Raw genomic sequence first — 112,365 nt, 5'->3', positions numbered from 1 at the left:
CGTGGAGAGGTTCCAGAGGAGCTTCGCCTCCTCGACGAACTTCTTGAGGCCGAGCGCATGGACTTCCTCGGCATCGGAATCGATCGGGACGACGGTCGCCTCGGCGTCGCGCTCGCTGATCGAGCTGGGGAAATATTCCTTAATCGCGACGAGCTCGTTGAAGTAGATCCCGCGGCCCTTGTAGACGATCCCGAACCCGCCGACCCCGAGCACTTCTTCTAGGCGCCATTCGCGAAGAACGGTCCCGGCCGGCAGGGCCTTGGTGCTGTACGCCTTGTTCACGGCTGCCCCCCGACCTCTCGCTAAGATTAACAAATCGCATAATATCGCCATTAATGCTAGTGTGACGCGGCTGGCGGAGGGGGACGTGGCGATGCGGTTCGAAAGCGTGAGCAGGACCCATGTCGGCCTGAAGCGCCCCATCAACGAGGACAATTATCTCGCCCGTCCCGAAGTGGGCCTGTTCGCGGTCGCCGACGGCATGGGCGGTCACGAGGCGGGCGAGGTGGCGAGCGCCCGGATCGTCGAGGCGCTGGGCCTGCTCAAGGCGATCACGCCCGCCACCATCGTCGAGACGCTCGAGCAGGTGAACGCCGACCTCGTCGCGCTGGCCCATGAGGGGGAGGGGAAGCGGACCATCGGCAGTACCGTCGCGGGGCTGCTGATCGAGCACGGGCAGGCGACGAGTTTCTGGGCCGGGGACAGCCGCGCCTATCGCCTGCGCGGGCGCGACCTCCAGCGCCTCACCCGCGACCATAGCCTGGTGCAGGAATTGCTCGATGCCGGGATGATCGATCCCGAGCGGATCGATGACCATCCCAATGGCAATGTCATCACGCGCGCCGTGGGCGCGGCCGAACGACTCCGGGTCGACTGCATGCAGGCCGATGCCGCGCCCGGAGACCTCTTCCTCCTCGCCAGCGACGGGGTCACGCGGCTCATGGCCGACGAGGAAATTGCCGCCGCGCTGGCCGACACGCCGTCCCTCAACGAGATCGCCGACGGCATCGTCTGGACCGCGCTTCGGCGCGGCGCGCCCGACAATCTGACCCTGGTGCTCGTCCGCCTCGCCTAGGAAGGCGCGTTCGAACCTTGTCGGCCAGCATTCTCAGGGCCATATTCGATCCATACCGCTCCCGAACCCATGCAACGCGTTAAGGCTTCGGAGAGTTTGAATGTGCGACATATGCGGGCTAGGCTGCCCGCTCCGGCCGTGCGAGCGGACGGCAGACAAGGAAGATTATGACTAAGCTTCAAGGCGGGGACGGCAAGAGCACCCTCTACTGCAGCTTTTGCGGCAAGAGCCAGCATGAGGTGCGCAAGCTCATCGCGGGGCCGACCGTCTTTATCTGCGACGAGTGCGTCGAGCTGTGCAACGACATCATCCGCGAGGAATCCAAGTCCGCGCTGGTGAAGACCCGCGATGGCGTTCCGACGCCGGCGGAAATCTGCAAGGTGCTCGACGATTACGTGATCGGACAGAGCCGCGCCAAGCGCGTGCTCTCGGTCGCGGTGCACAACCATTACAAGCGGCTCAATCACGGTGCCAAGAGCGGCGCCGAGGTCGAGCTCGCCAAGTCGAACATCCTGCTGATCGGGCCGACCGGCTGCGGCAAGACCCTGCTCGCGCAGACGCTTGCCCGGATCCTCGACGTTCCCTTCACCATGGCCGACGCAACCACGCTGACCGAAGCGGGCTATGTCGGCGAGGATGTCGAGAACATCATCCTCAAGCTGCTCCAGGCGTCGGACTATAACGTCGAGAAGGCGCAGCGCGGGATCGTTTACATCGACGAGATCGACAAGATCAGCCGCAAGTCGGACAACCCCTCGATTACCCGCGACGTGTCGGGCGAGGGCGTCCAGCAGGCGCTCCTGAAGCTGATGGAAGGCACGACTGCCAGCGTTCCGCCGCAGGGCGGGCGCAAGCATCCGCAGCAGGAATTCCTTCAGGTCGACACGACCAACATCCTGTTCATTTGCGGCGGCGCCTTCGCCGGCCTCGAGAAGATCATCGGCGATCGCCTCCAGGGCAAGTCGATCGGCTTCGGCGCGCATGTCGCCGGCCCGGACGAGCGCAAGACCGGCCAGGTGCTCAAGCACACCGAGCCCGAGGATCTGATGAAATTCGGCCTCATCCCCGAATTCATCGGCCGTATGCCCGTGATCGCGACGCTCGAGGACCTCGACGAGACCGCGCTGGTCAAGATCCTGGTCGAGCCGAAGAACGCGCTGGTGAAGCAATATGCCAAGCTGTTCGACATGGAAGAGGTCGAACTCGCCTTCACCGACGACGCGCTGAACGCGGTTGCGAAGAAGGCCATCGAGCGCAAGACCGGTGCCCGCGGCCTCCGCTCGATCCTCGAGGCGATCTTGCTCGACACCATGTTCGACCTGCCGGGCATGGACGGGGTCGAGAAGGTTCATGTCGACAAGGACGTGGTCGCCGGCACCAAGGAGCCGGTCCGCGTCTACGCCAATCGCGAGCAGAAGGACGACGCGGCGGCCTGATCGCCGCCGCCTTCCACCACGGTTTCGAAAGGCCGGCGCTCCTGGTGAGCGCCGGCCTTTGTCGTTCTTTGGCGGCTAGTCCTTCTTGTCCTTGCCTTCGTCCGCGACCGGACGGATCTTCCCTGGTGCGATCACGTAGGCGAACTGCTCGCTGATCTCTCCGGCGGCGGTCTTCACCGACCGGGCGGCGTCGGCGTCCACCTCGGGCTTCTCGTGCGTGAAGGACGAGACCACCACCGCCTTGTCGCCTTCGATCTTGACCGAGCGCGAGACGTGCACGCCGCCGAAGTGGCGATCGATTTGCGTTCCTTCGGTGCGGAAGCCCTTGCCGTTGTTGGGGAGCAGGATGACTTCGCGGGTCCGCTCGAAATAGGGCCAGTTGTAGAACATGGGCAGGTCATGGTCCGCTGCCTCGGTCCGACCCGGATCGATATCCCATTTCACCGTGCTCTGGCTGAGCTCGTAGCGATAGCCCTTCATTCCCTTGATCGGCGACCAGTCCATCGCGGCGCTGCCTGTGAAGGTGACCCGGTAGGTGCCGTCTGGCTGTTCGGGCTCCTCGCTCTTGATGATCAGGTCGTCGTTGCCGACACCGGGCAGCAGGTTCTTGAGCCCGGTGGCGAACTTCTCCTCGTTATCGCTGCTCGCCTTCGTCGCGCGCATCGCCGACGCGCCTTCGTCACGGAGGATCAAGGTGGCGGTGAAGGGGACCTTTCGCTCGAAGCCCTGGCGACCGTCCCAGACCAGTTCGGCCTCGCGCAGCGGGCTTGCCGGAAGGGTCTTCTCGATCGCCACCAGGCTGGCACCCGGAACGAGCGGCAGTCCGCGGTCGAAGGTCGTGCGCTCGAGCTCCGAGACCGTCCGCTGACCGTAATCGGTGGGATCGAGGTAAAGCATCTTCCCGTTGAGCTTCGCGCGGACGATGACATGGTCGAACACGCCCATGGAGGGAAGGAGTTCGCCGACCTGCCCGTCCATGGCACTGCTGACGAGCATCGGATGGGCTTCAATTCCGAGCCGGTCGAGCAGGCCGAGGAGCATCACGGTCTTGCCCTTGCAGTCGCCGAAGCGCCGTTCCCAGGTCTCCTCGGCGGCGGCCGGAACATACGCCCCCTGGCCAAGAAGCAGGGCGACATAGCGGATTTCGTCCTGCGACAGGCGGAGCGCGGCAAGGAGGCGCTTCTCGGGATCCTTCGAGGCGGCAGCGATCTTGTCGGCTTCGGCGGCGAGGGGCGTGCCGGCCTTGATGACCCGGGCCTTCGCATATTCGGCGGCAATCGAGTCGGCGACCTCGGTCCAGCTGGACCAGGCCGAGGCCTGGATGACCGGGTTCTTGAACCTTTTCGGGGTCCCGGTCGGCCATTCGCGTTCCTTGCTACCGTTCGTCACGAACCGGTATTCGGTCATGCCGTCGAGCTTCTTCGTGGCGGGCGCGCCGACTCCCGGCGATCGATACCAGCGCATCGGCACGCCATCGGTGACGAGCACGCGTCGCTCGGCCCGGTTGATCGCCTCGTCGATGATGTTCGGCACGATATATTCGGTACGGAAGGGAAGAGGGGATTTGCGCGAGGTGTAGCTCGCCGCGAGCACGATCTGATCGCCGACCTGAACGCCCTTCACCGGCAGAACGACCGTCTTCACTCCGCTCAACATCGCCTTGTCGAGATTATTCTCCTGGTTGAGCACCATCAGCGCCTTGGCATCGTAGGCGTCGATGACCTTGCCGCCCCGGCGAAGCTCCAGCTTGTGGATGGTGAGATCGGAACGCTCCGTGTCCCACGGCAATACCATCGTCCCGACCGAGCGGAGGCCGGCCACGGTCTGCGGAACCGCGACATATTCGAGGTAGGCGACAGAGGAATCGCGCTCGAGCTTCTGCTGCGCGTTCACCACCAGCATCTGGGCCGGGAGCGACTTGAGCTTGGGATTGGGCGCGGGAACGGTCACGGGCTCGACCCAGGCCGGTGCCGGCTTGTAGGCGGGCACCGGTTCGGCGGCATGAGCAGCCGACACGCAGCCGATGATGGCCGCGCTGGCCCCCCAAAGATATCGCATTCTTCAAACCCCTGTTACGCCGAGCACCCGAGCGCGAGATTAACAGAGGTTAGTTGTTCGGCAAGCGGCGCTGCGGCCACAGTTGAACTCATTCCGGCAATCGGCTAAGCGCCGCCCCGTCCTTCGTGACACATATCGATGAGCGCCTCTCGGGGCACGCTGGCCGGCAAGGTTTTGCCCGCCGGCGTCTTTCCGTTTTGCGCCTGTCGACCCGGAGTAGAGTGCCAATGTTCGAGACCCTCAGCGACCGCCTTGGCGGCGTGTTCGACAAGCTTCGCGGGCGCGGTGCGCTGACCGACGCCGACGTGCGCGCGGCCATGCGCGAGGTGCGCGTGGCGCTGCTCGAGGCCGACGTCGCGTTGCCGGTTGCGCGCGACTTCGTCGACCAGGTCACCGAGCGCGCGGTCGGGCAGGAAGTGCTCCGCTCGGTCACGCCGGGCCAGCAGGTCGTCAAGATCGTCAACGACGCGCTGGTCGAGATGCTGGGCGCCGACAGTGCCGAGCTCGAGCTCGCCGTCGCTCCGCCCGCGGTCATCATGATGGTCGGCCTTCAGGGCTCGGGCAAGACGACCAGCACCGCCAAGCTTGCCAAGCGGATCACCGAAAAGGACCGCAAGAAGGTCCTGATGGCGAGCCTCGACGTCGCCCGTCCGGCGGCGCAGGAGCAGCTCGCCGTGCTCGGCCGCCAGGCCAATGTCGACACGCTTCCGATCGTCCCCGGCCAGTCGCCGGTCGACATCGCGCGGCGCGCGCTCCAGTCGGCGCGCCTCCAGGGCTATGACGTGCTGCTGCTCGACACCGCGGGCCGTCTCCACGTCGACGACAGCCTGATGGGCGAGATGAAGGCGGTCGCCGAGACCAGCCGCCCCGCCGAGACCCTGCTGGTGGTCGACAGCCTGACCGGCCAGGACGCGGTCAACGTCGCCAAGGGCTTCGGTACCCAGATCGACCTCACCGGTGTCATCCTCACCCGTATGGACGGCGATGCGCGCGGCGGCGCGGCGCTGTCGATGCGCGCGGTCACCGGCAAGCCGATCAAGTTCGCCGGCACCGGTGAGGGCCTCGACGCGATCGAGCCCTTCCACCCGAGCCGTGTCGCCGGCCGGATCCTTGGCATGGGCGACGTCGTCAGCCTCGTCGAGCGCGCGGCCGAGACGATCAAGGTCGACGAGGCCGAGAAGCTCGCGGCCAAGATGGCCAAGGGCAAGTTCGACCTCGACGACCTGCGCATGCAGCTCGCCCAGATGCAGCGCATGGGCGGCCTCGGTGCGCTTGCCGGCATGATGCCGGGCATGAAGGGCATGAAGGGCGCGATGGAGAAGGCGCAGGACGGCAAGGCGCTGATCCACCTCGAGGCGATGCTGTCCTCGATGACCGCGACCGAGCGGGCCAAGCCTGGCCTGATCAACGCCAAGCGCAAGATCCGCATCGCCAAGGGCGCCGGACGGACCGTTCAGGACGTCAACAAGCTCCTCAAGATGCACCAGGAAATGGAAGGCGCGATGAAGCGCCTCAAGAAGATGGGCGGCCTCGGCAAGCTCGCCGCCATGTTCGGCAAGGGCGGCATCGAGGGCGCGATGGGGGGCCTGCTCCCCGGTGCCGGTGCGGGCGGCGGGCTTCCGGGCCTGCCGGGCGGCTCCAAACCATTCGGCCTGCCTCCGGGCGGCGAGAAATTCGGCAAGAAATAACAACGATCTGAAAGAAGGAAGACAACAATGGCAGTAGCAATTCGCCTCGCTCGCGGTGGCAGCAAGAAGCGTCCCTATTACCGCGTCGTCGTGGCCGACAGCCGCAACGCGCGCGATGGCCGCTTCATCGAGAAGGTCGGCACCTACAACCCGCTGCTGGCGAAGGATTCGCCCGAGCGCGTCAAGCTCGACCACGACCGCATCAGCCACTGGCTGAGCGTCGGCGCGCAGCCGACCGATCGCGTCGCCCGCTTCCTCGACGCCGCCGGCCTCAAGGAGCGCACCGCGCGCAACAACCCGAACAAGGGCAAGCCGGGCGAGAAGGCCACCGAGCGCGCCGAGGAGCGTGCGACCAAGGCTGCTGAAGCCGCCGAGGCTGCTGCCGCTGCCGCGGCCGAGCCGGCGCCGGCCGAAGAGCCCGCCGCCGAGGAAGTGGTCGCCGAGGAAGCTGCCGCCGAGACCCCGGCCGTGACCGAGGAAGCGCCGGCCGCCGAGGAAGTCAGCGCCCCGACCCAGCCCGAGCCGGCTGAAGGTTCGGACGATGCCGCCCCGGCCGAAGGCGCCGAGAAGGCCGAGGGCTAAGCCCTTCGTCATCGACTTCGCTCGGGACGCGCGGACTGTTCGTCCGTTCGTTCCGGGCGAAGCCGGGACATGTTGCACATGACCGACCGCATCACCCTAGCCGCCATCGCCGGCGCCCATGGCGTCCGCGGCGAGGTGCGCCTCAAGCTGTTCGGAGACGGGCCCGAGAGCCTGCGCGCCCATGACAAGCTCCACGTCGGCGGCCAGCTGCGTCGGCTGCTCAACGTCGGCGGGACCGCCAAGAGCCCGACCGCCCGTTTCGAGGGCGTCTCCGACCGCAATGCCGCCGAGGCGCTGCGCGGCACCCTGGTCGAGGTCGACCGTGACGCCTTGCCGCCACTCGAGGACGGCGAATATTATCACGCCGACCTCCTTGGCCTGCCGTGCGTCGACCCGTCGGGCGAAGCGCTCGGCACCGTGGTCGCGGTCGAGAATTTCGGCGCCGGCGACCTCCTCGAAATCGAGCGGGAAGGGGGCAAGCGTGCGCTCATTCCGTTCCGGCCCGGCATCGCTGACCTCGCCGACGGCCGCATCACCTGCGACCCGGCCTTCCTCGCATGAGGCCCCACTAACGCGGCCTTAACCCTCCGCCGCTAACCCGTCCCCACGCGCTGAACCATGCGAAGTGGACTCATGGACGATTTGATTGCCGATTTCGTCTCCGAATGCCGGGACATGCTCGAGAGCCTGGGCGGGGAAATCGTCGCTTGGGAGGCGCAGCCGCAGGACCGCGCGCGCCTCGACAGCATCTTCCGCTTTGTCCACACGGTGAAGGGCAATTGCGGCTTCTTCGACTTTCCCCGGCTGGAGGCGCTGAGCCATGCCGCCGAGGACGCGCTCGCCGACGTCCGCGCCGGCCGCCGCCAGCCCGACGCGCCTTTGGTCAGCGCCGTGCTCGCGGTGATCGACCGGATCGGCGAGATGATCGAGGTGATCGCGGCGGGCAATCCGCTTCCCGACGGCGATGACGGCGACCTCATCCATGCACTGAAGCCCGGCGCCGAACAGCCCGCGCCCGCCGCGCCGGCCGCGCCGGCCGGCAACCCCGTCGCCAATGCCTTTGTCAGCGGCGCCGCGCCGCGCACCATCCGCCTGTCGGTCGATCTCCTCGACCGGATGATGAGCGGCGTGTCCGACCTCGTGCTCGCCCGCAACGAACTCGCCCGCCGGCTTCGCGACAGCGACACCGACGTCTCGGTCGACAGCGCCTTCGAGCGGATGAGCGGGATCATCGCCGAAATGCGCGACGCCATCACCCGCACCCGCATGCAGCGGATCGAGAGCCTGTTCGTCGGCCTGCCGCGCATGGTCCGCGACATTTCCGCCGAACTCGGCAAGCAGGTGATGGTCGACATCGACGGGGGCGACGTCGAGCTTGACCGCGAGATGATCGAGATGATCCGCGATCCCCTGACCCACATCGTCCGCAATGCGGTCGACCACGGGATCGAGCCCCCGGCCGAGCGCCTCAAGGCCGGCAAGCGCGAGATCGGCCTGCTGTGCGTCTCGGCACGCCAGTCGGGCAACCAGATCCTGATCGACATCGTCGACGACGGCCGCGGGATCGACGGCAAGAAGCTCGTCACCAAGGCGCTCGACATCGGCATCATCGAAAGCGGTGACGCCGCACGGATGAGCCCGCGCGAGCAACTGAACCTCATCTTCGAGGCCGGCTTCTCGACCGCCGCCGCGGTGACCAGCATTTCGGGACGCGGCGTGGGCATGGACGTCGTCCGCTCCAACGTCGAACGGATCGGCGGGCTGGTCGAGGTCGAAAGCAAGGTCGGGCAGGGGACCCGCATGACCCTGCGCGTGCCGCTGACCCTCACCATCATCCCTGCGCTGACCGTCTCGATCGGCCACCAGCATTTCGCCATCCCCCGTGTCGCGATCGAGGAGATCGTCCGGGCGAGCGGCGAGAGCGTCCAGCTGTCGCATGTCGGGGGAGCCGGCATCGTCACCATCCGTGGCCGCCGCGTGCCCGAGATCGTGCTCGCCGAGGTGCTCGGCCTCGGCAGCGACGTCGCGGCCGCCGACCGTACCCTCATCGTCCTCAAGCCTGCGGGCGGCGACGTCTATGCACTGGCGGTCGACAAGGTCCACGACCACGAGGAACTGGTGGTGAAGCCCGCCGCGCCCGCGGTGATGGCGACCGGCCTTTACGCCGGCACCACGCTCGCCGACGACGGGTCGCCGATCCTGCTGTTCGACCCCGCCGGCCTGGCGCGGGTCGGGGGGGTCCGCTTCGAGGCGCAGGAGCGGAGCGTCCGCCTCCTCGAAGAGACCGTGCCCGACGCAGCCGAGGCCCAGACCCCCGTGCTCCTGTTCCGCGACCTGGCCGGAACGCGCCGTGCGATCCGCCTCGGGGTGGTCGACCGGATCGAGGAAGTGCCGCCGTCCGCCGTCAGCTTCGCCGCGGGCCGGATGCGGGTCCAGCTCGGCGACGACATCCTGCCGCTTTCGGGGATGGACGTGCCGCCGGTGGGCGAGGGCAAGGTTCGCCTGTTCCGCCTGTCCGACGGCGCGAGCCAGCTCGGGCTCGCCTTCCGCGACGTCATCGACCTCGACGCCATCGCCGAGAGCATCATTCCGGCCGACGTGCCCGGCGCGGTCGAGGGCGTCACCCTCGTCGCGGGCGAACCGGCCGAGCTGGTCGACGCCCACTGGCTGTTCGCGACGCAGGCCCACGGCCTCGCCGCCGACACCCCGCCGCTCTGCAAGCTCGACCTTACCGACGCGTGGGTCCGCAACATGCTCCGACCGATCGTCGAGGCGGCGGGCTATCGCGTGCTGCCGAGCGATGCCGCGGTCACCGCCGACCTCGCCATTGCCTGGGCCGGGTCCGAGCCCGCCACCGCCGCCGGCCGCACCCTTTTCCTCAGCGCCGAGGCCAATGCACCGGCGAACGAGAACCACATCTATCGCTACGACCGCGCTGGCCTCCTGCTCGCGCTGCGCGATGCCGCCGCCAAGGGAGGCGCCAAGTGAACGAACTGCTGCTCGTGGTCGAGATCGCCGGCCAGCGCGTCGCCATGCGCGCGGCGCAGGTCGAAAGCGTAGTCGAGCTCGACACCTTGATCCCGGTCCCGCGCGCGGCCGAGCATGTCGCGGGCCTGTCGGCGCTCCGCAGCCGCGTGCTCACCGTCATCTGCTGTCGCCGCTCGCTCGGCCTTCCGGTGCCCGAGTTCGGCGATGGCATCCTCGAGGCGGCGGTCGTCGAACTCGACGGCCACCATTATGCGCTGATCGTCGATGGGGTCGAGGACGTGGTCGAGGCTGCTGGCGATCCCACCCCGGTCCGCGCCGCCATGGGCGAGGGCTGGGAGCGCGTGTCCTCGGGCATGGTTGAGACCGAGGAAGGCGCGCTGCTCCTGGTCGACGTCGCGGCACTGATCGGCGGCCCAGAACTTGCCCGCCAGGCGGCGTGACAGCGCTTTCTTAACCCTCTGCGGCATAAGACCGCGCCAAGACTGCGAAATTCCACGGCCATCAATATGGATCGGTGCTCCCTTATGAAGACCTGCCTTATCGTCGACGACTCCAAGGTCATCCGGAAGGTCGCGCGTCACATCCTCGAGACGCTCGAATTCAGCGTCGAGGAGGCCGGTGACGGCCGCGAGGCCCTCGAGCGCTGCGAAGCGGCGATGCCCGACGTCGTGCTGCTCGACTGGAACATGCCGGTGATGAGCGGGATGGAGTTCCTGAAGCTCCTTCGCCAACGCGGCCACAGCGACCAGCCCAAGGTCGTCTTCTGCACCACCGAGAACGACATGGCCCATATCCGCGCCGCCCTCGAAGCGGGCGCGGACGAATATGTGATGAAGCCGTTCGACCGCGAAACACTCCACATCAAGCTCCAGCTCGTCGGCGTCGCCTGAGGCACGGATCGTGGCTTCGGCGCTCGCCAGACAGTCCGCGGCGCCCCATCGACCGCAGGACCGGCCGATCCGGCTGATGATCGTCGACGATTCGATGGTCGCGCGTGCGGTGCTGACCCGGATGGTCGAGCTCGGCGGCGGGATCGAGATCGCCGCGGTCGCCGGTACCGCCGAGGATGCGGTCGAGGCGCTCGCCCACGTCCGCGTCGACGTCATCCTCCTCGACCTCGAAATGCCGGGCGCCGGGGGCCTCAACAAGCTGCCCGACATCCTGCGCGTCGCGCGCGGCGCGCGGGTCCTGATCGTTTCCAGCCTTGCCGAGGAAGGAGCGGCCGAGACCGTCCGCGCGCTCGCCGAGGGCGCTGCCGACACCCTGCTCAAGCCCGGCACCGGCCGCATCCAGGGCCGTTTCGCCGATCATCTCATGGCCAAGATCCGCGCGCTTGGCGTCACTCCGGTCGAGGAAGAGCCGGTCGGCGCGATGCGACCCGCGCCGATGCGCGCCATGGGAAGCGAACCGCTGTCGATCCTCGCGGTCGGCGCTTCGACCGGCGGAATCCATGCGCTCGGCCGCTTCTTCGCCGACCTGCCGCGCCGGATCGACGCGCCGATCGTCGTCACCCAGCATCTGCCGCCGCCCTTCATGGACGTCTTCGCCCGCCAGCTCGGGACCGCCGCCAAGCGCGTGACGCGGATCGCGGTCGAGGGCATGCGCCTCGTCGACGACGAGATCGTGATTGCGCCCGGCGACGCCCATCTGACGGTCGAGCAGCGCCGCGATTCGCTTTACGTGCGCCTGACCGGCGGCCGCGCCGCGAGCGGCTGCCTGCCGAGCGTCGACCCGATGTTTGCCTCGATCGCCGCGCTGAAGCGCCCCGGCAGTGTCGGAGTGATCCTCTCCGGCATGGGCCGCGACGGGGTCGAGGGCTCGGCCGCGCTGGTCGCCGCCGGCGGATCGGTGTTGGTCCAGGACGAGGAGACGAGCGCGGTCTGGGGCATGCCCCGCGCGGTCGCCGAGGCCGGCCTTGCCGCCGCCATCCTGCCGCCGGAGAAACTTGCCCGTCGTGTTGCGTCCCGGATCGGCCAGAACCATGCAGATAAGTGACTCGAGTTCACGTATTCTCGCCGGCCTGCTCGAGGCGCGGACCGGCCAGCAGCTGACCATGAGCCGCCGCTGGCGGCTCGAGACGGCCCTGTCGTCGCTCCTGCGCGAACGCGGCATCGCCAGCATCGACGAGCTCATCACCATTCTCGTCATGGGCCGCGAGCCCAGCCTGTCGACCCGCGTGGTGGAGGCCCTGTTGAACAACGAAACCTATTTCTTCCGCGACCGCGTGCCGTTCGACCTCCTCGAGAGCGCCGCGCTGCCCGAGCTCGCCCGGCGGCGCGAGGCGAGCCGGACATTGCGCATCTGGTCGGCGGGCTGCTCGGCAGGCCAGGAAGTCTATAGCCTCGCCATGCTGTTCGCCGAGGATGCGGCGCGCTGGAACGGCTGGACGATCGACATCGTCGGCACCGACGTCAGCGAGAGCATCGTTGAGCGCGCCCGCGCCGGCACCTATTCGCAGTTCGAGGTCCAGCGCGGACTCGGTATCCAGCAGATGATCCGCTGGTTCGACGAAACCCCGGTCGGCTGGCGCGCGGCGGAATCCTTGCGCAAGTCGATCCGCTTCCAGGTCCACAACATCCTCGAGGGTGCGCCGCACCCGGGCCGCTTCGACCTCATCCTGTGTCGCAACGTCCTTCTCTATCTCAATGATTCGACCCGGCGAAAGGCATTCGACCGCCTTTCGGCCTCGCTCGCGCCCGACGGCTGGCTCATGCTCGGGGCAGGGGAGACGGTGATCGGCCAGTCGCCGCTCCTCGAGACCGACCGCGAGATGCGGGGACTGTATCGGTTGAAGGACGTGACCGCGAAGGCGGCCTGATCCGGAACCGGCGTCAGGCTTGACCTTGATCGCTTTGCATTGTCCCTAAGCGCTCGTGGACTTCATCAGCCGACCCTCGCCAAACCATGACGAACGCGCCGCGCCCGTCAGCATGATCGTTCTCCATTACACCGGCATGCCCACCTGCGAGGGGGCGCTCGACCGGCTCTGCTCGCCCGACGCCAAGGTGTCCGCGCACTACTGCATCGACGAGGACGGCACTATCTACCACCTCGTCGACGAGGAGCGCCGCGCCTGGCACGCGGGCAAGAGCTACTGGCGCGGCGTGCGCGACATCAACAGCGCGAGCATCGGCATCGAGATCGTCAATCCGGGCCACGAATTCGGCTATCGCCCCTTTCCGGACGAGCAGGTCGCCGCGCTGATCCCGCTGGTCGCGCGGATCAAGGACCGGCACGGCATCGGCCGCGGCAACGTCGTGGGTCATTCGGACATCGCGCCGACCCGCAAGGAAGATCCCGGCGAGCTCTTCCCGTGGGAGGCGCTCGCCAAGCGCCGGCTCGCGCTGCCGAGCCCGACCCGCAACCTCATCGACCCTTACTGGAGCGACGCCGCCTTCCTGCTCGCGCTCGAGCGCTTCGGCTATGATGTCGCCGACAGCTGGAAGGCCGTGATCGCCTTCCAGCGCCGCTTCCGGCCCGAGCGGATCGACGGGATCATCGACGGCGAATGCCGGGCCAAGCTCCTCGCGCTGCTGCTGCCACGGCCGCAGGGCGAGCCCTGACGCTAGGCAAAGGCGCGCCAAGCGACTATCTGGCGCGCAACCCCTTTCAGACCGTCTAGCTAAGGATCCGCGACCCCATGGCCGCTCAATATGCCTTCGTGATGAAGAATCTCACGAAGACCTTCCCCGGTGCGAACAAGCCGACCCTCAACAACATCAACCTGCAATTCTACCAGGGTGCCAAGATCGGCATCGTCGGTCCGAACGGCGCCGGTAAGTCGACGCTGATCAAGATCATGGCCGGGCTCGACAGCGAGTTCACCGGCGAGGCGTGGGCGGGCGAGAACATCACCGTCGGCTACCTGCCGCAGGAGCCCGAGCTCGACCCCAACAAGACCGTGCTCGAGAACGTCAAGGACGGCGCGCGCGACGTCGCCGACATGGTCGATCGTTTCAACGCCATTTCGGCCGAGATGGGCGATCCCAAGGACGACACCGACTTCGACGCGCTGATGGAGGAGATGGGCGAACTCCAGGGCAAGATCGACGCGGTCGATGGCTGGACGCTCGACAACCAGCTCGAGATCGCGATGGAAGCGTTGCGCTGCCCGCCGTCGGACTGGTCGGTCCAGGACCTGTCGGGCGGTGAGAAGCGCCGCGTCGCGCTCACCCGCCTCCTGATCCAGAAGCCCTCGATCCTGCTCCTCGACGAGCCGACCAACCACCTCGACGCCGAAAGCGTCCAGTGGCTGGAGACGCACCTCAAGGAATATGCGGGCGCGGTGCTGATGATCACCCACGATCGCTACTTCCTCGACAATGTCGTCGAATGGATCCTCGAGCTCGATCGCGGTTCCTATTATCCCTACGAAGGAAACTACTCCACCTATCTGGAAAAGAAGGCGAAACGCCTCGATCAGGAAAGCCGCGAGGAGAGCGGCAAGCAGAAGGCGCTGGCGCGCGAACTCGAGTGGATCCGGCAGACCCCGGCGGCCCGCCAGAGCAAGTCCAAGGCGCGTATCCGCAAGTTCGAGCAGCTCCAGGACGCACAGGACGACCGGCGGATCGGCAAGGCGCAGATCGTCATCCAGGTGCCCGAGCGCCTTGGCGGCAAGGTCATCGAGGTCGAGAACATCTCGAAGGCCTATGGCGACAAGCTCCTGTTCGAGGACCTGTCCTTCACCCTCCCGCCGGGCGGTATCGTCGGCGTCATCGGGCCCAACGGCGCGGGCAAGTCGACGCTGTTCCGGATCCTCACCGGCAAGGAACAGCCCGACAGCGGCACGGTCGAGATGGGCGAGACCGTCCGCCTCGGCTATGTCGACCAGAGCCGCGACCACCTCGATCCCAAGAAGAACGTTTGGGAGGAGATTTCGGACGGGCTCGATTACATGAAGGTCAACGGTCAGGACGCCTCGACCCGCGCCTATGTCGGCGCCTTTAACTTCAAGGGTCCGGACCAGCAGAAGAACGTCGGCAAGCTGTCGGGCGGTGAACGCAACCGCGTCCACATGGCCAAGATGCTCAAGCAGGGCGGCAACGTGCTCCTGCTCGACGAACCGACCAACGATCTCGACGTCGAGACCTTGGGTGCGCTTGAGGAAGCGATCGAGAATTTCGCGGGCTGCGCCGTGGTCATCAGCCACGACCGCTTCTTCCTCGACCGCCTCGCGACGCACATCCTCGCTTTCGAGGGCAACAGCCACGTCGAATGGTTCGAGGGCAATTTCGAGGCTTACGAGGAAGACAAGCGCCGTCGCCTCGGGCCCGAAGCCGACCGCCCTACCCGGACCAGCTACAAGAAGCTCGGCCGCTAGGGTCTTGGCCCGGTCTTGAGCCGGGAACCACTCTCCGCCATGCAGGAGCCCTCACCATCGGAGGGGGCTCCTGCATGACCGATTATCCGCTCACTGCCGCGAGCCTGCTGCTCGCTTGCGCGATCTTCTTCTGGGCGATGTTCCTCGTTGGACGCGCGCGCGGCAAGTACCAGGTGCAGGCCCCCGCGGTGACCGGCGCGCCCGAGTTCGAACGCGTCTTCCGCGCGCAGCAGAACACGGTCGAGCAGATGATCGTCTTCGTGCCGCTGCTCGCGCTCGCCGCGGCCTTCTGGGGCGACAAATGGGGTGCGGTCTATGGCCTCGTCTGGTGCGCGGGGCGGTTCCTCTACATCACCACCTATGCCGCCGATGCGCAGAAGCGCGCGGTCGGCTTCATGGTCACCGCGCTCTCCTCGATGCTGGTGCTGGCAGGCCTTGCGATCACCCTTCTGCTGCGCTTTCTCTAACCTCGATCAAGCCGTTTACCGATCGTTAAACCTCCGCGCTTAACCGGGCAGCGGGGCGGGGGCCTTTTGCGTATTTTCGAGGCCGCAGTGCATGGAACAGATCGTCTATGTGAGTACCGCGAAGGTCATGCCCGACCAGGCGATGATCGAGAGCATCCTGTCGGTGTCGCGGGAGAATAACCGGCGCGACCAGCTGACGGGCCTGCTTGTCACCGGCGGCCGCCGCTTCCTCCAGGTGCTCGAAGGACCGACCGACCAGCTCGAGGCCGCTTATGCCCGCATTCGCGTCGACTCGCGTCACTTCGCACTGGTGCAGTTGTCGCGCCGCCCGATCCTGACCCGCAGCTTCGACCAATGGGACATGGGCTTCGAGCAGGGCTATGCCGCGCCACTGACCGAGGTCGTGGCGCAGCTGACCGAGCGCGTGGCCGATCCCGACCTCAAGGCGCAGTTCCGCTCCTTTGCCGAACTGCACGGCCAGCCCGCATAAACGGGGGCCACGGGTCACCTTCCGCAGCGCAGCATGGGCGTGCTAGAGCGCGGCCCATGACCTCGACCAACGACATTCGCCGCAGCTTCCTCGACTATTTCGCCGCCGCCGAGCACAGCCCGCAGGCGTCGGCGCCGCTGGTGCCGCAGAACGATCCGACGCTGATGTTCGTGAACGCCGGCATGGTCCCGTTCAAGAACGTCTTCACCGGCCTCGAGACCCGTTCCTTCAAGCGCGCCGTATCGTCGCAGAAGTGCGTCCGGGCGGGCGGCAAGCACAACGACCTCGACAATGTCGGCTACACCGCGCGCCACCACACCTTCTTCGAAATGCTCGGCAATTTCTCGTTCGGCGACTATTTCAAGGATCGCGCGATCGAGCTCGCCTGGAACCTGCTGACCCGCGAGTGGGGGCTGCCCAAGGACAAATTGACGGTCACCGTCTACCACACCGACGACGAGGCGTTCGGCCTGTGGCAGAAGATCGCCGGCCTGCCCGACGAGCGGATCATCCGCATCGCCACCAAGGACAATTTCTGGGCGATGGGCCCCGACGGTCCCTCGGGGCCGTGCAGCGAGATCTTCTACGATCATGGCGACCACATCCCCGGCGGGCCTCCGGGCAGCCCGAACGAGGACGGCGACCGCTTCGTCGAGATCTGGAACCTCGTCTTCATGCAGCACCTGCAGGAAAATGACGTCATCGTCTCCGACCTGCCGCGGCCCTCGATCGACACCGGCATGGGCCTCGAGCGCATCGCCGCGGTCATGCAGGGGGTGCATGACAATTACGACACCGACACCTTCAAGGCGCTGGTCGCGGCGTCGGAAGCGCTGACCAGGACCACCGCCGAGGGCGACCGCCAGGCTTCGCACCGCGTCATCGCCGACCATCTGCGGGCGTCGAGCTTCCTCATCGCCGACGGCGTGCTGCCCGCGAACGAGGGCCGCGGCTATGTGCTGCGCCGGATCATGCGCCGCGCGATGCGCCACGCGCACCTGCTCGGCGCCTCCGAGCCGCTGATGCACCGCCTCGTCCCCGCGCTGTCGGCCGAGATGGGGGCAGCCTATCCCGAACTGATCCGCGCCCAGCCGCTGATCGAAGCAACGCTGCGCCAGGAAGAGACCCGCTTCCGACAGACGCTGGCGAACGGCCTTCGCCTCCTTGACGAGGCGACGGCGGGCATGGGCGAGGGGGGTACGTTGCCCGGCGCCACGGCCTTCAAGCTCTATGACACCTTCGGTTTCCCCTACGATCTCACCGAGGATGCGCTTCGCGCGCAGGGGCTCGAGGTCGACCGCGCCGGTTTCGACGCCGCCATGGCCGAGCAGAAGGCCCGCGCCCGCGCCGCCTGGAAGGGCTCGGGCCAGGCCGCGTCGGAGGAAGTCTGGTTCGATCTCGCCGAGGAACACGGCGCGACCGAATTCACCGGATATGCCGGCCATGACGGCGAGGGCGTGGTCCTCGGCATCGTCCGTGACGGCCAGAAGGTCGAGACGCTCAACGAAGGCGAGACCGGGCAGATCATCCTCAACCAGACGCCCTTCTACGCCGAGAGCGGCGGGCAGGTCGGCGACAACGGAAAGCTGAGTACGTTGAAGGGCTTCGCGGCCGACGTGACCGACACGTCGAAGCAGCTTGGCAAGCTTCACGTGCTCACCGCAACCGCGACCGCGGGCAGCCTCGCCGTTGGCGAGCCCGTCCTCCAGCAGGTCGACGAGGAGCGCCGCCGCGCGATCCGCGCCAACCACAGCGCGACCCATTTGCTCCACGCCGCGCTCCGCCGCCGGCTCGGTAGCCATGTCACGCAGAAGGGCAGCCTCGTCGCCCCCGACCGGCTACGTTTCGATTTCGCGCACAATGCCGCGATGAGCCCCGATGACATCGCCGCGGTCGAGGCCGAGGTGAACTTCCACATTCGCCGCAACGATCCCGTCTCGACCCGCCTGATGACGCCCGACGAAGCGATCGCCGAAGGCGCGATGGCGCTGTTCGGCGAGAAGTACGGCGACGAGGTCCGCGTGCTCTCGATGGGGCGCGGCGACGAGGGCACTTACAGCGTCGAACTGTGCGGGGGCACGCACGTCAACGCGCTCGGCGACATCGCCATCTTCAAGATTATCGGCGAAAGCGCCGTCTCCTCGGGCGTTCGCCGGATCGAGGCGCTGACCGGCGAGGCCGCGCGCCAGTGGCTGCTCGACCGCGATCAGCGCCTTCGAACCATCGCCGCGAGTCTCAAGGCCTCGCCCGACGAGGCCCCGGGGCGGGTCGCTGCGCTGGTCGAGCAGACCCGCAAGCTCGAGCGCGAGCTCGCCGACGCCAGGCGCCAGATCGCGCTCGGCGGCGGCGGCGGCGGGCAGGCGGCGGCCGGCCCGGAGGAGATTGGCGGCATCGGCTTCCTCGGCCGCGTGGTCGAGGGGCTCGACCCCAAGGCGCTCCGCTCCGAACTCGACGCGATGAAGGGTCAGCTCGGCTCGGGTGTTGCGGCGCTGATCGCCGTCAATGACGGCCGCGCCTCGGTTGCCGCGGGCATCACCGCCGACCTCGCCGGCAAGCTGAGCGCGGTCGATCTCGTCAAGGCGGCGGTCGCGACACTCGGCGGGCAGGGTGGGGGCGGCCGTCCCGACATGGCGCAGGGCGGTGGTCCGGACGGCGCCAAGGCGCCGCAAGCCCTCGAGTCGATCAAGGCGGCGCTGGCGGCGGTCAGCGCCTGAACGTCACGCCTGGGGTGACATGGTCGCGCCCGACGGGCAGGTTGGGCGCTTCGAACAGGGGAATTGATCGATGATCGAGTTTGCGTTGCTTGCCGTCGCTGCCGCGACCCAGCCTGTCGCGCCGCCGGCGCCGCCCGCGCCACCGCCCGTGATCCCTATTCCGGCTCCGCCCTCGCCGGTGCGGCCCGATCGGCTGCTTCGGCCGCCGGTCGCCGTCCAGGTCCGCGTCTCGGGGGCCGGCAGGGTGCTGTTCGCGGACACGCTTCGTGTCGGGCCGATCGGAGCCAATTTCCAGCAGTCGCAGCGCGAGGCGGGCGAGCAGCTGTGCTCGACCGGCCTGTCGACCTCGAGCCGCAACCTGCAGCTTTCGGTCCAGCCGACCTACGACAATGCCGAGCGCTATCGCGTGTCGGTGAGCTGGAGCCGGCCGGTCGGGAGCGGATGCGACGTGGGATCGCGTACGGCCAGCGCCGACCAGTCGGTGCTCCTGCCGCCGGGCCAGACGGTCCGGATCGAGGGCGACGGCGGGCTGCTTGTCGAGCTGACCCGCCGCTGAGGTCTAGCGCCGCCGCCCTAGCATCGGCTCTTCGACCAGCTCGCCCTCCTCACGGATTGCGGCGCGGAGCTGGCTGCGCTTCTCGTGGATCGAGGCGATGACGGGGCCCATGGCGACGCCGATGTCGACCAGCACCGCCTCGCTCATCTGGAGCGAGCCTTCCATCGTCTCGGGCACCGCGTCGGTCGCGCCGGCCTTGTAGAGCTGCGCGGCATGCGCACCGTCGCGGGCGCGGGCGATGATCGAGAGGTCGGGGCAGGCATCGCGTGCGTCGCGTGACAGCCGGACGGTCAGCACGGGATCGTCCATCGTCAGGACGAGCGCGGCGGCCTCGCTGAGGTGGAAGCGCTCGACCGCGTCACCGCGCGCGACGTCGCCGAACAGCACCTGATACCCCTCCGCGCGCGCCGCCGCGACGCAGTCGATGTCGCCGTCGACCGCGAAATAAGGGCGGCCATGCTCGGCCATCATGTCGGCGACGATCCGTCCGACGCGGCCGAAGCCGAAGATGATGGTCTTGCCCGCCGTGTCCGACGCGCCGCTGCTCAGGGCCTGCGGATCGACCCGCCGCGCCATCCGCTTGCCGAGGGCCGCAAGGAGCGGGGTGAGGGTTAGCCCGAGCGCGGTGACAAGGGTCCAGAAGGCCACGGTCGGACCGGACAGCACGCCCGCCGCCAGTGCGCTCGCCAGCACGATCAGGGTCAGCTCGGATGGACTCGCCATCAGCAGGCTCGCCTCGAGCGCGGTCCCGGTCCGCAGCCGCCGCCAGCGCGCCAGGGCGAAGATGACCGCCGCCTTGACCAGCAGCAGCGCGGCCGTCGCGGCAAGCAATGCGGGCCAGTCGGCCGCGAGCGCGGCAAGGTCCAGCCGCATCCCGACCGTGATGAGGAAGATGCCGAGCGCCAGCCCGCGGAGGGGGGCGGTAATGACCTCGACCTCGGCATGATAGTCGGTCTCGGCGATCAACAGGCCCGCGATCAGCGCGCCCGCCGCCGCTCCGAGCCCGACCGCGCCGGTGGCGAGGCATGCGAGCATCAGGACAAGCAGCGAGATGGCGAGGAAAAGCTCGGGGTTCTTGGTCCGTGCCGCCTGTGCGAACAGGCGTGGAAGCAGGACCCGGCCCGCGACCAGCAGCCCGGCCAGCATGACAATCCCGCCCGCGAGCGTCGTCGCCAGCGCCTCGGGCCCACCCTTGGCGTCGAGCAGGAACAGGAGCGGGACGAGGCTGAGGTCCTGCAAGAGCAGGATGGCGAGCGCGGTCCTGCCCGTGGCGGTGCCGGTACCGGCGAGCGGCATGACGATCGCGGTCGAACTCATCGCCAGCGCGAGGCCGAGGATGAGGCTCGCGCCCGGGGACAGACCGCCGAGCAGCATCGCGCCGGCGCCCACCAGCAGTCCGCTCAGTAGCATCTGTGCGCCGCCCAATCCGATCACCCGGCGCCGCATCGCCCACAGCCTCCGGAAACTGAGCTCGAGCCCGATCCCGAACAACAGCATCAGGATGCCGATCTCGGCGAATGGCTCGATGCGCGCGCGGTCGTCGATCGTCAGCGGTCCGAGCCAGGGATAGGCGTCGGCGAGGCGCCCAAGGCCGGCGGGGCCGATCGCGGCGCCGACGAGGATGAAGCCGATCACGGGAGAGATACGCACCCTCGCGAAGGCCGGGATGACGACCCCGGCCGCGCCGAGGATCACCAGTGCGTCATGCAATCCCTGTCCGCCAACGTCGCCCGCCATACGCCCTTGTGCCGTAGGTCGCCGAAGGAGCCAAGCGCGCCGCTTGGGGGTTGGCCGATCAGAAGAAAACGAGGAGAGAAATCATGGCGGAGAAGACGCTCAAGGCCGGCGACAAGGTCAGCTGGTCGAGCCACGGCGGCGAAGCGCATGGCAAGGTGATCAAGAAGATCACCAAGCCGATGGACATCAAGGGCCATCACGTCGCGGCCTCGAAGGACAATCCGGAATATCTGGTGAAGACCGCCGAGGGCAAGGAAGCCGCGCACAAGGCGGGCTCGCTCAAGAAGGGGTGAGGCCCGGCGAGTCGGCGCCGGCGAATCGGCGCGGCGCCGGCTTGATTACTCTCGACGCGAACTGGGCGTCGTCAGGCGCTGAACCGACGCGGTTGACCATTTGTCACTCAATCTCGAAGCGCAGGGCGTCACGAACCTGACGCCTCTCGCGCACAGCGACCTCGGTGTCCTGCTCGACGCCGCACTCACGGCACGCGCCGCCACCCCGTTCAAAACACAATAAAAAATGCGCGCCGGGCGAAGCCGCGACGCGCATTCTTGATACTGTCAGTCTCGGCCGGAGCCGAGGCGTCGCTTAGCCGCGACCGCCGGTGCTGCCAGCGCCGCCACCAAGCAGCCAGGTCCAGAAATCGATGCGAACTTCCGTCTGCGGAAGGTCCTTAGCCTGCGGAACATTGTTCATGACGCACTCCCTCTGTTCGCAGCGAATCGCTACGTGCGCCATCATTATTAACCTTAATCGATACGGTTAGCAAACGAGTAAGCATGTTCGTTAGGCAATTTCCTGCGGACGCAGTGAGGCTGCGTGCAGGAACTTGCCTAATGTTAAGAGATGGTTGGGGTCAGGCGACCTGGCGGGTCGAGCGCACCTGGAGGCGCTGGACCAGTTCGCGGACACCCATGGGGCGGCCGATGGCGAAGCCTTGCGCGACGTCGCAGCCCATGCGGGTCAGCTCGTCCAAGCACTGCTTGTCCTCGACACCTTCGGCGACCACCGAGCGGCCGAGCGAGTGGGCAAGGGCGATGGTCGACTGGACCATGATGAGGTCCGACCGGTTGACCCGCATCGCCTTGACGAAACTCTGGTCGATCTTGATCTCGTTGGCCGGGATCTTCTTCAGATAATCGAGGGTCGAAAGCCCCGTCCCATAGTCGTCGATCGCGATGCGGACGCCATTGCGGCGCAGCGCGTCGAGAGTCGCCAGCCCGCTGTCGGCGTCCTGGAGCGAGGCAGTCTCGGTCAGTTCGAGCGTCAGCCGGGCCGGATCGAGACCATGGCTTTCGAGCATCTTCTCGATCCGGGCGAGGAGCTCGCGGTCGGTCAGGAGGCGCGCCGACAGATTGACCGCCACCTGGAACGGCACGCCGCGCCGGTTGATCGCCGCCGCGCTGCTGATCGCGCGGTCGAGGACGAAATCGGTCAGCTTGCCAATGCGGCCGTTCTGCTCGGCGGCGGTGATGAATTCGGTCGGGCTGATCGGCCCCTTCTGCGGGTGGGTCCAGCGGGCCAGCGCCTCGGCGCCGATGATCCGGCCGGTGCCGATCTCCAGCTGCGGCTGGTAGGCGAGCCAGACTTCACCATTGTCGATCGCCTGATCCAGTTCACCGAGCAGCGACACGCGCCAGTTCATTTCCTCCTGGCGGGCAGGATCATGGAGTTTCCAGCGCAGGCCCTCGGTCCAGGCTTCGTCCGCTGCCAGCACCGCCGAGGCAAGGCGATTGGAGGTGCTTCGCCCGGTGCCGAGTTCGACGCCGAAGCTCAGCGCAACGTCGATTTGCCGGCCCTTCACCGAAATGGGCGAGCGGAACATCGAATGCAGCGCCTCGAGGTGGTTGCCGATGGTGCTCGCCGACGTGGTCATCCACACGAAGGTGCCGTCCTCGCCCTGATAGAGCTTGGTACTGCCCGACGCGTTGAGGCGGGCGACGATCTGGCCGTCGGCGTCGCGCTGTTCGCTTTCGCTGAGCGCGGCCCGCAACTCGGAATGATTGTGGACGCGGGCGACGACCAGCGCCGTGCCATCGCCGCTCTTGAGCGCGCGCAGCGCAGTCAGGTTCGGAAGTCCGCTCTCGGCGTTCACCAGACCACGCTGCCGCCAGGTGCGCATAGCGAGGTTGGAACCGACCACGATCAGCGCGAGCAGGGCCGGCGTGATGTCGACGAAGATCAGATTTTGTTCGAAAGGGATGGGGCCGACGAGCAGCGCGATGCCGAAGCAGCTGAGAATGAGACCTTGCCTGATTCCGCGGGCACGAAAGATCGCAACGACTGCCGTGCCCAGCGCGAGTAGGAGGGGCAAGAGCCAACCGAGTTCAACCGGCGAACCTCGCTTCAGGGTCTCCGCGCCGAGGATCTGAACGTAGGAACCGGCCATGCGGCCATAACCGGGAATCCAATATTGGTCGCCCAATTGGTCGGCATTGAGGCCGATGATCACGGCTTTGCCAGCGAGCCGGCCTTTGGCTTTGCCGTTGAGCAGGTCGGACGCCGAGAGATAAGGCACCGTGAAGGGACTGGTGCTGTAATCGATGCGGAACGTGTCTGACCTGTCGAGCGGATGGTGGGCGAGGGCGGCAGCGAAGCCCGGCTGTTTGGTGTCGCCCTTCAACGCATAGTAATGCAGCTGCCAGATGGCGTTCTGGTAATTGTAATAAGCCGTGATGTTGGCGAGATTGGTCCAGCGAGAGAAGCGCTTGATGGGCTCGATCGCATTGGCCTTCTGCATATTCGGCCCGATCTCGGCGCGATCGGCGAGGGTGACGCGGCCCGAGCGCTTGAGGGCGCCTTCGAAGGCGTCGTCTTCGCGTGGCGAGCCAGGACTATCGTAGATGATGTCCATAAAGATTCGATCGGCCCCGGCCTGCGTGGCCTGATCGATCATTTTCGCCTGAAGCTCGCGGTTCCACGGCCACTTGCCGATCTTGCTCAGGCTCTGGTCGTCGACCCCGACGAAAACGATGTCGCCACTGGCCTTGTTGAGGTGGGTACTGTTGCGCGCAGCCCGCAGGGCGTCCTCGGCGATCGATCCGATGCCCAAGACCCCGAACAGGATCGAGGCGAGCGTGGTCCACAGCAAAAGCCGCCAAGGCTTGTGCTGGCCGCGTTCCCTGACTGGCGGTCCCGAGCGCATGTGTTCATCGTCTGACACTCAAAGGTTATCAAACCGGAAACCGTCAGGCGTTGAACGGAGATAAGGTCCGTTGCGGACGCGCCTTCATTGCGGCTAGCCTCACGCGGCCCGCCATGCCATGCAAGGCGCCGAAAAAGGGGAGGGCGCGTGGACTTCATTTCCATCCTGTCGATCTTCGTGATGGCCTGCTTCGTCGGCTATTACGTGGTCTGGTCGGTGACCCCGGCACTCCACACGCCGCTGATGGCGGTGACCAACGCCATTTCCTCCGTGATCATCGTCGGCGCATTGATCGCCGCCGCGGCGGCCGGGAGCGCGTCGAGCAAGTGGCTCGGCCTCCTCGGCGTGGTGCTCGCAAGCATCAACATCTTCGGCGGCTTCGCGGTGACCAGCCGAATGCTCGCCATGTACAAGAAGAAGGACAAGTGATGGAGGCCGCGCACGACACCCCGTCGTGGGTCCTGCTCGCCTATCTCGTCTCGGGCGTCTGCTTCATCCTCGCGCTGCGCGGGCTGTCGAGCCCCGCCACCAGCCAGCGCGGCAATCGCCTCGGCATGATCGGCATGGCGATCGCCGTGGTGACGACCCTGGTCACGCACATGCCCGGCCGAGAGTATATCGTCGAAAGCGGTCCGCTCTTCGGCCATTCGGCGCTTTCGCCCGACTGGACTGGCCTTGGCCTCATCCTCGCCGCCATCGCGATCGGCGCGGTGATCGGCATCGTCACCGCCCGCCGGATCAAGATGACCGACATGCCGCAGTTGGTCGCGGCCTTCCACAGCCTCGTCGGCTTGGCGGCAGTGCTGGTCGGCGCCGCCGCCTTCCTCAATCCGCAGGCGTTCGGCATCGCCGCAATCATCTCGCCCATCGCCTCGGCGCCGGTCATCAATATCCTGCCCGTGAGCAGGCTCGAGATGGGTCTCGGCGTCGCCATCGGCGCAATCACCTTCTCGGGGAGCGTGATCGCGTTCCTCAAGCTCAATGGCAACATGAGCGGCTCGCCCATCCTGCTGCCGGGCCGCCACCTCATCAACTTCGGCGTGCTCGCCGCGATCCTGATCCTGATCGGCTATTTCACCCAGGACCAGAGCCCGTGGATCTTCTGGACAGTGATGGCGCTGTCCTTCGCCATCGGCTTCCTCCTGATCATCCCGATCGGCGGCGCCGACATGCCGGTCGTGGTGTCGATGCTGAACAGCTATTCGGGCTGGGCCGCGGCGGCGATGGGCTTCACGCTTCACAACAGCGCGATGATCATCACCGGCGCGCTGGTCGGAAGCTCGGGCGCGATCCTCAGCTACATCATGTGCCGCGCGATGAACCGCAGCTTCATCTCGGTCATCGCCGGCGGCTTCGGCGCGGTCGCATCGAGCGGCGGGGGCGAGGTCATCGACCGGCCCTACAAGCGCGGCTCGGCCGAGGATGCCGCGTTCCTGATGAAGCAGGCCGACCAGGTCATCATCGTCCCCGGCTACGGCATGGCGGTGGCGCAGGCGCAGCACATCCTCCGCGAGATGGCCGACACCCTCAAGAAGGAAGGGGTGAAGGTGAAGTACGCCATCCACCCCGTCGCGGGCCGCATGCCGGGGCACATGAACGTGCTGCTGGCCGAGGCCAACGTGCCCTATGACGAGGTCTTCGAGCTCGAGGACATCAACAGCGAGTTCGCGCAGACCGACGTCGCCTTCGTCATCGGCGCCAACGACGTCACCAACCCGGCCGCCAAGACCGACAGATCGTCGCCCATCTACGGCATGCCCGTGCTGGACGTCGAAAAGGCGCGCACCGTGCTGTTCATCAAGCGCTCGATGGGCGGGGCGGGCTATGCCGGCGTCGACAACGAACTCTTCTACCGCGACAACACGATGATGCTGCTCGCCGACGCCAAGAAGATGGTCGAGGAGATCGTCAAGGCGCTGGGGTAGATACGCCTCCGCAACGCTTTGTCGCCGCGCCGCCACACCTCGGCTTTGCCGTGTTAATCGTGCCAACATTTGACGTTCACCCGCTTGTCCGGGCGCACGGGTTGGGCGACAACCGTCCCCGTTAACTATTTGGCGCCGCAGCGGATACGGCGCCGGGGCGAGGGGAAGGCAGGACAGTGCGCAAGCTCGGGATCGTCGGCGGGGCGAGCTGGAATTCGACCGCGCTCTATTACGAGCATATCAACAAGGGTGTGGCGCGGCGCCTCGGCGGTCTCCACAGCGCGCGGCTGGTGATCGAGAGCCTCGACTGCGAGGACGATTACGCCGCCTTCCACCGCAAGGGCGACTGGGCCGGCGGCGAGGCGGTGATCGTCGACACGGTGAAGCGGCTGGTCGCGGCCGGGTCCGAGGGGCTGATTCTCACTTCGAACACGATGCACAAGCATTATGACGCCGTCGCTGCCGCGGTCGATGTGCCGGTGCTCCACATCGGCGAGTCCGCCGCGAAGCGCGTCGCTGCGGACGGCCGCCAGTCGGTCGCGGTGCTCGGCACCCGCACTACCATGACCGAGCCGCATGTCCGCTCGGCGTTCGAGGCGCGCGGAATCCGTCTCGCCCCGATCGAGGACGGGTGGATCACCGAGGTCGATCGGATCATCTACGAGGAGCTCGCCGCGGGCCGTGTCGTCCGCGAGAGCCAGCGCAAGTTGAAGACCCTCATCACCGAGCTCGGCAAGAAGCGGGTTCAGGCGGTGGTCCTCGCCTGCACCGAACTGGTGCTCGCGGTCGACACGCGTGCCAACGTGCTGCCGGTCTATGACACGACCGCGATCCATGCTGCCGATGCGGTCGACTGGATTCTTGGCGACAAGGCCGAGGCGCGCGCCGCCGCCTGAGGCGGTCAGGCCAGCTGGAAGGCGCGCGTCGTTTCGCGGCGCGCGGGCCAAGGCAGTTGCGCGCGAAGCATGACGCCCGCGCCGGTCCAGATCAGCGCCATCATGCCCCAGGCGACCAAGCCGTCGGCGAGATAGTGCCAGCCGAGGTGGACCGAGCCGACCAGGATCGCGACCGCAAAGGCGATCGCGCTCATCCGCACCCACGGCCGGGCATGCCAGGCGCACAGCACGTAGAGGAAGCTCACCGCATTGTGCATCGAGGGCATGGCCGAGATGCCCATGGCGAAACCATAGTCGCGGTTCTCGTGCGCGACCCACAATTGCCGCTGCCAGTCGAGCGCCTGAAGGTGATAGCCGGCCGCATTGATCGCGTTCAGTCGCGCCATCAGCCCGTCATAGGCCGGCGCCGAGGCACTTCCGATCAGCCGCGCGTAGCAGGGACCGGCGGACGAAAAGGCGAAGGCGCTGACCACCCCGATGAGGATGAAGCCGAGGGTCAGGCTGAGGAAGAAACGCGCCCGCAGCGCCGGCGGCGCGAACAGCGCGTAAAGGAGCACCGCGGCGAACATCAGCGGAACCCAGGCGGTGTAGATGCGATCGAGCACCAGCGTCGCTTCCGCCGAGCCGAAGATGGCGTGGGTCACTTCCCAGCCGCGGTGCCCGAAGAAGATGTAGCGCGCGAAGCCGGCGAAGGTGTCGTCCCACTGGAACGGGCGATAGAGCGGCAGGATCTGTTTGAGGGTCCCGAATGCACCGAGCAGCAGCGGCATCAGCAGCACCGGCCCGACGGTCGCGGCGAATTCCTCGCGGTTGTGGAAGCGGGTGCGGGCCATGAGCTTGATCGCAGCGATCGGGCGCAACTCGCGGCGCAGCGCCAGCGTGGTGACGATGCCGATGGCGATCGCGATGATGATCAGCGGCGCGAGGCGGAACACCGACGCGACATATTCCCAATAGACGGGGAGCACCGGGATCCCGACCCGCTCGCCCATGACGATGGCGGCGACCGACGTGCCGACCGTCAGGCTCATGATGAGCGCCAGCCAGGCCAGTCCCGAAGGAATGAAACCAAACTGCGTCGGCAGGTTAACAGGCGAGGTCCGCATCAACACACGAACCGCACTAATCTGCGAAATATAAGGTTTAGTTAAACTCGTCCCGCCGGAGGAATGAGGGCTCAGTCGGCGATTTCGATCCGCTCGATCGTGACCGGGCCACCCGGCCCGTCGACCGTCTCGCCTTCGGTCGCGCCGAGCATGGCCTTGACCAGTGGTGCGGTGAAGCCGACGCGGCCCGCGGCGGGCTCGCTCTCGTCGTGGCCGACGATCGTGATGGTCTTCTCGGAGCCGTCGCGGCTGTAGGTGACGCGGGTTCCGACGGCGACTTCCTCGCCGCTCGGGGCCGGGGCAAGCTGTGCGCTTGCGGTGCGGTGGCGCCAGTAGCGGGCATCGCGGAGCAGCTTCTTGCGTGCTTCCTCGGTCAGCTCACCGGCAAGGTCGGCTTCGATCTTAGCCGCGCGCGCCTCGATGAGCGCCAACCCGCGCGGGGTAACGAGATTGGGTCCCGGCGGGATCGGCAGCTCGAAGGTCGGCTCGAGATGCTCGTCATCGGATTCGCGGCGAAAGGCGACGCTCATCGCGTGGCTCAGTGGTCGCGAGAGGAGTCGGCCTCGGCGCGTGCCGCCTCGTTGGCGTCGCGGTGGACCATGGTGCGGGTCAGCCGGTCGGCCATGGCTTCCCAGGCTTCGGCGGCCTCGAGGTTGAGGGTGCGAACGTTGGCGAGCGTCGAGGCTTCGGCCCGGCTGCGGCATGCGGCAGCCTGTTCGCGGTAAAAGGGGAGGGTAGACATGGGTGCGTTCCTTCTTGGGATGAGGGAAGAGGGCCCGCCGAACGGGCAGGCCCTCGAAGCACCGGTCAGGCCTGCTGGAGGTTGACCGCGCTCATCCGGCCGTCACGGCCCGACTGCACTTCATATTCGACGCGCTGGTCGCGATCGAGCGTCTGCATGCCGGCCGCCTCGACGGCGCTGATGTGGACAAAGGCGTCGGTGCCGCCGTCGTCCGGCGAGATGAAGCCATAGCCCTTGTCGGCGTTGAAGAATTTGACGGTTCCGATGGTCATGAGAGGTTCCTCTTAAATGGGCCCCGCCGAAAGCCGGCACGGGGCCGCTAAAGGTGCGTGAGCAGAGGAATACGGAGCCGCAAAGCACCAGAGACCGTCAACTTGCGACTGTTAGCAGGTTCAAGGTGGGCGCTTTGGCGGCAATTTACAACCCGCGCTTCCTTGGCGGCCCTCCACCCACTACATCGCGGCCCATGAACCGCACCCCGGCCGACCGACCGGAACACCCCCGATCCGCCGAACGCTTCAACGAGGAAGCGGCGACCTCCACCGTCCAGGGCGGCGGCGAGGCGCCCGACATCGAGGCTGGCATCGCCGCCATCCGCAACGTCGTGAAGACGCTGCCCGTGCGCCCAGGCGTCTATCGGATGCAGGATTCACGCGGCGAGGTGCTCTACGTCGGCAAGGCCCGCGCGCTAAAGAACCGGGTCACCAACTATACGCAGGTGTCGCGCCTCTCGAAGCGGCTCCAGCGGATGGTCGCGCAGACCCGCTCGATGACCATCGTCACGACCCACACCGAGGCCGAGGCGCTGCTGCTCGAGGCGCAGCTCATCAAGCGCTTCCGCCCGCCCTACAACGTGCTGCTGCGCGACGACAAAAGCTTCCCCTTCATCCTGCTGCGCGAGGACCACGCGTTCCCGCGGGTGCAGAAGCATCGCGGCGCGCGGCGAGCGAAGGGGCAATATTTCGGCCCCTTCGCGAGCGCCGGTTCGGTCACCCGGACGCTGAACGCGCTCCAGAAGCTGTTCCTGTTGCGCTCGTGCAGCGACAGCTTCTTCAGCAACCGCTCGCGGCCCTGCCTGCTCTACCAGATCCGTCGCTGCTCGGGGCCGTGCGTCGGGCGGATCGAGCCCGATGCCTATGCCGAGCTGGTGGAGGACGCGAAGAACTTCCTCGCGGGCAAGTCGACCGGGGTCCAGGCGCGCCTCTCGAAGCAGATGGCTGAGGCGGCCGAGCGCATGGACTTCGAGCTTGCCGCCATCTTCCGCGACCGCCTCCGCGCGCTGACCTACATCCAAGGCTCCCAGACCGTCCACGCCGAGGGGCTTGGCGACGCCGACATCTTCGCGCTCGCCGCCAAGGGCGGGGCGATGTGCATCCAGGCCTTCTTTATCCGCGGCGGGCAGAATTGGGGGCACCGCGCCTTCTTCCCCAGCCACACCGCCGACGTCCCCGAAGACGAGGTGCTTTCGACCTTCCTCGTCCAGTTCTACGAGGACATGCCGCCGCCGAGGCGGATCCTCGTCGACCGCGACGTCGCCGAGGCCGAACTCGTCGCCGAGGCGCTGTGCGAAAAGGCCGGGCGCAAGGTGCTCATCGAACGGCCCCAGCGCGGCGACCGCAAGAAGCTCGTCGACCAGGCCAGCCGCAATGCGATCGAGGCGCTCGACCGGCGTCATGCCGAAAGCACCACGCAGACCCGGCTTCTGCGCGAGCTGACCGATGCCTTCGAACTGTCCGACGTGCCCAAGCGGATCGAGGTCTACGACAACAGCCACATCATGGGCACCGCGGCGACCGGCGCGATGATCGTCGCAGGCCCCGAGGGCTTCCGCAAGAACAGCTACCGCAAATTCAACATCAAGAAGGCCGCGACCGACGACGACTTCGCGATGATGAAGGAAGTGCTCGAGCGCCGCTTCCAGCGCCTCGAAAAGGACGACCCCGACCGCTCGAGCGGCGAGTGGCCCGACCTCATCCTGATCGATGGCGGCCGCGGGCAGCTGAACGCGGTCCTCGAGATCATGGAGGATGCGGGGGTCCACGACGTGCCCGTGGTCGGCGTCGCCAAGGGTCCGCATCACGGCCGCGAGGGGCGCGAGGTGTTCCACTTGCCGAACGGGCGCGAACTGACCTTCCCGGTCAATTCGCCCTTGCTCTTCTACTTGCAGCGGCTGCGCGACGAAGCCCACCGCTTCGCCATCGGCACGCACCGCGCCAAGCGGGCCAAGTCGCTGACGACCAGTTCGCTCGACGAAGTGCCGGGCATCGGCCCGACCCGCAAGCGCGCGCTGCTGATGCACTTCGGCACCGCGCGGGCGGTGAAGGGCGCGGCGCTCGACGACCTCGAGAAGGCGCCCGGCATCAGCAAGGCCACCGCGCGGCAGGTCTATGATTATTTCCACCCCAATGGGTGAGCGGTGAGGTTCACCACCCCGGCGATCGTCCTCGCGGTCCGGATCCACGGGGAGACGGGGGCGATCGCGCGGATGCTGACGCCCAACCACGGACTCGTCGCCTGTTATGTCCGCGGGGCGCGCGGGCGGCGGATGCGGCCGGTGCTGGTCGCGGGCAACGAGGTCGAGGCACGGCTTTCCGCCCGCACCGACGCGCAATTGCCGCAAGCCGAGGTCGAACTCACCCACAGCCGTGCGCCATTGATGACTGAGCCGCTGCCCGCCGCTGGAATCCTCTGGGCGACTACACTCACCGCCGAGGTGCTGCCCGAGCGCCAACCCTATCCGGCGCTTTACCAGGGACTGAGCGGCCTCCTCGACGCCATCGCGGCCGCGCCCTCGGCGAGCGGGTGGGGGCCAGCACTGTTCGCCTACGAACTGCTGGTGCTTGCCGAACTCGGCTTTGGCCTCGACCCCGCCGACGTCAGGAAAGCCAGCGTCGACTGGCCCACCGGGCTCGCCTTGACCGGCCGCCGGATCCGCCGCGATCTCCTCCAGCGCCCCGGCGATCCGGCATGGGACGCGCGCGAACGTCTCACCGCTCGCTTGCGCCGGGCACTGGGGCTGGTAGCGTGAGCCGCATGGGGCCCGCCGTTCTCTCGATGCTGTTTCCGCATGAAGCGACGACGGAGGACATGGTCGTCCGGGTCGCGGTCAGCTTTCTGGCCGAGCAATCGGCGCCTGCCACGGGCCGCTGGTTCTGGTCCTATCACATCCGGCTCGAGAACCGGGGCACGCAAAGCGTCCAGCTCCTGACCCGCGCCTGGACCATCACCGACGGGCGCGGCACGGTGCACGAGGTCAAGGGGGAGGGCGTGGTCGGCGAAATGCCGCTGATCGCGCCGGGGGCGTCCTACGATTATGTCTCGGGCTGCCCACTTCCGACCCCGACCGGATCGATGACCGGAAGCTATACGATGGTCGACGAGAACGGCCGGACTTTCGACATCGCGATCCCGACTTTTCCTCTCGTCGGACCGGTCTGACTTATCTCCGAAACGGGGCTTTGAGAAAGGCTTCCTTAGGCGCCGGAATTTACTTGCCGGTACATGGACGATCGCAAGCTACAAGATGAAGCAGGGCGGCTCCTCGCGCTCCACCGCTATTGCGCGCTCGACAGCACGAACGAGCCCAATTTCGACACCATCACGTCGCTGGTCCGCGACCTTCTCGGAGTTCCGATCTGCGCCGTGTCGCTGATCGACGAAGACGAGCAGCGCTTCAAGTCGATCCAGGGCGCCGAAATCGCCGGCACGCCGCGCGAAGTCGCCTTTTGCGACCATACCATCCGCACGCATGGGCCGCTGGTCGTGTCGGACGCCGAGCAGGACGAGCGTTTCGCCGACAATCCCCTGGTCACGGGCGAGATGCATGTCCGGGCTTATGCCGGCACTCCGCTGACCACGCCCGACGGCTATAATCTCGGCGCGCTTTGCGCCATCCACCGCCGCCGGCACGACTTCACGCCGGGCGACATCGAGCTACTCAAGCGCTTCGCCCGGGTCGTGGTCGACCAGATGGAATTGAAGACGCTCGCCCATCGCGACTTCCTGACCGGCGCGCTTACCCGCCGCGCCTTCACCGAAGCCTCGGTCAAGGCACTCGGCCAGCTCAAGCGCGAGGAACGTTCGGCGACCATCGCCGTGATCGACGTCGATCACTTCAAGAAGATCAACGACGCGCATGGTCATCCGGTCGGCGACAAGGTGCTGAAGTCGATCTCCACGCGGATCAACGGCCAGCTGCGGAGTTCCGATCTGTTCGGGCGGTTGGGCGGCGAGGAGTTCGGGATGCTGCTCTACGCCACCACCCGCACCGAGGCGCTCAACTGCGCCGAACGGATGCGGGCCGCGATCGAGGCGCTGCGCGAGGGCGACAATCCGCCCGCGACGATCAGCATCGGCCTTGCCCATGTCGATCCTTCCAGGTCGATCGAGGACGCGCTCGCCGAAGCCGATGCCGCGCTTTACGAAGCCAAGCGCTCGGGCCGCAACCGGGTCGTCTGCGCGGGGCAGATGAACCACAGCGTTGCCGCCTAAGCCCTTGAATCAGCGGGGCCGAGGCCGCACCTCGGGGTCATGCGCCTGTTCACCATCGGCTATGAAGCGACCACGCAAGGCGACTTCCTCGAGGCATTGAAGCGCGCGGGGGTCGGCCGCGTCATCGACGTTCGCGCCCTGCCGCTGTCGCGCCGTCCCGGCTTTTCCAAGACCCCGCTCAGGAACGCGCTGGCGGAGGAGGGGATCGACTACGTCCACCTCAAGGCCCTCGGCACGCCGGCGTCGGGACGCGAGGCCGCGCGCAAGGGCCGGACTGCCGAGCTCGAAGAGATTTACGCGGGCCAGCTCGCGCTGCCGGAGGCGATGGTCCAGGCCGAGGAACTGAAGAGCCTCGTCGCTGAAAAGCCTTCGGCGCTGCTCTGCTTCGAGCGCGAGCCCGCCGGCTGCCACCGCAACATCATCCTGCGCGAACTGCTGCCCGACGCGGCGGTGGAGCATCTCTTTCCGTAACGGGCTGTCGCCCCGGCGCGAGCCGGGACGACGCCGTCAGTTCAAACGTCCGCCGGTTCCTCGGCCTTGGTCTCGGCGACGATCAACTTCTCGATCTCGGGGATCGGGCGGCCGCTCATTTCCTTGTTGATGGTGCACACGACGCGCTTCTCGACTTCCTTGTGAAGGGCCTTGCGAAGCACCCCGAGCGCCTTGGGCGGGGCGACGATGCACAGGTGCTCGAAGTCACCGCGGAGCGCGCGAAGCCGCAGCTTCTCGGCCGCCTCCTTCACCCAGGCATCCTCTTCCTGCTGCTTGAAGTCCGTCTCTTCCATGCTCGAGCGCGCGCTTCCGACGCTGCTGTGCGAAGTGCCGGGCGCGTCGGTCTTGAGGTCGCCGTCATGGGCGGCGTCGTCGCGCTCCTCGTGCGCTTCGGTGCGCAGGTCGATCTGGTTCGCGTCGCCTTCGTTGCGGAAGAACAGCATCTTGCGGCCGTCGACCACCAGCACCAGCGCGCGATTGGGAATGGGCATTCTTCACTCCTCCTTGTGACAGGAAGAGAACAAGCGGGGCGGGGGAGGGTTGCGCCCCGCCCGCGCCCTTATTCCTCGCTGACGCCCGGATCGACCGGCTTGTCGAGTTCCTGCTCGCTCGTGTTCGCGCCGTCGTCGATCATCGTCTCGCCGTCGGTCAGCACCGTGACCTCGGCCTCGTCCTCCTCGTCGATCCGAGCGACCGAGACGACATGCTCGCTCTTGTCTACGCGGAAGATCATCACGCCCTGCGTGTTGCGCCCGGCGATGCGAATCGAGCCGACGGTCGTACGGATCATCTTGCCCTGGTTGGTCGCCAGCATGATCTGCTCACCCTGGCGAACCGGGAAGCTCGCCACCACGCCGCCGTTGCGCTCGGACGTGTCGATGTTGGTGATGCCCTGGCCGCCGCGGTTCGTGCGGCGATATTCGTAGGCGCTGGTGCGCTTGCCGAAACCGTTCTGGGTGACCGTCAGGATGAACTGCTCGGCCTCGGCCATGTAGGCGTAGCGCTCGGCCTCCAGCCCCTCGGCCCCGTCATTGTCGCGCCACTTGGGGGCTCGCAGATAAGCCTCGCGCTCCTCGGCGCTGGTGCCGGCGCGGCGCAGGATCGACATGGAGATGACCTGGTCGTTGCCGAGCAGGCGCACGCCGCGGACGCCGGTCGACGAGCGCGACTGGAACTCGCGGATCGCGGTCGCCATGAAGCGGATCGCCTTGCCGTTGCGGGTCGCGAGCAGGACGTCGTCCTCCTCGCTGCAGAGCGCGACGCCGACGAGGCGGTCGGTCGCATCCTCTTCCTCGCCTTCGCCTTCCTCGGCGATCCCGAACTTCATCGCGATCTTGCCCGCAGTCGGGATGTTCTTGAAGGCGTCCATGCTGTTGCGGCGCACGGCGCCGTGCGCGGTCGCGAACATCAGGTGGAGCGCGTTCCAGTCGTCCTCGTTCTCGGGGAGCGGGAGCACGGTGGTGATGACCTCGCCCGCCGCGAGCGGCAGGAGGTTGATCATCGGCCGGCCCTTGGCGGTCGGCCCGCCCTCGGGAAGGCGCCAGACCTTCATCCGGTAGACCCGGCCGAGGTTGGAGAAGAACAGCACCGGATTGTGGGTCGAGGTCACGAAGAGGTTGGTGACCGCATCCTCGTCCTTGGTGCCCATGCCCGAGCGGCCCTTGCCGCCGCGCTTCTGCTCGCGGAATACCGACAATGCGGTGCGCTTGATGTAGCCGGTCATGGTCACTGTCACGACCATGTCCTCGCGCTCGATCAGATCCTCGTCGTCGATCCCGTCGGCGGCGGCGGCGAGCTCGGTCCGGCGCGGGGTCGAGAAGGCGGCGTCGACCTCGTCCAGTTCCTCGCGCATCACCTCGTAGAGGCGGACTCGGTTGCCGAGGATTTCGAGCAGTTCGCCGATGGTCTTGGCGAGGCCCTCGAGCTCATTGCCGATCTCGTCGCGGCCGAGCGCGGTCAGGCGATGGAGGCGAAGGTCAAGGATCGCCTTCACCTGGACGTCGCTGAGGCGATAGGTCTCGCCCGCGGCCTGCGGCTCGATCGCCTCGACCAGCTGGATGTAGGGGCGAATCTCGTCACCCGGCCACTCACGCGCCAGCAGCGATTCGCGCGCATCGGCGGGCGAGGCCGAACCGCGGATGATCCGCACGACCTCGTCGAGGTTGGTCACCGCGACCACCAGGCCGAGCAAGATGTGCGCCCGCTCGCGTGCCTTGTTCAGCTCGAACTTGGTGCGGCGGGTGATGACCTCTTCGCGGAACTTGATGAAGCTCTCGATGATGTCGCGCAGGCTCAGCGTCTCGGGCCGGCCCGAGCGGATCGCGAGCATGTTGCAGGCGAACGACCCTTGCGCCGGCGTGTGCCGCCAGAGCTGGTTGAGCACGACCTCGGGGGTCGCGTCGCGCTTCAGTTCGATGACGATCCGGACGCCCTCGCGGTTCGATTCGTCGCGAATGTCGCTGACGCCCTCGATTCGCTTGTCCTTGGCCGCCTCGGCGATCTTCTCGACCAGCGCGTTCTTGCCCTGCTGGTAGGGGATTTCGGTGAGCACGATCGACTTGCGCTCGCCGCGCCCTTCCTCGACCTTGTAGCGGCTACGCACCACCACCGAGCCGCGCCCGCTGGTGTAGGCCGAGCGGATGCCCGCGGTCCCGAGGATGATGGCGCCGGTCGGGAAGTCGGGTCCCTTCACATGCTCCATGAGCTGTTCGGACGTGACCGCCGGATCGTCGATATAGGCGCGGCAGGCGGCGATCACTTCGCCGAGATTGTGCGGCGGGATGTTGGTCGCCATGCCGACCGCGATTCCGCCCGCGCCGTTGACGAGCAGGTTGGGGAAGCGCGCGGGAAGGACCTGCGGCTCGCGCTCGGACGCGTCATAGTTGGGCTGGAAGGTGACCGTGTCCTTGTCGAGGTCGTCGAGCAGGAAGCCAGCGGCCTTGGCGAGGCGCGCCTCGGTGTAACGCATGGCGGCGGGCGGATCGGGATCCATCGAGCCGAAGTTGCCCTGGCCGTCGATCAGCGGGAGCCGCATCGACCAGTCCTGCGTCATCCGGGCGAGCGCGTCGTAGATCGCGGTGTCGCCGTGCGGGTGATACTTACCGATGACGTCACCGACGATGCGGGCCGACTTGCGGTAGGGACGGTTGTAGACGAAGCCGTTTTCGCTGGCCGAGAAGAGGATCCGGCGATGCACCGGCTTCAACCCGTCGCGGACGTCCGGCAGCGCGCGGCTGACGATGACGCTCATCGCATAATCGAGGTAGCTGGTCTTCATCTCCTCGACGATGGAGATGGGGGCGATGAAATCGCTCGAGGGCGGGGTTCCCGCCGGGGCTTCGGTGGCCAAATCAGGTCCTAGGGCTTGTGGTTATGGTTGTGCCTTAGGGCCTAGCAGCGCGCGCGTACGCGTGCGAGGGATTATTGCGGCTCCGGGACGGTTTTCAGCCCTTGATGAAGAGCGGCTTCGCGTCGGTGCTGCCCTCGGCGTCGTAGGCCCAGCCGTCGGCGTCGAAGCGCTTCAGTCCGCCCTCGTCCGCGACGCGCTCCTCGCACAGCCAGCGCGCCATGGTGCCGCGCGCGACCTTGGCGGTGAAGCTCTGGAACTGAAGCCCCTTGGCGGTCCGTACCCGGAAGTCGGGGATGACGAGCTTGACGCCCTTCTTGGGCAGGAACGGCTGCACCACCGCGAAATATTCGTTGCTGGCCAGGTTCACGAGCAGGCCCGAGCCATCTTCCTTGAGGTCCTTGAGGACCGCCCGCGCGACTTTCTGGCCCCAATGCTCGACCAGCCTGTCGCCGCCCGCTGGCGCCCAGCGCGTGCCCATCTCGAGCCGGTAGGGCCGGATCCCGTCGAGCGGCCGCAGCACGCCGTAAAGGCCCGAGAGGATCCGCAGATGATCCTGCGCGAAGGCGAGCACGTCCTCGTCGGCGCTCGCCGCATCGAAGCCGCGATAGACGTCGCCGGCGAAGGCACGGATCGCGGGCCGTTCCTCGGCCTTTCGGAAGCCCTTGAACCGGCCGACGTTCAACTCGGCAAGCTTGTCGGAGATGTGCATCAGCGATGCCAGCTCATCCGCTTTCAGCTTGGCCGCGGCGCGGGCGATGCTCGCCGCCTCGCGGGCGAAGCGGGCAGGGGTGGGGGTCTCGGCGACGGGCGAGGTGAAGTCGAGGGTCTTGGCGGGGGAAAGCAGGATGATCATGTTCGGCGGGGCGGGTAGCAGGGAGCCCGAGCATCCGTCCATACCGCCTGCTAACCTGTTGTAATCAGGCGGTTCAAATGGCGTTCACGTCGAATCTGGCTGTAGCGCTGGCGACGGAGCGCGGGGCAAGTTAAAGGCGCTCGACACGGTTTCACGCTTGGACGGAGAATTTTGACCATGACCACCAAGTCCGCGGCACTCCTCGCCGCTTTCCTGTTCACCGCCGCCGCGCCGCTGCCGGCGCTTGCCGTGCAGAAGCCGGCCGCCACCGAGCAGAAGGGCGCCGCGATCTCCAAGGAGGCGATGCCCGCGATCAAGGCGCTGCAGGACGCCGCCAACGCCAACAACATTACCCAGCTTCCGGCGCTGAGCCAGGCCGCGCTCGCCGCCGCCAAGACCCCGACCGACCGCTTCTTTGCCTACCAGCTGCTGTTCAAGCCGGCGCTCGCCGCCAAGAACGACCCGATGCTGCTTGGCGCGGTCGAGGGCGCGATCGGCACCAATTATCTGCAGGGCAAGGAGCTTGCAAACCTGCACCTCGTCGCGGCCAAGCTGCGCGCCAATGCGAACGCGACCGACCAGGCCGCCGCGCATATCGACCAGGCCGCCGCGCTCGACCCGAACAACGCCGAGATTCAGGCCGTCGTCGCCGCGGTGCGTGAGCGCCAGAAGCGTCCCGCCGACGCGATCGCCGCGCTGCAGAAGGTCGCCGCGCTCGACGCCGCCGCCGGCAAACCCGCCGATCCCAAGATCGCCCGCCAGATCTATGCGATCGCGGTGAACAACAATTTGCCGCAGGCGGGTGATCTCGCGCTGGCGCAGCTCAAGACCTCGCCGACGCCCGAGAACTGGCGGATCGCGATCAAGCTCGCCGAGCAGCGCGGCAATTTCCAGGCCGCCGACAAGGTCGACCTGTTCCGCCTGCAGCGCGCCACCAACAGCTTCCAAGGCGAGCAGGACTATTATCCGTACGTCGATGCGCTGATCACCCGCGGTCTTCCGGGCGAGGCCAAGGCCGTGCTCAGCGAAGCGTTCGCCGCTGGCAAGCTCGACAAGACCAAGGCGCCGTGGAAGGACCTCTACAGCTCGGCCGTCACCCGTGACGCCGCCGACAAGAGCGCGCCCAACGGCGACGTCTACCTTGGCCGCGGCGACTATGCGAAGGCGGCCGCCGCCTATCGCGCCCAGGTTGCCAAGGGCGGGGCGGGCGCCGACACCGCCAACCTGCGCCTCGGCATCGCGCTCGCCCGCTCGGGCGACAAGGCCGGCGCCACCGCCGCCTTGAACGCGGTGACCGGCAGCAAGGCCGGCATCGCCAAGATGTGGCTGCTGTACCTCGGCACCCAGGCCTAAGCAGCAGCGATAACAACGGACGCCGTCCCTGCCTGTGCGGGGGCGGCGTTCGCGTTTCTGGTTAACCTCGCCTTAGAACCTCCCCGTTACATCCACGGCGGACAAACGTTCTTTGCCGAGGATTTTCATGGCGACTGCCGGACTCGAACAGGTCACCGAAGATGCCATCCGTACGGTGGCGCGTAGCTGCGGGTCGCTGTCGATCGAATGCTCCGACGTCGCCGGTTACGTCACCGACGTGTCCGCCCGCATCGGCACCCACCTCAAGACCCTCGACAGCCTCGAGGAAGTGACCACCCGGCTTCTCGCCGACCAGGCCCGCGTGTCGGATTCGACCGACGAGGCGCGGCTGCTGTCCGAGCAGGCCAAGGCCAAGCTGGATGCCGGCCGCGATGCGATCGAGCAGACCATTGCCGGCTTCAAGGGACTGACCGAACTCGTCGTCCAGCTGGGCGAGCGGATGGCGACCTTCGCCTCGGCGATGAACCAGGTGCAGAGCGTCTCCTCGACCATCGAGGCGATTGCGCGCAAGACCAACATGCTGGCCCTCAACGCCACCATCGAGGCTGCTCGCGCGGGCGACGCCGGCCGCAGTTTCGCGGTGGTCGCGGCCGAGGTAAAGAAGCTCGCCCACGACACGCGTGCCGCGACCAGCCAGATCGGCCTCACCATCTCCGAGCTTACCCGCGAGGCGGGCGCCGTCACCACCGAGATCAAGACCGGCGTCGAGCGCAGCCGCGCCGCGCAGAAGGGCTTCGGCCAGATCAGCGAAACCGTCCGCGAAGTGAGCGAGATCGTCGGCATGGTCGACCGCCAGACCGAGGGCATCGCCCATTCGACCAGCCTCATCCAGTCGAGCGTCGACCGGGTGAAGGCGAGCTTGACCGACTTCGCCGAGGACGCGCGCGAGAATGGCGGGGCGCTGGGCGTCGCGCAGCAGCGCCTGACCAAGCTCGAGATGCTGTCCGCGACGATGCTCGACACGCTCGCCAATTCGGGCGCCGAGATCGACGACACGCCGATGATCATTCTCGCCCAGGACGCGATGCGCGCCATCGCCGAAGCGGTCGAGCGCGGGATCACCAAGGGCGAGATCCAGATGGATGACGTCTTCGACCGGACCTACACACCCATCCCCGGGCGCAACCCGGTCCAGTACGACAATCGCTTCTGCGACTTTGCCGACGCACACGTCCGCCCGATCCTCGACCGGTTCAAGATGAAGGATTCGCGAATCCTCGCCTCGGCGATCACCAACGTCGACGGCTTCCTTCCGACCCACCTGTCCGAGCGCTGTCAGGAACCGGGCCCAGATCCCGTCTGGAACGACGCCCACTGCCGCAACCGCCGCATCTTCATGGACGAACAGACCCGCGCCGCGATCGAAAGCGAAAAGCCTGCGACGCTGATGACCTACCGCATGGAACTGGGCGAAAAGACCTTCCCGGTGAAGAACGTGTTCGTGCCGCTGTTCATCAACGGCAAGCGATGGGGCAATTACGAGATCGCCTACCGGGACGAATGAGATCGTCCTCCGGCGACGGCCGGAGCGCCATTCTCTACCCCTTGCGCCGTGCCATGAAGGCGAGGCGTTCGAACAGCATCACGTCCTGCTCGTTCTTGAGCAGCGCGCCGTGCAGCGGGGGAATCGCCTTGGTCGGATCGCGGTTCTGGAGGACCTCGAGCGGCATGTCCTCGTGCAGGATCAGCTTCAGCCAGTCGAGCAGCTCGCTGGTCGACGGCTTCTTCTTGATGCCCGGCACCTCGCGCACTTCGTAGAAGAGGTCGAGCGCGCGGCCGACGAGAATCTTCTGGATGCCGGGGAAATGGACCTCGACGATCCGTTCCATCGTGTCGCGGTCAGGGAAGCTGATGTAATGGAAGAAGCAGCGGCGCAGGAAGGCGTCGGGCAGCTCCTTCTCGTTGTTCGAGGTGATCACCACCACCGGGCGCTCGGCCGCCTTCACCGTCTCGCCGGTCTCGTAGACGTGGAATTCCATCCGATCGAGCTCCTGCAGGAGGTCGTTCGGGAATTCGATGTCGGCCTTGTCGATCTCGTCGATCAGCAGCACGGGAAGCTTGGGCGCGGTGAACGCTTCCCAGAGCTTGCCCTTGCGGATGTAATTCGAGATGTCGTGGACGCGCGGATCGCCGAGCTGGCCGTCGCGAAGCCGCGCCACCGCATCATATTCGTACAGGCCCTGGATCGCCCGCGTGGTCGACTTGACGTGCCACTCGATCAGCGGCGCGCCGAGCGCATGGGCGATCTCGTGCGCGAGGACGGTCTTGCCCGTCCCCGGCTCGCCCTTGACGAGGAGCGGCCGCCGAAGCGTGACTGCGGCATTGACCGCGACCTTGAGGTCGTCGGTCGCGACATAATCGTGGGTGCCTTCAAAGCGCATGCGCCCTGCCTATGGCGGGCCAGCGCGGCAGGCAAGCTCAGTTGGCCTGGGATGCTCCCTGGCGCTCGGCCTGGTCGCCGACGCCCTCGCCGCCGAACTCGCGCTTGCGGCGCTCGGCCCACTGCTCCTTGGTGAGGCAGGTCTTGCCGGCGAGGCGGGTGCCCGTGTCCTCGTTACGGCGGCAGATGAGCTTGGGCTTGGCCTCGGTCGCGGCGGGGGCGGCCGGGGCGGGGGCCTCCTGCGCGGACGCGGCCGAAGCGAGGCCGAAGGTGGCGAAGAGCAGGATGGACTTCATACGCAAGGACTTCACTCCGCTGGGATCGGGGCGGAGCTTAACGGCGGCCGGTCGTCTGGCAAGCCGCGCCGCTCAATAGTCTTCGCGGGCCTCGCTGCGGGCTTCGAGGAGGTCGAACAGCGCGCGGTGCTGGAGGAGGAGTTGCTCGGCGCCGAAGCGGATCGCGCGGTCGCTCGCCATGGTGCCGCCGGCCTGGTCGAGCACCGTGGCGATCGAATCCTCGCCGGGGAGCGCGCAGGGGGCGACGTCGACCGACACGCGCTGCGCGGCCTTGTCGAGGAGCGGACGAAGATTGGCCCAGTCGGAGACGAGCGCGGTCGCCGCCCCGATGGCGCAACCCTGGCGCTCCGAGCGGGCGAGCGTTTCGAGCGCATGGCGCTGGGCGAGAAGCGCGCTTTCGGTCTCGGCGGCGCCGGGCGTGCTCGGGATCGGCCCCGCGGCCGAGGTCAGCCGGACGAGGTAGAGCCGCTCGCGCTCGAAGGCGTTGGCGGCGGCCTCGAGCCACGCGCGGACCGGGGCCGGCGGGGCCGAGGTCAGGGCAAGCTCGATCACGCTCGGCTGGCGGCCGTAGATGGCGCAGAGGAGATGGACGAAATCATCGAGGTCGCGCGCCCGGTAAGGCGCCAGCGGGCCGGCCAGGTCGGTGACATGGGCATGGGTGTGACATCCCGCCGCGTCGAGCCGCGCGGCATGCGCCTCGGCTACTGCCGAGCCGCTCGTCCGTGCCATGCTGGCCTGCACCATAAACTCTTCCTTTTCGCATCCCTGTTGGGCTTGGGATCGCTCCATACCGGCGCAAGCTATACCAACCCGCGTAAAGACAGGGTTAGCGCGCCATTAGGGAAAAGTTGGGACATGCGGGACGCCTGTTCAACTTCGCTATGTTCATTCGGCGGAAAGCTTGGCACCATTAGCGCGAATGCGACCAAGTGACTGAAGTCAGGGGACTTTCATGTCGGCTGTCAAGCGAAGGGGTGCGGTGATGCGGCGTGTTGGCATGGGGGCGGCGCTGGCCGCCGTGGCGCTTTCGCTGGGGGGCTGCGTCCAGACCCGGCAGATCGCCGATCTCCAGTTCACGCCGCCGCAGGGCGACTACAAGTTGCTCGTGATGCGCCCCGACGTGACGGTCGGATCGGTCAAGGCCGGCGGGCTCACCGAGCCGCGTGCCGACTGGACCGAGACCGCGCGCGCCAACCTCGTCGCGGCGCTCCGGGCGCAGCAGGCGGGCAGGGGCGGCGAGACCCGGATCCTCGACCGGCGCGATTCGATTGCCGGAGTCTCGCCCGAGACCGTCGCCGACCTCGAGCGGCTCCACAGCGCGGTCGGAAATTCGATCGCGCTCCACAAGTTCGCCGGCGCCGAATTGCCGACCAAGCGCGGGCGCGGGCTCGATTACACGCTCGGTGAAGATGCGGTGAAGCTTGGCCGCGCGACCGGCTACGATTACGCCCTGTTCCTCCACGCCGAGGACGCCTTCGCCGACCAGGGCCGCGTCGCGCTTCAGGTGCTCGGGATCGCCGGCTGCTTCATTGGCTTCTGCGCGCCCAACGTCGGCGGGGGCGGGCAGAGCGCCTACGCCAGCCTCGTCGACCTGCGCACCGGCGAGGTCGTCTGGTTCAACGTCCTCCAGACCGGAAGCCAGGTCGCCGGCATCAAGATGGGCGACATCCGCACGCCCGCCGGCGCCGCGCAGATGGTCGACCGCCTGCTCGGTCGGATGAAGCCGGGCCGGGACGCGCGCCGGCTCCAGGCTGCCGCCGCGAGCGCACGCCCGTGACCGCCGATTTTTCCCGTCGTGCGCTGATGACCGGTGCAGGTGCCGCGCTTCTCGCCGGCCCCGCTGTCGCGCGCATCGCGCCTGCGTCGCTCAAGCCGCTGATCGGTCCCGGCTACAAGGCGGTCGATCAGGACGAAAAGGGCCTGTGGCAGCAGATGGAGCGGGTCGAGGAGGAGGTCGCGGGGTCGAACCTCCTGATCCGCGATCCGGCGCTCAATACCTATCTGCAGGGCCTGATCCGCAAGGTCGGCGGGCCGGCCGCGGGCGACATGCGCATCTATCTCGCGCGCGTCCCCGAGTTCAACGCAATGATGTTCCCGACCGGATTCACGGTCTTCTTCTCGGGCCTTCTGCTGCGCATGCGCGACGAGGCGCAGCTCGCCGGCGTGATCGCGCACGAGAGCAGCCACTTCCTCCTCAAGCATCAGCTGCGCTCGTGGCGCGACATGAAGCGCAAGACCAACATCTTCACCTTCCTCGCCATGGGCGCGGGGATGGCGGGGGGCGCGACCGGCACCTACACCGGCGACCTCGTCCGGCTGGCCGAGCTCGGCACGATGCTGACCCTGTTCCGCTATTCGCGCCAATTGGAGGCCGAGGCCGACGCGATGGGCGTCAAGCTGATCGCCGAAGCGGGCTATGCGCCGCTTTCGATGTCCGAAACCTGGGACCAGCTGACTCGCGAGCTCGAATGGTCGGCGAAGGAACGGCGCAAGCGGGTCGACCGCGGCTACAGCCTGTTCGCAACCCACCCGGCGCCGCAGGAGCGTTTGAAGGACCTACGCATCTCCGCGGGCGAGCTGACCGTGCCCGGCCGCACCTACGACCGCGGTCGCGAACGCTACCTCCAAGCGATCGCGCCCATTCGCGCGATGCTGTTCGACGACCAGGTGAAGCTCAACGACCCCGGGGCGAGCCAGTATATCGTCGAGACGCTCGCCCGCGACGGCTGGAACGGGCAGCTCCTGTTCTCGCGCGGGGAGATCCACCGGCTGCGCAATGGTCCCGGCTACCAGCAGGCCGCCGCGCTTTCCTATGCCGAGGCGGTCAAATATCCCGATGCGCCGGCCGACGCGTGGCGCTGGCACGGAGTCATGCTGATGAAGCAGGGCCGCGCCGCCGAGGGCCGCTCGGCGCTCCAGCGCTATCTCGCCATGGCGCCGAGCGCCCCCGACGCGCCCTTCGTGCGCCAGATGATCCAGAGCTAGGACGCCCGCCCATGACCCGTGCTTCCCTCCTCGTCGCCAGCGCGCTCGCGCTCGGCCTGTCCGCCTGCAGCAGCGTCGGCGGCGGTGCCGGCGGTTTCGGCAGCCCCTATGCCCTCGTCCGTGCCGGCCAGCCGATCACCGTCGGCTCGGGCGCCATGCAGGTCACCGCGCCGCGCGAGTGGAACCGGACCGAGCGCAGCGTCTTCAACGACGTCCGCTGGGTCGAGGACTGGACGCTGAATGGTCCCTATCTCGACACCATCAGCTTCATCGCCGGCCTGCCCAACGACAAGCGGCTCATCCGGCAGGAATATAAGGCCGACCGCCAGGTCCCGAAGTTCCGCTCGGACATGACCGCACCCGAGGTCGCGAGCCTGATCGAGACCCTCTACCGGGTCGAAGGCGGCTCGGTCGATTTCCGGACCCTAGGCCTCGCGCCGCGCCCGTTCCTCGGGTCGAACGGCTTCCAGCTCGATTACGAGCATCTCGACGGCGACGAGGTATGGCGCAAGGGCCGGGCGGTCGGCGCGGTGATCGACGGCAAGCTCTATCTCATGATGGTCGATGCCGCCCGCTCGCATTATTATGCGCAGGTGCTCCCCGACTTCGAGGCCATGGTGCGCTCGGCGGTGCGGCGAAAGTAAAAGGGCAACGTTCGCCGTTCCTTGGCTGTTGGGAGCGGATGACAGAAAAGCCAAGCTTTCCGCACGTCCAGTCGGACAGTCCGACCGAGCGCGTCGACCTCGCCATCGCCGAGACGACCGTTCCGCAATCGCGGCGCTTGTCCGTCCGGCTGATCGGCGCGGCGACCGACCTCAGCGACCAGGAACCGCTCTATGCCGCGGCGGCGGGCGTGCTCGGCGTCGGGCTGGTGCTCCGCGACGGGCCGACCTGGCGCGCGGGCACGCGGATTCTCGCCGCGCATCTCCTCGCGACCGCCCTTCGCGGCGTCATCAAGAAGCTCGTTGATCGCACCCGGCCCGAAGCAGCCGCGCGGCGCGGCAACTATGTGCTGCGCGAGGGCGAGCGGCATGAAAAGGACTTCAACAGCTTTCCCTCGGGCCATGCCGCCGGCGCGATCGCGGTGGCCCGCGCGGTCGGCCGGGATTATCCCGGCGTGGCGAGCGGCGCGCTGGTGCTGGCAGGCGCGACTGGCGCCTTCCAGGTCGTGCGCGCGCATCATTATGCGAGCGACATCGTCGCCGGAGCGGTCATCGGCTGGGTTGCCGAGGCGGCGATCGATCGGGTGATCGGCCAAGCCGCCAGGGCGTGAACGGGCTTAGCTGACCGGCGAGATCGGGGTCGGGCTGGGGTCGTTGCCGGGGCTGGCGGGCGACGGGACGTCGACCGGGGCCTGGGCCGGCGGGGCCTCCTGCGGGGTCTCGCTCGGCTGGCCGGGCTGGCTCGGCTGCGCGGGCTCTTCGGGGGGGACGCTGGCGCCCTGGGGGGCGTCGTTCGGGAAGGGGGGAAGCTGTTCCATGGCCGGTCAACGAACCGAAGCCGCGCACGGGTCCACCCGCGCCGCTTGCCCCTTGGCCCGAGGCTGCTATAGGGCCGCCCCTGAACGCTCACGCGGGCGTGGCGGAATTGGTAGACGCGCTGGTTTTAGGTACCAGTATCGCAAGATGTGGGGGTTCGAGTCCCTTCGCCCGCACCAGCTCCGCCAGGCGCAAGAGCAATCCGTCCTACGTCGTCAACAGATACTTCCGGAAAGTCCCATCCCATGCAGAGCGTCGAGATCGAGAACGAAGGCCTGAAGCGGGCCTACACGCTGACCTTCACGGCAGCCGAGATCGACGCCCGGATCGGTGACGAGGTCAAGCGCATCGCCCCGCAGATCAAGATGCCCGGCTTCCGCCCCGGCAAGGTGCCGGCCAACCTCATCCGCAAGATGCACGGTGAATCGCTCCACCAGGAAGCGCTCCAGACCACCATCCAGCAGGGCATCCAGCAGCTGCTCGGCGAGAAGCAGCTCCGCCCGGCGATGCAGCCCGCGATCGAACTCAAGGACGGCTATGAGCCCGGCAAGGACGCCGAGGTCACCGTCCGTCTCGAGACCCTGCCCGAAATCCCCGCGCCCAAGATCGACGGCCTCAAGCTCGAGCGCCTGACCGCCGAAGCCGACGAGAGCGCGGTCGACGCCCAGGTCGAGCAGTTCGCCAAGAACAGCAAGCGCTTTGAAGACGCCAAGAAGGGCAAGAAGGCCGAGACCGGCGACCAGGTCGTGATCGACTTCGTCGGCAAGACCGCCGACGGCGTTGCCTTCGAGGGCGGCACCGGCACCGATATGGCGGTCGAGATCGGCTCGGGCACGCTCATTCCGGGCTTCGAGGACCAGCTCATCGGCGCCAAGGTCGGCGAGGAGCGGACGCTCAACGTCACCTTCCCCGACGACTATCCGGCCGAGAACCTCAAGGGCAAGCCGGTGACCTTCGACGTCAAGGTCACCGCGGTGAAGACCGCCGGCGAGACCGTGATCGACGACGACTTCGCCAAGACCCTCGGCCTCCAGAGCCTCGACCAGTTGAAGGGCCTGCTCCGCGACCAGCAGACGCAGGAACTCAACGGCCTCACCCGCACCCACATGAAGCGCCGCCTGCTCGATCAGCTCGCCGCCGCGCACGACTTCGACGTTCCGCCGTCGATGGTCGAGGCCGAGTTCGCCAACATCATGGCGCAGCTCGAGCATGAGGCGAGCCACGAGGAAGATCCCGAAGCCGCCAAGGCCGAGATCGAGAAGGACAAGGACGATTACCGCAAGATCGCCGAGCGTCGCGTCCGCCTCGGCCTGCTCCTGTCGGAAATCGGCGCCGCCAACGGCATCGAGGTCACCAACCAGGAGATGAACCGCCTTATCGCCCAGGCCGCGCAGCAATATCAGCCGGCCGACCGCGAGCGCTTCATCCAGTACATCCAGCAGGAGCCGATGGCCGCCGCCCAGCTGCGCGCCCCGCTCTATGAGGACAAGGTCGTCGACTTCCTCTTCACCAAGGCCGAAGTCACCGATCGCGCCGCGACCCGCGCCGAGATCGAGGCCGACCTCGAGACCGAGGAAGGCCATGTCCACGGTCCGGGCTGCGGCCACGACCACGCGCACGAGGCCAAGCCCGCCAAGAAGGCCGCCGCCAAGGGCAAGAAGGCCGCTGCCGCGACCGACGAGGCGCCCGCCGCCGAAGCCGCCGCGACGGCTGACGAGGTGAAGCCCGCGGCCAAGAAGAAGGCTGCCAAGCCCGCCAAGGGCGCGGTCGAGGACGAGTCGGCCGAGCCGACCCCGGCCGAGCCGGTCAAGGACGCCGCTCCGGCCAAGGCGCCTGCCAAGAAGGCGAAGAAGGCCTCGGCCTGAGACTGTCGTCACCCCGGGCTGGACCCGGGGTCCACCTGCCTTCAGAACAAGGTGGATCCCGGCTTGAGGCCGGGATGACGTTCGCGGGGGTGCGCCAGTGACCAAGCAAGACCAGCCACGCATCGCCGTGCTGCTGCCCTGCTACAACGAGGAAGCGGCGATCGCGCAGACGGTCGCCGGCTTCCGCGCCGCGCTCCCCGACGCCACCGTCTACGTCTACGACAACAATAGCGCCGACGGCACCGTGGCCGCGGCCAGCGCCGCGGGCGCGGTCGTCCGGACCGAGCGGCAGCAGGGCAAGGGCCATGTCGTCCGCCGGATGTTCGCCGACATCGAGGCCGACGTCTATGTCATGGCCGACGGCGACCTGACCTATGATCCGCAAAGCGCGCCGGCGATGGTCGACCTCCTGCTCGCCGACCAGCTCGACATGGTGGTGGGCACCCGCCAGCACGAGGAGAAAGAGGCTTATCGCGGCGGCCATGTCCTCGGCAACCGCATCTTCACGGGCCTTCTCTCAAGCCTGTTCGGGCGCAGTTTCACCGACATCTTCAGTGGTTACCGGGTGTTTTCGCGACGCTTCGTGAAGAGCTTCCCGGTGCTTTCCGCCGGTTTCGAGATCGAGACCGAGATGAGCATTCACGCGCTCGAGCTCCGGATGCCGGTCGGCGAAGTCGTCACGCGCTACGGCGCCCGGCCCGAGGGAAGCGCGTCGAAACTCTCGACCTATCGCGATGGCTGGCGGATCCTGAAGGTGATGCTCAACCTCTTCCGGACCGAGCGCCCGGCTCTGTTCTTCGGCGTCGCGGGCACGATCCTGCTCGTCGCGGCGATCCTGCTGTCGGTGCCGCTGGTGCTGACCTACCTCGACACGGGGCTCGTGCCGCGCGTGCCGACCGCGATCCTCGTCACGGGCATGGTGATCGTCGCGGTGCTGTCGTTCCTCGCAGGGCTCATTCTCGACACGGTCACCCACGGCCGCCGCGAGATCCGCCGGCTCGCCTACCTCTCGCACCCCGCGCCGGGCGCGAACGGCTGATGGCGCGGCCGCCCGCCCGGCGGCTGGTGGTCAAGCTCGGCTCCGCGCTGGTGACGGGCGGGGAGGGGGTGCGCGCCGCTTTCCTTGCGGGCCTTGCCAGCGATGCGGCCGAGCTGCGCTCATCAGGCACCGAAGTCATCCTCGTCAGCTCGGGCGCGGTGGCACTCGGGCGAACGCGCCTCGGCCTGCCGCGCTCGCCTCGCCTCGACCTCAAGCAGGCCGCCGCCGCCGCCGGGCAGCCGCTCCTGATGCGCGCCTGGGACGAGGCCTTTGCCGCCCACGGCATCGTCACCGCGCAATTGCTGCTCACCGCCAACGACACCGAGGACCGCCGCGCCTCCCTGAACGCCCGCGGCACGATCGAGGCGCTGCTCAAGACGGGCGCGCTGCCGGTCATCAACGAGAATGATTCGACCGCTACGGCCGAGCTGCGCGTCGGGGACAATGATCGGCTGTCGGCCCGCGTCGCCCAGCTTGCCGGCGCCGACTGCCTCGTCCTGCTCAGCGACGTCGACGGGCTTCACACCGCCGATCCCCGCACCGACCCGCAGGCCGAGCATCTCGCCGAGGTGGCGGCGATCACCCCGGCGATCCTCGCGCTCGCCGGGGGCGCGGCAGCCGACGGGGTCGGCACCGGCGGCATGCGCACCAAGCTCGAGGCCGCGCGGATCGCCGCTGCCGCGGGCTGCGTCACACTGATCGGCAGCGGGGCAGGGGAGCGCCCGCTTGCACGCCTGCTCTCGGGCGACGCGCGCCGCACGCGCGTCGCTGCCGAGGGCAATCCCGCCCGCGCCTACAAGGCATGGATCGCGGGGACCCTCGCCCCGGTCGGCAGCGTCCGGATCGATGCAGGCGCGGCCGAGGCGCTGGTCCGGGGCGGCAGCCTGCTTCCGGCGGGCGTGACCGCGATCGACGGCGCCTTCGCCCGCGGGGACTGCGTGGCGGTGCTCGGCCCCGACGGCGAAGTCGCGCGCGGCCTCAGCCGCTACGATGCCGGGGAAGCCGCCCGGCTCATCGGGGCGCGAGGCCGTGAAATCGCCGACCGGCTCGGCTATTCGCGGGGTGACGCGCTCATCCACCGCGACGATATGGTGCTGCGATGACCCTCGACGAGACCATGCTGGCAATTGGAGAGGCCGCCCGCGACGGCGCCGGGGCCCTGCGCGACGCCAGCGCCGACCGGCGCACTGCCGCCATCCGCTCCATGGCCGACGCGATCCGCGCGCACGCCGCTGCGATCCTCAAGGCCAACGCCGCCGACCTCGCCGCCGCGACCCGCCACCATGACCGGCTGATGCTCGACGAGCCCCGCGTGGAAGCGATCGCCGCCGGGCTCGACCAGGTCGCGGCGCTGCCCGATCCGCTCGGCACCGAAATCGCCCGCTGGCAGCGCCCCAACGGCCTCGACATCGCTCGGGTCCGCACGCCCATCGGCGTCATCGGCATGATCTACGAGGCGCGGCCCAACGTCACTGCCGACGCCGCCGCCATCTGCGTGCGCTCGGGTAACGCCGTGATCCTTCGCCCAGGCTCCGACTGCTTCGCGAGCAGCACCGCCATCCATGCCGCGCTGGCGCAGGGGCTTGAGCAGGCCGGGCTGCCCCCGTCGGCCGTCCAGATCGTCCCCACCGCCGACCGTGCCGCCGTCGGGGCTTTGTTGTCGGGGCTCGGCGGAACCCTCGACCTCGTCATTCCGCGCGGCGGACGAAGCCTCGTCGAGCGAGTCCAGGCCGAGGCGCGCGTGCCCGTCCTCGGTCACCTCGAGGGTGTCTGCCACACCTATGTTCACGCCGCCGCCGATCCCGCCATGGCCGCGGCGATCGTCGCCAACGCCAAGCTTCGCCGCGTCTCGATCTGTGGCGCAACCGAGACCCTGCTCATCGACCGCGCCGCCTTGCCGATGCTCGCAGGAATCGCCGAGGCCCTCGATGGCTGCGAATTGCGGGGCGATGCGGAAGCTGCGGCGATCGTCCCGATGCTTCCCGCCCACGAAGCGGATTGGCGCACCGAATATCTCGCGCCGGTTCTCAGCATCCGTACCGTAACCGACTGGAAAGAAGCCGCCTCGCACATCGCGCGCTACGGCACCGGCCATACCGAAGCGATCGTCACGCAAGATGCCGCGACCGCCGAAGCCTTCCTTGGCCAGGTCGACAGCGCGATCGTCCTGTGGAACGCCTCGACCCAATTCGCCGACGGCGGCGAGTTCGGCTTCGGGGCCGAGATCGGCATCGCGACGGGCAAGCTCCATGCCCGCGGTCCGGTCGGTCCCGAGCAGCTCACCAGCTTCAAATATGTGGTGCGCGGGGCCGGGCAGGTGCGGCCTTGAACTTGGCCGCTCACCCGCCGATGTAGTCACCACACGTAACGACAGGATAAGTCACTTGCCCGATCATCAGGACATCGTTTCCGGCCTCGTTCCCATCGTCATCGAGCAATCGAACCGGGGCGAGCGCAGCTTCGACATCTATTCGCGGCTGCTGCGCGAGCGCATCGTCTTCATCACCGGCCCGATCGAGGATCACATGTCCTCGCTGATCGTCGCCCAGCTGCTCTTCCTCGAGTCCGAGAACCCGAAGAAGGACATCTTCATGTACATCAACAGCCCTGGCGGCGTGGTCACCAGCGGTCTCGCGATCCACGACACCATGCAGTACATCCGCCCGCGCGTCGGCACCGTCTGCATCGGCCAGGCCGCCTCGATGGGCAGCTTCCTCCTCGCCGCGGGCGAGCCGGGCATGCGCGTCGCGCTGACCAACAGCCGGATCATGGTCCACCAGCCCTCGGGCGGCGCACAGGGCATGGCGTCGGACATCGAGATCCAGGCGCGCGAAATCCTGCGCATGCGCACCCGCTTGAACTCGCTCTATGCGAAGTACACCGGCAAGGACCTCGCCGACATCGAGAAGGCGATGGACCGCGACAGCTTCCTCGAGGCCGACGAAGCCAAGGCCTTCGGCCTGATCGACGCCGTGTTCGACAAGCGTCCCGACGCGGCCGACATGGAGCAGCTCGGCATGGGCAGCGGGGACGGCCAGCCTTCGTAAGGCGACCCCTCACGGGAAACGGAAAGGGCGGCTCGATCGAGCCGCCCTTTTTCGTTGTGGCCTAGAAAGCGCTGATGCCGGTGATCGCGCGGCCGAGGATCAGCGCGTGGACGTCGTGCGTGCCCTCGTAGGTGTTGACCGTCTCGAGGTTCAGCAGGTGGCGGATCACTTGATATTCGGCGCTGATCCCGTTGCCGCCGTGCATGTCGCGGGCGACCCGGGCGATGTCGAGCGCCTTGCCGACATTGTTGCGCTTGATCAGGCTGATCGTCTCGGGGATGAGCTCGCCCGCCTCGAGCCGCCGGCCGACGCGCAGCGCCGCCTGAAGGCCGAGCGCGATCTCGGTGACCATGTTGGCGAGCTTGAGCTGCACCAGCTGGTTTGCGGCCAGCGGCCGATCGAACTGGTGCCGGTCGAGCGTGTAGCGACGCGCCGCCTCGTAGCAGAATTCCGCCGCGCCCATCGCGCCCCAGCCGATCCCGTAGCGGGCGCGGTTCAAGCAGCCGAACGGCCCCTTCAGCCCCTCGACGTTGGGCAGCAGCGCGTCCTCGCCGACCTCGACCCCGTCCATCACCACTTCGCCGGTGATCGAGGCACGCATCGACAACTTCTGCGTGATCTTGGGCGCCGACAGACCGGCCATGCCCTTTTCGAGGACGAAGCCGCGGATCTTGCCGCCATGCGCGTCGGACTTGGCCCAGATCACGAACACGTCGGCGATCGGCGCGTTGGTGATCCACATCTTGGCGCCGCTGATCTTGTAGCCCGTGTCGGTCTTTTCGGCGCGCGTGCGCATGCCGCCGGGATCCGAGCCGGCGTCGGGCTCGGTCAGGCCGAAGCAGCCGACCAGCTCACCCGCGGCGAGACCCGGCAGATACTTCATGCGCTGCTCTTCCGAGCCGTAGGCGAAGATCGGATACATGACGAGCGAGCTCTGGACGCTCATCGCCGAGCGATAGCCGCTGTCGACCCGGTCCATCGCGCGGGCGATGAGGCCGTAGGCGACATAGCCGAGGCCCGCGCCGCCATATTGCTGCGGGATGGTCGGACCGAGCAGGCCGAGCTGCCCCATCTCGCGGAGGATCTCGCGGTCGAAGTCCTCGTTGAGGAACGCCTCGGTCGCGCGCGGCTGGAGCTTCTCCTGCGCATAACCTTCGGCGGTGTCGCGGACGAGCCGCTCCTCGTCGGTCAGTTGCTCCTCGAGCCCGAGCGGATCGAGGGCATCGAAGGGAAGCAGGCGGGGTTCGTGGGCGAGGGCGGGATCGGGCGTTTTCAGCATGGGCGTGCCTATAGGACGGTCGGACGCGCGAGGCCAGCAGGAGCGGTTCACCGCAGCGATGGGTCGCTCGTCGAAAAAGTTAAAATTGGTTAAGCTTTTTGCTTGACCCCGCTCCGCCGGGCCTATTGTCTCCCCGCTTCGAGCCGCGCTCGGCCGAGTCACCGGAGGGGAAATCGCATTGCGTATCAATAACCTGCAGGATCCGTCGATCGTCACCACAGCCATTCCGGGGACCGATGGGATCCGCTACATCGCGCCGACGGCAAGTGGCGTAGCGAGCAACGGCAAGACCGTTCTGACGCTCGACCAGGCGGTCCAGAATCTCAATCGCACCGGCGCCATCTGGGACGTCGGTCCCAACGGCCAGATCACTTATTCCTTCCTCGATAAGGCACCCACCGGCCTCTACAACAGCCCCAAGGAAGCCTATCTCGGCGGCACGGTCGAAGGTTTCATGCCTTTCACCGCCGCGCAGCGTGACGCCGCCAAGGCCGCGCTCGTCCTGTGGGACGATCTCATCGCGCCGCGCTTCGTCGAGAAGAATGGCGCCGGCGCCGCCGATATCCTGTTCATGAACACCAACACGGGGCCGGGCCAGGCCTCGGCGTTCACGCCGTTCCTCAACGGCGGCTCGGGCAAATATAACAAGATCCAGGGCGACATCTTCGTCAACCAGGACGAGGGCAGCAACTTCGACCTCGCCAATGGCGGCTACGGCCAGACCACGCTGGTCCATGAACTCGGCCACACGATCGGGCTCAGCCACACCGGCGACTACAACGCCTCGGACGATACCAACGGGGACGGCGTGCCCGATCCGATCACCTACGGGAACGATGCCGAATTCTTCCAGGACACCTATCAGTTCTCGATCATGTCCTACTTCAGCCACGCTTATTCGGGCGCCTTCGGCTATGTGAACTGGGCCACCGGCGGCTATTTCCAGACCCCGCAGACCCCGATGGTGCACGACATAGCCGCGGTCCAGGCCATGTATGGCGCCGACCTCACCACCCGCACCGGCGACACGGTCTACGGCTTCAACTCGACCGCCGACCGCTCGGTCTACGATTTCTCCCAGAACAAGAACCCGTTCCTGTCGATCTACGATGCAGGCGGCAACGACACGCTCGACCTGTCGGGCTTCACCGGCGGCCGCATCACGCTCGACCTGCGCCCCGGTGCCTTCAGCTCCGGCTACAGCTATGGTGACAAGGTCGCGCTCGACAAGGCGCTCGGCATCAGCCTGACGCAGGCACAATGGAACGCGCTCTACGACGGGCTGCTGACCGGAAATCCAGGCTTCCTGTCGGACAACATCGGCATCGCCTACAACACGATCATCGAGAATGGCCGGACCGGCGCGGGCAACGACGCGCTGCTCGGCAATGACGTCGCCAATCGGCTCGACGCTGGCGCCGGCAACGACGTCCTCAACGGCGGCAAGGGTAACGACACGCTGATCGGCGGTGCTGGCAGCGACCGCTTCGTCATCGCCGACACCGGCGGGATCGACAAGATCCTCGACTTCGAGACCGGCAAGGACAAGCTCGACCTGCGCACCTTCGATCCGAGCGCCGCGGCGAACGACCAGGCAATGAGCTGGATCGGCGACAAGGCCTTTTCCGGCGTCGCGGGCGAGGTCAGGTCATATACCGATCATGGCAACCACTACATCGCCGGGGACGTGAACGGCGACGGCATCGCTGACTTCACCGTCGACAGCGGCATGTTCACCATCGGTGTGAGCGACATCCTGCTCTAGGCTTGGCCTTTGAAGCGAGGGAAGGGGTGTCGGCGAGCCGGCACCCCTTCTTGCTGTCCGGTCGCAAGCGACGCTGGCGGATGGGGTGGGATTCGAACCCACGGTACGGTTCCCCGCACGGCGGTTTTCAAGACCGCTGCCTTAAACCACTCGGCCACCCATCCCGGCTGAGCGGCGCGTCGGCGTCCGTTCAGCTTGGCCCGCCTAGACCTTGGGCGCGGCTTGACGCAAGGCACCTGAACGAGGAGCCGGCCCAAGCGTTGGGTAGGACATGCGTGGGAGGGACTACAGGCAAGTGGCGTTTCGGTGGACCAGTTCATGCCTGTGCCTCGCGGCGATCGCCCTGACGCCGGCGAGCGCCCGGCAGGAAATCGACCCGCTCGCGCCCTTGCCCGACAAGCCCAAGCCGACGCCCGCGCCGACCCCGACTCCGGTGCCGACTCCGACAATCGTCCGCGCCGAGCCGCTCGTCCCCGTCCAGCCCGCCGCCGTCCCGACCGCTGTCACCGGCACCGGCTTCGAGGGCTACAAGGCGCGTCTGGCCGCCGCCGCCCGCGCCGCTGGGGTGCGCGAGGCGACGGTCGCCGCGACCGTTCCCTACCTCCGCCAGAACGCCCGGGTGATCGCGCTCGATCGCCAGCAGCCCGGCGGTCCGCCCAACAGCAGCTACATTCCGCCCTTCGCGCCCTACAAGGCCGAGCACGTCACCCCCGACCTCATCAACCGCGGCGCGGCGCGTTTTCGTTCCTACCGTCCGCAGCTCGCCTGGCTCGAAAGCCGCTTCGGGGTCGAGCCGCAGGTGCTGATGGCGATCTTCGGCCACGAGACGAGCTACGGCCGCGTGACCGGCGGGTTCGACCTCCTCGATGTCCTCGCGACTCTGGCCTACGAAGGCCGCCGCCGCGCCTTTTTCGAGGAAGAGTTTGTCGCGGCATTGAAGCTCCTCGACGGCGGCACTCCGCGAGAGCGCCTGAAGGGCAGCTGGGCCGGCGCCACCGGCTATCCGCAGTTCATGCCCTCGAACGTGCTCCGGCTCGCGACCGACGGCGATGGCGACGGCCGCGCCAACATCTGGGGAAGCGAACTCGACGGCCTCGCCTCGATCGCCGCCTATCTTCGCGACGCCGGATGGAAGCCGGGGGTCCACTGGGGCGTGCCGGTCAACGTCCCCGCGACGCTAAACCGCACCGCACTGCGCACCAGCCTCAACGCGCCGCGCTGCCCGCAGGTGTTCAAGCGCCACAGCCGCTGGATGACGATGCGCGAATGGCGTGCCCTTGGTATCCAGCCGCAGGGCCAATCGCTCCCCGAGACCGAGCTCGCGACCCTGCTCGAACCCGACGGACCGGGCCGCACCGCCTATCTCCTCTCGACCAACTATCGAGCGATCCTCGACTATAATTGCTCGAATTTCTACGCGCTGTCGGTCGGTCTTCTCGCGGATCGCATCGCGGCGGGCGGCTGAGCTCCCCTGACGTCACCCCGGACTTGATCCGGGGTCCGCCTGCCTTCGTCACAACCGTTGAATAAAAGGCAGATCCCGGGTCAGGCCCGGGATGACGGGAAGGGTAGGCTTGGGTACGAGAGACATATGAATCGCCTCCGCACCCTCGTCGCCGCCACCGCGCTCACCAGCACCATCGCCGCGCCCGCCGCCGCGCCGCCGTTCGAGACCCCGGCGCGCGTCGCCTATCTCCTCGACCTGTCCTCGGGCGCGGAGCTTCTGAACAAGGGCGCCGACACGCCCATGCCGCCGGCGTCGATGGCGAAGATGATGACCACCGAGGTGGCCTTCGAGCTGATCGATAGCGGGAAGCTCGCGCTGTCCAAGACGTGCACCGTCCAGCCCGCGACCTGGCAGAAGTGGCACGGGCCCGCGGCGGGTTCGACCATGTTCCTCTCGCCCAACGAGCAGGTCAGCCTCGAGAACCTCCTCCACGGCATCGTCACTTTGTCGGGCAATGACGCCTCGGTCGTGGTCGCCGAGTGCATCGGCGGGACCGAGCAGGCCTTCGCGACCCAGATGAACGCGCTCGCCAAGAAGCTCGGCATGACCGGCAGCCGCTTTTGCAACTCGAACGGCTGGCCCGACGAGGGCTGCACGGTGGTCACCGCGCGCGACCTCGCCAAGCTCGCCCGCGCCTCGATCGAGCGTCACCCCAAGCTCTACAAGCAGTTCTACGGGCAGCCCTCCTTCACCTGGGGCAAGACGTTGGGCTCGGGGCAGGACATCACGCAGGCCAACCGCAACCCGATCCTCGGCAAGGTGCCCGGCGCAGACGGCCTCAAGACCGGCCACACCGAGGAAGCGGGCTATGGCTTCACCGGCTCGGCCGAACAGAATGGCCGCCGCCTGATCATGGTCATGGCCGGCCTGCCGAGCTTCAACAGCCGGATCGAGGAATCGGTCAAGCTTATGAACTGGGGCTTCAACGCCTGGCAGTCGAAGCCGCTCTACGCCGCCAATGCGGCGGTCGGCTCGGCCGAGGTCCAGCTCGGCAGCGCCGCCACCGTGCCCCTGGTCGCGCAGCGTGCGATCGCGGTCACCTATCCCGCCGGCGCGGTGGGCGGGGAGCCCAAGCTCAAGATCGCCTACAACGGGCCGCTCAAGGCCCCGATCGCCAAGGGCGCGCAGGTTGCCGAGCTGATCGTCACCACCCCCGACGGCACCGTCCAGCGCATGCCGCTGGTGGCCGGCGAAGCGGTCGAGGAAGCCGGCTTCTTCGGCCGACTGTGGCTCGGCCTCAAGCAGCTCGTGGGGATGGCGTAACCGCCTTGGCCACCGGCCGCTTCATCACGCTCGAAGGCGGGGAGGGGGTCGGCAAGACCACCCAGCTCGCCGCGCTCGCCGAGGCGCTGCGCGCCCGCGGCAAGACCGTCGTCACCACTCGTGAGCCGGGCGGGAGCGAGGGCGCCGAGGCAATTCGCGGCCTCCTCCTCGAGGGCGGCGAGGAGCGCTGGAGCGCGCCCGCCGAAGCCCTGCTGTTCGCCGCCGCGCGCACCGACCATGTCGACAAGGTTGTCCGGCCCGCGCTCGCCCTTGGGCACTGGGTGCTGTGCGACCGCTTTCTCGATTCGAGCCTCGCCTACCAGGGCGGGGCAGGGGGCCTCGGCATCGAGGAGGTGCGCGCCATCAACCTGTTCGGGATCGCCGACTGCCTGCCCGACCGCACCCTGCTCCTCGTCCATTCCCATGGCGCCGAGCGTGCGCTCCACCGCGACGGCGGGGCGAGCGACCGGATCGGCGGACGCCCGGCCTCCTATCATCGCGCGGTCGAGGACGCCTTCCGGTCGATTGCCGCGAGCGAGCCCGACCGCGTCCGCCTGATCGACGCCTCGGGCAGCCCGGCGGAAGTCACCGACCGCCTCCTCGCCGCGCTCGAGGATCTGGCGTGACCCTCCTCGGCCAGGACCGCGCGGTCGCGGCCTTCCGCGCGGCCTGGGACAGCGGGCAATTGCACCACGCGTGGCTGCTCGCCGGCCCCAAGGGAGTGGGGAAGGGGAGCTTCGCCCGCGCCGCTGCGCTGCGCGTCCTTGCCGACGCCGCCGGCCCCCGCATCGACCTGCCCGGCCTCGAGGTGCCGCCCGACCACCGCATCGCCCGGCTGATCGAGGCCGGCAGCCATCCCGACTTCCGCCTCGTCCAGCGTGAGGCCCACGAAACGGGCGCCAACAAGGGCGAACTTCGCCGCGGTATCGTCATCGACCAGATCCGCAAATTGCAGGCGCTGTTCCAGAGCGCGCCCGCGCTCAGCGACTGGCGCGTGGCGATCATCGACTGTATGGACGACCTCGAGCCGCAGGCGCAGCAGTCGCTTCTGAAACTGCTCGAAGAACCGCCGGCCAAGTGCCTGTTGTTGCTGGTAAGCCACGTCCCCGGACGGCTCCTCCCGACGATCCGCTCGCGCTGCCGCCGGCTCGACTTCGCGACCCTCGACGAGGCCAGCCTCGACACCATCCTGCGCGAGCGCCAGCCCGACCTCACCGAAGCCGCCCGCGCCAAGCTGGTCGCACTCGCCGCCGGCTCGGCCGACCGCGCGCTCGCCTTTGCCGAGCTCGACCTCGCCCCGCTCGCCGACGAGGCGCTTGCCATCCTCGGGCGCGGCGATCCCGACAACAGCCGCCGCGCGCGGCTCGCTTCCGCGCTTGCCCTCAAGGCCGCACGTCCCCGCTACACCGCCTTTCTCGACATCGTGCCGCCGCTGATCGCCGCCGAGGCGCGCCGCTCTGACGGTGCCCGGCGAGCCCGAGCGCTCGCCGCCTACGACCAGGCCCGCGAGACCGCCGCCATAGCCCCGCGCCTCAGCCTCGACCCCGCCGCCACCGTCTTCGGCCTCGGCACGCTGCTAGCGAGCGTCGCGGAGGGGTGACGACGAGGGCGGTTTGCCTCTAAGGCGGCGGCGATATGTCCGAGCCTTTCTACATCACCACCGCCATCGCCTATCCCAACGGCCGCCCGCACATCGGCCATGCCTATGAGGCGATCGCCGCCGACGTCATCGCCCGCTTCCAGCGCGGGCTCGGCAAGGATGTGCGGCTGGTCACCGGGACCGACGAGCATGGCCTGAAGATGGTCCAGACCGCGCGTGGTCTGAACCGCGAAACGCTCGAGTTCGCCGACGAAATGTCGGGCCATTTCCGTGCGATGTGCGATGAGCTTGCGATCAGCTACGACGCCTTCGTCCGCACTACCGAGCCGCGCCACCATGAGGCGAGCATTGCGCTGTGGAAGGCGATGGAGGCCAATGGCGACCTCTACCTCGACCGCTACGAGGGCTGGTACTCGGTCCGCGACGAGGCCTTCTACGGCGAGGAGGAACTGGTCGCGGGCGAGGACGGCACCAAGCTCTCGCCGCAGGGCACCCCGGTCGAGTGGACGGTCGAGGAGAGCTGGTTCTTCCGCCTTTCGCGCTACGCCGAGCCGCTGCTCAAGCTCTACGCCGACAATCCCGACTTCATCCGTCCCGAAGGCCGCCGCAACGAGGTGATCCGCTTCGTCGAAGGGGGCCTCAAGGACTTGAGCGTTTCCCGCACCAGCTTCGACTGGGGCGTCCCCGTGCCCGGCTCGCCCGGCCACGTCATGTACGTTTGGGTTGACGCCCTCACCACCTACATGACCGGCGTCGGCTTCCCCGGCGACAAGGCGGAATATGACCGCTTCTGGCCGGCGGACATCCACCTCATCGGCAAGGACATCGTCCGCTTCCACGCGGTCTACTGGCCCGCCTTCCTGATGAGTGCGAGACTGCCGCTCCCCAAGGCGGTGTTCGGCCACGGCTTCCTCCTCGCCCGCGGCGAGAAGATGAGCAAGAGCCTCGGCAACGTCGTCGATCCGATGGCGCTCGCCCGCACCTATGGCGTCGACTCGTTGCGCTATTTCCTGATGCGCGAAGTCAGCTTCGGGCAGGACGGCAGCTATTCGGACGAGGCTATCGTCACCCGCTGCAACGCCGAGCTCGCGAACAGCTTCGGCAACCTGGCGCAGCGCACATTCTCGATGATCGTCAAGAACTTGGACGGCGTTCTTCCGCCCGCCGGCGAAGAGGTGGACGATGCCGAGCTCCTCGCCAAGGTCGCCGAGGCCGAAGCCGCGGTCGCCGCGCGTTTCGCCGATCTCGACTTCTCCGCCGGGCTCGAAGCGTGGATGGCCGCGGTGTTCGCCGCCAATGCCTACGTCGATGCCATGGCGCCGTGGGCGCTGCGCAAGACCGACCCAGCTCGCATGGCGCAGGTCCTCGGGACACTGGCGCACGCGACCGAACGGCTCGGCGCCTGCATCGCGCCGATCGTGCCCGCCTCGATCGCGAAACTGACTGCCTATCTGGAGGAGGGAAGGGCCGCGGGCCGCCTCGCGCAACCGAGCCCCATCTTCCCGCGTCTGGAACTCGTGACCACGGACGAGCCCGCCTGATGCTGATCGACAGCCACTGCCACCTCAATTACCCCGGTCTGGTCGAGGACGAGGGCGGGGTGCTGGAGCGCGCCCGGGCCCGCGGCGTCGGTGGGTTCCTCAACATCTCGACCCGCCAGCGCGAATGGGCCGATGTGGTCGCGGGGGCGGAGCGTCATCCAGATGTCTGGGCCTCGATCGGCGTCCACCCGCACGAGGCCGACGCGCATCCCGACCTGGGAACGCAGGCGTTGGTGGATGCCGCGCAGCATCCCAAGGTCGTCGCCATCGGCGAGTGCGGGCTCGACTATTATTACGACAAGTCCGACCGCGACAGCCAGAAGTCCCGGTTCCGCGCCCAGATCGAGGCCGCGCGGCTGACCGACCTGCCGCTCATCATCCACACCCGCGACGCCGAGGAGGACACCGCGCAGATTCTCGCGGAGGAAGCGGGGAAGGGCGGGGTGAGGGGGGTGCTCCACTGTTTCACCGGCACGCAATGGCTGGCGGACCGGGGCCTCGAGATCGGCTTCTTCATCTCGCTCAGCGGCATCGTCACCTTCAAGAATGCCAAGGATCTGGCTGAGGTCGCGAAGACGATTCCCGAGGATCGCCTGCTGGTCGAGACCGACAGCCCGTTCCTCGCGCCGGTGCCGCATCGGGGCAAGCCGTGCGAGCCAGCCTATGTCGCCGACACCGCCGCTTTCGTCGCCGGGCTTCGCGGCGTGAGCCCCGAGGCGCTCGCCGAGCAGACCAGCGCCAACTTCTTCCGTTTGTTCTCCAAGGCACGGCCGCCGACGTGAAACTGCGCATCCTCGGGTCAGGCACCAGTTCGGGCGTCCCCAGGATCGGCAACGACTGGGGAACGGTCGATCCCGCCGAGCCGAAGAACCGCCGCCTGCGTGCCGCCGCGCTCGCCACCCTCGGCGAGACGCGGTTGCTGATCGACGCCGGACCCGACCTTCGCCAGCAACTGAACGCCGCCGGTGTCGCCACGGTCGACCGGGTGGTCATCACGCACGACCATGCCGACCACATCCACGGCCTCGACGACCTTCGCCAGCTCGCCCACAATCGCGGCGACCAGGTCTCGGTCCACGCCCGACCAGAGGTCATCGAGCGCTTCGTGCCGCGCTTCCGCTACCTGTTCGAGGGCAACGCGCTCTATCCCGCGGTCGCCCGGACCGAGGCGATCGACGGCGAGTGGATGGTTCAGGGCACGCGGATCCGCTTCGTCGACCAGCCCCACGGCCGCATCACCAGCCTCGGCCTGCGCTTCGACGAAGGCGAGAAAAGCCTCGTTTACGCGGTCGACTTCCACGACCTGACCGACGCCATGGCGTCACTGTACGATCGCACCGATGTCTGGGTCGCCGACTGCCTGCGCCGCCGTCCGCATCCCACGCATGCCCATCTCGACGCGGTCCTCGGCTGGGCGCGCGAGCTGCGGGTCGGACAGCTCGTCCTCACGCATCTCGACAACAGCATGGATCATGCCCAACTTGGGAAGGAGCTTCCGGACTGGGCCGCCCCGGCCTGGGACGGGCTGGAGATCGAGGTCTAGCGTTTCCATGTCCGACGGCCAGGCGCCCAACGCGCTCTACCTCCTGATCGCGATCATCTTCGTCGGCATGAGCCTGTTCGGGCGCGGGATGACCGCCTCGAAGACCCTGAAGATGGTGCTCGCCTGGGTCGCGGTGTTCGCCGCCTTCTTTGCCATCTTCGCCTTCCGGGGCGAATTCGGGGCATTGGGCGCCCGGCTTAAGAGCGAGGCGATGGGGGAGGCGGCCCCGATCGCCAGCGGCGAGACCTATCGCATCCCCAAGCGCGACGACGGCCATTTCTGGGTCGACGGCAAGGTCAACGGCAAGACCGTCCGCTTCCTCGTCGACAGCGGCGCGACCACCACCACGCTCTCGGCCGACGCCGCCAAGGCTGCCGGTCTCGAAGCGGGCATGCGCGGCGATTTCGTCGGCACCGCCAATGGCGAGGTCTTCATGCCGCGCGTCACCGCCGGGCTGCTCGAAGTGGGCGCGATCCGCCGCGCGGACATGAGCGTCAACATCAACCCCAATGACGGCACCAGCGTGCTCGGCATGAACTTCCTCTCGAGCCTGCGCGGCTGGGCGGTCGAGGGCGACAATCTGGTGCTGAAACCCTGAGATGCTGACCAACGACCTTCAACTGGGCGGCCTGTACCTCCTGATGGCGGGCATGCTCGTGCTGGGCGCGCTGATCGGCCGCCGCGCACCGGTGCTGCGCGGGATCACTTCGATCATCGCCTTCGTCTTCATCTTCGGCGCCGGCTTCATCGTCTTCAGCTTCAGAGACGATCTCAACTATGTCGCACAGCGGCTCGAGGCCGAAGCGACCGGGCGTCCGGTCCGGCTCGGCGACGGGACGACGCTCCGGGTGCCGCTTGCGGTCGATGGCCATTTCTGGATCCAGGCGCACGTCAACGGCGTGCCGGTCGACTTCCTCGTCGACAGCGGCGCGACCATGACCACGATCGGCCGCAAGACCGCCGCGCTTGCCGGCGTGCCCGTTGGCGACCAGCGCAACCAGCTCGTGCGCACTGGCAACGGCCTCATCAAGATGGCCCGCGCCAACGCCGACACGGTCACCATCGGCGACATCGCGCGCAAGGACGTGAAGCTGTTCGTCGCCGACGGGGACGAACTGAACGTGCTCGGCATGAACTATCTGACGAGCCTGCGGCGCTGGAGCGTCGAGGGACGCTGGCTGGTGCTGGAAGGCTGATTGCCGCCCACCTCTCTATCGCCCACTTAACATAATACATATTATCAGACTTACAGATGAGGTCGCATGAGCGCCGTTTCCGAAGCCCCCGCCGTCATCCACGACCAGCCCGACGCGGCTGCCGCGCTCGAGCGATTGATGAATGTCATGGCTCGGCTGCGCGATCCGCAAACGGGTTGCGAATGGGACACTGTGCAGACCTTCGCGACGATCGCGCCCTATACGATCGAGGAAGCCTATGAGGTGGCCGACGCGATCGCGCGTGGCGACATGGCCGACCTCAAGGACGAGCTCGGCGACCTCGCGCTCCAGATCGTCTTCCACGCGCAGATGGCGGCCGAGGCCGGCCATTTCACGCTGAACCAGGTCCTCGACGGCATCAGCGACAAGATGGAGCGCCGCCATCCGCACATCTTCGGCGACGACGCTACCGGCGGCCACCACCGCTGGGAAGAGATCAAGGCCGCCGAGCGCGCCGCCAAGGCCGATGCCGACCCGAGCGTCCTCGCCGGCGTCGCCCTCGGCCTGCCCGCGCTCGAACGCGCGGTGAAGCTCCAGAAGCGCGCCGCCCGCACCGGCTTCGACTGGCCCGACGCCAGCGGCGCCCGGGCCAAGATTTTGGAGGAGCTCGCCGAGGTCGACAGCGCGACCGACGACGCCCACCGCGAGGAAGAGATCGGCGACCTCCTGTTCGCGGTCACCAACCTCGCACGCTTTCTCAAGATCAATCCCGAAGAGGCGCTGCGCAAAGCCAATGCCAAGTTCGAGAAGCGTTTCCGCAGCATCGAACAGGCGCCCGGCTTCGGTGACATGAGCCTCGACGAGAAAGAGGCGCTGTGGACTGCGGCAAAGCGGGGCGCCACATTCACGCGTGATTGAGGTCTCCAGGGGTTGACGATTTGTCGGACAGTCAGAACATTGCCGCAACGCTGGAAGCGTCCTTCTTTCGGTCGCAAATGGGTATCACCCTTCCCGCCCTGTCCGACCGGCAGCTCAGTGTCACCTTCCGACCCGGAAGGCTCTCGCTCGAGGCGTGCATCCGCACGGTCGAGACACTGGCCACCATGCCCGTCGACGATCGATCGGCAATCGAGACGGCGTTATTCGATTTCTACAGCGAAGCGATCGACGACGGCGACTTCGAGACTGCGCAGGAGCAGCTTGATTGGGAGAAGGCGCAAGGATCGAAGTTTCTCAACCCAAGAGCAGCGGCAGCGCCGTCGGAGGTTTGGCCCCTCACTGCGTTCGATTCGATCATCGTAACCACCGACCGCAGCGAGAACATCATCGCTCAGGTCGAAGGCCGCGCCGCCTGGGACGGGGAGCATGGCGTCGTTCTGACGTTCAGCGACAATGGTGAGCTTCGCGGCGTCGCCGGATGGGGCAAAATCTACTGAGGAATAGCCTCAGCCCGCCAGCGCCGGCTCGGGCTGCTTGGCAGCTTCCACCAGCAGTCCGTACGACCGCAAGCGCGCCTGGTGGTCGTGGATCTGCGCGGTCACCATCAGTTCGTCGGGCTTGGCGCGCTCGACGAACTCGGCGAGCTGGGCCCGGGCCGTGGCGACGCTGCCAATCGCCGAGCAACTCAGCACCTGCTGCAGCATCGCCCGCGCCTCGAGCGGCAAGGTGTCGGCAAACCCGGCGCGCGGCGGCGGGAGCTTGCCCGGCTGGCCGGTGCGAAGGTTCACGAACGCCTGCTGCACCGAGGTCGCGAGGAGTTCGGCCTCCTCGTCGGTATCCGCGACGATCGCGTTGAATCCGAGCATGACATAGGGCTCGGCAAGCTGCGCCGAGGGCGTGAAGTTCCGCCGGTAGATGGCGATCGCGTCCATCATCTGCGCCGGCGCGAAATGCGAGGCGAAGGCGTAGGGCAGCCCCAGCATCGCCGCCAGCTGCGCACCGAAGGTGCTCGAGCCGAGGATCCACAGCGGGATAGTCAGCCCCTCCCCTGGGATCGCCTTCACGCGGCCGTTAGTACCGGCGAAATAGCCTTGCAGCTCAACCACATCGCTCGGGAACTGGTCAGCCCCTGACGACAGGTTGCGGCGCATCGCATAGGCCGCGGCCTGGTCGGTTCCGGGCGCGCGGCCGAGCCCGAGGTCGACGCGGCCCGGATAAAGCGATTCCAGCGTCCCGAACTGCTCGGCGATCAGCAATGGCGCATGGTTGGGCAGCATGACACCCCCCGCCCCGATCCGGATGGTCGAGGTCTGCGACCCCACAAACGCCAGCGCCACCGACGTCGCCGCGCTCGCAATCCCGGGCATCGAGTGATGCTCGGCCATCCAATAGCGCTGGTAGCCAAGCCCCTCGGCATGGCGCGCGAGGTCGGCCGAATTGCGCAGCGACGCGCCGGGGTCGCTGCCCTCCGGAACGGGGGACAGGTCGAGAACGGAAAGAGGAAGCATGACCCCCAAGTGGGTCGGATGACCTCGCCTCACAAGGGCTAGACGGTGCGATTGGCCTCACCGGCACATGGCCGCACGCCGCGAGGCCGAGGGCAAACTGACGTCACCCGAGAACGATCGCCGACCCGGCAATTCCCGCGGCAATGATCGCCAGCGCGAGCGCGCCGAACAGCAGGCCCGATGTCGCATGCGACGCCCGCTCGGTGCCCCGGCGCTTGCTTGCGGCATCCAGTGCCAGCCTCACCCGCAGCGATTTCGACTGCAGCAGTCCGAAACCGAGCATGATGACGGCGCCGGTAGCGACCAGTTGCGCGAGCCCCAATTGGGTGATGATCGGCACGATCATTTCCTCGCTCGCTTGGCGGCGGCGATGGCATCGAGGGCATTCGTGTAGCGAAAGCCGCCCCACTCGAAGCTCGTCTGCTGGCGCGATACGATACCGAGCTCCGTCAGCAGGGCGTGGGGGACGTGTTCCGGGGCGGGGACCGAAGCTGAATGCTCGGCCTGATCGTGATCGTTATCTGAGCCGTGCATGGCTGGGTTCCTGTCGCTTCTGGGAGGATGAGGAGCGGCGCTGCATCAGCGGCGCGAGCGATTGGCGAGGAGCGCTTCCTGCTGCCGGAGCACGCGCGCGCGATGATCGTAGCGAAGCGGACTGACGAGCCCCTGCTCGCAGTCATGGATCAGGCTCGCGCGAAGCCGCGCAACCCCCCTTGCGGTAGGCACATCTGCCAGACTGTCGATGGGTGAAAGCGCCATGTTGATCTCCCACGGAGCGGGAGCAGCTATCTCTCAGGCGCACATCGCTCGATCGTCAGCGCGCTGATCACGATGTGGGGATGGTGCGCGGCCTATACAATCCCTGCTCATTGCGAAATGCAGGCGGATACGGGCTTTCTTTCGGATGCCATGGCCTGGCGACCGCGAAAGGCGTAGAAGCGTGGCATCGCACATCCCGTCGAGCACGTGCGACTGAGAGACAGTCTGCTCCCGCTCCCGTGGAGAGTGACGATGCCCAACAAATCAACGGCCTCCGGCCCGCACTTCACGATCTTTCGGTCCGCTGCGGAAGAAGTGAACCGACAGGCGGCAACCAGCCATCGTGCGGCCTCCAGCGCGGCCGAGGATGCCGGCGATGCATCTGCCGAGGACGCCTGGGTGAACGAAGGCGGGCATTTGGTGGCGAGGAGCCCTCCTCGCTATTTCCCGATGGATCTTCCCCACCCTCGAAACCGCGATGGCACTGACGCCCAAACGGGCTTGCGAGCAACCGCTTCGCCAACACCCGCAAAGTAGGTTTTCGCATGTCGCAATGAACCCGAACGGCAGCATGGCTCTTTCACATCGCAGCCCGACCGGACCGTCGCCGCATGCCAAGTCCACGCCAATATCGACAACTTGGAGGGTCGGGCGACCTTACAGACCCTGGTAGCGCTGCCAGTTCTCCGGGCTCAGCCGCACCGCGACGAACATCTCCTCGCCCTCGTGCCGGCTCTCCAGCACTTCGCCGCGGCTGTGGAGCCAGGCGAGGCGCTGGCCGTCGCTGCTGGCGAGGCGGAGGTGGTGGACCGCCGCGCCCTCGCGCAGCAGTTCGCCGACCCGGGTCAGGAGGCGATCGGTCCCCTCCCCGCTCAGCGCCGACACGGTGATGACGTCATGACGCCGGTCGGCCTCGTTCTCGACCGCCTCGCGGTCGGCGCCTTCGAGGAGATCGACCTTGTTCCAGATCTCGAGCCGCGGCGGTCCCTCTTCGCCTGCTGCGATCCCAAGGTCGCCCAGCACCTGCTCGACGTCTGCCTTCTGGGCGTCGCTGTCGGGGTGGTGGATGTCGCGCACGTGGAGGATGAGGTCGGCGCTCGCCACCTCCTCGAGAGTCGCGCGGAAGGCGGCGACGAGTTCGGTCGGCAGGTTCGACACGAACCCCACCGTGTCCGACAGGATCGCCTTGTCGAAGCCCGGCACGCTGATCTCGCGCATCGTCGGATCGAGCGTCGCGAACAGCAGGTCCTCGGCGAACACCTTGGCGCGGGTCAGGCGGTTGAACAGCGTCGACTTGCCGGCATTGGTGTAGCCGACGAGCGCGATGATCGGCCACGGCGCGCGCTTGCGGCGGTCACGGTGGAGGGCGCGCGTCCGCTTCACCTGGTCGAGCTCGCGGCGGATCTTGGCCATTCGGTCGCGGATCAGCCGGCGGTCGGCCTCGATCTGGGTTTCGCCGGGGCCGCCGAGGAAGCCGAAGCCGCCGCGCTGGCGTTCGAGGTGGGTCCAGCTGCGGACCAGCCGCCCGGCCTGATAGTCGAGGTGGGCGAGTTCGACCTGCAGGCGCCCTTCGGCAGTCGCCGCGCGCTCGCCGAAGATCTCGAGAATGAGCCCGGTGCGGTCGATGACCTTGGCCTTGGTTCCGTCCTCGAGGTTCTTCTGCTGGACCGGGGTCAGCGCCGCATCGACGACGAGCACCTTGGCGTCACGCTCCGCCGCGCGCGCGGCGATCTCCTCGACCTGTCCTTTGCCGAACAGCGTCGCGGGGCGCGGCTGGCGGATTCGGAAGGCCATGCGGTCAGTGACGTCGAGCCCGATCGCCTCGGCCAGCCCCTGCGCTTCGTCGAGCCGGGCGTCGCTGGTCCGGGCGTTGGTCTCGTTCGAGCGGTCGGGCAGCACCACCAGCGCCGCCTCGCCCCGTCGAAGCCCGTCGCCGCCCGCGCGATCGAAACCGGTACTCACTTCTCGTCCTCCTCCTCAGGGTCGGGTTCGACCCCGCCGAGGTGGAGCTGGCTTCCCGGCTGCATGGTCGAGACCGCATGCTTGTAGACGAGCTGCACCTCATTGCCGCGGCCAAGCAGCATCGAGAAGCGGTTGAAGGCGACCACTTCGCCCTGCAGCATGACGCCATTGACGAGGAACACCGTCATCGCCTCACGCTGGCGGATGGCGGCGGCGAGGAACAGGTCCTGAAGCGTCGCCCTCCCCTCCTCCACGCCCTCGCCGCGAAAGCCCGTGAGGTCGAGGTCCGCCGGCGGCCGCGCCGGCATGATGGTCGACATCGCATGCTTGTAGATCAGCTGGCTCACCCCATCACGGCGAAGCAGCAGCGAGAAGGCATCGAACCAGGTGATGACCCCGGTGAGTTTCACGCCCTTCACTAGGAAGATGGTCACCGGAGTCTTCGACCGGCGCAGGCTGTTCAGGAAATGATCCTGCAGGGACAAGGGTTTGGACGGCATTGTTTGGCGTTCTTCTTATTATCGTTGTGGGACGCCAAGCGCCCCTAGCTACCTGAACGCTCGTCTTCGCCATTCTGTCCCTTGTCGCCCAGCCCCAGCGCCTTGAGTTTCCGGTGCAGCGCCGAGCGCTCCATCCCGATGAAGCTCGCGGTGCGGCTGATGTTGCCCGAGAAGCGGCGGATCTGGACCCGGAGGTATTCGCGCTCGAAGCTTTCGCGGGCCTCGCGCAGCGGCGAGCCCATGATCGACAGGGTCGAATTGGACAGCCCGCCCGAGCCACCGCTGTCGAGCACCTCCGCGGGAAGCAGGTCGACGTCGATCCGCCCCAGCCGCTCGGTCGGCGCCATGATGACGGTCCGCTCGATGATGTTCTTCAATTGGCGGACATTGCCCGGCCAATCGTGCGCCTGGAGCGCGGCGAGCGCCTCGTCCGACAGGCTCGGTGCGGGCATGCGGCGGTCGGCAGCGAAGCGCGCCAGATAGTGGACCGCGAGCTCGGGAATGTCCTCGCGTCGCTCGCGCAGGGGCGGAATCCGGATCGGCACCACGTTCAGGCGATAATAGAGATCTTCGCGGAAGCGGCCCGCGCTGATCTCGTCGCTGAGGTTGCGCGAGGTCGCCGAGAGGACGCGGACATCGACCTTGACCGGCCGCTGCCCGCCGACCCGGGTGAAGCTCTGGTCAGTCAGCACGCGCAGGATCTTGCCCTGCGTGGTGATCGGCATGTCGGCGATCTCGTCGAGAAACAATGTCCCGCCATGCGCCTGCTCGAGGAAACCGGGGCGCGCGACCCCATCGACCTCGGAGCCGAACAATTCCTCCTCGACCCGGCCCGGGTCCATCCGCGCGGCGGCGACGGTGACGAACGGCCCGTCGGCGCGCGTGCTCCAGTTGTGGATGGTGCGCGCGGCAATCTCCTTGCCGACGCCGGCGGGCCCGGTGATCAGCACGCGGCTGCCGGTCGGCGCAACGCGCTTCAGCGTGGCGCGAACGGTGTTGATCGCGACCGACGCGCCGTTCAGCTGATCCTCGGTCCCGATGCGCTCCTTGAGATGCGCATTCTCGCGCCGCAGCCGATCGGTTTCGGTCGCGCGGCCGACGAGGTGGAGCAGCCGGCTCGCCTCGAACGGCTTCTCGATGAAGTCGACTGCGCCCTCGCGGATCGCCGCCACCGCAGTGTCGAGATTGCCGTGTCCGCTGATCATCAGGATCGGAAGCGAGCTGTCGCGCCGCTTCACTTCCTCGAGTAGCTGCAGCCCGTCGAGCCGCGAGCCCTGGAGCCAGACATCGAGCAGGACGAGGCTCGGGCGGCGGCTTTCGATCGCCTCGAGCGCCTCGGTCGAATTGGCGGCCGAGCGAACGGCATAGCCTTCGTCCTCGAGCACGCCGGCCACGAGCTCGCGAATGTCGGCTTCGTCGTCCACGACCAGCACTTCTAGAGCCATGTCACGCAGTCTCCTCGTCAGGCGTCTGTTCGGCGGCTTCGGCAAGCACGGCGAGCTTGGCGAAGTCGAAAGCGATGCGGACGTGGGTGCCCCCGCCCGCGCGGTCGAGGAAGGCGATCTCGCCGCCATGCTCCTCGACGATTTTCTTGACGATGGCGAGGCCGAGGCCGGTCCCGCGGACCCGCGTCGTCATATAGGGTTCGGTCAGCCGCTCGCGCTCCTCGGGCAGGCCGATGCCGGTGTCGGTGACGTCGATCACGAGCTGCTGCTCTGTCCGCTTAAGCGCCAGCGCGACACGGTCGCCGGCGAGGCTGTGTTCGCCGCGGGCCTTCCGCGACTCAATGGCTTCGACCGCGTTCTTGACGACGTTCGTCAGCGCCTGGCCAAGCTGGCGGCGGTCGCAGACCATGCGGATGTCGCCGGCCTTCGGATCGAGCGTGAAGCTGATCCCCGGATGCGCGACCTCGTGCAGGAACAGCGCCGTGCGCGCGATCTCGTGGACATTCTCCTCGCGGAACACGGGTTTCGGCATGCGCGCGAAATTGGAGAATTCGTCGACCATGCGGCGAAGGTCGCCGACCTGGCGAACGATGGTCTCGGTCAGCCGGCCGAAGGTCTCGGGATCGGACTGCACTTCCTTGCCGAAGCGCCGCTGGATCCGCTCGGCCGCGAGCTGGATCGGCGTCAGCGGGTTCTTGATCTCGTGGGCGATGCGCCGGGCGATGTCGGACCAGGCAGCGCGGCGCTGGTCGGCGAGCTGCTCGGTGATGTCGTCGAAGGTCAGCACCCAGCCGTCGGCATAGCGCACGCGCTTGACTGCGAGCGTCCGCTGTCCGCCCTCGGCGCGGACCAGCACATCGGCCTCGCGCTGGTCGCCGCAGAGGAATTCGGCGAGCTCGTGGCTGACCTCGTCGAGCGACTGCTCCTCGATGCCCTCGGCCCCGTGCTGCAAGAGCGCCTCGGCCGAACGGTTGGTGAGGAGGATGCGGCGGTCGTTGTCGAGCGCGATGACGCCCGCGGTCACCGACCCCAGCACCGCCTCGATGAAGGCGCGGCGGGTTTCGAGCTGCGTGTTGACCGCCTTGAGCGCACCGGTCTGTTCCTCGAGCCGGCCCGTCATCCGGTTAAAGGCGGCGGCGAGCACGCCGATCTCGTCGTCCTTGCGATTCTCCTCGACGCGTGCGGAGAAATCGCCCTGCTCTACCCGGCCGGCCGCCGACACGAGACCGCCGAGCGGGCGCACCAGGCGGTCGGCGATCTTGAGGGCGAAAAAGATGGCGAGGCCAACGACAAGTAGGCTGCCGATCAACAGCGCGGCATTAAATCGAAGCTGATTGGTGCGGGATCGCTCGGTGAGACTTTGATAGTCGGAGCGAATGGTGTTCGCCCCTTTGATCTGCGCCTCGATCGTTGGGTCAATATTTCGGGCGGCATACAAATAGGTTCGTTCGCCGACGCCGAGCTTGACGAGGACACCCACGCGGTTGGGGGTGCGGACATCGACGAAGCGGCCCGCGCCCGCCTTGGCGATCGCCGCGCGCATCCGCGCCGGATCGAGCATTCCCTCGTAGCCGTTGGCCAAGGCCTCGCTTCGGATCTGCCCGTCGTTCCCGACCGTGAAAATTGCCGCTTCGTTCAGGCTGCGCTGGTAAGTCTGAAAGGCGAGACCCTCGGTCAGTCGCTCCTGGGGCAGGGTACGGATGTATTCGGACACGTCGCCCGACATTGCCTCGGCCTCGGCCCCGACGCGCCCAAGCTCATAGGCATAGACGTTGCTTGCAACGTCGACCGTCCGTTCGAACATGGTCCGTGCCTTGTTCGAGAACCAGAATTCGAGGCCGGACTGGAGCAGCACCGACGCGAAGATCGCGATGAGCACCGTCGGCACTGCCGCGATGATCGAGAAGAGCGCGACGAGGCGGGTGTGGAGGAGGCCGGTGCCAAGCCCGCCCTGCGCCGCGCGCTTGACCGCGAGGCGCCGCGTCAGAAGCACCATCAACAGGATCGCGGGGACGAGATTGCCGACCAGCAAGAGCGCGATCAGCGTCGGCGAGGCCATCTGCCCCTGGTCGCCCGCGCCGAGCACGACATAGCTGACGCCGAGCATCACGATCAGCGCGCCCGCGGCGACCCCCTCCATGATCCGGTAGAAGCGGCCGTTGGCGCGCTCGGCCGCAAGCCAGCGGCTCAGGCTCGGTGGCTGATCAAGGCTTGAAGCGGTTGCGCGAGCATCCATGCGGCGACCGCCCTAGCATGGACTTGTGGCCGAAAGAACACAGTTTGTGACGGTGCGCGTTAACTATTTTCGCGGCGCAGCGAGCGGGCCTACTAGGCGGCCGCCCGGCTCAACCACGGCGCGTAGAAGTCGCGGAGCATCTGGACGACGACCTTGGGATCGTCCTGCGTATTCACTTTCTGGCGGAATTCGGCCGAGCCGTGCAAGCCCTTGGTGTACCAGCCGATGTGCTTGCGCGCGAGGTTCACGCCGGTCTGCGTACCGTACAGTGACTGCATGGCGTCATATTGCTCGAGGATCATCGCGAGCTGCTCGTCCATGCTCGGATCGGGCTTCTCGCCCCCGGCGAGGTCGGCCATCACCTGGCCGAGCAGCCACGGCCGGCCATAAGCGCCGCGGCCGATCATCACGCCGTCGGCGCCCGATTGGCGAAGCGCCTCGCGCGCGTCCTCGCGGCTGTTGATGTCGCCATTGACGATCACCGGCAGGCTGGTCGCTTCCTTGACCTTGGCGACGAACGACCAGTCGGCCGACCCCTTGTACATCTGGTTGCGGGTGCGGCCGTGGACGGTGATCATGCGTGCGCCAAGATCCTCGGCGATCCGCGCGAGCTCGGGCGCATTGAGGCTGTCGTGGCACCAGCCCATCCGCATCTTCACCGTGACCGGCACCGACACGGCTTTCACCGTCGCCTCGATGATCGCGGCGGCGAGCGGCAGGTCTCGCATCAGCGCCGAGCCGGCGTCGCCGTTGACCACCTTCTTGACCGGGCAGCCCATGTTGATGTCGATGATGGCCGCGCCGCGCTGCTCGTTGAGGCGCGCGGCGTCGGCCATTTCCTTCGGGCTGCAGCCGGCGAGCTGGAGCGAGACCGGCTCTTCGCTCGGGTCCCACAGCGCCTTCTGGAGGCTCTGCCGGGTCTCGCGGATCGCGGCCTGGCTGGCGATCATCTCGCTCACCGTCAGCCCGGCGCCGTTGCGCTTGACGAGCTTGCGGAAGGGCAAGTCGGTGACCCCCGTCATCGGCGCGAGGATGACCGGCGCGTCGATCCGGACCGGGCCGATCGTGATAGGCTTGAAACTGTCCATGGGAGCGCGCGCCTTTACAGGAGCGGCCGCTTGCGGGCAAGGCGCGCGCGTGGAGACCGTCACCGCCCTCATCGTCGCCGCCGGTTCGGGCACCCGGATGGGCAGCGACACCCCCAAGCAATATCGCCGGCTGGGCGCGAAGCCGCTGCTGCGCCACGCCGTCGAGGCCCTCGCCCGCCACCCGCGGGTCGATGCGGTCAGGGTGGTGATCGGCGCCGGGCAGGAAGATCCCGCCCGCGAAGCGCTCGCCGGGCTCGACGTCGGCGACCTCGTCACCGGCGGCAAGGAGCGCGCCGACAGCGTCCGGGCCGGGCTCGAGGCCTGCGCCGACGGGATCGTCCTCATCCATGACGCCGCCCGCCCCTTCTGCCCGCCCGCCGTCGTCGACCGGCTGATCGACGCCCTCTCCAAGGCCGATGGCGCGGTTCCGGTGCTGCCGATGGCCGATACGGTCGCCAAGGGCGACAGCGAGCTGCGCGGCACGGTCAACCGCACCCAACTCCTCCGGGTCCAGACCCCGCAGGCCTTCCACAAGTCCGACCTCGTCTATGCCTATGAGGAGGCCGGCCGGGGCACGCCGACCGACGAATCGACGGTCATGCAGCATGCCGGCCTCAAGGTCGCGACCGTGCCCGGCGATGAGAGCCTGCATAAACTTACCACGGCAAATGATTGGGAACGCGCCGAAATGATGCTTGCCGCGCAGATGATCAGCCGCTCGGGCACCGGTTTCGACGTCCATGCCTTCGAGGGGCCGGGCCCCGTCATCATGGGCGGGATCACGATCGACCATCCGCAGGGCCTTGCCGGGCACAGCGACGCCGACGTCGTGCTTCACGCCATCACCGACGCCCTGCTCGGCGCGGCGGCGCTGGGCGACATCGGCCAGCATTTCCCGCCCTCGGACCCGCAATGGAAGGGCGCCGCGAGCGACCGCTTCCTCGTCCATGCCGCCGACCTCATCCGTGAGCGCGGCGGGATCATCGACCATGTCGACTGTACCGTGATCTGCGAGGCGCCCAAGGTCGGCCCGCATCGCGCGGCGATCCAGGCCCGGGTCGCCCAGATCCTGGCCCTTCCGCCCGAACGGGTAAGCATCAAGGCCACCACGACCGAGCAACTCGGCTTCACCGGCCGGCGCGAGGGGATCGCCTCGCAGGCCATCGCCACCATCCGCCTTCCCGCCTAGGATCGCGCCCATGGAATCGCTCGTGCACCCCGACCTCGCCGCGAAGGCCCGCGAGGTGGTCGCCAAGAACAAGGCTGCGGGGCGGCGCATGGCGGTGGCCGAAAGCTGCACCGGCGGCCTCGTCAGCGCCGCGCTGACCGAGGTGCCGGGAAGCTCGGCGGTGTTCGACGCGGGCTATGTCACGTATGCCAATGATGCCAAGACCTCGCTGCTCGGCGTTTCGTCGGACGTTCTCGACACCTTCGGCGCGGTCAGTGTCGCGACCGCCTGGGCGATGGCCAAGGGTGCGCTCGAGAAGTCGGGCGCCGATGTCGCCGTGGCGATCACCGGAATTGCCGGCCCCGATGGCGGCACGCCGTCCAAGCCCGTCGGCACCGTCATCTTCGCCCGCGCCGAAAAAGGGCAGGACCCCGACATGATCATGGCCGACGCCAAGCTGTTCGACGCGACCGATGGCCGCGCCGGGGTGCGGCTTCAGGCCGCGCTGTGCGCGCTCGAGTTGCTCGAACCGTAAAGCGCCGCTGCGCGCTGTTCGAAGGCGTTGGTCATCTTCCTCAGCGCCCGGTCGAACACCTGCCCCGCCACCGCTTCGAAGATCCGGCTGCGGAAGGCGAAGTCGACGCTGAAGCAGAGGTTGGTGCCGCCCTCGGCCGGCTCGAACCGCCACTCGTTATGAAGGAACTTTAGCGGCCCCTCGACATAATCGACCGTGATCGCGTCGGGGTGGTGCTTGATGACCTTGCTGGTGAAGCGCTCGCGAAACGCGCCGAAGCCGACGATCAGGTCCGCCACCATCTCGGTCTCGCTCGACGACCGGATCCGCACCGCGGTCACCCACGGCAGGAATTCGTCATAGCGCGCGACGTCCGCGACCAGCGCGTAGAGCTGCTCGGGCGTGTAGGGGAGGAACCGGTTTTCGGTATGCTTCGGCATGCGTCCTAGCGAGCCAGCCGCGCCGCCCGGGCTTCCTGCATCTTCCGGAAATCGTCGCCCGCGTGATAGCTCGAGCGAGTCAGCGGCGATGCCGCCACCAGCAGGAAGCCCTTGGCCCGGGCGATCGCGGCATAGGCCTTGAACGAATCGGGTGTCACGAACTCCTCGACATTGGCATGGCGCGGGGTCGGCTGGAGATACTGGCCCATGGTCAGGAAATCGATGTCGGCCGAGCGCATGTCGTCCATCACCTGGTGGACCTCGAGCCGCTGCTCGCCGAGCCCGACCATGACCCCCGACTTGGTGAAGATCGCCGGGTTGCGGCGCTTGACGCTCTCGAGGAGGCGGAGCGAGGCATAATAACGCGCGCCCGGCCGGATCGTCGGATAAAGCCTCGGGACGGTCTCGAGATTGTGGTTGTAGACGTCGGGACCGGCGTCGACGATCCGTGCGACCGCTTCCTCGCTCTTGTTGCGGAAGTCGGGGGTCAGGATCTCGATCGTCGTCGTTGGAGTCTCGCGGCGGAGCGCCTCGATCACCTTGACGAACTGGCTGGCGCCGCCGTCGGGAAGGTCGTCGCGATCGACGCTGGTGATGACAATGTGCTCAAGGCCGAGCTTGGCCGCCGCGATGGCGGTGTTCTGCGGCTCGAACGGATCGACCGCGCGCGGCATGCCCGTCTTGACGTTGCAGAAGGCGCAGGCCCGGGTGCAGGTGTCGCCGAGGATCATCACCGTGGCGTGCTTCTTGGTCCAGCACTCGCCGATGTTCGGGCAGGCCGCTTCCTCGCACACGGTGGCAAGGTTCAGCGAGCGCATCAGCTTGCGCGTTTCGGCATAGCCTTCGGAGGTCGGAGCCTTGACCCGGATCCAGTCGGGCTTCCGCGCTCGGGGCGGGGTCGGGAGTGCGGTCGGCGCGTTCATGGCGGCCAGATAGCGATTGGAGTGGCCGACCGCCACCCCTACCCCTTCGGCCACGCGACGGGACGCCAGATGCGCCAGAGGGGCCCCCGCCTGGTGGCAGGGACCCCTCCGTCAGCCGCTCGCGCGGCCATTATCTTCCCGAGGGAAGAAACGCTTTAGCAGCGGGTGTTGTAGTCGTAGATCGGGTTGCCGTTACTATCGACATAATAGCAGTAGCCGCGGGTGTCGCGGTAGTACTGCTTGCCCTTGACCACGGCGCCGATCACCGCACCGGCGATGCCGCCGGCAACCGCGCCGCCGACCGTCGAAACGCCCGGAACGACCGCGCCGAGCACGCCGCCGGCAACCGCGCCGACCGCGGCACCGGTCGCGGCGCGCTGCGCCTGCGAGTTGTTGCCGCCATTATAATAGGGATCGCCATAGGGATTGGTGGTCGCGCAACCGGTGACCGAAACGCCTGCGACCAATACGGCCGCCATCATCGCCTTCTTCATGGATACGTCCTCCAGCTAAATCATCGTCTGGATGGTGAAGCGCGGGAAGCCGACAATCGTTCCGCCCACGTGCAATTGCAAAGGGAGGGCGGTTCAATTAGCCGCTCGCCGATGCAAGCTTATCGTGCGCTTCTCGACGGCTATCGCCGCTTCCGTTCCACCGGCTATCCCGATCAGCGTCGGCGCTGGGAGGCCCTCGCGACGGGTCAGGAGCCACCGGTCATGATCATCGGCTGCTGCGACAGCCGGGTCGATCCGGCGACCATCTTCGATACCCTGCCGGGCGAGATGTTCGTGCTTCGCAACGTCGCCAACCTCGTCCCGCCCTACGAGGTGGGTGGCGGGCTCCACGGCGTGTCGGCGGCGCTCGAGTTCGCGGTGACGGCCCTCAACGTCAAGCACGTGATCGTGATGGGGCACGGGGCCTGCGGGGGGATCGCCGCGTCGCTCGCCGGCGACCTAGATCCCGAGCAGAGCTTCATCCCGGGCTGGATCGCGATGCTCGACGACGCCCGCGAAAAGGTCGTCGCCGAGGCGCCCGAGAACCCCCAGCGGGCGCTCGAGCTCGAGGGCGTCAAGACCAGCCTCGCGAACCTGCGCACCTTCCCGTTCGTCGCCGAGCGCGAGAAAGCGGGCTCGCTGATGCTCCATGGCCTTCATTTCGGGGTCGCCGACGGCAAGCTGTGGGCGCTCGACGAGCAGACCGGCGAGTTCGACCCCGTGACAGAGGACGCCTGACCATCATGGACCGCGACCGCAACATTGCCCTGCTGATCGACGCCGACAATGCCTCGCCCGACCACCTCGACGAGGTGTTGCTCGTGCTGGGCGAACTGGGCGGAATCAATGTCCGCCGCGCCTACGGCAACTGGTCCAAGCCCGCGCTCAAGAACTGGGGCCTGCTCACCACCCAGCATTCGATCCAGCCGATCCAGCAGTTCGACGTCGTCAAGGGCAAGAGCGCGACCGACATGCGGATGGTGATCGACGCCATGGACATGCTCCACCGCGACCAGATCGACGGGCTGGGCATCATGTCGAGCGACAGCGACTTCCTCCCCCTCGCCCAGCGCATCCGCGAGGCGGGCATCCCGGTCTATGGCTTCGGCACCGCCAAGACCCCGGTCAGCTTCCAGAACAGCTGCACCCGCTTCTTTGACGTCGCCGCGCTGGCCGCCGCCGAACCCGACGAACCTGCCGATCCCGACCACGAGGCACGCCCGGTCGAGCAGGAATTGCTTAATGCGCTCGGTTCGGCCTGGAAGCAGAGCAAGCGCGACCAGGAAGGCTTTGCGTCCCTGTCCGAAGTCGGTCAGCGCGCCAAGGCGGTGCTGAGCTTCTCGGTCCGCAACTATGGCGCGCGCAGCCTCTCCGAGCTCGTCCGCTCGATGCCCGAGTTCCAGGTCAGGGAAGCTGACGGCGGCGGGCTGCTGGTCCGCCGGGTCCGCTAGGAACGAAGGAACCCTCCCCCGCCTCTCCCGTTTCGGTGCCAAACCTTTTCATGGGAGAGATCAAGTGGCTGATGCCGAGCGCGCCGAGGAACTGAAGGAAGCCTTCTGGAAGGAGCTGAAGAGCTCGCCGTTCGTGATGATCGGCCTCCAGGGCGTCGAAGACAGCCGCACCCGCCCGTGGACCGTGCAGGTCGACTGGAAGGATGACTCCAAGGACGGCGGCGACATCTATTTCTTCGGCGCCAAGTCCGAGGCGATCGTGAAGGGCCTGTCGGAAACCAACCGCGCGGTCTGCACCTATGCGTCGAAGGGCCACGACCTGTTCGCGCACATCCACGGCACGCTCGAACTGGTCAACGACCGGGCGCTGGTCGACAAGTTCTGGAACCCGTTCATCGCCGCCTGGTACAAGGACGGCAAGGACGATCCCGAGCTCCAGCTGCTGCGCTTCGACACCAGCAAGGCCGAGATCTGGAAGGCCGAAACCGGTTCAACGCTGGTCGCGGTGGCACTCAAGATGCTCGGCCGCGACCCCGGCAAGGATCACGAGCACGAGAACCAGGCCGAAGTCGCACTCTGACGAGTGTGACAGCTTAATCACAGTTTCGCTTCGTATACGTATGTGCGGCCTTTCGTCGGGAACCCGACCGACGGAGGGCCGTTCGTGCCACAGCGACTTTACCTGTCTTCAGACGTAGTGAGTAACGCTTTGGCTTCCGATCCTACATTCACCGGCCGCGACGACGCCTCCTCCGAGGGCGCCGACGACAAGGCTGCCCTTACCATCAAGGCGGCGCGTTGCCGTCGCCTCGCCGCCGGGATCTCCGACACCCAGGCCGCCGACGTGCTGAGCAGCATGGCGCGCAGTTACCAGGCGGCCGCCGATCGCCTCGGCAAGCACGACTAGCCAGATTCGTCAGGTCCGCTAAGCTCCCGCCGTCTGAATGGGGGGAGCCAAGAGCATGCGGATCCAAGCCACCATCCTGGGCCTGTTGCTGACGGCAGCGGTTCCCGCTTCGCCTGCACTAGCGCAAAGCCATGCAGGCCATGCCGACATGGTTGCGCCCGCCACCCCCCAATTGCTCAGCGGTTATGGTGGCGGTGGCCTCAAGATCGACACGCAAGTCCCGCAGGCGCAGGCATTTTTCGACAACGGCCTCCAGCTCGCCGCAGCCTTCGCGCATGCCGCGGCCGTCGAGGCGATGAAGGAAGCGCGCCGGCTCGATCCCGCCTGCGCCATGTGCGTCTGGGGCGTCGCGTGGGCCGACGGTCCGACCATCAATTACAACAAGACGCCCGAAGAGATGAAAGGCCTGCTCAAGCTCGCCCGCGAGGCGCAGGCCATGGCCGCGAAGGGCGGCGATCCGCTCGAGAAGGCGCTCACCGATGCGCTCGTCGTCCGCTACACCAAGGGCGGCGGCTGGGGGCAGCCGGGCGACCTCGCCTTCGCCGACGCGATGCAGAAGATTTCCGACCAGCATCCCGACAACGACCAGATCGCGAGTTTCGCCGCCGACGCCTGGCTCCAGGCCGGCAGCGAGGACGAGGCCAAGATGAAGGCCGCCGCCCGGCGCAGCATGGCCGCCGCCGAGCGCGTCCTGGGTCGCAACCCGACCTATACCCCGGCGATCCATTTCTACATTCACGCCAGCGAGATCGCCGGCGAGCCCGCCAAGGCCGAACCCTTCGCCAATCGCCTCGGCGCGCTGGCCCCCAACGCCCAGCATCTCGTCCACATGCCGAGCCACACCTTCTACTGGGTCGGGCGCTACCGCGAGGCGGGGCTGGTCAACCGTCAGGCGGTCGAGATCGTCTATGCGCAGGCCAAGGCCATGGCGGTGCCGCCGCCCGCGGGGGTCTTCGGGGTCCCTTATCACCTCCACAACGTCACCTTCGGGATCGGCGGCGCACTGATGGCGGGCGATGCCGAGACCGCCTTGTGGCTCGCCCGGCCGCTCGTCACCGCCTCGCTCTCGGCTGACAAGGCGCTCGCCAGTTCGCAGCGCGCGGCCGCCGGCGCTTACGTCGCGCTCGGGATCCTCGCCGACCCGCGAGAGATCCTCGCCGTGCCCGAGCCCAGGCTCCCGATGCTCAAGGGCATGTGGCATTATGCCCGGGGCGAAGCCTTCGCGCGCCTCGGCCGCGCCGCCGACGTGCGCCGCGAACAGGCCGCCATCCCCGCGGCGCCCGAGCCCAAGCGCAAGAAGGACGATTACGACTGGTATGGCCGCCAAACGCTGCGGATCGCGAGCGCGGTGCTCGACGGGCGTGCGGCAATGATCGAGGGCAAGCCCGCGCTTGCCGCCGCCGCCTTCGAGCGCGGATCGCTGCTCCAGGAAGATGCCGATTACGGCTATTCGGGCGATCCGCCCGCCTGGTGGTCGCCGGTTCGCCGGTTCGAGGCCGAGGCCAGGCTCGCCGGCGGTGATCTGGCCGGGGCCAAGCAGAGCGCGGACAAGGCCCTCAAGGGCCGGCCCCTCGATCCGGGTTCGCTGGCGGTGCTGGCGGCGATTGAAAGCCGGCGGGCGGCCCGCTAGCCGCGTCCTCCATGGCCCGCTCCCGTCCCGCCCGCTCGCTTCCTGCGCGGATCTTCCGCTTCCTGCTGTTGCTGGTCGTGGTCTTCGTCGCGGGATCGATCTTGTGGGTGATCGCCTACCGCTTCATCAACCCGCCGATCACCGCGACCATGGCGGGCGACATGCTCGCCGGGCGCGGCGCGACGCGCGAGTGGATGGGGCTCGACCGGATCGACCGCGACGTGGTCCGCGCGGTGGTAGCCGCCGAGGACAGCAAGTTCTGCAGCCATGCCGGCTTCGACTGGGACGCGATCAGCGACGCCGCGCGGCGCAACGCCAGCGGCGGCCGGATCCGTGGCGGCTCGACCATCAGCCAGCAGACCGCCAAGAACGCCTTCCTGTGGCAAGGCGGCGGCTATGCTCGCAAGGGTGCCGAGGCCTGGTTCACCTTCCTGATCGAGCACCTGTGGGGCAAGCGCCGGATCATGGAGGTCTATCTCAACCTCGCCGAGACCGGGATCGGCACCTATGGCGTCAACGCCGGCGCCGAGCGCTACTACGGGCATGACGCCGCCGCGCTGACCCGGACCGAGGCCGCCCGGCTCGCCGCCGTCCTGCCGCTCCCCAAGGGCCGCGCGGCGATCGCGCCGCAGGGCTTCACCCGCCGTTACGGCAACAGCATCGCCGCGCGGATCGCGATCGTCGCCCGCGACGGGCTCGACGCCTGCGTCTACCGGGGCACGACCGCGCCCAGGGACCGCACTCCGCCGCCGAGCCGCAAGCCCGTCTCCTTGCCGGGCTCGGACGTCGAGACGGCGACCCCGCCTCCACCCCCGCGTGACGTCATCGAGCAGCTTCCGGAGGCGCAACCGGAACCGGCTCCCGAGGAAGTGGCGGCACCCCCGCCCGAGGCGGAACCCGAAATGGATGCGCCGCCCGCTCAGGACACCAATCAGGCCTGACCTACGGCGCCTGCTGCAAACCGCTCGCAACAGGAACGTCGCGCTCCCGCCGCTTGTTGACGCCCATGAGAATTCAACAAGTTGGGAGAGCCATCATGGCCACGCGTAACGAAACCCGGACTCGCAGCCGCAGCAACGACAACAACCGCAAGACCCGCAAGCCCGCGGCCGAGAAGAGCGCCTTCTCGTTCGGCAACGGCGAGAGCGGCGCCGCCCCGCTGCTCGGCGCGCTGGCGGCCGGCGCGGCGATCGGCATCGGCGCCAACTGGGCGCGCAAGTTCCTGCAGCAGGCGTCGGAATCGGTCATGGCCGGCAACGCCTGGGACGAGATCCTGAAGCTTGAGCACAAGGCGACACTCGCCAAGTTCGACGCGCTCCTCGCCACCGAGGACAGCGAAACGGTCAAGCGCGCGGGCCTCGTCAAGCTCCTCCACTACGGCCTCAACAAGCACAGCTTCCAGGAGGAGCAGGTCGTCTATCCGGCGCTTCGCCAGGCCAATGAAACGGTCGACGCCGACCATCTCGAGCATGAGCATGGCTATGTGAAGACCTACCTCTATCGCCTTGAGAACATGGAAAAGGATTCGGCCGAGTTCCTGCCGACCGTGCGCGAGTTCCGCGACCTCATCGCCGAGCATGCGAAAATGGAAGAAGAGCAGGTCTACCCGCGCTTCAAGGCCGCGATGAGCGATGAGCAGAACGCCCGGATCACCATGCTGATGAACAAGGAAGGCATGAAGATGAACTGAGGCTCGGCGACGAGCTTCGTGTAAACCAGAACGTCGTCCCGGCCCGCGCCGGGGCGACGTTTTGGTTTGTCAGCCCACCAGCCGAAGCTGTTCGGCCGCTGCCAAGGTCACTCCGTCCTCGCCGACGAAGCGCGCGAGCCGTGCCGCGAACTCGGCATCGACCGCGAAGCGCCCGGGAAGCAGAAGGGTCGCCTCGCGCCCGTCGGTGACCGGCACGAGCAGCCGGACGATTCCGCTTCCGCTCTTGGCTTGGCCCAGCTCCTTCAGCACCGCCGGCAGCACATCCTCGCTCGGCACGCGCGCCGTCAGCTCGACCCGGCTTCGCCGCGCCAGTTCCTCGAGCGGCTGGAAGCGCTTGATCGTCACGCGCGGCTGGTCCTCGCCCGGACGCCGGTCGAGTTCAACCGACAGCAGCCCGCACTGCCCGCTCTTGGCGCCCGCCTCGACCGCGGCTGCCGCTTCCTCGTCGAACACGGTCGCGTCGAACTGGCCGCCGCTGTCGCTGAACCGGGCCATGAGGAAGCGCTTGCCCCGCTGCGAGGTGCGCCAGCGCGCTTCCTCGACCAGCCCCGCCATCACCGCCGCGCCGCGCCCTTCCGCCGGGATCGGCACCGAGCCGAGGTCGGTGCTCGTCCGCACGCGGTGCGCGGCGAGGAGATGCTTGTGGCTGTCGACCGGGTGGGCCGAGAAATAGAAGCCGAAGCTGTCGCGCTCGGCCGCCATCCGCTCGGCGAGCGTCCAGTGCGTGTCGCGCGGCAGGCGGATCGGCGCGACGTCCTCGGCCTCGCCGCCCCCGCCGAACAGGCCGCCCTGCCCGCTGGTCCGCTGCTGGTGCGCGCTGGTCGCATGCGCGAGGATCGTCTCCGCGCCCGCATGCACCGCCGCGCGGTCGTCATTGAGCCCGTCGAGCGCGCCCGCTGCGGCGAGGCTCTCGAGCTGGCGGCGGTTGAGCAGCCGCGGGTCGATCCGCGCGGCGAAGTCCTCGAGGCTGGTGTACGGCCCCTTGGTCTTCCGGTCGGCGACCAGTTCGGCCATCGCCTTCTCGCCGACACCCTTCAATGCCCCCAGTGCATAGCGCACCGCGCCGTCGGCGACGTCGAAATCGGCTTCGCTCGCATTGATGTCGGGCGGGAGCAGGGTCAGCCCCATGCGCCGCAGGTCGTCGACGAACAGGCAGAGCTTGTCGGTCTGGTGGATGTCGTAGCTCATCGACGCGGCGAAGAACTCCGCCGGATGATGCGCCTTCAGCCAGGCGGTGTGATAGGCGACGAGCGCATAGGCCGCCGCGTGGCTCTTGTTGAAGCCGTAGCCGGCGAACTTGTCGATCAAGTCGAACAGTTCATTGGCCTTGGCGGGCTTGATGTCCTGCCGACCGCAACCCTCGACGAAGCGCTCGCGCTGCGCGTCCATCTCGGCTTTGATCTTCTTGCCCATCGCTCGGCGGAGGAGATCCGCTTCGCCGAGGCTGTAGCCCGCGAGCACCTGCGCGGCCTGCATGACCTGTTCCTGATAGACGAAGATGCCGTAGGTTTCCTTCAGCACTTCCTCGAGCAGGGGATGCGGATATTCAATGACTTGCCGCCCGTTCTTGCGATCGCCGAACAGCGGGATGTTGTCCATCGGGCCCGGGCGATAGAGCGACACCAGCGCGATGATGTCGCCGAAGTTGGTCGGCCGCACGGCCGCGAGCGTCCGCCGCATGCCTTCGGATTCGAGCTGGAACACGCCCACCGTGTCACCGCGCTGCAGAAGCTCGTAGACCGCCGGGTCGTCCCAACCGAGCTTGGCATAGTCCGCCGTGATCCCGCGCTTGGCCAGCAGCCGCTGGCCTTCCTTGAGCACCGACAGGGTCTTCAAACCGAGGAAGTCGAACTTCACCAGCCCCGCGCCCTCGACATATTTCATGTCGAACTGCGTGACCGGCATGTCGGAGCGGGGATCGCGGTGGAGCGGGACCAGCTCCTGCAGCGGACGGTCGCCGATCACCACGCCCGCGGCGTGGGTCGAGCTGTGCCGCGGCAGGCCCTCGAGCTTCATCGCGAGGTCGAACAACCGTTTGACCTGCGGCTCGTTCTTCACTTCGGCCGCCAACTCGCTGACGCCGTTCAGCGATCGCTCGAGCGTCCACGGGTCGGTGGGATGGTTGGGGACGAGCTTCGCCAGCCGGTCGACATGGCCGTAGCTCATCTGGAGGACGCGGCCCGTGTCCTTGAGGACGGCGCGGGCCTTGAGGCGCCCGAAGGTGATGATCTGCGCCACCTTGTCCCGGCCGTACTTGCCCTGGACGTAGCGGATCACCTTGTCGCGGTGGGTTTCGCAGAAATCGATGTCGAAGTCGGGCATCGACACGCGCTCGGGGTTGAGGAAGCGCTCGAACAGCAGGCCGAGCGCCAGCGGATCGAGGTCGGTGATGAGCAGCGCCCAGGCCACCGCCGAGCCCGCGCCCGAACCACGCCCCGGCCCCACCGGAATGTCGTTCGCCTTGGCCCACTGGATGAAGTCGGCGACGATCAGGAAGTAGCCCGCAAACCCCATGCGGGTGATGACGTCGAGCTCGAAGTCCAGCCGCTCGCGATAGGCGGGCTTCTGACCCTCGGGATAGTCGGCGATGCGGCCTTCGAGCCCGGCATGCGCGGCCTTGCGCAGCGCTTCGTCCTCGTCCTCGCCCATGCGCGGCAGGATCGGGCGGCGCTTGGGCGCGGCCACCGCGCAGCGGCGCGCGACGACCAGCGTGTTGTCGAGCGCTTCGGGCAGGTCCGAGAAAAGCTCGGCCATCACCGCTTCGGGCTTGAGCCAGGCGTCCTCGCTCGAGCGCTTGCGGTTCCCCTCGTCGACATAGCTGCTGCTGGCGATGCACAGCATGACGTCATGCGCCGGGTGGAAGTCGGGCTCGGCGTAGAGTGCGGGGTTGGTCGCGACCAGCGGCAGGTCGAGACCGTAGGCGAGGTCGAGCAGTGCGGCTTCGGCCGCTTCCTCGGCCGCGTCGCAGCGCCGGCTGACCTCGACATAGAGCCGGTCCGGGAAGATGCCGGCGAAGGTTTCGAGTGCGCGCTTGGCCTTGCCGGCCTGCCCGTCGGCGAGCAGCCGCACGACGCTCCCCTCCCCGCCCGCGGTCAGCGCGATCAGCCCCTCGGCGTGGCCGCGAAAATCGTCGAGCGTGACGTGAGGGTCGAGGTGGTCGGGGCGCTCCATATGCGCCTTGCTGACCAGCTTGCAGAGGTTGGAATAGCCGCCCTCGTCCTTGGCGAGGAGGACGATCCAGTCGATCGTCTCGGCCTTGCCGCCCCATTCGGCCGGGCGCGCGAGTCCGAGGGTCGCGCCGACGATCGGCTGCACGCCCGCGTCCATCGCCGCGTCGCTGAACGCCATCGCCGCATAGAGGCCGTTGCGATCGGTCAGCGCGACCGCGGGAAAGCCGAGCTTCTTCGCCTGCTTGGCCAGGATCTTGGGCTCGATCGCCCCCTCGAGCATCGAGAAGGAGGAGAGGACTCTTAAGGGGACGAAGGCCATGATTCGGGGTAGCAAATGGGGGGTGCCTCCGCCAAGCGGAAGGGCACGACTTATCCCCAGTTACCGCCCCCGCCAGCGCCCTTCGACGATGTCGCCGATTTCGGTGATCCGCCCGCGATAGGCGTCGGCGATGCAGCGGTCGGTGGTGCAGCGGTCGCGATAGCCGAGGAACCGGTCGCGGGTGCGCTGGAGGAGCGCGCGCTGCTCGCCGTCGGCACCGCGCAGCGCATCGACATAATAGCTCGCCATCTGCCGGTCGAGCGCGGCGAGGCTGTCGCTCTGGCACACCGCGATCTCGCCCGAGGTCCGCGCGCGCGCGCAGTTGAAGCTCGGCCGCGCGGCGCTGGTCGCCGCAGGCTCGGCCGGGACCGGCGGCGGCGCGGGCTCCGGATCGGGCACCGCCGCGCTCGGATTGTCGCTGTCGGGGGAGGTCGGGACCGGCACCGTGGGCCGCGGGGCGCTGCTCGTGCGCGCCAGCGTCGCGAGCGGCACGGTGATGCCCTCGGCGCCGCGCAGCGTCATGACGTCACCGCTGCCATCGGCCGAGGGCTGGAGATCGTAAGTCAGGCTCGCGGTCAGCGTCCGACGGCCGCCCGTCACCTGGAGGCCCGGCGGAAGGTCGAGCGCGACATCGGCGCCGCAGCTGATCCGCTCGAGCCCCTGGTCCTGGTCGCGAAGCGTCGGGCCCGAGACCCGCACCGAGGCATAGCCGGCGAGGCTGTCGAAGGTCGCCTGGTCCGACCCGCGGGTCGCCGCCGCCTGCCGGAAGAGCTGACGCTTGAGGAGGTCGTAGGTCGCGGGCGCAGCGCAGCGGTCCTGCGGCTGGGCGGCCTCGGCGACGTCCTCGTTGGTCGCCGTCGCCTCGCTGTTGCCGCCGATCGCATCGCTGCCCGCGCCCGACCGAGTGAGGGTGAGGCCGAAGATGATCGCGCCGAGGATCAGCAGTCCACCAAGGATCAGCCAGATCCTGGCCGGCCGAGACGGCCCTCCGCCGTCGCCACCCGAACGACGGTCGCGTCCGGGCTCGAACGGGTCGCGTTCGGGTCCGCCCCGCCGATCGAAGTCCCGGTCGAACCGCGGTCCCTCGTCGCGGATGGGCTGGGGCCGGCCAGGTCCGTCGCGCCCGAAGCGGGGATTGAAGCCGCCCGGCGGGGGCGCGTCAGGATCGAACGGAGGACGATTGGCCATTGGCCCCGAACGCTTCAGTCCGCTTTAGGTCCCAGCGTCGCGAGCCGGCCTTCGTGAAGTCGCACGACCCGGTCCATCTTGCGCGCCAGTCGCTCGTTATGCGTCGCGACCAGCGCCGCGCTCCCCTCGCCCCGGACGAGGTTCAGGAATTCGGCCAGCACCACGTCGGCGGTATGCTCGTCGAGATTGCCGGTCGGCTCGTCGGCAAGCACCAGCGGCGGGCGATTGGCGAGCGCGCGGGCGACCGCGACCCGCTGCTGCTCGCCGCCCGAGAGCTTGGCCGGGCGATGGTCGAGCCGGTGGCCGAGGCCGAGCGCGGTCAGGAGCGCGATCGCCCGCTCCTTCGCCGCCTCGGGTTCGGCGTCGCGGATCAGCTGCGGCAGCGTCACGTTCTCGATCGCGGTGAAGTCGGGCAGCAGGTGGTGGAACTGGTAGACGAAGCCGAGCGCCTCGCGCCGCAGGTCGGTCCGCCCGTCGGTGTCGAGCTTTTCGGCTTGGCGGCCGTTGATCCGGATCGACCCTTCGAACCCGCCCTCGAGCAGGCCGACGGCCTGGAGCAGGGTCGACTTGCCCGAGCCCGACGGCCCCAGCAGCGCGACGATCTCGCCCGGCTGGACCGCGAGGTCGACCCCGCGCAGCACCTCGATGGTGGTGTCGCCCTGGGTGAAGGCCCGGCGCAGGCCGGTGGTTTCGAGAACTGGCTCACTCATAACGAAGCACCTGCACCGGGTCCGTGCTCGCCGCCTTCCACGCCGGATAGAGCGTCGAGAGGAAGCTCAGGACCAGCGCGGTCAGGATGATCACGGTCACCTCGACCGGATCGGTCTTGCTCGGCAATTCGGACAGGAAGCGCACGCTGGGGTCCCACAAATTCTGCCCGGTCATCCACTGGATGACGTTCACGATCGGCTGGCGGAAGAAGAGGAACACCGCGCCGATGATGATGCCGAGGAGGATGCCGAGCGTCCCGATGGTCGTGCCGACAGTGACGAACACCTTCATCATGCCCCGCCGGCTCGCGCCCATGGTGCGCAGGATGGCGATGTCGCGGGTCTTGGCGCGGACCAGCATGATCAGGCTCGAGAGGATGTTGAACACCGCAACGAGGATGATCAGCGAGAGGACCACGAACATCGCGACCCGCTCGACCTCGAGCGCTTCGAAGATCGCGGCGTTCATGCTGCGCCAGTCGACCGCGACCCCTCGGCCCTGCACGATCTGCGACAGCGCGCCCATCTGGCGGTCGATCTTGTCGGGGTCGGTGACCTTCACCTCGACGATTCCGACCTGGTCGCCCATCATCAGCAGGGTCTGCGCATCCTCCATCGGCAGGATGACGAAGGCATTGTCATAATCGTAGACGCCGACCTCGAAGGTCGCGGCGACGGTGTAGCTGACGATCCGCGGCACGGTCCCGATCGGCGTGTCGCGACCCTCGGGGCTGATCAGGCTGATCTCGGAGCCCGGAAAGGCGCCGAGCTGCTGCGCGAGGCGGGTGCCGATCGCAACGCAATTGCAGCCGGGGGTGAGGTTGTTGAGGCTGCCGCTCTTGACCCCGCCGGTCAGCACCGGGTTCTGGCGGATGTCGCCGACCCGCATGCCGCGCACCAGCACGCCCTCGACCCGGCCGTTGGCGCTGGCCATCAGCGGCTGCTCGATCAGCGGCAGGGCCGAGGTCACGCCCGGCACCTTCTTCGCGCTGTCGGCGATCTGCTGCCAGTTCGACAGCCGCCCGTCATAGCCCTGGATGACCGCATGGCCGTTAAGCCCCGCGGTCTTCTCGAACAGCTCGGCACGAAAGCCGTTCATCACGCTCATGACGATGATGAGGGCGGCGACGCCGAGCGCGACCGCGCCGAGGCTGATCATCGAGACCAGGAAGATGAAGCGCTCGCCCTCTCCCTTGCCGGGGAGGAGGTAGCGCTTGGCAATGATCCGCTCGTAGCGGTTGAGGATCATGCCGTGAGCCTCGAAAGCGCGCTCTCGATCGAAATCTCTTCCTTCTCGCCGGTGCGACGGTCCTTGAGTTCGACCGTGCCGGCGGCGAGCCCGCGGGGGCCCACGATGATCTGTTTCGGCAGGCCCATGAGGTCCATGCCCGCAAGCTTGGCCCCGCCCCGCTCGTCGCGGTCGTCGTAGAGGACTTCGACGCCGGCGGCGGTGAGCTTGTCGTAGATGTCGCTCGCGGCCGCTTGGCTGGCCGCATCGTCGCCGCGCATCGTCACCAGCCCCACCTGCCAGGGCGCCACCGCCTCGGGCCAGACGATGCCGTTGTCGTCGTGGCTCGCCTCGATGATCGCGCCGACCAGGCGGCTGACCCCGACCCCGTAGCTCCCCATGTGCGGGACGACGTTGCCGCCGTCGGGGCCGCTCACCTTGAGGCCCATCGATTCGCTGTACTTGGTGCCGAAATAGAAGATGTGCCCGACCTCGATCCCGCGGCCCGTGCGGCGACTGGCTTCGGGCAGCTCGGCCCACTTGGCTTCGTCGTGGGTCTCGTCGGTCGCCGCATAGGTGGTGTTCACGCGGTCGAAGAGGCCCTTCAGCCCGGCCTCGTCGGCATAATTCAGGTCCGCCTGGCTCCAGTCGAAGCTGTCGTAGGCGCTGTCGTAGAAGACCTCGCTCTCGCCGGTGGGCGCGAGCACGATGAATTCGTGGGACAGGTCGCCGCCGATCGGGCCGTTGGCCGCGCGCATCGGGACCGCCTGGATGCCCATCCGCTGGAAGGTGCGAAGATAGGCCAGCATCTGCTTGTAATAGCTCAGCCTGGCGCCCGCCTCGTCGAGGTCGAAGCTGTAGGCGTCCTTCATCAGGAACTCGCGCCCGCGCATCACTCCGAAGCGCGGGCGGACCTCGTCGCGGAACTTCCACTGAATGTGATAGAGCGTCCGCGGCAGCTGGCGGTAACTGGTGGTGTCGACCGCGAACAGCGCGGTGATCATTTCCTCGTTGGTGGGACCGTAGAGGATCTCGCGGTCGTGGCGGTCGCGGATGCGAAGCATCTCGGGGCCATAAGCGTCGTAGCGCCCGCTCTGCCGCCACAGGTCGGCGCTCTGCAGCGTCGGCATGAGGAGCTCGATCGCGCCTGCCTTGTCCTGCTCCTCGCGGACGATCTGCTCGATCTTGTTCAGGACCCGGAGGCCGAGCGGCAGCCAGGCATAGATGCCGGCGGCGGTCTGGCGGACGAGCCCAGCGCGCAGCATCAGCTTGTGGCTGACGATCTGGGCGTCGCTGGGGCTTTCCTTGAGGACGGGGAGAAAGGCTTGGGAAAGGCGCATGGGCTCCTCCCCTAGAGAGCGTCACCTGAACAGGCAATCGCCCGCACCCATGTGTCCGACTCGCCACAGGGGCTGTGGAAAACTTGCCAGCATCGTGCCCGCCCTGATGACAAGCGCCGGAAAAGGCGGCAGCAATCGGGCTCCAAGCCGCGGCACACTCCTGCCGCGTAGGTCCAAGGGGGCTGACGAGCAATCGTCACGCAGGACGCCCGGGTCGCTCCGACGAGTGGCCCGGGCGTTTGCTTTGGTGGGGGAGGAGCGTTGGCGTTGGCGCGGAGAAAGTCACCGGATCCGGTCCAGCCGGGCGGCTCGGGCAAGCAAACCATCCTCGCGGTGCTGCTCGCGGCCATCCTCGCGGTCGCCTTCTGGGGGTGGCAGCAGGAAGAGGACGTGCCGGACGCGCCCCCCTTGCCGCGCGAAACCGAGGAACGGCCGAGCCCGCCACCGCCGCCTCCGCCGCCGCCGACGGGCGTTTCGGCGAACCCCGTCTCGCCAGGCCGCGGCCTTGCCACGCCGGCTAGGGCCAACCTCGCGGCCCTCTTCTCGGACGAGGACTATCCCGCCGACGCGATCCGTCGCAACGAGCAGGGCACCACCCGTTTCGAGGTGGCGGTCGATCCGCAAGGCCGGGTCGCGCGCTGCACGATCCTTTCGAGCAGCGGTTCGGCCGCGCTCGACGCGGCGACCTGCCGGGTCATCCGCACCCGCGCCCGCTTCATCCCCGCCACCGATTCCGATGGCCGGCCGACGAGCGATGCCATCCGCCTCTTGATCCGCTGGGTGCTGCCCTGAGGCTTGACTAACCGGGCCGCGAACCTATTTGCACGTTTCAGCGTATTAGCACGATGAAACAAGCGCCCGTCTCCCCCGCCCCGTCCCGCGACGGCGATGCCCTGTTCGAGGAACTGTGCCGCGCTCTGCTGACGGCGCCGACGCCCGACGCCATGGCGCGCCTCCTCACCGACCTGTGCACCCCGCAGGAGATCCGTACCCTCGCCGAGCGCTGGCACGTCGCCCGCCTGCTCGACGGGAGCGACCTCTCCTACCGCGACATTCATGACGCCACCGGCGTTTCCACCACCACCATCGTCCGGGTCGCCCGCTTCCTCCGCCAGGAGAAGAACGGCGGCTATCGCGCCGCGATCGACCGGCTCAAGGATCAAGACAGTGCTGATTGACGCCGACCGCCTCCACATCGCCATCCAGAAGAACGGGCGGCTCAGCGACACCAGCCGCGAGCTTCTCAAGGACGCGGGCCTGCGCCTCCAGAACGGCCGCAACGCGCTCACCGCCCGGGTCGACAACTTCCCCGCCGACATCATGTTCGTGCGCGACGACGACATCCCGACCTTCGTCGCCGACGGCGTGTGCGAATTCGGGATCGTCGGCGGCAACGTCCTCGAGGAATTCCGCCTCGCTTCGGCCGAGCCCGCGGTCGAGGTCGTCGCCCCACTCGGCACCGCGCGCTGCTCGCTGAAACTCGCCGCGCCCGAGTCGTTCGATTGGCAGGGCCCGCAAAGCCTCGCCGGCCAGCGCATCGCCACCTCCTATCCTCGGATCACCGAGCGCTGGCTCGCCGACCAGGGCATCGCCGCAACCGTGGTCAAGATGAACGGCGCGGTCGAGCTCGCCCCGCGCTTGCGCATCGCGCCCTTCATCTGTGATCTCGTCTCGACCGGCGCGACGCTCGAGGCCAATGGCCTGCGCGCCGTCGCCGACGTGTTCGACAGCGAAGCGGTCCTCATCCGCACCACCCGCGAGATCGGCGTTACGCGCTCGGCGCTGGGCGAGGCGCTGCTCAGCCGGATCCAGGGCGTTCTGACCACCAAGGACGCCAAGTACATCCTCCTCAATGCCCGCTCGGAATCGCTCCCGGCGATCACCCGCATCCTGCCGGGCGCCGAGGCCCCGACGATCATCCCGCTGCACGGTCGCCCGGGCCATTTCGCGGTCCATGCCGTCTGCCAGGAATCGGTCTTCTGGGAGACGCTCGAGCAATTGAAGGCCGCCGGTGCCTCGGCGATCCTCGTCCTCCCGATCGAAAAGATGATGCTGTGAAGCCGCTGACCTGGTCCGCGCTGTCGGCCGCCGAACAGGCCGCCGCCCTCGCCCGCCCGCCCGCCCGCCGCTCGGCCGAGCTCGTCAACGGCGTCACCTCGATCGTCAACGAGGTGCGTGACGGCGGCTGGCCGGCGCTCTGCGCCATCGCCGACGGGATCGACGGCGCGGTGCCTGCCAGGGTCGCGATCGCCCCGCTCGCCGCCGAGGCCCGTCGCACGCTTCCGGCCCACGCGGTTTCCGCGATGGAGCTCGCCGCCGCCAATGTCGCCGCCTTCCACGAAGCGAGCCGACCCGCCGACACCGCGGTCGAGACCATGCCGGGCCTGCGCGTCGAGAAGGTCTGGCGCCCGCTCGACCGCGTCGGCCTCTACGTCCCCGGCGGCGCGACTCCGCTCTTCTCGACCCTGCTGATGCTCGCGCTCCCCGCGCGCGCCGCGGGCGTCGGCGAGATCGTCGTCGTCACGCCCCCGAGCGAGGGCGGCCTCGCCGCCGCGCTCGCGCTTGCCGCCGAGCTGTGCGGGATCACCCATGTCTGGACCGTCGGCGGGGCACAGGCCATTGCCGCGCTTGCCTTCGGCGCGGGCGACATCCCCGCCTGCCCCAAGATCTGCGGGCCCGGCAACGCCTGGGTCGCCGAAGCCAAGACGCAGGTCAGCGCCCTCCCCGGCGGGCCCGCCATCGACATGCCCGCCGGCCCGTCCGAGCTGATGGTCATCGCCGACGCGACCGCCAGCCCCGCGACGGTCGCCGCCGACCTCCTCAGCCAGGCCGAGCATGACGCCGCCGCGCAGGTCCTGCTGGTCAGCGACGACGAGCCGCTCATCGCCGCCGCCCTCGCCGAGGTCGAGCGCCAGGTCACGACCCTGCCTCGTGCCGACCTCGCCCGCCGCTCGCTCAAGCATGGCCGCGCGATCCTCGCCGCCGACCTTCGCGAAGCCGCGGCCATCGCCAACGCTTATGCGCCCGAGCACCTCTGCCTCGCGCTCGCCGATCCCGACGCGCTGCTCCCGGCCCTCACCAATGCCGGCGCGATCTTCGCCGGTCATGCGGCGGCCGAAAGCTTCGGCGACTATCTCGCGGGCTCGAGCCACGTCCTCCCCACCGACGGCGCCGCGCGCGCCTGGAGCGGGATCACCACCCACAGCTTCATGAAGGCGATCAGCATCCAGCGCGTTTCCCCCGAGGCGGGCCGCGCGCTCGCCGGCCCCGCCGCCGCCCTCGCCCGCCTCGAGGCATTGGAAGCCCACGCCCGCGCCGCCGATGCAAGGAACGCCGCATGACTGCCCTCGCCCAGCGCCTCGCCCGGCCCGAAATCCTCGCGCTCGCGCCCTTCGACCTCGGCAATCGCATCGCCGATCCCGACGCCATCCTCCTCGACGCCAACGAAAGCCCGTTCGGCCCCCTGTCGGGCGGGAGTGTCGCGGCGGGGGTCAACCGCTATCCCGAGCCCCAGCCCGCACGCCTGCGTGCCGCCATGGCGGCACTGTACGGGGTCGCGCCCGAGCAGTTCCTCGTCACGCGCGGCGGGGACGATGCGATCGACCTCCTCTGCCGGGTGTTCCTGCGTGACGCCCGCGACAAGGCCGCAGTCTGCGTGCCGAGCTTCTCGGCCTATGCCCACTTCGCGCGACTCCAGGGCGGCACCGTCGTCGAGCTTCCCCTCACGGCGGACTTCGACCTCGACGCCGATACCGTCGTCGAAGCGCTTCGGGGCGACGAGGCGGTCAAGCTGCTGTTCCTTTGCACCCCCAATAATCCGACCGGCAACAAGGTCGATCCCGCGACGATCCTCGCCATCGTCGACGCGCTGCCGGGCGTCATGATCCTCGCCGACGAGGCCTATCTCGAGTTCAGCGACACCCCCAGCCTCGCCGCCGAGGCGGTCGCCCGCGACAATCTGCTGGTCTTGAAGACCTTGTCCAAGGCCTTCGCGCTCGCCGGCGCGCGGGTCGGCGGGCTGGTCGGGCCGGCTTCGAGCCTCGAGCTCATTTCGCGCGCCTTGCCACCCTATCCGCTTCCGACCCTGTCGGTGAACGCGGCCTTGGAAGCGCTCCAGCCCGCCCGCCGCGCGATCCACCGCGAGCGTATCGCCAGGCTCCTCGCCGAGCGCGACCGGATCGCCCCGCTGATCGCCCGCTCGCCCCACGTGACCAGGGTCTATGCGAGCGCGGGCAATTTCCTGTTCCTCGAGACGGAGGACACCGAGGCGCTCGCCCGTCGCCTCGCCGCCGACGGGATCAAGGTCCGCTACCGCCCGCAGGCCGCGCCGGGCGGGGTCCGCCTGACTATCGGCACGCCGCAGGAGAATGACGCCGCGCTCGCCGCCTTCGGGGTGGCGGTCGACGCCGCGCCGCGACGGACCGCCGAGATCGCCCGCGACACCAAGGAAACGCGGATCGCCCTGTCGCTCGACCTCGATACGCCCGAGCCGCGCCGGATCGACACCGGCATTCCCTATTACGACCACATGCTCGACCAGGTCGCGGCGCATGGCGGGTTCAGCCTGACGCTCGCCTGCCAGGGCGACCTCGAGATCGATCCCCACCACACGATCGAGGACGTCGCGATCGCGCTCGGCCAGGGGCTTCGCGACGCGCTCGGCGACAAGCGCGGGATCGGCCGCTTCGGCTTCGCCCTGCCCATGGACGAGACCGAGGCACAGGTGCTGATCGACCTCTCGGGCCGCCCCTTCGCCAAGTTCGACGGGTCGTTCGAAGCCACCCACGTCGGCGACTATCCGACCGAGATGACGCCGCACGTCTTCCGGAGCCTTGCCGACAGCCTCGGCGCCGCGATCCATGTCCGCGTCGTGGGCGAAAACGACCACCACAAGGTCGAGGCGTGCTTCAAGGCCTTTGGCAGGGCCCTGCGCCAGGCGCTTGCAATCGAAGGCAAATCCGACGCGCTGCCAAGCACCAAGGGCATGCTGTGAGCGCCTCGGTCACCCTCGTCGACATCGGTTACGGCAACATCAATTCGGTCGAGATCGCGCTCACCCGCTTGGGCGCGCAGGTCACCCGCAGCAGCGACGCGGGCGAGATCCGGTCGGCCGAACGGCTCGTCCTCCCCGGGGTCGGCGCGGCGGCTTATGCGATGGAGCGGATCGAGGCGCTCGCGCTCGGCGACGTGCTTCGCCGCTACACCGGCCCCGCGCTCGGCATCTGTCTTGGCATGCACCTCCTTTTCACCCGCAGCGACGAGGGTGAGGTCGATACGCTCGGCCTGATCCCCGGGCGGGTCCGCCGCCTGACCCCGGCGCCGGGCATCACCATCCCGCACATGGGCTGGAGCCGGCTTGAGGTCGCCGATGAGGCAATCGGCCTAAGCACCGGTGATTACGTCTATTTCGCCCACAGTTACGCCGCCGCGGACGGCCCCGCCACCGTCGCCCGCGCCGACCACGGCCAGCCCATCCCCGCGGTCGTCCGCCACGCCAACTGGACCGGCGCCCAATTCCATCCCGAGCGTTCCGGTCCCGCCGGCGCGCGCTTCCTCGAGGCCTGGCTGACCATATGATCCTCTACCCCGCCATGGACCTCATCGGCGGCCGCATCGTGCGCCTCCGCCAGGGCCGCTTCGACGAAGTGACCTTCTACGATCCGGCGCCCGCCGCGGCGCTGGCGAGCTTCGCCGAGGCCGGCGCGACCTGGGCGCATGTCGTCGACCTCGACGGCGCGCGCGAAGGCCGGCCGATGCAACACGAGCTTCTGACGTCGCTCGCCGCCGCTTCGCCGCTCAAGCTTCAGGTCGCGGGCGGCGTTCGCAAGGCGGCCCATGTCGCCACCCTCCTCGATGCCGGCGCCGCGCGCGTCGTGATCGGCAGCCTCGCGGTGCGCGATCCGAACGCCACCACCGCCCTCCTCGACCGGTTCGGACCGGAGCGGATCACCCTCAGCCTCGACGTCAACGTCGTCGACGGCGTGCCCCTGGTCGCCACCCACGGCTGGCAGGAGAATAGCGGCGAGACGTTGTGGGACGTCGCCGCGCGCTATCCGCAGGCCCGTCACCTGCTGCTGACGGACATCGGCCGCGACGGCATGCTCGAGGGGCCGAACCACGCGCTGCTCGGCGAGGCAGTCACCCGCCTCCCGCACCTCGCCATCCAGGCGAGCGGCGGGGTGACGTCGGTCGCGGACCTGCAGCGCCTCACCACCGACGGCGCGATCCTCGGCCGCGCCATGTGGGAGGGCCTGCTCCCGCTCAGCGAGGCGCTCGATGCCCGCCGCTAGGATCATTCCCTGCCTCGACGTGGCGAACGGCCGCGTGGTCAAGGGCGTCCAGTTCCGCGACCACCGCGACGTCGGCGACATCGTCGAGAACGCTTTGCGCTATTCGGCCGAGGGCGCCGACGAACTGGTCTTCTACGAGATCACCGCCAGCGCCGAAGGCCGCAGCCTCGATCTCGCATGGGTCCGCGACATCGCGGCCGTGATCGACATCCCCTTCTGCGTCGCGGGCGGGATCCGCGACCGTGCCGCCGCCGCCGCCGTGCTCGAGGCGGGGGCCGACAAGGTCTCGATCAATTCCCCCGCGCTCGAGACCCCCGAGCTCATCACCGAACTCGCCCGCGACTTCGGCAGCCAGTGCGTGGTCGTCGGGATCGACAGCCTGCGGAGCGAGGACGACACCTACCGGGTCAAGCAATATACCGGCTCGGTCACCGCCACCCGCGACAGCGGCCGCGAGACCGTCGCCTGGGCGCGCGAGGCGGTCGACCGCGGCGCAGGCGAGATCGTGCTCAACGCCATGGCCAAGGACGGGGTGCGCAGCGGCTACGACCTTGCCCATGCGCGTGACGTCATGGCGGCGGTCCCGGTCCCGCTGATCGTCAGCGGCGGTGCCGGCAAGCCCGAGCATTTCCGCGATGCGTTCGAGGCGGGCGCGAGCGGGGCGCTGGCGGCGACGGTCTTCCACGACCGCCTGATCGCCATTCCCGATCTGAAGGACTGGCTCGCGAACGAAGGAATCGAGGTGCGGCGGTGAATTTCGATCCCGAAACCCTGGCCTGGGACAAGATGGACGGCCTGCTCCCCGCGATCGTCCAGGATGCCGCCACCGGCCTCACCCTGATGCTCGGCTATATGGACCGCGCCGCGCTCGCCGCGACCCAGGAGAGCGGGCTCGTCACCTTCTTCAGCCGCTCGAAAGGCCGGCTGTGGCGCAAGGGAGAGACGAGCGGCAACGTGCTGCGCCTCGTCGAGCTTCGCGCCGATTGCGATGCCGACGCGCTCCTCGTCCTCGCCGAGCCGGCTGGCCCGACCTGCCACACCGGCACCGACAGCTGTTTTGGCGGCGAGGCGCCCGGCGCGGGCTGGCTCGGCACCCTCGAGAAGATCGTCGCGGCCCGCGCCGCCGCGTCGCCCGACAAAAGCTACACCGCGAGCCTGCTCAGCCACGGCCCCGCCAAGGCCGCGCAGAAGGTCGGCGAGGAAGGCGTCGAGGTCGCGCTCGCCGCGGTCAGTCGCGACGAGGACGGCTTGGCGGAAGAAGCCGCCGACCTTCTCTTCCACCTGCTCGTGACCCTCAAAAGCCGCGACGTCCCGCTCGAGACCGTGCTCGAAAAGTTACGCAACCGGCACAAGCCTATGAGAACAAGCGAAGAACAAACTGCTTGACTGGACGGGAACGAAAGCGGAACATCGGCCCAGAAGCACGGTTTTCCGATCCGTTCCGGAACGAAACGAATCGAACGCCGTTGCCCCTCGAAAGAACAAGGGAAGAACGCCGTCATGATCGTCCTCGGTTTTCTGGCTTTTACCGTTGCCCTCGGCCTCGCGCTGCTCGTCATGGGCGACACGCTCGCCGCGAATGCGCCCAAGATCGCTGCCGCGCTGCGCGGTCACTCGTTGCTCGCCGAGCCGGTGATGGTCACCCGCCCCGTGTCGGTGCGGATGGTCTCGCGCCGCGTCAGCCAGCCGGTGTCGGTCCAGCCTCGGCTGCGCGCCGCCGCTTGACGCGGGCATAGCTCGCCAGGCTGAACGGCACGCTCAGGAGGTAGCCGAGCGAGACCGCGAGCAGGGTGATAAACGGCTCGTTGATCAGCGCCGCCGCCAGCAGGGCGACGCCCGCCAGCGCCACCACCCGCCAGCTGCGCCGGATCCGGATGCTGGTCCAGCTGTAGGTCGGGATCGCCGAGATCATCAGGATCGCGACGAACAGCGTCCAGGGCATCACCAGCTGCCAGTCGCGGAACAGGTCGTTGCCCGTGATCAGCCACAGATAGACCGGCGCGAACGCGAGCCCCGCGCCGACCGGCGCCGGAACGCCGGTATTGAAGCCCGCCGACTTGTGCGGCTGGACGTCGGCATCGATCCGGGCATTGAAACGCGCGAGGCGCAGCGCGCAGCTCACCGCCAGCGCGAGCGCCACGGTCCAGCCGAACTTGGGGGCGGCGCTCAGGCTGAACTGGAACAGGATCAGCGCGGGCGCGGTCCCGAACCCGATGTTGTCGCACAGCGAATCGAGCTCGGCGCCGAACTTGCTGTTGGCCTTGAGCATTCGCGCGATATTGCCGTCCATGCCGTCGAGCACGCCCGCGACGACGATCGCGATCATCGCCTTTTCCCAGTCCTGCGCGAAGGCATAGCGGATGCCGGTGAGGCCCGCGCACAGCGCCAGCACGGTCACCGCATTGGGAATGAATGCGCGGAGCGGCAGCCCCCGTCCCTCGCGCTCCCTCACTGGCTGGTCCCCGTCATCATCGGATCGGTCCCGAGCTCGCCGAGGATCGTCTCCCCCGCGATCGCCCGCTGGCCGAGCAGCAGCCGCGAGCCCGTGCCCGCCGGAAGATAGACGTCGACCCGGCTACCGAAGCGGATCAGCCCGATCCGTTCGCCCGCGGCGACCTTCTGGCCTTCGCGCACGAAGGAGAGGATCCGCTTGGCGACCAGCCCGGCAATCTGGGTGAAGCCGATCTTCACCCCGCCCTCGCCCTCGACCACGAAATGCTGCCGCTCATTGTCCTCGCTCGCCTTGTCGAGGTCGGCGTTGAGGAATTTGCCCGGCACATAGGCGATCCGGCGCACGACGCCCGCGATCGGGGTCCGGTTGATGTGGACGTCGAACACGCTCATGAAGATCGACACGCGGGTGAATTCGCCTTCGCCCAGCTCGGCGCGAAGCTCGGGCGGCGCGGGCACCCGGGTGATCATCGTCACCAGCCCGTCGGCAGGCGAGACGATCAGCCTCGGGTCCGAGGGCGTGGTCCGAACCGGATCGCGGAAGAAGGCCGCGACCCACAGGGTGACGCCCGCCATCAGCCAGCCGAGCGGTCCCCAGATGAAGTGGAGCAGGAGCGCGACGAAGCCTGCGATCACCACATATTTGCGCCCCTCGGGATGGACCGAGGGGAAACGCCACTTGACCGCGGTCAGCTGGCTATCGGGATTGTCGATATGCGCCATACCCTTCGGCTCTTAACGAGGGCTTGGCCGCGTTGCCAGAGCGGGACCGGTTCGCTAGTTGCCCGCCCAACATTCTCAAAGGCAGCAAAATGACCAAGATCAAGGTGAAGAACCCGGTCGTCGAAATCGACGGCGACGAGATGACCCGCATCATCTGGCAGTGGATCCGCGAGCGGCTGATCCTGCCCTATCTCGACGTCGACCTGCGCTACTACGACCTCGGCATCGAGAATCGCGATGCGACCGAGGACAAGGTGACGGTCGAGGCGGCCAATGCGATCAAGGAGCATGGCGTCGGCGTCAAATGCGCCACCATCACCCCCGACGAGCAGCGCGTCGAGGAATTCGGCCTCAAGAAGATGTGGAAGAGCCCCAACGGCACCATCCGCAACATCCTCGGCGGCGTCGTCTTCCGCGAGCCGATCGTCATCGCCAACGTCCCCCGGATCATCCCCGGCTGGACCGACCCGATCGTCATCGGCCGCCACGCGTTCGGCGACCAGTACAAGGCGACCGACTTCCGCGTGCCGGGCCCGGGCAAGCTCACGATCAAGTTCGAGGGCGAAGACGGCCAGGTGATCGAACATGAAGTGTTCGAGTTCGAGAGCGCCGGCGTCGCCATGGGCATGTACAATGTCGACGAGAGCATCCGCGACTTCGCGCGCGCCTCGATGAACTACGGCCTCCAGCGCGGCTGGCCGGTGTACTTGTCCACCAAGAACACCATCCTCAAGGCCTATGACGGTCGCTTCAAGGATATCTTCGAAGAGATTTACCAGAGCGAATTCAAGGACAAGTTCGACGAAGCTGGTATCGAATATCAGCACCGTCTGATCGACGACATGGTGGCCAGCGCGCTCAAGTGGAGCGGCAAGTTTGTCTGGGCCTGCAAGAACTATGACGGCGACGTCCAGTCGGATCAGGTCGCGCAGGGCTTCGGTTCGCTTGGCCTCATGACCAGCGTCCTCCTCACCCCTGATGGCCAGACCGTCGAGGCCGAGGCCGCGCACGGCACCGTCACCCGCCACTATCGCATGCACCAGCAGGGCAAGGCGACCTCGACCAATCCGATCGCGTCGATCTTCGCCTGGACCGGCGGCCTCAAGTTCCGCGGCCGGATCGACCAGACCCCCGACGTCATCAAGTTCGCCGAAACGCTCGAGCGCGTCTGCGTCGAGACGGTCGAAAGCGGCAAGATGACCAAGGACCTCGCGATCCTGGTCGGCCCCGACCAGCCGTGGATGACTACCGAGCAGTTCTTCGAAGCGGTCGTGCAGAACCTCGAAACCGCGATGGCTTCGGCCTGAGGCGATGAGCCTGGCGAGTGTTCAGGCCTGGGTTGCGACCCACGCGCCTGACCTCGCCATCATCGAGGGGCACGGCAGCACGGCGACCGTCGCCGATGCGGCCGCGACCCTCGGCGTCGAACCGGGACGGATCGCCAAGACGATCGCGCTCCGGGTCGGCGACAAGACCCTCCTCCTCGTCACCCGCGGCGACGCGCGGCTCGACAATTTGAAGTGCAAGGCCGCGTTCGGCGGGCGGATCCGGATGCTCGACCCCGACGCCACCTTCGCCGCCACCGGTCATGTCGTCGGCGGCGTCTGCCCCTTCGGCCTCGCCACCCCGCTGCCGGTCTATGCCGACGTCAGCCTGCGCGCCTTCGCCACCGTCTTTCCCGCCGCCGGAAGCCGCACCGCCAGCCTCGAGATCACGCCCGGCCGCCTCGCCGAGCTGACCCTCGCCGACTGGGTCGACTGCTGCACCTTGCCTCAGTCGGGTTGAGCCGGGCTTTCGACCTTCTCGCGGCGAATCCCGAGCCCGATCATCCGCCCGGGGATCCGGCGAAGCAGCGGGTTCCGGTCGAGCAGCTTGATCAGCCACGGCGCGTCGGCCAGCGGCGGGCCGGGCTGGAGCAGGCGGCCGATGATCCGGTCCTGCGCGGTCTTCTGCGCCGCCTGCACCAGCCGGGTCGGCAGCAGCCGTCGCTCCTGCACCCTGGGCAGCAGCGGGTCGATGTCGTCCCGGGCGACGAGCGGGCCCGCCAGCACATTGGCGGCCGCGACCGCATCCTGGATCGCAAGATTGATCCCCACCCCGCCGATCGGGCTCATCGCATGCGCCGCGTCGCCGATCGCCAGCAGCCCTGGGCGGTGCCACGCGGTCAATCGGTCGAGCGAGACGCTCAGCAGCTTGAGGTCCGCGACGTCATCGAGCTCCATCAGGTCGAGCTCGGGCGCGGCGGCGGCGATCGCCTCCCGGATCGGGCCGATCCCGCCCGCGACGAGGGTTGCCGCCTGGCCTTTGGGGATCAGGAAGGCGCATTGCCAATAGTCGCCGCGGTCGATCATCACGAGCAGGCGCCCGCGCTCGACCGAGCCGCGAAGCGCGCTTCCGGACGGTGTCTTCGCGACCCGGAACCAGAAGACGTCCATCGGCGCGCCGAGCGTCTCGAGCGGGAGCAGGCCCCGCTCGCGGACCAGCGAGGAGCGACCGTCCGCCGCGATGACCAGACGAGCGCGCCGCTCGCTGCCATCGCCAAGGCGCACACCGACGATGCGCCCTTTTTCTTGGAGGAAGTCGCTGACCGGCGCCCCCATCCGCAGCTCGAAGCCGGGAAAGGCCGCGGCCTTGCTGCGCAGGAAGTCGAGAAACTCCCATTGCGGCATCATCGCGATGAACGGCGCCGGCGTGTTGAGGTGCGACAGGTCGCCGATGGTCCAGTCGCGCCCGGCGATGCGCAGCTCGGCATGGTCGAGCCGGTGGTGTGGCCGCTGGAGGAAGTCACCAAGCCAGCCCAGCTGGTCGAGGATCTCCATCGTCGAGGGATGGACCGTGTCGCCACGGAAATCGCGAAAGAAGTCGGCGTGCTTCTCGAGGACGGTGACCCGGCAGCCCGCGCGGGCGAAGAGCAGGCCGGTCATCACCCCGGCCGGGCCTCCGCCGACGACGATCAGATCGCGTTCGTCCACCGCGCTATCTCCTGCCGAAAATCCCTTGCGCGAGGATCTGCTGGATCGCGGCGAGATTGCTGCCCCGGCCGATCTTGATCTCGAGGGGCTCGTGGCTGCCCGACAGCCAGAAGACCATGTCGGCCTCGAGGTCGAAGGTCCCCGCGGTCTCGAGCGAAAAGTGGACGATCGAGCGATAGGGGATCGACTGGATCGCGACCTTCTTGCCGATCCAGCCCTGGATGTTGACGAGGCACAGTCGCCGGTCGGTCAGGAAAGCGATGTCGCGGATGGTCTTGAAGGCGATCAGCACTTCCTCGCCGTCGACCAGCAACGCCCGGTAGCGCCGCGCGATCTCGTCGGTGTCGACCTCGGTCGCACTGAATAGGCCCATCAGGCCAGGCGCTCGCTCACGATCTTGCCGCCGCGCGTGAGGCGGATGCCCTTCACGATCTCGTCCTCGTCGGGAAGCACGGGCTTGCCCTGCTCCTTGTCCCAGAAGGCCGAGAGGAAGTTGAACAGGTTGCGGGCGTAAAGCGCGCTCGAATCCGCCGGCAGCGAGCGGGCGAGATTGGTCGCGCCGATGATGGTGACGCCATGCCGCGTGACGCTCTCTCCCGCAACGCAGCCCTCGACGTTGCCGCCCGCGCCCGCCGCCAGGTCGACGATCACGCTTCCGGGCCGCATCGTCGCGACCTGCGCGTCGCTGATCAGCCGCGGCGCGGGCTTGCCCGGAATGAGCGCGGTGGTGACCACGATGTCCTGCTTGGCAAGGTGGCTCGAGACGAGCTCGGCCTGCGCCTTCCTATATTCCTCGGAGGTCTCGCCGGCATAGCCACCCTGCCCCTCGCCCTCGATCCCCGCCACGCCCTCGACGAAGATCGCCTTGGCGCCGAGGCTCTGGATCTGCTCCCTGGTGGCCGAGCGGACGTCGGTCGCGCTGACCTGCGCGCCAAGCCGCCTGGCGGTCGCAATCGCCTGGAGGCCGGCGACGCCGACACCCATCACGAACACGCGCGCCGGACTGACGGTGCCCGCCGCGGTCATCATCATCGGAAAGGCCCGGCCATAAGCCGCGGCGGCGTCGATCACCGCCTTGTAGCCGGCGAGGTTCGACTGCGAGGACAGGACGTCCATTGACTGCGCGCGCGTGATGCGCGGCATCCATTCCATCGCCAGCGCCTCGAGCCCGGCCCCGGCATAGCCGGCGACCGCATCACGGCGAGCGAACGGATCCATCAGCCCGACGAGCGTCGCGCCCTGCCCCGCGCCGGCCAGTGCCGCCGCTTCGGGGGCGCTCACCGTCAGGATGAGGTCGGCGCCCTGAAGCACCTCGGCCCGCGAGGCCAGAGTCGCGCCCGCGGCCGCATAATCCTCGTCCGACACTCCGGCGGAGCGCCCCGCCCCGGCCTCGACCGCCACCTCGGCCCCGAGGCCGGCGAGCTTCTTGACCGTTTCGGGAATGGCGGCGACGCGGGTTTCGCCCGGCGCCGTCTCGGCGAGGACCGCGACCTTCAAGTCGCTCAGCTCGCCAGCAGGATCATGACGAGGAAGGCCAGGATCAGCGCGATCACCGCGCCGTATTTCAGCATGGAAATCAGCAGGCTGTAATCCTTGGTCGCGCGGCGGAAATCGACCGGGTTGGTGTCGTCGGTAGTGTGGTCGGCGGCCATTGCTGCTCCTGTTGTGCTTATACGTTCTGGCGTTTCGGCCCGATCCATAGCCCGCTTGGCGCGTGTCCCCAAGCCCCCCGATCGCTCACGCTTTATTTACCTTGCCCTGGCTAGGGTCGCCGCGCCGAGGAGCGAAAGACACGTGCGCGCCGATACGATCCGATTCCTGCTGCTGGTCGATGCCGACCCCGCCGAGCGCCGCCTTGTCGCGGCCACCGCGACGCGCGCCGGCTGGAACACGCTCGGGTCGCCCACCGTCACCGAAGCCACCGAATTGCTCGGCGGCCCCAACGGCCACGAGATCCGGGCGGTGCTGATCGGCCGCTGGGACCCGGTCGCGGGCCCCGCGATGGTCCGCGCGCTCCGCGCCGATCGCCCGGGCCTGCCGATCCTCGTCCTCGCCGAAAACGGGTCGGTCGGCCAGGCGGTCGAGGCGATGCGCGCCGGCGCGTCCGACTTCCTCGTCCGCCCCGTCGCCCCCGAACGGCTGATGGAAGCGCTCGCGGTCAATGCCGACCGTCGCCGCGCCGCGGGCGAACTCGCGCCCTTGTCCGAGAAGCTCGCGCCCACCCTCAGCCTCGACGAGCTGGTCGGCGCCGCCCCCGAATTCCGCTCCGCGCTCGCCGTCGCCGCCAAGGCCGCGCGCAGCCGCCTCCCCCTGCTCATCGTCGGCGAGGCCGGCACCGGCAAGGAAACCATCGCCCGTGCCGTCCACAGTGCCTCCCCGCGCGCCCGCGGCCCGTTCGTCGCGCTCGACTGCCGCGCAATTCCCGCCAACATCATCGACAGCGAATTGTTCGGCCACGTCGCGGGCGCTTTCCCGGGTGCCTTCGCCGAGCGCGTCGGCAAGCTGGTCGAGGCCGATGGCGGCACCCTCCTGCTTGACGAGGTCGCCGATCTGCCCCCCGCGACCCAGCGCGCATTGGACCGCGTGCTCGCCACCGGCGAGGTTCGCCCGGTCGGGTGCAACGGCTCGAACAGCGTCGACGTGCGCGTCATCGCCACCGCGTCCAAGCCGCTGCCCGACAATTTCGACCCCGGTCTCGCCGAACGGCTCGGCGGCACCGTCGTCACCATGCCGGGGCTGCGCGAACGATCGGGCGACATTCCCGCGCTCGCCCGCCACATCCTTGCCCGCCACACCGGCCAGCCCGGTATCCGCCCGCTGTCGATCGGCGAGGACGCGCTTGGCGTCCTGATGGGCTACGGCTGGCCCGGCAACGTCCGCCAATTGTCGAACGTCCTCTTCCGGGCCGCGCTCCAGTGCCAGGGCGCCGCGCTGACCGCCGAGGACTTCCCGCACATCGCGCTTCAGTCGCGCTTCTCGAACCGCGCGAGCGACGGCGCCCGCGACATCGGGCAGGCCGCCGCCTCGGCCGCGCTCGCCAATGCGCCCTCGATCACCCTGTGGCGGAGCGACGGCCACCTGCGAAGCATGGAGGAGATCGAGGCCGACCTCATCCGCCTCGCCATCGGCCATTATCGCGGCAAGATGACCGAGGTCGCCCGCCGCCTCGGGATCGGCCGCTCGACCCTTTACCGCAAGCTTGCCGAACTCGGGATCGACACGGGCCCCTGAGGGCGTCGCCCACGCTTTCGCTCGGCCGCCGCCTCGGGCATGAACGGGGCGATGCACAACGCCCTGCTGTTCCTCGTGCTGCTGCTGACCGCCTGCAAGCGTCCCGAGACCACGGCCGCCGCCGCCGCGGTCGAAGGCCCCTGCCGCTCGGTCATGTTCGAGGGCGAGCGCTTCACCATCTGCCGCGATCCCGCTGCCCGGCTCGAACTGCATGTCGCAGGCCGTGACGGCCGCCCCTATCGCAGCTTCGCCGCGCTCGAGCAGGTGCTCGGAAAGCGCGCCGCCAGCGTCCGCTTCGCGATGAACGCGGGAATGTTCGACGTCGACGGCAATCCCATCGGCCTCGCCATCGCCGGCGGGCAGCCCCTCAAGGCCCTCAACACGCGGATCAAGGGCGGCGGCAATTTCCATCTCCAGCCCAATGGCGTCTTCCTCGTTCACGCGGACGGCAAGGCCGAGATCGTCACCACGCCGGCCTATACCGCCGCGCCCGACATCGCGCTGGCGACCCAGAGCGGGCCGATGCTGGTGATCGCCGGGCAGGTGAACCCGCGTTTCTCCCCCGACGGCACGTCCCGCTACGTTCGCAACGGGGTCGGCATCGGCCCCGACGGCGTGCCGGTCTTCGCGATCAGCGACGGCGCGGTCAGCTTCGGCAAGTTCGCCCGCCTGTTCCGCGACGAACTGAAGACCCGCGACGCACTCTATCTCGACGGCAGCGTCAGCAGCCTGTGGGACCCGGCGAACGGACGCATGGACAGCTTCTCCGGGCTTGGCCCGATGATCGTCGCCTTTGGGGAACGCGCACCATGAATTTCGCCGGCACCACCATCCTCGTCACCGGCGCCGCCTCGGGCATTGGCCTTGCGACCGCACGGCACCTCGCCGACCTCGGCGCGGGCAAGCTCATCCTGATGGACCGCAACGGCGAGGCGCTCGCCGGCCTTTCCTTGCGCTGCGAGACACGGCTGCTCGTCGGCGACGTGGCGGACGAGGCGCTGTGGGCCGACGCCGAGCTCGGCCCCCTCGACCACGCCGTCCTCAACGCCGGCGTCACCGGTGCGGGCGCCATCGCGGACCTGCCTTTCGCCGAATGGCGGCGGGTGTTGTCGGTCAATCTCGACGGCCTGTTCCTGTCGCTCCGGGCCAGCCTCCACGCCATCCGCGAAGGCGGGTCGATCGTCGTCACCGCGTCGGCCTCGGGCCTCAAGGCGACCAGGAACGTCGCGGCCTATGGCGCGTCGAAGGCCGCCGCGATCCAGCTGACCAAGGTCGCCGCGCTCGAAGCCGCCGAGCGCCGGGTCCGGGTCAACGCCATCGCGCCCGGCGGGGTCGAAACCGCGATGTGGGAAACGCAGGACTGGTTCCGCGACCTCGCCGGCACCCACGGCCGCGAGGGCGCCTACCGCGCCATCGCCGAAGGCGGGACCCCGCTCGGCCGCTTCGCCCGCCCGGAAGAGATCGCCGCGCAGATCGCCTTCCTGCTGTCGAACGAGGCGAGCGGAACGATGACCGGAACGGTCCTGGTCAGCGACGGCGGCTACCTTGCCGGCTGATCTCAACGACGCGGCGTAAGTGCCTGATCGCGAAGGCCGCGCCACACGCGCAGGGCCTGGACGGTCTCGAACACATCGTGGACCCGGACGAGATGCGCGCCCTGCTCCGCCGCCTTGGTCGCGAGCATGACGCTCCCGCCCAGCCGCCGGTCGGCCGGCGCCTCGTTGTGGAGCGCGCCGATGGTCCGCTTGCGGCTTGCGCCCACCAGCAAAGGGCAGCCCAGCCCGTGCAGCGCGGCGAGCCCGTTCATCAGCTCGAGATTGTGCGCCACGCTCTTGCCGAAACCGATGCCCGGATCGACGATGATGTTCTTGCGTGCGATCCCCGCGTCCACCGCCCGCGCAATCGCGTCCTCCAGCCAGAAATAGACCTCGACCAGCGCGCCGCGCGGATAGTCGGGGCTGTCCTGCATCGTCTCGGGCTTGCCCTGGTGGTGCATCAGCACGACCGGAACCCCCGCCTTCGCCACCACCTCGGCCGCGCGATGGTCCCAGGTGAGCGCGGAAACGTCGTTCACCAGCGCCGCGCCGGCGGCCAGCGCGGCTTCCATGACGATTGCTTTGCGGGTGTCGATCGAGACCGCCGCGCCGCTCAGCGCCAACGCCTTGACCAGCGGCTCGACCCGCCCGATCTCGTCGCCTTCCCAGACGGGCTTGGCGCCGGGCCGCGTGCTTTCGCCGCCGACGTCGAGGATTGCCGCCCCCGCCTCGCTCGCGGCAAAACCGTCTTCGGCGCTCGCCCCCTGCCCGCCATCCGAGAAGCTGTCGGGGGTCGCATTGAGAATCGCCATCACCTGCGGCTGGTCGAGCCGGATCGTGCGGCCCCCGAGCTGCAGCGGCGGTCGGGTGCCCGTGATGGCTGCCCAGCTCGCCGCCATGACGTCATCGCGCAGATGATCCTCGATCCGGCTCACCGGAACGAGTTCGCCCGTCACCCGCCCATCGCCCTCGACGTGGAGCAGTTCGACGCCCGAGAACCAGCACATCGTCCCGGCCAGCCGCGCGACCTGCCCGTCGTAGCCGAAGGGCGCATCGACGAATGCGGTCGGGCGGAGGATCGTGCGGAAAGTCATCGGCTCAGCTCAGTGATGCCAGATGCTCCTGCCGAAGCGCGTCGATCGGCACCAGCCGCCCGCGCTGCTCGACATGCCAGAAGGTCCAGCCGTTGCACGACGGCGCATTGTTCAATCCTGCGCCGACCTTGTGGATCGACCCCGCATGCGGCCCGCACGACAGCGATCCGTCGGCGCGCACCGCGGCCTTCCAGCGGCGCTTGGCGTCCATCAGCACCGTTCCGGGCGGGACCATCCCGCTTTCGACCAGCAGGCCGAAGGCGACGCGCGGCTGCGAGCGCTTCTCGGGAATCGTCTCCAACCCGCTCTCGTCCAACGGCAACGTCGCGGCGATGCGGGCGGTGGCTGCGGCGATGTAATCGGGCTCGCGCTCGATCCCGATCCAGTGGCGGCCAAGCCTTTTCGCAACCGCGCCGGTGGTGCCGGTGCCGAAGAAGGGATCGAGCACGGTGTCGCCGGGTTCGGTGCAGGCGAGCAGCACGCGGTAGAGCAGGCTCTCGGGCTTCTGCGTCGGATGCGCCTTCTGCCCGTCCCCGCCCTTCAGCCGCTCACCGCCCGAACAGATCGGCAGCACCCAGTCGGAGCGCATCTGGAGGTCGTCGTTGAGCGCCTTCATCGCGCGGTAGTTGAAGGTGTATTTGCTGTCCTGGCTCTTCGAGCACCACAGCAGGGTCTCGTGCGCATTGGTGAAGCGCGTGCCGCGGAAATTGGGCATCGGGTTCGACTTGCGCCAGACGATGTCGTTGAGGATCCAGTAGCCGAGGTCCTGCAACGCGGCGCCCACGCGGAAGATATTGTGATAGCTGCCGATCACCCAGATCGCGCCATCGTCCTTGAGCACCCGGCGCGCCTCGGTCAGCCAGGCGCGGGTGAAGCGGTCATATTCGGCAAGGCTGTCGAAATGGTCCCAGTCGTTGTCGACCGCATCGACGCGCCCGCCCTCGGGCCGGAACAGGTCGCCGCCCAGCTGCAGGTTGTAAGGCGGGTCGGCGAAGACGAGGTCGACGCTCTTGGCCGGAAGGGCGCGCATCGCCTCGATGCAGTCGCCCGCGATGATCCGCCCCGACGGGTCGGCATCCATTTTGCGGCGAACGCGCGGAAGCGCCTCGCGGACTGGCAGTACGAGATTCATGGTTAGCCCCCAGGTCAGTGACGCCATGGTGAGTCCCCCGGGGACTCGGGTCAACGCCCAAAGTTTCGACGAGGTCGGGCGGCGGGGCGGAACGGAACGAGTCCGCAACGATGGCACCACAAGATGTTGAGTCCCGTCCCGTTCGCGGGACTCAAGGACATGTGGTGTGACCCGAAGGACTCTATTCGGCGGCGAAAGCGAAGCGCGGCTGCGCACGCTCGGCGAGCACCTCGCGGACCAGCCCGAAGGTCGTCCGATGGAGCGGCGTCGGCCCCAGCTCCTGCAAGGCCCGGCGATGGTCGGGGGTCGGGTAGCCGCGGTTGCGCTCCCAGCCATAGCCCGGATAGGTCTCGGCATGCGCGGCCATGATCCGGTCACGCGTGACCTTGGCGACGATCGAGGCGGCGGCGATCGAGCGGCACTTGGCGTCACCCGCGATGATCGCCCTGCTCGGCCGGTCCCAGCGCGGGCAGCGATTGCCGTCGACCAGCACGAAGGCTGGGTCGATGCCGAGCGCCTCGACCGCGCGCGTCATCGCCAGCATCCGCGCCCAGTAGATGTTGATCGCGTCGATCTCTTCGTTGGTGACGATCCCCACCCCGCAGCGCGCCTGGACCATCAGCTTGGCGTGGATCGCCTCGCGCGCCTCGAGCGGCAGCTTCTTCGAATCGTCGATCCCGCGGGGAAAGCGGTCCCGGTCGAGGATGACCGCGGCGGCCACCACCGGCCCCGCCAGCGGCGCGCAGCCCGCCTCGTCGACCCCGGCCAGCGGCAGCGGGTGATCCTTTTCGAGCTTGAAGCAAGGGCGGGCCATGTCGCTGAAATAGCATGCGATTGGGCGCTGGGAAGACAGGCATCGCAACCATCGGGCTCCTCGCCCATTGCGGCCCCATGCCCATCGCACTCCAAGCCGGCCTGTGGGGCCTTCTTTCGGGCTCGGCCCTCGTCATCGGGGCGGTGATCGGCTGGTTCGTGCCGCTCGGCCGCCGCGTGATCGCCGCGATCATGGCGTTCGGCGCGGGCGTGCTCATCTCGGCGCTGTCGTTCGAGCTGATCGACGAGGCCTGGAAGCAGGGCG

Annotated in this window: 114 protein-coding genes, 2 tRNA genes and 1 pseudogene (2 of these 117 running past the window's edge); 74 read left to right on the top strand and 43 right to left on the bottom strand. The window is 68.0% G+C overall.

What is annotated here, in order from left to right; genetic code table 11:
* Window positions 1-282 carry the 5' end (the start) of a serine/threonine protein kinase gene (locus ABD693_RS11585; RefSeq protein WP_344697226.1) on the bottom strand. The gene continues 2,004 nt to the left of window position 1, outside the view, so the window shows 282 of its 2,286 coding nt (coding positions 1-282); it begins with the start codon at window positions 280-282; the stop codon falls past the left edge of the window.
* A gap of 106 nt (window positions 283-388) precedes the next feature.
* Here ABD693_RS11585 and ABD693_RS11580 point away from each other — a divergent pair, with 106 nt between their 5' ends.
* Complete coding sequence (locus tag ABD693_RS11580) at window positions 389-1,075, top strand: PP2C family protein-serine/threonine phosphatase (protein WP_344697225.1); 687 nt, start codon at window positions 389-391, stop codon at window positions 1,073-1,075.
* A gap of 167 nt (window positions 1,076-1,242) precedes the next feature.
* Entirely contained in the window at window positions 1,243-2,511 is a 1,269-nt protein-coding gene (clpX, locus tag ABD693_RS11575) for an ATP-dependent Clp protease ATP-binding subunit ClpX (protein ID WP_344697224.1), read from the top strand.
* Window positions 2,512-2,586: 75 nt separating this feature from the next.
* Here the strand turns inward: clpX and ABD693_RS11570 are convergent, their stop codons facing one another.
* The gene (locus tag ABD693_RS11570) at window positions 2,587-4,569 is read right to left on the bottom strand and encodes a DUF3857 domain-containing protein (protein WP_344697223.1); all 1,983 of its coding nucleotides are present in this window, start codon (window positions 4,567-4,569) and stop codon (window positions 2,587-2,589) included.
* 227 nt (window positions 4,570-4,796) lie between these two features.
* On the opposite strand from ABD693_RS11570, the gene ffh reads away from it, so the two are divergent.
* The 14 genes from ffh (at window position 4,797) to ABD693_RS11500 (ending at window position 19,374) form a co-directional block, all read left to right on the top strand.
* Entirely contained in the window at window positions 4,797-6,257 is a 1,461-nt protein-coding gene (ffh, locus tag ABD693_RS11565) for a signal recognition particle protein (RefSeq protein ID WP_344697222.1), read from the top strand.
* A gap of 27 nt (window positions 6,258-6,284) precedes the next feature.
* Window positions 6,285-6,839 carry a 30S ribosomal protein S16 gene (gene rpsP, locus ABD693_RS11560; protein WP_344697221.1) on the top strand — a complete coding sequence of 185 codons (555 nt, stop codon included), beginning with the start codon at window positions 6,285-6,287 and terminating at the stop codon, window positions 6,837-6,839.
* A 78-nt stretch (window positions 6,840-6,917) separates the two neighbouring features.
* Window positions 6,918-7,400 (top strand): ribosome maturation factor RimM, encoded by a 483-nt coding sequence (gene rimM / locus ABD693_RS11555; RefSeq protein WP_344697220.1) that lies wholly within the window; start codon window positions 6,918-6,920, stop codon window positions 7,398-7,400.
* A 72-nt stretch (window positions 7,401-7,472) separates the two neighbouring features.
* Window positions 7,473-9,827, top strand: coding sequence for a chemotaxis protein CheA (locus ABD693_RS11550; protein WP_344697219.1), 2,355 nt, complete (start codon window positions 7,473-7,475; stop codon window positions 9,825-9,827).
* Window positions 9,824-10,267, top strand: a complete 444-nt coding sequence (locus tag ABD693_RS11545; protein ID WP_344697218.1) for a chemotaxis protein CheW — start codon at window positions 9,824-9,826, stop codon at window positions 10,265-10,267. Before ABD693_RS11550 ends, ABD693_RS11545 begins: the two co-directional genes overlap by 4 nt.
* An 84-nt stretch (window positions 10,268-10,351) precedes the next feature.
* Window positions 10,352-10,717, top strand: coding sequence for a response regulator (locus ABD693_RS11540; RefSeq protein WP_029942318.1), 366 nt, complete (start codon window positions 10,352-10,354; stop codon window positions 10,715-10,717).
* A 10-nt stretch (window positions 10,718-10,727) separates the two neighbouring features.
* A complete protein-coding gene (locus ABD693_RS11535; protein ID WP_344697217.1) occupies window positions 10,728-11,822 on the top strand; it encodes a chemotaxis protein CheB in 1,095 nt (364 codons plus the stop codon).
* A complete protein-coding gene (locus ABD693_RS11530; RefSeq protein ID WP_344697216.1) occupies window positions 11,809-12,645 on the top strand; it encodes a CheR family methyltransferase in 837 nt (278 codons plus the stop codon). Before ABD693_RS11535 ends, ABD693_RS11530 begins: the two co-directional genes overlap by 14 nt.
* A gap of 112 nt (window positions 12,646-12,757) precedes the next feature.
* Complete coding sequence (locus ABD693_RS11525) at window positions 12,758-13,390, top strand: N-acetylmuramoyl-L-alanine amidase (RefSeq protein ID WP_344697215.1); 633 nt, start codon at window positions 12,758-12,760, stop codon at window positions 13,388-13,390.
* Between the two features lie 77 nt (window positions 13,391-13,467).
* Window positions 13,468-15,147, top strand: coding sequence for an energy-dependent translational throttle protein EttA (gene ettA / locus ABD693_RS11520; RefSeq protein WP_344697214.1), 1,680 nt, complete (start codon window positions 13,468-13,470; stop codon window positions 15,145-15,147).
* 74 nt (window positions 15,148-15,221) lie between these two features.
* Window positions 15,222-15,614, top strand: a complete 393-nt coding sequence (locus tag ABD693_RS11515; protein WP_344697213.1) for an MAPEG family protein — start codon at window positions 15,222-15,224, stop codon at window positions 15,612-15,614.
* A 91-nt stretch (window positions 15,615-15,705) separates the two neighbouring features.
* On the top strand, window positions 15,706-16,104 hold the full coding sequence (locus ABD693_RS11510; protein WP_344697212.1) for a BLUF domain-containing protein: 399 nt from the start codon (window positions 15,706-15,708) through the stop codon (window positions 16,102-16,104).
* Window positions 16,105-16,160: 56 nt separating this feature from the next.
* The gene (gene alaS / locus ABD693_RS11505) at window positions 16,161-18,818 is read left to right on the top strand and encodes an alanine--tRNA ligase (protein WP_344697211.1); all 2,658 of its coding nucleotides are present in this window, start codon (window positions 16,161-16,163) and stop codon (window positions 18,816-18,818) included.
* A 70-nt stretch (window positions 18,819-18,888) separates the two neighbouring features.
* Entirely contained in the window at window positions 18,889-19,374 is a 486-nt protein-coding gene (locus ABD693_RS11500; RefSeq protein ID WP_344697210.1) for a hypothetical protein, read from the top strand.
* A 3-nt stretch (window positions 19,375-19,377) separates the two neighbouring features.
* On the opposite strand, the gene ABD693_RS11495 is transcribed toward ABD693_RS11500, so the two are convergent.
* Entirely contained in the window at window positions 19,378-21,111 is a 1,734-nt protein-coding gene (locus ABD693_RS11495) for a cation:proton antiporter domain-containing protein (RefSeq protein ID WP_344697209.1), read from the bottom strand.
* A gap of 83 nt (window positions 21,112-21,194) precedes the next feature.
* Between ABD693_RS11495 and ABD693_RS11490 the strand changes: the two genes are divergently transcribed.
* Complete coding sequence (locus ABD693_RS11490) at window positions 21,195-21,404, top strand: hypervirulence associated TUDOR domain-containing protein (protein ID WP_344697208.1); 210 nt, start codon at window positions 21,195-21,197, stop codon at window positions 21,402-21,404.
* A 563-nt stretch (window positions 21,405-21,967) separates the two neighbouring features.
* On the opposite strand, the gene ABD693_RS11485 is transcribed toward ABD693_RS11490, so the two are convergent.
* The gene (locus ABD693_RS11485) at window positions 21,968-24,202 is read right to left on the bottom strand and encodes an EAL domain-containing protein (RefSeq protein WP_344697207.1); all 2,235 of its coding nucleotides are present in this window, start codon (window positions 24,200-24,202) and stop codon (window positions 21,968-21,970) included.
* A gap of 201 nt (window positions 24,203-24,403) precedes the next feature.
* Here ABD693_RS11485 and ABD693_RS11480 point away from each other — a divergent pair, with 201 nt between their 5' ends.
* The 3 genes from ABD693_RS11480 (at window position 24,404) to ABD693_RS11470 (ending at window position 27,077) form a co-directional block, all read left to right on the top strand.
* Window positions 24,404-24,685 (top strand): NAD(P) transhydrogenase subunit alpha part 2, encoded by a 282-nt coding sequence (locus ABD693_RS11480; RefSeq protein ID WP_344697206.1) that lies wholly within the window; start codon window positions 24,404-24,406, stop codon window positions 24,683-24,685.
* Window positions 24,685-26,181: an NAD(P)(+) transhydrogenase (Re/Si-specific) subunit beta gene (locus tag ABD693_RS11475; protein WP_344697205.1), complete on the top strand. Its 1,497-nt coding sequence runs from the start codon at window positions 24,685-24,687 to the stop codon at window positions 26,179-26,181. The genes ABD693_RS11480 and ABD693_RS11475 overlap by 1 nt, the downstream gene beginning before the upstream one ends.
* A gap of 176 nt (window positions 26,182-26,357) precedes the next feature.
* Window positions 26,358-27,077: an aspartate/glutamate racemase family protein gene (locus tag ABD693_RS11470; protein ID WP_344697204.1), complete on the top strand. Its 720-nt coding sequence runs from the start codon at window positions 26,358-26,360 to the stop codon at window positions 27,075-27,077.
* A 5-nt stretch (window positions 27,078-27,082) separates the two neighbouring features.
* Here ABD693_RS11470 and ABD693_RS11465 read toward each other — a convergent pair whose 3' ends face one another.
* The 4 genes from ABD693_RS11465 to ABD693_RS11450 all read right to left on the bottom strand — a co-directional run bounded on the left by ABD693_RS11465 (window position 27,083) and on the right by ABD693_RS11450 (window position 29,197).
* Window positions 27,083-28,108: a phosphatase PAP2 family protein gene (locus tag ABD693_RS11465; protein ID WP_344697203.1), complete on the bottom strand. Its 1,026-nt coding sequence runs from the start codon at window positions 28,106-28,108 to the stop codon at window positions 27,083-27,085.
* 146 nt (window positions 28,109-28,254) lie between these two features.
* The gene (locus tag ABD693_RS11460) at window positions 28,255-28,713 is read right to left on the bottom strand and encodes a GreA/GreB family elongation factor (protein ID WP_344697202.1); all 459 of its coding nucleotides are present in this window, start codon (window positions 28,711-28,713) and stop codon (window positions 28,255-28,257) included.
* An 8-nt stretch (window positions 28,714-28,721) separates the two neighbouring features.
* Window positions 28,722-28,925 (bottom strand): hypothetical protein, encoded by a 204-nt coding sequence (locus tag ABD693_RS11455; RefSeq protein ID WP_344697201.1) that lies wholly within the window; start codon window positions 28,923-28,925, stop codon window positions 28,722-28,724.
* 65 nt (window positions 28,926-28,990) lie between these two features.
* Window positions 28,991-29,197, bottom strand: coding sequence for a cold-shock protein (locus tag ABD693_RS11450; RefSeq protein ID WP_344697200.1), 207 nt, complete (start codon window positions 29,195-29,197; stop codon window positions 28,991-28,993).
* A 194-nt stretch (window positions 29,198-29,391) separates the two neighbouring features.
* Between ABD693_RS11450 and uvrC the strand changes: the two genes are divergently transcribed.
* From uvrC to ABD693_RS11425, 5 genes are all read left to right on the top strand, one after another.
* Window positions 29,392-31,338: an excinuclease ABC subunit UvrC gene (gene uvrC, locus ABD693_RS11445; RefSeq protein WP_344697199.1), complete on the top strand. Its 1,947-nt coding sequence runs from the start codon at window positions 29,392-29,394 to the stop codon at window positions 31,336-31,338.
* 3 nt (window positions 31,339-31,341) lie between these two features.
* Window positions 31,342-31,953: a DNA repair protein RecO gene (gene recO / locus ABD693_RS11440; RefSeq protein ID WP_344697198.1), complete on the top strand. Its 612-nt coding sequence runs from the start codon at window positions 31,342-31,344 to the stop codon at window positions 31,951-31,953.
* A 5-nt stretch (window positions 31,954-31,958) separates the two neighbouring features.
* Window positions 31,959-32,363: a Co2+/Mg2+ efflux protein ApaG gene (gene apaG, locus ABD693_RS11435; RefSeq protein ID WP_344697197.1), complete on the top strand. Its 405-nt coding sequence runs from the start codon at window positions 31,959-31,961 to the stop codon at window positions 32,361-32,363.
* A gap of 63 nt (window positions 32,364-32,426) precedes the next feature.
* Entirely contained in the window at window positions 32,427-33,416 is a 990-nt protein-coding gene (locus tag ABD693_RS11430) for a sensor domain-containing diguanylate cyclase (protein ID WP_344697196.1), read from the top strand.
* Between the two features lie 39 nt (window positions 33,417-33,455).
* A complete protein-coding gene (locus tag ABD693_RS11425; protein WP_344697195.1) occupies window positions 33,456-33,887 on the top strand; it encodes a DUF488 domain-containing protein in 432 nt (143 codons plus the stop codon).
* A 41-nt stretch (window positions 33,888-33,928) separates the two neighbouring features.
* Here the strand turns inward: ABD693_RS11425 and ABD693_RS11420 are convergent, their stop codons facing one another.
* From ABD693_RS11420 to ABD693_RS11410, 3 genes are all read right to left on the bottom strand, one after another.
* On the bottom strand, window positions 33,929-34,399 hold the full coding sequence (locus ABD693_RS11420) for a host attachment family protein (RefSeq protein WP_344697194.1): 471 nt from the start codon (window positions 34,397-34,399) through the stop codon (window positions 33,929-33,931).
* 68 nt (window positions 34,400-34,467) lie between these two features.
* Entirely contained in the window at window positions 34,468-37,257 is a 2,790-nt protein-coding gene (gyrA, locus tag ABD693_RS11415; RefSeq protein WP_344697193.1) for a DNA gyrase subunit A, read from the bottom strand.
* Window positions 37,258-37,351: 94 nt separating this feature from the next.
* Entirely contained in the window at window positions 37,352-38,110 is a 759-nt protein-coding gene (locus ABD693_RS11410) for a YaaA family protein (protein ID WP_344697192.1), read from the bottom strand.
* Window positions 38,111-38,287: 177 nt separating this feature from the next.
* Here ABD693_RS11410 and ABD693_RS11405 point away from each other — a divergent pair, with 177 nt between their 5' ends.
* Both ABD693_RS11405 and ABD693_RS11400 read left to right on the top strand, forming a co-directional pair.
* Window positions 38,288-39,463, top strand: a complete 1,176-nt coding sequence (locus tag ABD693_RS11405) for a hypothetical protein (protein ID WP_344697190.1) — start codon at window positions 38,288-38,290, stop codon at window positions 39,461-39,463.
* 127 nt (window positions 39,464-39,590) lie between these two features.
* A complete protein-coding gene (locus ABD693_RS11400; protein ID WP_344697188.1) occupies window positions 39,591-40,988 on the top strand; it encodes a methyl-accepting chemotaxis protein in 1,398 nt (465 codons plus the stop codon).
* Between the two features lie 34 nt (window positions 40,989-41,022).
* Here ABD693_RS11400 and ABD693_RS11395 read toward each other — a convergent pair whose 3' ends face one another.
* From ABD693_RS11395 to ABD693_RS11385, 3 genes are all read right to left on the bottom strand, one after another.
* Complete coding sequence (locus tag ABD693_RS11395) at window positions 41,023-41,865, bottom strand: AAA family ATPase (RefSeq protein WP_344697187.1); 843 nt, start codon at window positions 41,863-41,865, stop codon at window positions 41,023-41,025.
* A gap of 37 nt (window positions 41,866-41,902) precedes the next feature.
* Entirely contained in the window at window positions 41,903-42,166 is a 264-nt protein-coding gene (locus ABD693_RS11390; protein WP_344697186.1) for a hypothetical protein, read from the bottom strand.
* Window positions 42,167-42,232: 66 nt separating this feature from the next.
* Window positions 42,233-42,904, bottom strand: a complete 672-nt coding sequence (locus ABD693_RS11385) for a DUF6975 family protein (protein WP_344697185.1) — start codon at window positions 42,902-42,904, stop codon at window positions 42,233-42,235.
* A gap of 238 nt (window positions 42,905-43,142) precedes the next feature.
* Here ABD693_RS11385 and ABD693_RS11380 point away from each other — a divergent pair, with 238 nt between their 5' ends.
* The 4 genes from ABD693_RS11380 to ABD693_RS11365 are packed head-to-tail and all read left to right on the top strand — an operon-like array spanning window position 43,143 to window position 46,418.
* A complete protein-coding gene (locus ABD693_RS11380; RefSeq protein ID WP_344697184.1) occupies window positions 43,143-43,937 on the top strand; it encodes a hypothetical protein in 795 nt (264 codons plus the stop codon).
* 26 nt (window positions 43,938-43,963) lie between these two features.
* Window positions 43,964-45,145: a M48 family metallopeptidase gene (locus ABD693_RS11375; protein ID WP_344697183.1), complete on the top strand. Its 1,182-nt coding sequence runs from the start codon at window positions 43,964-43,966 to the stop codon at window positions 45,143-45,145.
* A gap of 11 nt (window positions 45,146-45,156) precedes the next feature.
* Window positions 45,157-45,789, top strand: coding sequence for a hypothetical protein (locus tag ABD693_RS11370; protein ID WP_344697182.1), 633 nt, complete (start codon window positions 45,157-45,159; stop codon window positions 45,787-45,789).
* 38 nt (window positions 45,790-45,827) lie between these two features.
* Window positions 45,828-46,418, top strand: coding sequence for a phosphatase PAP2 family protein (locus ABD693_RS11365; protein ID WP_344697181.1), 591 nt, complete (start codon window positions 45,828-45,830; stop codon window positions 46,416-46,418).
* A 6-nt stretch (window positions 46,419-46,424) separates the two neighbouring features.
* Here the strand turns inward: ABD693_RS11365 and ABD693_RS11360 are convergent, their stop codons facing one another.
* Window positions 46,425-46,625: a hypothetical protein gene (locus ABD693_RS11360; protein WP_344697180.1), complete on the bottom strand. Its 201-nt coding sequence runs from the start codon at window positions 46,623-46,625 to the stop codon at window positions 46,425-46,427.
* A 92-nt stretch (window positions 46,626-46,717) separates the two neighbouring features.
* Here ABD693_RS11360 and ABD693_RS11355 point away from each other — a divergent pair.
* From ABD693_RS11355 to ABD693_RS11330, 6 genes are all read left to right on the top strand, one after another.
* Window positions 46,718-46,802 (top strand) — tRNA-Leu (locus ABD693_RS11355).
* Window positions 46,803-46,868: 66 nt separating this feature from the next.
* A complete protein-coding gene (tig, locus tag ABD693_RS11350; protein WP_344697179.1) occupies window positions 46,869-48,488 on the top strand; it encodes a trigger factor in 1,620 nt (539 codons plus the stop codon).
* Window positions 48,489-48,585: 97 nt separating this feature from the next.
* On the top strand, window positions 48,586-49,527 hold the full coding sequence (locus ABD693_RS11345) for a glycosyltransferase family 2 protein (protein ID WP_344697178.1): 942 nt from the start codon (window positions 48,586-48,588) through the stop codon (window positions 49,525-49,527).
* Entirely contained in the window at window positions 49,527-50,630 is a 1,104-nt protein-coding gene (proB, locus tag ABD693_RS11340) for a glutamate 5-kinase (protein ID WP_344697177.1), read from the top strand. The genes ABD693_RS11345 and proB overlap by 1 nt, the downstream gene beginning before the upstream one ends.
* Entirely contained in the window at window positions 50,627-51,856 is a 1,230-nt protein-coding gene (locus tag ABD693_RS11335) for a glutamate-5-semialdehyde dehydrogenase (RefSeq protein WP_344697176.1), read from the top strand. The genes proB and ABD693_RS11335 overlap by 4 nt, the downstream gene beginning before the upstream one ends.
* Before the next feature lie 46 nt (window positions 51,857-51,902).
* Window positions 51,903-52,574: an ATP-dependent Clp protease proteolytic subunit gene (locus ABD693_RS11330; RefSeq protein WP_344697625.1), complete on the top strand. Its 672-nt coding sequence runs from the start codon at window positions 51,903-51,905 to the stop codon at window positions 52,572-52,574.
* Between the two features lie 61 nt (window positions 52,575-52,635).
* On the opposite strand, the gene ABD693_RS11325 is transcribed toward ABD693_RS11330, so the two are convergent.
* Entirely contained in the window at window positions 52,636-53,853 is a 1,218-nt protein-coding gene (locus ABD693_RS11325) for an acyl-CoA dehydrogenase (protein ID WP_344697175.1), read from the bottom strand.
* Window positions 53,854-54,031: 178 nt separating this feature from the next.
* Between ABD693_RS11325 and ABD693_RS11320 the strand changes: the two genes are divergently transcribed.
* The gene (locus ABD693_RS11320) at window positions 54,032-55,618 is read left to right on the top strand and encodes a M10 family metallopeptidase C-terminal domain-containing protein (protein WP_344697174.1); all 1,587 of its coding nucleotides are present in this window, start codon (window positions 54,032-54,034) and stop codon (window positions 55,616-55,618) included.
* 74 nt (window positions 55,619-55,692) lie between these two features.
* On the opposite strand, the gene ABD693_RS11315 is transcribed toward ABD693_RS11320, so the two are convergent.
* Window positions 55,693-55,782 (bottom strand) — tRNA-Ser (locus tag ABD693_RS11315).
* A gap of 131 nt (window positions 55,783-55,913) precedes the next feature.
* On the opposite strand from ABD693_RS11315, the gene ABD693_RS11310 reads away from it, so the two are divergent.
* The 11 genes from ABD693_RS11310 (at window position 55,914) to ABD693_RS11260 (ending at window position 65,665) form a co-directional block, all read left to right on the top strand.
* Complete coding sequence (locus tag ABD693_RS11310) at window positions 55,914-57,083, top strand: lytic murein transglycosylase (protein ID WP_344697173.1); 1,170 nt, start codon at window positions 55,914-55,916, stop codon at window positions 57,081-57,083.
* 126 nt (window positions 57,084-57,209) lie between these two features.
* A complete protein-coding gene (locus ABD693_RS11305; protein WP_344697172.1) occupies window positions 57,210-58,388 on the top strand; it encodes a D-alanyl-D-alanine carboxypeptidase family protein in 1,179 nt (392 codons plus the stop codon).
* 5 nt (window positions 58,389-58,393) lie between these two features.
* Window positions 58,394-59,014 carry a dTMP kinase gene (gene tmk, locus ABD693_RS11300; RefSeq protein ID WP_344697171.1) on the top strand — a complete coding sequence of 207 codons (621 nt, stop codon included), beginning with the start codon at window positions 58,394-58,396 and terminating at the stop codon, window positions 59,012-59,014.
* Window positions 59,011-59,988 (top strand): AAA family ATPase, encoded by a 978-nt coding sequence (locus tag ABD693_RS11295; protein WP_344697170.1) that lies wholly within the window; start codon window positions 59,011-59,013, stop codon window positions 59,986-59,988. The genes tmk and ABD693_RS11295 overlap by 4 nt, the downstream gene beginning before the upstream one ends.
* A gap of 35 nt (window positions 59,989-60,023) precedes the next feature.
* Window positions 60,024-61,529, top strand: coding sequence for a methionine--tRNA ligase (gene metG / locus ABD693_RS11290; protein ID WP_344697169.1), 1,506 nt, complete (start codon window positions 60,024-60,026; stop codon window positions 61,527-61,529).
* On the top strand, window positions 61,529-62,311 hold the full coding sequence (locus ABD693_RS11285; RefSeq protein ID WP_344697168.1) for a TatD family hydrolase: 783 nt from the start codon (window positions 61,529-61,531) through the stop codon (window positions 62,309-62,311). Before metG ends, ABD693_RS11285 begins: the two co-directional genes overlap by 1 nt.
* Window positions 62,308-63,072: an MBL fold metallo-hydrolase gene (locus tag ABD693_RS11280; protein WP_344697167.1), complete on the top strand. Its 765-nt coding sequence runs from the start codon at window positions 62,308-62,310 to the stop codon at window positions 63,070-63,072. The genes ABD693_RS11285 and ABD693_RS11280 overlap by 4 nt, the downstream gene beginning before the upstream one ends.
* 7 nt (window positions 63,073-63,079) lie before the next feature.
* A complete protein-coding gene (locus tag ABD693_RS11275) occupies window positions 63,080-63,670 on the top strand; it encodes a retropepsin-like aspartic protease family protein (RefSeq protein ID WP_344697166.1) in 591 nt (196 codons plus the stop codon).
* Window position 63,671: 1 nt separating this feature from the next.
* Window positions 63,672-64,268 (top strand): retropepsin-like aspartic protease family protein, encoded by a 597-nt coding sequence (locus tag ABD693_RS11270; protein ID WP_344697165.1) that lies wholly within the window; start codon window positions 63,672-63,674, stop codon window positions 64,266-64,268.
* Between the two features lie 138 nt (window positions 64,269-64,406).
* A complete protein-coding gene (gene mazG / locus ABD693_RS11265; RefSeq protein ID WP_344697624.1) occupies window positions 64,407-65,147 on the top strand; it encodes a nucleoside triphosphate pyrophosphohydrolase in 741 nt (246 codons plus the stop codon).
* 77 nt (window positions 65,148-65,224) lie between these two features.
* Window positions 65,225-65,665 (top strand): DUF6985 domain-containing protein, encoded by a 441-nt coding sequence (locus ABD693_RS11260; protein WP_344697164.1) that lies wholly within the window; start codon window positions 65,225-65,227, stop codon window positions 65,663-65,665.
* Between the two features lie 9 nt (window positions 65,666-65,674).
* On the opposite strand, the gene ABD693_RS11255 is transcribed toward ABD693_RS11260, so the two are convergent.
* From ABD693_RS11255 to dusB, 9 genes are all read right to left on the bottom strand, one after another.
* Complete coding sequence (locus tag ABD693_RS11255) at window positions 65,675-66,676, bottom strand: LLM class flavin-dependent oxidoreductase (RefSeq protein WP_344697163.1); 1,002 nt, start codon at window positions 66,674-66,676, stop codon at window positions 65,675-65,677.
* A gap of 103 nt (window positions 66,677-66,779) precedes the next feature.
* Window positions 66,780-67,022, bottom strand: a complete 243-nt coding sequence (locus tag ABD693_RS11250) for a hypothetical protein (RefSeq protein ID WP_344697162.1) — start codon at window positions 67,020-67,022, stop codon at window positions 66,780-66,782.
* A complete protein-coding gene (locus ABD693_RS11245) occupies window positions 67,019-67,210 on the bottom strand; it encodes a hypothetical protein (protein WP_344697161.1) in 192 nt (63 codons plus the stop codon). Before ABD693_RS11245 ends, ABD693_RS11250 begins: the two co-directional genes overlap by 4 nt.
* A gap of 45 nt (window positions 67,211-67,255) precedes the next feature.
* Entirely contained in the window at window positions 67,256-67,402 is a 147-nt protein-coding gene (locus ABD693_RS11240; RefSeq protein ID WP_344697160.1) for a hypothetical protein, read from the bottom strand.
* A gap of 690 nt (window positions 67,403-68,092) precedes the next feature.
* Window positions 68,093-69,397: a GTPase HflX gene (gene hflX, locus ABD693_RS11235; protein ID WP_344697159.1), complete on the bottom strand. Its 1,305-nt coding sequence runs from the start codon at window positions 69,395-69,397 to the stop codon at window positions 68,093-68,095.
* A complete protein-coding gene (hfq, locus tag ABD693_RS11230) occupies window positions 69,394-69,897 on the bottom strand; it encodes an RNA chaperone Hfq (RefSeq protein ID WP_344697158.1) in 504 nt (167 codons plus the stop codon). The genes hflX and hfq overlap by 4 nt, the downstream gene beginning before the upstream one ends.
* A gap of 44 nt (window positions 69,898-69,941) precedes the next feature.
* The gene (gene ntrX / locus ABD693_RS11225; protein WP_344697157.1) at window positions 69,942-71,342 is read right to left on the bottom strand and encodes a nitrogen assimilation response regulator NtrX; all 1,401 of its coding nucleotides are present in this window, start codon (window positions 71,340-71,342) and stop codon (window positions 69,942-69,944) included.
* A 1-nt stretch (window position 71,343) separates the two neighbouring features.
* Window positions 71,344-73,578 (bottom strand): sensor histidine kinase NtrY-like, encoded by a 2,235-nt coding sequence (locus ABD693_RS11220; RefSeq protein ID WP_344697156.1) that lies wholly within the window; start codon window positions 73,576-73,578, stop codon window positions 71,344-71,346.
* A gap of 92 nt (window positions 73,579-73,670) precedes the next feature.
* On the bottom strand, window positions 73,671-74,666 hold the full coding sequence (gene dusB, locus ABD693_RS11215; RefSeq protein ID WP_344697155.1) for a tRNA dihydrouridine synthase DusB: 996 nt from the start codon (window positions 74,664-74,666) through the stop codon (window positions 73,671-73,673).
* Between the two features lie 49 nt (window positions 74,667-74,715).
* Between dusB and ABD693_RS11210 the strand changes: the two genes are divergently transcribed.
* Both ABD693_RS11210 and ABD693_RS11205 read left to right on the top strand, forming a co-directional pair.
* The gene (locus ABD693_RS11210) at window positions 74,716-75,855 is read left to right on the top strand and encodes a bifunctional 2-C-methyl-D-erythritol 4-phosphate cytidylyltransferase/2-C-methyl-D-erythritol 2,4-cyclodiphosphate synthase (RefSeq protein ID WP_425567278.1); all 1,140 of its coding nucleotides are present in this window, start codon (window positions 74,716-74,718) and stop codon (window positions 75,853-75,855) included.
* 10 nt (window positions 75,856-75,865) lie between these two features.
* A complete protein-coding gene (locus ABD693_RS11205) occupies window positions 75,866-76,369 on the top strand; it encodes a CinA family protein (protein ID WP_344697153.1) in 504 nt (167 codons plus the stop codon).
* Here the strand turns inward: ABD693_RS11205 and ABD693_RS11200 are convergent.
* The 3 genes from ABD693_RS11200 to ABD693_RS11190 all read right to left on the bottom strand — a co-directional run bounded on the left by ABD693_RS11200 (window position 76,330) and on the right by ABD693_RS11190 (window position 78,205).
* Window positions 76,330-76,788 carry a type II toxin-antitoxin system RatA family toxin gene (locus ABD693_RS11200; protein WP_344697152.1) on the bottom strand — a complete coding sequence of 153 codons (459 nt, stop codon included), beginning with the start codon at window positions 76,786-76,788 and terminating at the stop codon, window positions 76,330-76,332. The two genes, ABD693_RS11205 and ABD693_RS11200, sit on opposite strands and share 40 nt — an antisense overlap.
* Window positions 76,789-76,793: 5 nt before the next feature.
* Window positions 76,794-77,711, bottom strand: coding sequence for a lipoyl synthase (gene lipA / locus ABD693_RS11195; RefSeq protein WP_344697623.1), 918 nt, complete (start codon window positions 77,709-77,711; stop codon window positions 76,794-76,796).
* 155 nt (window positions 77,712-77,866) lie between these two features.
* Window positions 77,867-78,205 carry a hypothetical protein gene (locus ABD693_RS11190; RefSeq protein WP_344697151.1) on the bottom strand — a complete coding sequence of 113 codons (339 nt, stop codon included), beginning with the start codon at window positions 78,203-78,205 and terminating at the stop codon, window positions 77,867-77,869.
* Window positions 78,206-78,316: 111 nt separating this feature from the next.
* Between ABD693_RS11190 and ABD693_RS11185 the strand changes: the two genes are divergently transcribed.
* The 7 genes and pseudogenes from ABD693_RS11185 (at window position 78,317) to ABD693_RS11155 (ending at window position 83,883) form a co-directional block, all read left to right on the top strand.
* Window positions 78,317-78,943 carry a carbonic anhydrase gene (locus ABD693_RS11185; protein ID WP_344697150.1) on the top strand — a complete coding sequence of 209 codons (627 nt, stop codon included), beginning with the start codon at window positions 78,317-78,319 and terminating at the stop codon, window positions 78,941-78,943.
* Between the two features lie 5 nt (window positions 78,944-78,948).
* Window positions 78,949-79,656, top strand: a complete 708-nt coding sequence (locus ABD693_RS11180) for an NYN domain-containing protein (RefSeq protein ID WP_344697149.1) — start codon at window positions 78,949-78,951, stop codon at window positions 79,654-79,656.
* A 64-nt stretch (window positions 79,657-79,720) separates the two neighbouring features.
* The gene (locus tag ABD693_RS11175) at window positions 79,721-80,236 is read left to right on the top strand and encodes a pyridoxamine 5'-phosphate oxidase family protein (RefSeq protein ID WP_344697148.1); all 516 of its coding nucleotides are present in this window, start codon (window positions 79,721-79,723) and stop codon (window positions 80,234-80,236) included.
* Window positions 80,237-80,353: 117 nt separating this feature from the next.
* A complete protein-coding gene (locus tag ABD693_RS11170; protein WP_344697147.1) occupies window positions 80,354-80,563 on the top strand; it encodes a hypothetical protein in 210 nt (69 codons plus the stop codon).
* 55 nt (window positions 80,564-80,618) lie between these two features.
* A complete protein-coding gene (locus ABD693_RS11165; RefSeq protein ID WP_344697146.1) occupies window positions 80,619-82,193 on the top strand; it encodes a hypothetical protein in 1,575 nt (524 codons plus the stop codon).
* 11 nt (window positions 82,194-82,204) lie between these two features.
* Window positions 82,205-82,903 (top strand): annotated as a pseudogene (mtgA, locus tag ABD693_RS11160) (monofunctional biosynthetic peptidoglycan transglycosylase); the annotation flags it as partial.
* A 326-nt stretch (window positions 82,904-83,229) separates the two neighbouring features.
* Window positions 83,230-83,883, top strand: a complete 654-nt coding sequence (locus ABD693_RS11155) for a hemerythrin domain-containing protein (RefSeq protein ID WP_344697145.1) — start codon at window positions 83,230-83,232, stop codon at window positions 83,881-83,883.
* Window positions 83,884-83,952: 69 nt separating this feature from the next.
* On the opposite strand, the gene dnaE is transcribed toward ABD693_RS11155, so the two are convergent.
* From dnaE to proS, 5 genes are read right to left on the bottom strand one after another with little or no spacing between them, the layout of a single operon-like run.
* Complete coding sequence (gene dnaE / locus ABD693_RS11150; protein ID WP_344697144.1) at window positions 83,953-87,393, bottom strand: DNA polymerase III subunit alpha; 3,441 nt, start codon at window positions 87,391-87,393, stop codon at window positions 83,953-83,955.
* Between the two features lie 60 nt (window positions 87,394-87,453).
* On the bottom strand, window positions 87,454-88,581 hold the full coding sequence (locus tag ABD693_RS11145) for a lysozyme inhibitor LprI family protein (protein ID WP_344697143.1): 1,128 nt from the start codon (window positions 88,579-88,581) through the stop codon (window positions 87,454-87,456).
* Window positions 88,582-88,595: 14 nt separating this feature from the next.
* Window positions 88,596-89,291 carry an ABC transporter ATP-binding protein gene (locus ABD693_RS11140; protein ID WP_344697142.1) on the bottom strand — a complete coding sequence of 232 codons (696 nt, stop codon included), beginning with the start codon at window positions 89,289-89,291 and terminating at the stop codon, window positions 88,596-88,598.
* Entirely contained in the window at window positions 89,284-90,540 is a 1,257-nt protein-coding gene (locus tag ABD693_RS11135) for a lipoprotein-releasing ABC transporter permease subunit (RefSeq protein WP_344697141.1), read from the bottom strand. Before ABD693_RS11135 ends, ABD693_RS11140 begins: the two co-directional genes overlap by 8 nt.
* A complete protein-coding gene (gene proS, locus ABD693_RS11130) occupies window positions 90,537-91,859 on the bottom strand; it encodes a proline--tRNA ligase (protein ID WP_344697140.1) in 1,323 nt (440 codons plus the stop codon). The genes ABD693_RS11135 and proS overlap by 4 nt, the downstream gene beginning before the upstream one ends.
* A gap of 267 nt (window positions 91,860-92,126) precedes the next feature.
* On the opposite strand from proS, the gene ABD693_RS11125 reads away from it, so the two are divergent.
* From ABD693_RS11125 to ABD693_RS11080, 10 genes are all read left to right on the top strand, one after another.
* A complete protein-coding gene (locus tag ABD693_RS11125) occupies window positions 92,127-92,651 on the top strand; it encodes an energy transducer TonB (RefSeq protein WP_344697139.1) in 525 nt (174 codons plus the stop codon).
* Between the two features lie 53 nt (window positions 92,652-92,704).
* A complete protein-coding gene (locus ABD693_RS11120; RefSeq protein ID WP_344697138.1) occupies window positions 92,705-93,037 on the top strand; it encodes a YerC/YecD family TrpR-related protein in 333 nt (110 codons plus the stop codon).
* Window positions 93,027-93,917 carry an ATP phosphoribosyltransferase gene (gene hisG / locus ABD693_RS11115; RefSeq protein ID WP_344697137.1) on the top strand — a complete coding sequence of 297 codons (891 nt, stop codon included), beginning with the start codon at window positions 93,027-93,029 and terminating at the stop codon, window positions 93,915-93,917. The genes ABD693_RS11120 and hisG overlap by 11 nt, the downstream gene beginning before the upstream one ends.
* On the top strand, window positions 93,914-95,200 hold the full coding sequence (gene hisD / locus ABD693_RS11110; RefSeq protein ID WP_344697136.1) for a histidinol dehydrogenase: 1,287 nt from the start codon (window positions 93,914-93,916) through the stop codon (window positions 95,198-95,200). The genes hisG and hisD overlap by 4 nt, the downstream gene beginning before the upstream one ends.
* A complete protein-coding gene (gene hisB / locus ABD693_RS11105; RefSeq protein WP_344697135.1) occupies window positions 95,197-96,852 on the top strand; it encodes an imidazoleglycerol-phosphate dehydratase HisB in 1,656 nt (551 codons plus the stop codon). Before hisD ends, hisB begins: the two co-directional genes overlap by 4 nt.
* Entirely contained in the window at window positions 96,849-97,436 is a 588-nt protein-coding gene (hisH, locus tag ABD693_RS11100) for an imidazole glycerol phosphate synthase subunit HisH (protein WP_344697134.1), read from the top strand. The genes hisB and hisH overlap by 4 nt, the downstream gene beginning before the upstream one ends.
* Entirely contained in the window at window positions 97,433-98,149 is a 717-nt protein-coding gene (locus ABD693_RS11095) for a 1-(5-phosphoribosyl)-5-[(5-phosphoribosylamino)methylideneamino]imidazole-4-carboxamide isomerase (RefSeq protein ID WP_344697133.1), read from the top strand. The genes hisH and ABD693_RS11095 overlap by 4 nt, the downstream gene beginning before the upstream one ends.
* Entirely contained in the window at window positions 98,136-98,903 is a 768-nt protein-coding gene (hisF, locus tag ABD693_RS11090; RefSeq protein ID WP_344697132.1) for an imidazole glycerol phosphate synthase subunit HisF, read from the top strand. Before ABD693_RS11095 ends, hisF begins: the two co-directional genes overlap by 14 nt.
* Entirely contained in the window at window positions 98,900-99,535 is a 636-nt protein-coding gene (gene hisIE, locus ABD693_RS11085; protein WP_344697131.1) for a bifunctional phosphoribosyl-AMP cyclohydrolase/phosphoribosyl-ATP diphosphatase HisIE, read from the top strand. Before hisF ends, hisIE begins: the two co-directional genes overlap by 4 nt.
* Window positions 99,536-99,649: 114 nt before the next feature.
* Window positions 99,650-99,874 (top strand): hypothetical protein, encoded by a 225-nt coding sequence (locus ABD693_RS11080; protein ID WP_344697129.1) that lies wholly within the window; start codon window positions 99,650-99,652, stop codon window positions 99,872-99,874.
* Here the strand turns inward: ABD693_RS11080 and ABD693_RS11075 are convergent.
* Together ABD693_RS11075 and ABD693_RS11070 are read right to left on the bottom strand one after the other, a co-directional pair.
* Window positions 99,828-100,601 carry a CDP-alcohol phosphatidyltransferase family protein gene (locus tag ABD693_RS11075; protein ID WP_344697128.1) on the bottom strand — a complete coding sequence of 258 codons (774 nt, stop codon included), beginning with the start codon at window positions 100,599-100,601 and terminating at the stop codon, window positions 99,828-99,830. The two genes, ABD693_RS11080 and ABD693_RS11075, sit on opposite strands and share 47 nt — an antisense overlap.
* Window positions 100,598-101,323: a phosphatidylserine decarboxylase gene (locus ABD693_RS11070; protein WP_344697127.1), complete on the bottom strand. Its 726-nt coding sequence runs from the start codon at window positions 101,321-101,323 to the stop codon at window positions 100,598-100,600. Before ABD693_RS11070 ends, ABD693_RS11075 begins: the two co-directional genes overlap by 4 nt.
* 89 nt (window positions 101,324-101,412) lie before the next feature.
* Here ABD693_RS11070 and ABD693_RS11065 point away from each other — a divergent pair, with 89 nt between their 5' ends.
* A complete protein-coding gene (locus ABD693_RS11065) occupies window positions 101,413-102,630 on the top strand; it encodes an NADP-dependent isocitrate dehydrogenase (protein ID WP_344697126.1) in 1,218 nt (405 codons plus the stop codon).
* A gap of 4 nt (window positions 102,631-102,634) precedes the next feature.
* Complete coding sequence (locus ABD693_RS11060; RefSeq protein ID WP_344697125.1) at window positions 102,635-103,108, top strand: YbaK/EbsC family protein; 474 nt, start codon at window positions 102,635-102,637, stop codon at window positions 103,106-103,108.
* Here the strand turns inward: ABD693_RS11060 and ABD693_RS11055 are convergent.
* From ABD693_RS11055 to ABD693_RS11040, 4 genes are read right to left on the bottom strand one after another with little or no spacing between them, the layout of a single operon-like run.
* On the bottom strand, window positions 103,096-104,295 hold the full coding sequence (locus tag ABD693_RS11055; protein ID WP_344697124.1) for an FAD-dependent oxidoreductase: 1,200 nt from the start codon (window positions 104,293-104,295) through the stop codon (window positions 103,096-103,098). The genes ABD693_RS11060 and ABD693_RS11055 overlap by 13 nt on opposite strands.
* 4 nt (window positions 104,296-104,299) lie before the next feature.
* Complete coding sequence (locus ABD693_RS11050; protein WP_344697123.1) at window positions 104,300-104,668, bottom strand: PH domain-containing protein; 369 nt, start codon at window positions 104,666-104,668, stop codon at window positions 104,300-104,302.
* Window positions 104,668-105,792 (bottom strand): Re/Si-specific NAD(P)(+) transhydrogenase subunit alpha, encoded by a 1,125-nt coding sequence (locus ABD693_RS11045; protein WP_344697122.1) that lies wholly within the window; start codon window positions 105,790-105,792, stop codon window positions 104,668-104,670. Before ABD693_RS11045 ends, ABD693_RS11050 begins: the two co-directional genes overlap by 1 nt.
* A gap of 5 nt (window positions 105,793-105,797) precedes the next feature.
* The gene (locus ABD693_RS11040; protein ID WP_344697121.1) at window positions 105,798-105,947 is read right to left on the bottom strand and encodes a hypothetical protein; all 150 of its coding nucleotides are present in this window, start codon (window positions 105,945-105,947) and stop codon (window positions 105,798-105,800) included.
* Between the two features lie 142 nt (window positions 105,948-106,089).
* Here ABD693_RS11040 and ABD693_RS11035 point away from each other — a divergent pair, with 142 nt between their 5' ends.
* The 3 genes from ABD693_RS11035 to ABD693_RS11025 are packed head-to-tail and all read left to right on the top strand — an operon-like array spanning window position 106,090 to window position 109,082.
* A complete protein-coding gene (locus tag ABD693_RS11035; protein ID WP_344697120.1) occupies window positions 106,090-107,526 on the top strand; it encodes a sigma-54-dependent transcriptional regulator in 1,437 nt (478 codons plus the stop codon).
* Window positions 107,527-107,577: 51 nt separating this feature from the next.
* Complete coding sequence (locus ABD693_RS11030; RefSeq protein WP_344697119.1) at window positions 107,578-108,339, top strand: phosphodiester glycosidase family protein; 762 nt, start codon at window positions 107,578-107,580, stop codon at window positions 108,337-108,339.
* Window positions 108,336-109,082 (top strand): SDR family NAD(P)-dependent oxidoreductase, encoded by a 747-nt coding sequence (locus ABD693_RS11025; protein ID WP_344697118.1) that lies wholly within the window; start codon window positions 108,336-108,338, stop codon window positions 109,080-109,082. The genes ABD693_RS11030 and ABD693_RS11025 overlap by 4 nt, the downstream gene beginning before the upstream one ends.
* Before the next feature lie 2 nt (window positions 109,083-109,084).
* Here the strand turns inward: ABD693_RS11025 and folP are convergent, their stop codons facing one another.
* From folP to ABD693_RS11010, 3 genes are all read right to left on the bottom strand, one after another.
* Window positions 109,085-110,155 carry a dihydropteroate synthase gene (folP, locus tag ABD693_RS11020; protein ID WP_344697117.1) on the bottom strand — a complete coding sequence of 357 codons (1,071 nt, stop codon included), beginning with the start codon at window positions 110,153-110,155 and terminating at the stop codon, window positions 109,085-109,087.
* A 4-nt stretch (window positions 110,156-110,159) separates the two neighbouring features.
* Window positions 110,160-111,236, bottom strand: a complete 1,077-nt coding sequence (locus ABD693_RS11015; protein WP_344697622.1) for a site-specific DNA-methyltransferase — start codon at window positions 111,234-111,236, stop codon at window positions 110,160-110,162.
* A gap of 232 nt (window positions 111,237-111,468) precedes the next feature.
* Window positions 111,469-112,101, bottom strand: a complete 633-nt coding sequence (locus tag ABD693_RS11010) for a ribonuclease HII (protein WP_344697116.1) — start codon at window positions 112,099-112,101, stop codon at window positions 111,469-111,471.
* Between the two features lie 77 nt (window positions 112,102-112,178).
* Here ABD693_RS11010 and ABD693_RS11005 point away from each other — a divergent pair, with 77 nt between their 5' ends.
* Window positions 112,179-112,365 carry the 5' end (the start) of a ZIP family metal transporter gene (locus tag ABD693_RS11005; RefSeq protein WP_344697115.1) on the top strand. The gene runs 572 nt beyond the window's last position, so the window shows 187 of its 759 coding nt (coding positions 1-187); it begins with the start codon at window positions 112,179-112,181; the stop codon falls past the right edge of the window.

Source organism: Sphingomonas rosea, from assembly GCF_039538065.1.
GTDB classification, from domain to species: domain Bacteria; phylum Pseudomonadota; class Alphaproteobacteria; order Sphingomonadales; family Sphingomonadaceae; genus Sphingomicrobium; species Sphingomicrobium rosea.
The sequence above is the reverse complement of the archived record's forward strand: the minus strand, read 5'-3'. Positions and strand labels throughout refer to the sequence as shown.

Coding starts and splice junctions, on each gene's coding strand:
- clpX (WP_344697224.1), top strand. CDS start 1,243: ATGACTAAGCTTCAAGGCGGGGACGGCAAGAGCACCCTCTACTGCAGC.
- ABD693_RS11570 (WP_344697223.1), bottom strand. CDS start 4,569: ATGCGATATCTTTGGGGGGCCAGCGCGGCCATCATCGGCTGCGTGTCG.
- ffh (WP_344697222.1), top strand. CDS start 4,797: ATGTTCGAGACCCTCAGCGACCGCCTTGGCGGCGTGTTCGACAAGCTT.
- rpsP (WP_344697221.1), top strand. CDS start 6,285: ATGGCAGTAGCAATTCGCCTCGCTCGCGGTGGCAGCAAGAAGCGTCCC.
- rimM (WP_344697220.1), top strand. CDS start 6,918: ATGACCGACCGCATCACCCTAGCCGCCATCGCCGGCGCCCATGGCGTC.
- ABD693_RS11550 (WP_344697219.1), top strand. CDS start 7,473: ATGGACGATTTGATTGCCGATTTCGTCTCCGAATGCCGGGACATGCTC.
- ABD693_RS11540 (WP_029942318.1), top strand. CDS start 10,352: ATGAAGACCTGCCTTATCGTCGACGACTCCAAGGTCATCCGGAAGGTC.
- ABD693_RS11530 (WP_344697216.1), top strand. CDS start 11,809: ATGCAGATAAGTGACTCGAGTTCACGTATTCTCGCCGGCCTGCTCGAG.
- ABD693_RS11525 (WP_344697215.1), top strand. CDS start 12,758: ATGATCGTTCTCCATTACACCGGCATGCCCACCTGCGAGGGGGCGCTC.
- ettA (WP_344697214.1), top strand. CDS start 13,468: ATGGCCGCTCAATATGCCTTCGTGATGAAGAATCTCACGAAGACCTTC.
- ABD693_RS11515 (WP_344697213.1), top strand. CDS start 15,222: ATGACCGATTATCCGCTCACTGCCGCGAGCCTGCTGCTCGCTTGCGCG.
- ABD693_RS11510 (WP_344697212.1), top strand. CDS start 15,706: ATGGAACAGATCGTCTATGTGAGTACCGCGAAGGTCATGCCCGACCAG.
- alaS (WP_344697211.1), top strand. CDS start 16,161: ATGACCTCGACCAACGACATTCGCCGCAGCTTCCTCGACTATTTCGCC.
- ABD693_RS11500 (WP_344697210.1), top strand. CDS start 18,889: ATGATCGAGTTTGCGTTGCTTGCCGTCGCTGCCGCGACCCAGCCTGTC.
- ABD693_RS11495 (WP_344697209.1), bottom strand. CDS start 21,111: ATGGCGGGCGACGTTGGCGGACAGGGATTGCATGACGCACTGGTGATC.
- ABD693_RS11490 (WP_344697208.1), top strand. CDS start 21,195: ATGGCGGAGAAGACGCTCAAGGCCGGCGACAAGGTCAGCTGGTCGAGC.
- ABD693_RS11475 (WP_344697205.1), top strand. CDS start 24,685: ATGGAGGCCGCGCACGACACCCCGTCGTGGGTCCTGCTCGCCTATCTC.
- ABD693_RS11465 (WP_344697203.1), bottom strand. CDS start 28,108: ATGAGCCTGACGGTCGGCACGTCGGTCGCCGCCATCGTCATGGGCGAG.
- ABD693_RS11460 (WP_344697202.1), bottom strand. CDS start 28,713: ATGAGCGTCGCCTTTCGCCGCGAATCCGATGACGAGCATCTCGAGCCG.
- ABD693_RS11455 (WP_344697201.1), bottom strand. CDS start 28,925: ATGTCTACCCTCCCCTTTTACCGCGAACAGGCTGCCGCATGCCGCAGC.
- ABD693_RS11450 (WP_344697200.1), bottom strand. CDS start 29,197: ATGACCATCGGAACCGTCAAATTCTTCAACGCCGACAAGGGCTATGGC.
- uvrC (WP_344697199.1), top strand. CDS start 29,392: ATGAACCGCACCCCGGCCGACCGACCGGAACACCCCCGATCCGCCGAA.
- apaG (WP_344697197.1), top strand. CDS start 31,959: ATGGGGCCCGCCGTTCTCTCGATGCTGTTTCCGCATGAAGCGACGACG.
- ABD693_RS11430 (WP_344697196.1), top strand. CDS start 32,427: ATGGACGATCGCAAGCTACAAGATGAAGCAGGGCGGCTCCTCGCGCTC.
- ABD693_RS11425 (WP_344697195.1), top strand. CDS start 33,456: ATGCGCCTGTTCACCATCGGCTATGAAGCGACCACGCAAGGCGACTTC.
- ABD693_RS11420 (WP_344697194.1), bottom strand. CDS start 34,399: ATGCCCATTCCCAATCGCGCGCTGGTGCTGGTGGTCGACGGCCGCAAG.
- ABD693_RS11410 (WP_344697192.1), bottom strand. CDS start 38,110: ATGATCATCCTGCTTTCCCCCGCCAAGACCCTCGACTTCACCTCGCCC.
- ABD693_RS11405 (WP_344697190.1), top strand. CDS start 38,288: ATGACCACCAAGTCCGCGGCACTCCTCGCCGCTTTCCTGTTCACCGCC.
- ABD693_RS11400 (WP_344697188.1), top strand. CDS start 39,591: ATGGCGACTGCCGGACTCGAACAGGTCACCGAAGATGCCATCCGTACG.
- ABD693_RS11395 (WP_344697187.1), bottom strand. CDS start 41,865: ATGCGCTTTGAAGGCACCCACGATTATGTCGCGACCGACGACCTCAAG.
- ABD693_RS11385 (WP_344697185.1), bottom strand. CDS start 42,904: ATGGTGCAGGCCAGCATGGCACGGACGAGCGGCTCGGCAGTAGCCGAG.
- ABD693_RS11380 (WP_344697184.1), top strand. CDS start 43,143: ATGCGGCGTGTTGGCATGGGGGCGGCGCTGGCCGCCGTGGCGCTTTCG.
- ABD693_RS11375 (WP_344697183.1), top strand. CDS start 43,964: ATGACCGGTGCAGGTGCCGCGCTTCTCGCCGGCCCCGCTGTCGCGCGC.
- ABD693_RS11370 (WP_344697182.1), top strand. CDS start 45,157: ATGACCCGTGCTTCCCTCCTCGTCGCCAGCGCGCTCGCGCTCGGCCTG.
- ABD693_RS11365 (WP_344697181.1), top strand. CDS start 45,828: ATGACAGAAAAGCCAAGCTTTCCGCACGTCCAGTCGGACAGTCCGACC.
- ABD693_RS11360 (WP_344697180.1), bottom strand. CDS start 46,625: ATGGAACAGCTTCCCCCCTTCCCGAACGACGCCCCCCAGGGCGCCAGC.
- tig (WP_344697179.1), top strand. CDS start 46,869: ATGCAGAGCGTCGAGATCGAGAACGAAGGCCTGAAGCGGGCCTACACG.
- proB (WP_344697177.1), top strand. CDS start 49,527: ATGGCGCGGCCGCCCGCCCGGCGGCTGGTGGTCAAGCTCGGCTCCGCG.
- ABD693_RS11335 (WP_344697176.1), top strand. CDS start 50,627: ATGACCCTCGACGAGACCATGCTGGCAATTGGAGAGGCCGCCCGCGAC.
- ABD693_RS11325 (WP_344697175.1), bottom strand. CDS start 53,853: ATGCTGAAAACGCCCGATCCCGCCCTCGCCCACGAACCCCGCCTGCTT.
- ABD693_RS11305 (WP_344697172.1), top strand. CDS start 57,210: ATGAATCGCCTCCGCACCCTCGTCGCCGCCACCGCGCTCACCAGCACC.
- metG (WP_344697169.1), top strand. CDS start 60,024: ATGTCCGAGCCTTTCTACATCACCACCGCCATCGCCTATCCCAACGGC.
- ABD693_RS11285 (WP_344697168.1), top strand. CDS start 61,529: ATGCTGATCGACAGCCACTGCCACCTCAATTACCCCGGTCTGGTCGAG.
- ABD693_RS11275 (WP_344697166.1), top strand. CDS start 63,080: ATGTCCGACGGCCAGGCGCCCAACGCGCTCTACCTCCTGATCGCGATC.
- ABD693_RS11270 (WP_344697165.1), top strand. CDS start 63,672: ATGCTGACCAACGACCTTCAACTGGGCGGCCTGTACCTCCTGATGGCG.
- mazG (WP_344697624.1), top strand. CDS start 64,407: ATGAATGTCATGGCTCGGCTGCGCGATCCGCAAACGGGTTGCGAATGG.
- ABD693_RS11260 (WP_344697164.1), top strand. CDS start 65,225: ATGGGTATCACCCTTCCCGCCCTGTCCGACCGGCAGCTCAGTGTCACC.
- ABD693_RS11255 (WP_344697163.1), bottom strand. CDS start 66,676: ATGCTTCCTCTTTCCGTTCTCGACCTGTCCCCCGTTCCGGAGGGCAGC.
- ABD693_RS11250 (WP_344697162.1), bottom strand. CDS start 67,022: ATGATCGTGCCGATCATCACCCAATTGGGGCTCGCGCAACTGGTCGCT.
- ABD693_RS11245 (WP_344697161.1), bottom strand. CDS start 67,210: ATGCACGGCTCAGATAACGATCACGATCAGGCCGAGCATTCAGCTTCG.
- hfq (WP_344697158.1), bottom strand. CDS start 69,897: ATGCCGTCCAAACCCTTGTCCCTGCAGGATCATTTCCTGAACAGCCTG.
- ntrX (WP_344697157.1), bottom strand. CDS start 71,342: ATGGCTCTAGAAGTGCTGGTCGTGGACGACGAAGCCGACATTCGCGAG.
- ABD693_RS11220 (WP_344697156.1), bottom strand. CDS start 73,578: ATGGATGCTCGCGCAACCGCTTCAAGCCTTGATCAGCCACCGAGCCTG.
- dusB (WP_344697155.1), bottom strand. CDS start 74,666: ATGGACAGTTTCAAGCCTATCACGATCGGCCCGGTCCGGATCGACGCG.
- ABD693_RS11205 (WP_344697153.1), top strand. CDS start 75,866: ATGGAATCGCTCGTGCACCCCGACCTCGCCGCGAAGGCCCGCGAGGTG.
- ABD693_RS11200 (WP_344697152.1), bottom strand. CDS start 76,788: ATGCCGAAGCATACCGAAAACCGGTTCCTCCCCTACACGCCCGAGCAG.
- lipA (WP_344697623.1), bottom strand. CDS start 77,711: ATGAACGCGCCGACCGCACTCCCGACCCCGCCCCGAGCGCGGAAGCCC.
- ABD693_RS11190 (WP_344697151.1), bottom strand. CDS start 78,205: ATGAAGAAGGCGATGATGGCGGCCGTATTGGTCGCAGGCGTTTCGGTC.
- ABD693_RS11185 (WP_344697150.1), top strand. CDS start 78,317: ATGCAAGCTTATCGTGCGCTTCTCGACGGCTATCGCCGCTTCCGTTCC.
- ABD693_RS11180 (WP_344697149.1), top strand. CDS start 78,949: ATGGACCGCGACCGCAACATTGCCCTGCTGATCGACGCCGACAATGCC.
- ABD693_RS11165 (WP_344697146.1), top strand. CDS start 80,619: ATGCGGATCCAAGCCACCATCCTGGGCCTGTTGCTGACGGCAGCGGTT.
- ABD693_RS11155 (WP_344697145.1), top strand. CDS start 83,230: ATGGCCACGCGTAACGAAACCCGGACTCGCAGCCGCAGCAACGACAAC.
- dnaE (WP_344697144.1), bottom strand. CDS start 87,393: ATGGCCTTCGTCCCCTTAAGAGTCCTCTCCTCCTTCTCGATGCTCGAG.
- ABD693_RS11145 (WP_344697143.1), bottom strand. CDS start 88,581: ATGGCCAATCGTCCTCCGTTCGATCCTGACGCGCCCCCGCCGGGCGGC.
- ABD693_RS11140 (WP_344697142.1), bottom strand. CDS start 89,291: ATGAGTGAGCCAGTTCTCGAAACCACCGGCCTGCGCCGGGCCTTCACC.
- ABD693_RS11135 (WP_344697141.1), bottom strand. CDS start 90,540: ATGATCCTCAACCGCTACGAGCGGATCATTGCCAAGCGCTACCTCCTC.
- proS (WP_344697140.1), bottom strand. CDS start 91,859: ATGCGCCTTTCCCAAGCCTTTCTCCCCGTCCTCAAGGAAAGCCCCAGC.
- ABD693_RS11120 (WP_344697138.1), top strand. CDS start 92,705: ATGAAACAAGCGCCCGTCTCCCCCGCCCCGTCCCGCGACGGCGATGCC.
- hisB (WP_344697135.1), top strand. CDS start 95,197: ATGACTGCCCTCGCCCAGCGCCTCGCCCGGCCCGAAATCCTCGCGCTC.
- ABD693_RS11095 (WP_344697133.1), top strand. CDS start 97,433: ATGATCCTCTACCCCGCCATGGACCTCATCGGCGGCCGCATCGTGCGC.
- hisF (WP_344697132.1), top strand. CDS start 98,136: ATGCCCGCCGCTAGGATCATTCCCTGCCTCGACGTGGCGAACGGCCGC.
- ABD693_RS11080 (WP_344697129.1), top strand. CDS start 99,650: ATGATCGTCCTCGGTTTTCTGGCTTTTACCGTTGCCCTCGGCCTCGCG.
- ABD693_RS11070 (WP_344697127.1), bottom strand. CDS start 101,323: ATGGCGCATATCGACAATCCCGATAGCCAGCTGACCGCGGTCAAGTGG.
- ABD693_RS11065 (WP_344697126.1), top strand. CDS start 101,413: ATGACCAAGATCAAGGTGAAGAACCCGGTCGTCGAAATCGACGGCGAC.
- ABD693_RS11060 (WP_344697125.1), top strand. CDS start 102,635: ATGAGCCTGGCGAGTGTTCAGGCCTGGGTTGCGACCCACGCGCCTGAC.
- ABD693_RS11050 (WP_344697123.1), bottom strand. CDS start 104,668: ATGGGCCTATTCAGTGCGACCGAGGTCGACACCGACGAGATCGCGCGG.
- ABD693_RS11040 (WP_344697121.1), bottom strand. CDS start 105,947: ATGGCCGCCGACCACACTACCGACGACACCAACCCGGTCGATTTCCGC.
- ABD693_RS11030 (WP_344697119.1), top strand. CDS start 107,578: ATGCACAACGCCCTGCTGTTCCTCGTGCTGCTGCTGACCGCCTGCAAG.
- ABD693_RS11025 (WP_344697118.1), top strand. CDS start 108,336: ATGAATTTCGCCGGCACCACCATCCTCGTCACCGGCGCCGCCTCGGGC.
- folP (WP_344697117.1), bottom strand. CDS start 110,155: ATGACTTTCCGCACGATCCTCCGCCCGACCGCATTCGTCGATGCGCCC.
- ABD693_RS11015 (WP_344697622.1), bottom strand. CDS start 111,236: ATGGATGCCGACCCGTCGGGGCGGATCATCGCGGGCGACTGCATCGAG.
- ABD693_RS11010 (WP_344697116.1), bottom strand. CDS start 112,101: ATGGCCCGCCCTTGCTTCAAGCTCGAAAAGGATCACCCGCTGCCGCTG.